110 protein-coding genes (1 of these 110 running past the window's edge) are annotated in these 111,455 nt (G+C 58.2%); 58 read left to right on the top strand and 52 right to left on the bottom strand.

The genetic code is table 11. From position 1 onward, the window contains the following. Positions 1-1,157: the 5' portion of a 2-succinyl-5-enolpyruvyl-6-hydroxy-3-cyclohexene-1-carboxylic-acid synthase gene (gene menD, locus ACE1BR_RS16590; RefSeq protein ID WP_374872182.1), read on the bottom strand. The gene continues 604 nt to the left of window position 1, outside the view; only the first 1,157 of its 1,761 coding nucleotides appear in the window; it begins with the start codon at positions 1,155-1,157; the stop codon falls past the left edge of the window. Positions 1,158-1,189: 32 nt separating this feature from the next. After that, positions 1,190-2,509 carry an isochorismate synthase MenF gene (locus tag ACE1BR_RS16585; protein ID WP_374872180.1) on the bottom strand — a complete coding sequence of 440 codons (1,320 nt, stop codon included), beginning with the start codon at positions 2,507-2,509 and terminating at the stop codon, positions 1,190-1,192. A gap of 208 nt (positions 2,510-2,717) precedes the next feature. On the opposite strand from ACE1BR_RS16585, the gene ACE1BR_RS16580 reads away from it, so the two are divergent. Beyond that, the gene (locus ACE1BR_RS16580) at positions 2,718-3,623 is read left to right on the top strand and encodes a 1,4-dihydroxy-2-naphthoate polyprenyltransferase (RefSeq protein ID WP_374872178.1); all 906 of its coding nucleotides are present in this window, start codon (positions 2,718-2,720) and stop codon (positions 3,621-3,623) included. 106 nt (positions 3,624-3,729) lie between these two features. Next, a complete protein-coding gene (locus ACE1BR_RS16575; protein WP_374872176.1) occupies positions 3,730-3,945 on the top strand; it encodes a DUF6500 family protein in 216 nt (71 codons plus the stop codon). Between the two features lie 70 nt (positions 3,946-4,015). Here ACE1BR_RS16575 and ACE1BR_RS16570 read toward each other — a convergent pair whose 3' ends face one another. Next, positions 4,016-5,410 (bottom strand): PepSY-associated TM helix domain-containing protein, encoded by a 1,395-nt coding sequence (locus ACE1BR_RS16570; RefSeq protein ID WP_374872174.1) that lies wholly within the window; start codon positions 5,408-5,410, stop codon positions 4,016-4,018. A 273-nt stretch (positions 5,411-5,683) separates the two neighbouring features. Here ACE1BR_RS16570 and ACE1BR_RS16565 point away from each other — a divergent pair, with 273 nt between their 5' ends. Then, the gene (locus ACE1BR_RS16565; protein WP_374872172.1) at positions 5,684-6,091 is read left to right on the top strand and encodes a hypothetical protein; all 408 of its coding nucleotides are present in this window, start codon (positions 5,684-5,686) and stop codon (positions 6,089-6,091) included. Positions 6,092-6,118: 27 nt separating this feature from the next. On the opposite strand, the gene ACE1BR_RS16560 is transcribed toward ACE1BR_RS16565, so the two are convergent. Both ACE1BR_RS16560 and dbpA read right to left on the bottom strand, forming a co-directional pair. Continuing rightward, complete coding sequence (locus ACE1BR_RS16560; RefSeq protein WP_374872170.1) at positions 6,119-6,409, bottom strand: YkgJ family cysteine cluster protein; 291 nt, start codon at positions 6,407-6,409, stop codon at positions 6,119-6,121. Positions 6,410-6,523: 114 nt separating this feature from the next. After that, positions 6,524-7,903: an ATP-dependent RNA helicase DbpA gene (gene dbpA / locus ACE1BR_RS16555; RefSeq protein WP_374872168.1), complete on the bottom strand. Its 1,380-nt coding sequence runs from the start codon at positions 7,901-7,903 to the stop codon at positions 6,524-6,526. Between the two features lie 547 nt (positions 7,904-8,450). Here dbpA and ACE1BR_RS16550 point away from each other — a divergent pair. Then, positions 8,451-9,656 carry a NupC/NupG family nucleoside CNT transporter gene (locus tag ACE1BR_RS16550; RefSeq protein WP_374872166.1) on the top strand — a complete coding sequence of 402 codons (1,206 nt, stop codon included), beginning with the start codon at positions 8,451-8,453 and terminating at the stop codon, positions 9,654-9,656. A gap of 64 nt (positions 9,657-9,720) precedes the next feature. On the opposite strand, the gene ACE1BR_RS16545 is transcribed toward ACE1BR_RS16550, so the two are convergent. Both ACE1BR_RS16545 and ACE1BR_RS16540 read right to left on the bottom strand, forming a co-directional pair. After that, positions 9,721-10,221, bottom strand: a complete 501-nt coding sequence (locus tag ACE1BR_RS16545; protein ID WP_374872242.1) for a metal-dependent hydrolase — start codon at positions 10,219-10,221, stop codon at positions 9,721-9,723. Positions 10,222-10,347: 126 nt separating this feature from the next. Next, positions 10,348-10,797, bottom strand: coding sequence for a YaiI/YqxD family protein (locus ACE1BR_RS16540; RefSeq protein WP_005335916.1), 450 nt, complete (start codon positions 10,795-10,797; stop codon positions 10,348-10,350). A 141-nt stretch (positions 10,798-10,938) separates the two neighbouring features. On the opposite strand from ACE1BR_RS16540, the gene zntB reads away from it, so the two are divergent. Together zntB and ACE1BR_RS16530 are read left to right on the top strand one after the other, a co-directional pair. Continuing rightward, positions 10,939-11,904: a zinc transporter ZntB gene (gene zntB, locus ACE1BR_RS16535; RefSeq protein ID WP_374872164.1), complete on the top strand. Its 966-nt coding sequence runs from the start codon at positions 10,939-10,941 to the stop codon at positions 11,902-11,904. Between the two features lie 9 nt (positions 11,905-11,913). Then, positions 11,914-12,432, top strand: a complete 519-nt coding sequence (locus ACE1BR_RS16530; protein WP_374872162.1) for a mechanosensitive ion channel domain-containing protein — start codon at positions 11,914-11,916, stop codon at positions 12,430-12,432. Positions 12,433-12,473: 41 nt separating this feature from the next. Here ACE1BR_RS16530 and ACE1BR_RS16525 read toward each other — a convergent pair whose 3' ends face one another. From ACE1BR_RS16525 to lpxL, 6 genes are all read right to left on the bottom strand, one after another. Beyond that, a complete protein-coding gene (locus ACE1BR_RS16525; protein ID WP_374872160.1) occupies positions 12,474-12,722 on the bottom strand; it encodes a hypothetical protein in 249 nt (82 codons plus the stop codon). Between the two features lie 64 nt (positions 12,723-12,786). Continuing rightward, positions 12,787-13,359, bottom strand: a complete 573-nt coding sequence (locus tag ACE1BR_RS16520) for a DNA-J related domain-containing protein (protein ID WP_374872158.1) — start codon at positions 13,357-13,359, stop codon at positions 12,787-12,789. 163 nt (positions 13,360-13,522) lie between these two features. Then, positions 13,523-14,044, bottom strand: a complete 522-nt coding sequence (locus ACE1BR_RS16515; protein ID WP_374872156.1) for an MltR family transcriptional regulator — start codon at positions 14,042-14,044, stop codon at positions 13,523-13,525. Positions 14,045-14,166: 122 nt separating this feature from the next. Continuing rightward, positions 14,167-15,312 carry a mannitol-1-phosphate 5-dehydrogenase gene (locus ACE1BR_RS16510; protein ID WP_374872154.1) on the bottom strand — a complete coding sequence of 382 codons (1,146 nt, stop codon included), beginning with the start codon at positions 15,310-15,312 and terminating at the stop codon, positions 14,167-14,169. 37 nt (positions 15,313-15,349) lie between these two features. Continuing rightward, entirely contained in the window at positions 15,350-17,272 is a 1,923-nt protein-coding gene (locus ACE1BR_RS16505; protein ID WP_374872152.1) for a PTS mannitol transporter subunit IICBA, read from the bottom strand. Between the two features lie 629 nt (positions 17,273-17,901). Next, positions 17,902-18,825: an LpxL/LpxP family Kdo(2)-lipid IV(A) lauroyl/palmitoleoyl acyltransferase gene (gene lpxL / locus ACE1BR_RS16500; protein ID WP_374872150.1), complete on the bottom strand. Its 924-nt coding sequence runs from the start codon at positions 18,823-18,825 to the stop codon at positions 17,902-17,904. 239 nt (positions 18,826-19,064) lie between these two features. Here lpxL and hldE point away from each other — a divergent pair, with 239 nt between their 5' ends. Further along, positions 19,065-20,492, top strand: a complete 1,428-nt coding sequence (gene hldE, locus ACE1BR_RS16495; RefSeq protein ID WP_374872148.1) for a bifunctional D-glycero-beta-D-manno-heptose-7-phosphate kinase/D-glycero-beta-D-manno-heptose 1-phosphate adenylyltransferase HldE — start codon at positions 19,065-19,067, stop codon at positions 20,490-20,492. A 130-nt stretch (positions 20,493-20,622) separates the two neighbouring features. Here hldE and tolC read toward each other — a convergent pair whose 3' ends face one another. Further along, positions 20,623-21,948, bottom strand: coding sequence for an outer membrane channel protein TolC (gene tolC / locus ACE1BR_RS16490; protein ID WP_374872146.1), 1,326 nt, complete (start codon positions 21,946-21,948; stop codon positions 20,623-20,625). A gap of 305 nt (positions 21,949-22,253) precedes the next feature. Between tolC and nudF the strand changes: the two genes are divergently transcribed. The 11 genes from nudF (at position 22,254) to parC (ending at position 33,465) form a co-directional block, all read left to right on the top strand. Then, positions 22,254-22,895 carry an ADP-ribose diphosphatase gene (gene nudF / locus ACE1BR_RS16485; protein ID WP_374872144.1) on the top strand — a complete coding sequence of 214 codons (642 nt, stop codon included), beginning with the start codon at positions 22,254-22,256 and terminating at the stop codon, positions 22,893-22,895. Continuing rightward, positions 22,858-23,346 (top strand): DUF1249 domain-containing protein, encoded by a 489-nt coding sequence (locus ACE1BR_RS16480; RefSeq protein ID WP_374872142.1) that lies wholly within the window; start codon positions 22,858-22,860, stop codon positions 23,344-23,346. The genes nudF and ACE1BR_RS16480 overlap by 38 nt, the downstream gene beginning before the upstream one ends. A 22-nt stretch (positions 23,347-23,368) precedes the next feature. Continuing rightward, complete coding sequence (gene cpdA / locus ACE1BR_RS16475; protein ID WP_124241589.1) at positions 23,369-24,187, top strand: 3',5'-cyclic-AMP phosphodiesterase; 819 nt, start codon at positions 23,369-23,371, stop codon at positions 24,185-24,187. 10 nt (positions 24,188-24,197) lie between these two features. Beyond that, positions 24,198-24,785, top strand: a complete 588-nt coding sequence (locus tag ACE1BR_RS16470; RefSeq protein WP_374872139.1) for a YqiA/YcfP family alpha/beta fold hydrolase — start codon at positions 24,198-24,200, stop codon at positions 24,783-24,785. A 2-nt stretch (positions 24,786-24,787) separates the two neighbouring features. Then, on the top strand, positions 24,788-25,411 hold the full coding sequence (locus ACE1BR_RS16465; protein ID WP_374872137.1) for an NUDIX hydrolase: 624 nt from the start codon (positions 24,788-24,790) through the stop codon (positions 25,409-25,411). 37 nt (positions 25,412-25,448) lie between these two features. Continuing rightward, complete coding sequence (locus tag ACE1BR_RS16460; RefSeq protein WP_374872135.1) at positions 25,449-25,850, top strand: GFA family protein; 402 nt, start codon at positions 25,449-25,451, stop codon at positions 25,848-25,850. Between the two features lie 88 nt (positions 25,851-25,938). Continuing rightward, positions 25,939-26,205 (top strand): DUF1656 domain-containing protein, encoded by a 267-nt coding sequence (locus ACE1BR_RS16455; RefSeq protein ID WP_374872133.1) that lies wholly within the window; start codon positions 25,939-25,941, stop codon positions 26,203-26,205. Then, entirely contained in the window at positions 26,198-27,064 is an 867-nt protein-coding gene (locus ACE1BR_RS16450; protein WP_374872131.1) for an efflux RND transporter periplasmic adaptor subunit, read from the top strand. Before ACE1BR_RS16455 ends, ACE1BR_RS16450 begins: the two co-directional genes overlap by 8 nt. A 1-nt stretch (position 27,065) precedes the next feature. Beyond that, positions 27,066-29,075: an FUSC family protein gene (locus ACE1BR_RS16445; RefSeq protein ID WP_374872129.1), complete on the top strand. Its 2,010-nt coding sequence runs from the start codon at positions 27,066-27,068 to the stop codon at positions 29,073-29,075. Between the two features lie 116 nt (positions 29,076-29,191). Beyond that, positions 29,192-31,087, top strand: a complete 1,896-nt coding sequence (parE, locus tag ACE1BR_RS16440) for a DNA topoisomerase IV subunit B (RefSeq protein WP_374872127.1) — start codon at positions 29,192-29,194, stop codon at positions 31,085-31,087. A gap of 83 nt (positions 31,088-31,170) precedes the next feature. Continuing rightward, positions 31,171-33,465, top strand: coding sequence for a DNA topoisomerase IV subunit A (gene parC, locus ACE1BR_RS16435; RefSeq protein ID WP_374872125.1), 2,295 nt, complete (start codon positions 31,171-31,173; stop codon positions 33,463-33,465). Positions 33,466-33,546: 81 nt separating this feature from the next. Here parC and ACE1BR_RS16430 read toward each other — a convergent pair whose 3' ends face one another. Together ACE1BR_RS16430 and ACE1BR_RS16425 are read right to left on the bottom strand one after the other, a co-directional pair. Further along, a complete protein-coding gene (locus ACE1BR_RS16430; RefSeq protein WP_374872123.1) occupies positions 33,547-34,707 on the bottom strand; it encodes a DUF6035 family protein in 1,161 nt (386 codons plus the stop codon). 926 nt (positions 34,708-35,633) lie between these two features. After that, a complete protein-coding gene (locus ACE1BR_RS16425) occupies positions 35,634-36,011 on the bottom strand; it encodes a hypothetical protein (RefSeq protein ID WP_374872121.1) in 378 nt (125 codons plus the stop codon). Between the two features lie 854 nt (positions 36,012-36,865). Between ACE1BR_RS16425 and dtpA the strand changes: the two genes are divergently transcribed. Both dtpA and ACE1BR_RS16415 read left to right on the top strand, forming a co-directional pair. Beyond that, a complete protein-coding gene (gene dtpA, locus ACE1BR_RS16420) occupies positions 36,866-38,368 on the top strand; it encodes a dipeptide/tripeptide permease DtpA (RefSeq protein ID WP_374872119.1) in 1,503 nt (500 codons plus the stop codon). Between the two features lie 277 nt (positions 38,369-38,645). Further along, positions 38,646-38,804 (top strand): hypothetical protein, encoded by a 159-nt coding sequence (locus ACE1BR_RS16415; RefSeq protein WP_374872117.1) that lies wholly within the window; start codon positions 38,646-38,648, stop codon positions 38,802-38,804. A 238-nt stretch (positions 38,805-39,042) separates the two neighbouring features. On the opposite strand, the gene ACE1BR_RS16410 is transcribed toward ACE1BR_RS16415, so the two are convergent. From ACE1BR_RS16410 to ACE1BR_RS16385, 6 genes are all read right to left on the bottom strand, one after another. Next, positions 39,043-40,539 carry a peptide MFS transporter gene (locus tag ACE1BR_RS16410; protein ID WP_374872115.1) on the bottom strand — a complete coding sequence of 499 codons (1,497 nt, stop codon included), beginning with the start codon at positions 40,537-40,539 and terminating at the stop codon, positions 39,043-39,045. A gap of 501 nt (positions 40,540-41,040) precedes the next feature. Beyond that, positions 41,041-41,481, bottom strand: coding sequence for a hypothetical protein (locus tag ACE1BR_RS16405; protein ID WP_156152864.1), 441 nt, complete (start codon positions 41,479-41,481; stop codon positions 41,041-41,043). Between the two features lie 299 nt (positions 41,482-41,780). Next, positions 41,781-42,686: a hypothetical protein gene (locus ACE1BR_RS16400; RefSeq protein WP_374872113.1), complete on the bottom strand. Its 906-nt coding sequence runs from the start codon at positions 42,684-42,686 to the stop codon at positions 41,781-41,783. Between the two features lie 11 nt (positions 42,687-42,697). After that, a complete protein-coding gene (locus ACE1BR_RS16395) occupies positions 42,698-43,462 on the bottom strand; it encodes a hypothetical protein (RefSeq protein WP_374872111.1) in 765 nt (254 codons plus the stop codon). A 12-nt stretch (positions 43,463-43,474) separates the two neighbouring features. Beyond that, the gene (locus tag ACE1BR_RS16390; RefSeq protein WP_374872109.1) at positions 43,475-44,005 is read right to left on the bottom strand and encodes a hypothetical protein; all 531 of its coding nucleotides are present in this window, start codon (positions 44,003-44,005) and stop codon (positions 43,475-43,477) included. A 28-nt stretch (positions 44,006-44,033) separates the two neighbouring features. After that, on the bottom strand, positions 44,034-44,318 hold the full coding sequence (locus tag ACE1BR_RS16385; protein WP_374872107.1) for a J domain-containing protein: 285 nt from the start codon (positions 44,316-44,318) through the stop codon (positions 44,034-44,036). 244 nt (positions 44,319-44,562) lie between these two features. On the opposite strand from ACE1BR_RS16385, the gene ACE1BR_RS16380 reads away from it, so the two are divergent. The 3 genes from ACE1BR_RS16380 to ACE1BR_RS16370 all read left to right on the top strand — a co-directional run bounded on the left by ACE1BR_RS16380 (position 44,563) and on the right by ACE1BR_RS16370 (position 46,926). Beyond that, on the top strand, positions 44,563-45,234 hold the full coding sequence (locus tag ACE1BR_RS16380) for a histidine phosphatase family protein (protein WP_374872105.1): 672 nt from the start codon (positions 44,563-44,565) through the stop codon (positions 45,232-45,234). A gap of 77 nt (positions 45,235-45,311) precedes the next feature. Then, positions 45,312-46,385, top strand: coding sequence for a nicotinate-nucleotide--dimethylbenzimidazole phosphoribosyltransferase (gene cobT, locus ACE1BR_RS16375; protein ID WP_374872103.1), 1,074 nt, complete (start codon positions 45,312-45,314; stop codon positions 46,383-46,385). Beyond that, the gene (locus tag ACE1BR_RS16370) at positions 46,360-46,926 is read left to right on the top strand and encodes an AAA family ATPase (protein WP_374872101.1); all 567 of its coding nucleotides are present in this window, start codon (positions 46,360-46,362) and stop codon (positions 46,924-46,926) included. The genes cobT and ACE1BR_RS16370 overlap by 26 nt, the downstream gene beginning before the upstream one ends. 91 nt (positions 46,927-47,017) lie before the next feature. Here the strand turns inward: ACE1BR_RS16370 and ACE1BR_RS16365 are convergent, their stop codons facing one another. The 4 genes from ACE1BR_RS16365 to ACE1BR_RS16350 are packed head-to-tail and all read right to left on the bottom strand — an operon-like array spanning position 47,018 to position 50,774. Continuing rightward, complete coding sequence (locus ACE1BR_RS16365) at positions 47,018-47,533, bottom strand: protein disulfide oxidoreductase (RefSeq protein ID WP_374872099.1); 516 nt, start codon at positions 47,531-47,533, stop codon at positions 47,018-47,020. A 3-nt stretch (positions 47,534-47,536) separates the two neighbouring features. Further along, positions 47,537-48,280 (bottom strand): DsbA family protein, encoded by a 744-nt coding sequence (locus ACE1BR_RS16360; protein WP_374872097.1) that lies wholly within the window; start codon positions 48,278-48,280, stop codon positions 47,537-47,539. Between the two features lie 9 nt (positions 48,281-48,289). Next, positions 48,290-50,344, bottom strand: coding sequence for a protein-disulfide reductase DsbD family protein (locus ACE1BR_RS16355; RefSeq protein WP_374872095.1), 2,055 nt, complete (start codon positions 50,342-50,344; stop codon positions 48,290-48,292). 52 nt (positions 50,345-50,396) lie between these two features. Beyond that, positions 50,397-50,774, bottom strand: a complete 378-nt coding sequence (locus tag ACE1BR_RS16350) for a hypothetical protein (protein ID WP_374872093.1) — start codon at positions 50,772-50,774, stop codon at positions 50,397-50,399. Between the two features lie 185 nt (positions 50,775-50,959). On the opposite strand from ACE1BR_RS16350, the gene ACE1BR_RS16345 reads away from it, so the two are divergent. From ACE1BR_RS16345 to pspG, 4 genes are all read left to right on the top strand, one after another. Next, the gene (locus ACE1BR_RS16345; protein WP_005335875.1) at positions 50,960-51,688 is read left to right on the top strand and encodes a 1-acylglycerol-3-phosphate O-acyltransferase; all 729 of its coding nucleotides are present in this window, start codon (positions 50,960-50,962) and stop codon (positions 51,686-51,688) included. Between the two features lie 209 nt (positions 51,689-51,897). After that, entirely contained in the window at positions 51,898-52,560 is a 663-nt protein-coding gene (gene pspA / locus ACE1BR_RS16340) for a phage shock protein PspA (RefSeq protein WP_374872091.1), read from the top strand. Between the two features lie 2 nt (positions 52,561-52,562). Then, entirely contained in the window at positions 52,563-52,769 is a 207-nt protein-coding gene (locus ACE1BR_RS16335) for a PspC domain-containing protein (protein ID WP_005335873.1), read from the top strand. Positions 52,770-52,817: 48 nt separating this feature from the next. After that, positions 52,818-53,036 (top strand): envelope stress response protein PspG, encoded by a 219-nt coding sequence (gene pspG / locus ACE1BR_RS16330; RefSeq protein ID WP_236350113.1) that lies wholly within the window; start codon positions 52,818-52,820, stop codon positions 53,034-53,036. 90 nt (positions 53,037-53,126) lie between these two features. Here the strand turns inward: pspG and ACE1BR_RS16325 are convergent, their stop codons facing one another. Next, the gene (locus tag ACE1BR_RS16325; protein ID WP_374872088.1) at positions 53,127-53,468 is read right to left on the bottom strand and encodes a GIY-YIG nuclease family protein; all 342 of its coding nucleotides are present in this window, start codon (positions 53,466-53,468) and stop codon (positions 53,127-53,129) included. 44 nt (positions 53,469-53,512) lie between these two features. On the opposite strand from ACE1BR_RS16325, the gene ACE1BR_RS16320 reads away from it, so the two are divergent. Then, complete coding sequence (locus ACE1BR_RS16320; protein ID WP_374872086.1) at positions 53,513-54,247, top strand: substrate-binding periplasmic protein; 735 nt, start codon at positions 53,513-53,515, stop codon at positions 54,245-54,247. Here ACE1BR_RS16320 and rarD read toward each other — a convergent pair. Continuing rightward, on the bottom strand, positions 54,229-55,119 hold the full coding sequence (rarD, locus tag ACE1BR_RS16315; protein WP_374872084.1) for an EamA family transporter RarD: 891 nt from the start codon (positions 55,117-55,119) through the stop codon (positions 54,229-54,231). The two genes, ACE1BR_RS16320 and rarD, sit on opposite strands and share 19 nt — an antisense overlap. Before the next feature lie 99 nt (positions 55,120-55,218). Here rarD and ACE1BR_RS16310 point away from each other — a divergent pair, with 99 nt between their 5' ends. Then, positions 55,219-55,806 (top strand): uracil-DNA glycosylase family protein, encoded by a 588-nt coding sequence (locus tag ACE1BR_RS16310; RefSeq protein WP_374872082.1) that lies wholly within the window; start codon positions 55,219-55,221, stop codon positions 55,804-55,806. A gap of 4 nt (positions 55,807-55,810) precedes the next feature. On the opposite strand, the gene ACE1BR_RS16305 is transcribed toward ACE1BR_RS16310, so the two are convergent. Continuing rightward, positions 55,811-56,668, bottom strand: a complete 858-nt coding sequence (locus ACE1BR_RS16305; RefSeq protein ID WP_374872080.1) for a DMT family transporter — start codon at positions 56,666-56,668, stop codon at positions 55,811-55,813. A 91-nt stretch (positions 56,669-56,759) separates the two neighbouring features. Here ACE1BR_RS16305 and ACE1BR_RS16300 point away from each other — a divergent pair, with 91 nt between their 5' ends. Then, positions 56,760-57,650 (top strand): LysR substrate-binding domain-containing protein, encoded by an 891-nt coding sequence (locus ACE1BR_RS16300; RefSeq protein ID WP_374872078.1) that lies wholly within the window; start codon positions 56,760-56,762, stop codon positions 57,648-57,650. 9 nt (positions 57,651-57,659) lie between these two features. Here the strand turns inward: ACE1BR_RS16300 and znuB are convergent, their stop codons facing one another. Both znuB and znuC read right to left on the bottom strand, forming a co-directional pair. Then, positions 57,660-58,439, bottom strand: a complete 780-nt coding sequence (gene znuB / locus ACE1BR_RS16295) for a zinc ABC transporter permease subunit ZnuB (RefSeq protein WP_374872076.1) — start codon at positions 58,437-58,439, stop codon at positions 57,660-57,662. 21 nt (positions 58,440-58,460) lie between these two features. After that, positions 58,461-59,237, bottom strand: a complete 777-nt coding sequence (gene znuC / locus ACE1BR_RS16290; protein ID WP_374872074.1) for a zinc ABC transporter ATP-binding protein ZnuC — start codon at positions 59,235-59,237, stop codon at positions 58,461-58,463. Positions 59,238-59,330: 93 nt separating this feature from the next. Between znuC and znuA the strand changes: the two genes are divergently transcribed. Together znuA and ACE1BR_RS16280 are read left to right on the top strand one after the other, a co-directional pair. Then, on the top strand, positions 59,331-60,275 hold the full coding sequence (gene znuA / locus ACE1BR_RS16285) for a zinc ABC transporter substrate-binding protein ZnuA (RefSeq protein WP_374872072.1): 945 nt from the start codon (positions 59,331-59,333) through the stop codon (positions 60,273-60,275). A 65-nt stretch (positions 60,276-60,340) separates the two neighbouring features. Further along, positions 60,341-61,015, top strand: coding sequence for a transglutaminase-like cysteine peptidase (locus ACE1BR_RS16280; RefSeq protein ID WP_374872070.1), 675 nt, complete (start codon positions 60,341-60,343; stop codon positions 61,013-61,015). Here ACE1BR_RS16280 and ACE1BR_RS16275 read toward each other — a convergent pair. Further along, positions 61,010-61,951 carry a TAXI family TRAP transporter solute-binding subunit gene (locus ACE1BR_RS16275; protein WP_374872068.1) on the bottom strand — a complete coding sequence of 314 codons (942 nt, stop codon included), beginning with the start codon at positions 61,949-61,951 and terminating at the stop codon, positions 61,010-61,012. The two genes, ACE1BR_RS16280 and ACE1BR_RS16275, sit on opposite strands and share 6 nt — an antisense overlap. Beyond that, positions 61,948-63,246 (bottom strand): LapD/MoxY N-terminal periplasmic domain-containing protein, encoded by a 1,299-nt coding sequence (locus tag ACE1BR_RS16270; RefSeq protein WP_374872066.1) that lies wholly within the window; start codon positions 63,244-63,246, stop codon positions 61,948-61,950. The genes ACE1BR_RS16275 and ACE1BR_RS16270 overlap by 4 nt, the downstream gene beginning before the upstream one ends. 260 nt (positions 63,247-63,506) lie before the next feature. Here ACE1BR_RS16270 and mepM point away from each other — a divergent pair, with 260 nt between their 5' ends. Next, positions 63,507-64,844, top strand: a complete 1,338-nt coding sequence (mepM, locus tag ACE1BR_RS16265; RefSeq protein WP_374872064.1) for a murein DD-endopeptidase MepM — start codon at positions 63,507-63,509, stop codon at positions 64,842-64,844. A gap of 76 nt (positions 64,845-64,920) precedes the next feature. On the opposite strand, the gene ACE1BR_RS16260 is transcribed toward mepM, so the two are convergent. Next, complete coding sequence (locus tag ACE1BR_RS16260) at positions 64,921-65,865, bottom strand: D-2-hydroxyacid dehydrogenase (protein ID WP_374872062.1); 945 nt, start codon at positions 65,863-65,865, stop codon at positions 64,921-64,923. Positions 65,866-66,027: 162 nt separating this feature from the next. Between ACE1BR_RS16260 and ACE1BR_RS16255 the strand changes: the two genes are divergently transcribed. Next, positions 66,028-66,609 carry a YjaG family protein gene (locus tag ACE1BR_RS16255; protein WP_374872060.1) on the top strand — a complete coding sequence of 194 codons (582 nt, stop codon included), beginning with the start codon at positions 66,028-66,030 and terminating at the stop codon, positions 66,607-66,609. Between the two features lie 71 nt (positions 66,610-66,680). Here the strand turns inward: ACE1BR_RS16255 and ACE1BR_RS16250 are convergent, their stop codons facing one another. Continuing rightward, positions 66,681-67,160 (bottom strand): MarR family winged helix-turn-helix transcriptional regulator, encoded by a 480-nt coding sequence (locus ACE1BR_RS16250; RefSeq protein WP_374872058.1) that lies wholly within the window; start codon positions 67,158-67,160, stop codon positions 66,681-66,683. Between the two features lie 160 nt (positions 67,161-67,320). Here ACE1BR_RS16250 and ACE1BR_RS16245 point away from each other — a divergent pair, with 160 nt between their 5' ends. Continuing rightward, the gene (locus tag ACE1BR_RS16245; protein WP_374872056.1) at positions 67,321-67,848 is read left to right on the top strand and encodes a hypothetical protein; all 528 of its coding nucleotides are present in this window, start codon (positions 67,321-67,323) and stop codon (positions 67,846-67,848) included. Positions 67,849-67,857: 9 nt separating this feature from the next. Then, positions 67,858-69,456: a BCCT family transporter gene (locus ACE1BR_RS16240; RefSeq protein WP_374872054.1), complete on the top strand. Its 1,599-nt coding sequence runs from the start codon at positions 67,858-67,860 to the stop codon at positions 69,454-69,456. 118 nt (positions 69,457-69,574) lie between these two features. Here ACE1BR_RS16240 and ACE1BR_RS16235 read toward each other — a convergent pair whose 3' ends face one another. Then, entirely contained in the window at positions 69,575-70,813 is a 1,239-nt protein-coding gene (locus ACE1BR_RS16235; RefSeq protein WP_374872052.1) for a multifunctional CCA addition/repair protein, read from the bottom strand. A 225-nt stretch (positions 70,814-71,038) separates the two neighbouring features. Between ACE1BR_RS16235 and mutY the strand changes: the two genes are divergently transcribed. The 3 genes from mutY (at position 71,039) to mltC (ending at position 73,591) form a co-directional block, all read left to right on the top strand. After that, positions 71,039-72,091, top strand: a complete 1,053-nt coding sequence (gene mutY, locus ACE1BR_RS16230; RefSeq protein ID WP_374872050.1) for an A/G-specific adenine glycosylase — start codon at positions 71,039-71,041, stop codon at positions 72,089-72,091. Between the two features lie 8 nt (positions 72,092-72,099). Next, positions 72,100-72,372: an oxidative damage protection protein gene (locus tag ACE1BR_RS16225; protein ID WP_374872048.1), complete on the top strand. Its 273-nt coding sequence runs from the start codon at positions 72,100-72,102 to the stop codon at positions 72,370-72,372. A 115-nt stretch (positions 72,373-72,487) separates the two neighbouring features. Beyond that, the gene (mltC, locus tag ACE1BR_RS16220) at positions 72,488-73,591 is read left to right on the top strand and encodes a membrane-bound lytic murein transglycosylase MltC (protein WP_374872046.1); all 1,104 of its coding nucleotides are present in this window, start codon (positions 72,488-72,490) and stop codon (positions 73,589-73,591) included. A gap of 82 nt (positions 73,592-73,673) precedes the next feature. Here the strand turns inward: mltC and ACE1BR_RS16215 are convergent, their stop codons facing one another. Then, positions 73,674-74,060 carry a YgiW/YdeI family stress tolerance OB fold protein gene (locus ACE1BR_RS16215; RefSeq protein WP_374872044.1) on the bottom strand — a complete coding sequence of 129 codons (387 nt, stop codon included), beginning with the start codon at positions 74,058-74,060 and terminating at the stop codon, positions 73,674-73,676. Between the two features lie 337 nt (positions 74,061-74,397). On the opposite strand from ACE1BR_RS16215, the gene ACE1BR_RS16210 reads away from it, so the two are divergent. Both ACE1BR_RS16210 and ompA read left to right on the top strand, forming a co-directional pair. Then, the gene (locus ACE1BR_RS16210) at positions 74,398-75,429 is read left to right on the top strand and encodes an SGNH/GDSL hydrolase family protein (RefSeq protein WP_374872042.1); all 1,032 of its coding nucleotides are present in this window, start codon (positions 74,398-74,400) and stop codon (positions 75,427-75,429) included. 266 nt (positions 75,430-75,695) lie between these two features. Then, positions 75,696-76,736: a porin OmpA gene (ompA, locus tag ACE1BR_RS16205; RefSeq protein ID WP_374872040.1), complete on the top strand. Its 1,041-nt coding sequence runs from the start codon at positions 75,696-75,698 to the stop codon at positions 76,734-76,736. 135 nt (positions 76,737-76,871) lie between these two features. Here the strand turns inward: ompA and ACE1BR_RS16200 are convergent, their stop codons facing one another. Beyond that, the gene (locus tag ACE1BR_RS16200; RefSeq protein ID WP_374872038.1) at positions 76,872-77,894 is read right to left on the bottom strand and encodes a GGDEF domain-containing protein; all 1,023 of its coding nucleotides are present in this window, start codon (positions 77,892-77,894) and stop codon (positions 76,872-76,874) included. Positions 77,895-78,028: 134 nt separating this feature from the next. Here ACE1BR_RS16200 and rnr point away from each other — a divergent pair, with 134 nt between their 5' ends. The 4 genes from rnr (at position 78,029) to ACE1BR_RS16180 (ending at position 82,387) form a co-directional block, all read left to right on the top strand. Then, entirely contained in the window at positions 78,029-80,422 is a 2,394-nt protein-coding gene (rnr, locus tag ACE1BR_RS16195) for a ribonuclease R (protein ID WP_374872036.1), read from the top strand. Then, positions 80,419-81,168 carry a 23S rRNA (guanosine(2251)-2'-O)-methyltransferase RlmB gene (gene rlmB / locus ACE1BR_RS16190; RefSeq protein WP_374872034.1) on the top strand — a complete coding sequence of 250 codons (750 nt, stop codon included), beginning with the start codon at positions 80,419-80,421 and terminating at the stop codon, positions 81,166-81,168. The genes rnr and rlmB overlap by 4 nt, the downstream gene beginning before the upstream one ends. 2 nt (positions 81,169-81,170) lie before the next feature. Beyond that, a complete protein-coding gene (locus ACE1BR_RS16185; RefSeq protein ID WP_374872032.1) occupies positions 81,171-81,743 on the top strand; it encodes a Crp/Fnr family transcriptional regulator in 573 nt (190 codons plus the stop codon). Positions 81,744-81,931: 188 nt separating this feature from the next. Then, the gene (locus tag ACE1BR_RS16180; protein WP_374872030.1) at positions 81,932-82,387 is read left to right on the top strand and encodes a GNAT family N-acetyltransferase; all 456 of its coding nucleotides are present in this window, start codon (positions 81,932-81,934) and stop codon (positions 82,385-82,387) included. 274 nt (positions 82,388-82,661) lie between these two features. Here ACE1BR_RS16180 and srmB read toward each other — a convergent pair whose 3' ends face one another. Next, positions 82,662-83,888 carry an ATP-dependent RNA helicase SrmB gene (gene srmB / locus ACE1BR_RS16175; protein WP_374872028.1) on the bottom strand — a complete coding sequence of 409 codons (1,227 nt, stop codon included), beginning with the start codon at positions 83,886-83,888 and terminating at the stop codon, positions 82,662-82,664. 118 nt (positions 83,889-84,006) lie between these two features. Here srmB and ACE1BR_RS16170 point away from each other — a divergent pair, with 118 nt between their 5' ends. The 3 genes from ACE1BR_RS16170 (at position 84,007) to brnQ (ACE1BR_RS16160) (ending at position 87,898) form a co-directional block, all read left to right on the top strand. Continuing rightward, complete coding sequence (locus tag ACE1BR_RS16170) at positions 84,007-84,717, top strand: tRNA1(Val) (adenine(37)-N6)-methyltransferase (protein WP_374872026.1); 711 nt, start codon at positions 84,007-84,009, stop codon at positions 84,715-84,717. Positions 84,718-84,907: 190 nt separating this feature from the next. Beyond that, positions 84,908-86,215, top strand: coding sequence for a branched-chain amino acid transport system II carrier protein (brnQ, locus tag ACE1BR_RS16165; RefSeq protein ID WP_374872024.1), 1,308 nt, complete (start codon positions 84,908-84,910; stop codon positions 86,213-86,215). 405 nt (positions 86,216-86,620) lie between these two features. Further along, complete coding sequence (gene brnQ, locus ACE1BR_RS16160) at positions 86,621-87,898, top strand: branched-chain amino acid transport system II carrier protein (RefSeq protein WP_374872240.1); 1,278 nt, start codon at positions 86,621-86,623, stop codon at positions 87,896-87,898. Positions 87,899-87,984: 86 nt separating this feature from the next. Here brnQ (ACE1BR_RS16160) and ACE1BR_RS16155 read toward each other — a convergent pair whose 3' ends face one another. Genes ACE1BR_RS16155 through zur form a run of 3 tightly spaced genes read right to left on the bottom strand, consistent with a single transcriptional unit; the run spans position 87,985 to position 89,129 of the window. Then, a complete protein-coding gene (locus tag ACE1BR_RS16155) occupies positions 87,985-88,215 on the bottom strand; it encodes a hypothetical protein (protein WP_374872022.1) in 231 nt (76 codons plus the stop codon). 4 nt (positions 88,216-88,219) lie between these two features. Then, the gene (locus ACE1BR_RS16150; RefSeq protein WP_374872020.1) at positions 88,220-88,681 is read right to left on the bottom strand and encodes a chemotaxis protein CheX; all 462 of its coding nucleotides are present in this window, start codon (positions 88,679-88,681) and stop codon (positions 88,220-88,222) included. After that, positions 88,671-89,129, bottom strand: a complete 459-nt coding sequence (gene zur, locus ACE1BR_RS16145; protein WP_374872018.1) for a zinc uptake transcriptional repressor Zur — start codon at positions 89,127-89,129, stop codon at positions 88,671-88,673. Before zur ends, ACE1BR_RS16150 begins: the two co-directional genes overlap by 11 nt. A 137-nt stretch (positions 89,130-89,266) precedes the next feature. Between zur and dusA the strand changes: the two genes are divergently transcribed. After that, positions 89,267-90,253, top strand: a complete 987-nt coding sequence (dusA, locus tag ACE1BR_RS16140) for a tRNA dihydrouridine(20/20a) synthase DusA (RefSeq protein ID WP_374872016.1) — start codon at positions 89,267-89,269, stop codon at positions 90,251-90,253. Positions 90,254-90,329: 76 nt separating this feature from the next. Here dusA and ACE1BR_RS16135 read toward each other — a convergent pair whose 3' ends face one another. Beyond that, complete coding sequence (locus tag ACE1BR_RS16135) at positions 90,330-90,629, bottom strand: hypothetical protein (RefSeq protein WP_374872014.1); 300 nt, start codon at positions 90,627-90,629, stop codon at positions 90,330-90,332. A gap of 125 nt (positions 90,630-90,754) precedes the next feature. Continuing rightward, a complete protein-coding gene (locus ACE1BR_RS16130; protein ID WP_374872012.1) occupies positions 90,755-92,359 on the bottom strand; it encodes an ABC transporter substrate-binding protein in 1,605 nt (534 codons plus the stop codon). Between the two features lie 183 nt (positions 92,360-92,542). Between ACE1BR_RS16130 and ACE1BR_RS16125 the strand changes: the two genes are divergently transcribed. Beyond that, positions 92,543-93,250, top strand: coding sequence for a ParB-like protein (locus ACE1BR_RS16125; protein ID WP_374872010.1), 708 nt, complete (start codon positions 92,543-92,545; stop codon positions 93,248-93,250). Between the two features lie 60 nt (positions 93,251-93,310). Here the strand turns inward: ACE1BR_RS16125 and ACE1BR_RS16120 are convergent, their stop codons facing one another. After that, the gene (locus tag ACE1BR_RS16120) at positions 93,311-93,988 is read right to left on the bottom strand and encodes a CatB-related O-acetyltransferase (protein ID WP_374872008.1); all 678 of its coding nucleotides are present in this window, start codon (positions 93,986-93,988) and stop codon (positions 93,311-93,313) included. A 286-nt stretch (positions 93,989-94,274) separates the two neighbouring features. On the opposite strand from ACE1BR_RS16120, the gene ACE1BR_RS16115 reads away from it, so the two are divergent. Further along, entirely contained in the window at positions 94,275-94,703 is a 429-nt protein-coding gene (locus ACE1BR_RS16115) for a DUF2753 family protein (protein WP_374872006.1), read from the top strand. A gap of 12 nt (positions 94,704-94,715) precedes the next feature. Here the strand turns inward: ACE1BR_RS16115 and ACE1BR_RS16110 are convergent, their stop codons facing one another. Next, positions 94,716-95,465 carry an enoyl-CoA hydratase-related protein gene (locus ACE1BR_RS16110; RefSeq protein ID WP_374872004.1) on the bottom strand — a complete coding sequence of 250 codons (750 nt, stop codon included), beginning with the start codon at positions 95,463-95,465 and terminating at the stop codon, positions 94,716-94,718. Positions 95,466-95,555: 90 nt separating this feature from the next. Here ACE1BR_RS16110 and ACE1BR_RS16105 point away from each other — a divergent pair, with 90 nt between their 5' ends. From ACE1BR_RS16105 to ACE1BR_RS16095, 3 genes are all read left to right on the top strand, one after another. Beyond that, entirely contained in the window at positions 95,556-96,005 is a 450-nt protein-coding gene (locus tag ACE1BR_RS16105) for a copper chaperone PCu(A)C (RefSeq protein WP_374872002.1), read from the top strand. 95 nt (positions 96,006-96,100) lie between these two features. After that, entirely contained in the window at positions 96,101-96,733 is a 633-nt protein-coding gene (locus tag ACE1BR_RS16100; RefSeq protein WP_374872000.1) for a TIGR04219 family outer membrane beta-barrel protein, read from the top strand. Positions 96,734-97,057: 324 nt separating this feature from the next. Beyond that, positions 97,058-97,738: an SDR family oxidoreductase gene (locus ACE1BR_RS16095; RefSeq protein WP_374871998.1), complete on the top strand. Its 681-nt coding sequence runs from the start codon at positions 97,058-97,060 to the stop codon at positions 97,736-97,738. Positions 97,739-97,833: 95 nt separating this feature from the next. Here ACE1BR_RS16095 and ACE1BR_RS16090 read toward each other — a convergent pair whose 3' ends face one another. Next, complete coding sequence (locus ACE1BR_RS16090; RefSeq protein WP_374871996.1) at positions 97,834-99,558, bottom strand: proline--tRNA ligase; 1,725 nt, start codon at positions 99,556-99,558, stop codon at positions 97,834-97,836. Positions 99,559-100,108: 550 nt separating this feature from the next. Here ACE1BR_RS16090 and rlmD point away from each other — a divergent pair. Beyond that, the gene (gene rlmD, locus ACE1BR_RS16085; protein WP_374871994.1) at positions 100,109-101,461 is read left to right on the top strand and encodes a 23S rRNA (uracil(1939)-C(5))-methyltransferase RlmD; all 1,353 of its coding nucleotides are present in this window, start codon (positions 100,109-100,111) and stop codon (positions 101,459-101,461) included. Between the two features lie 100 nt (positions 101,462-101,561). Here rlmD and araA read toward each other — a convergent pair whose 3' ends face one another. The 3 genes from araA to ACE1BR_RS16070 are packed head-to-tail and all read right to left on the bottom strand — an operon-like array spanning position 101,562 to position 105,463. Then, positions 101,562-103,061, bottom strand: coding sequence for an L-arabinose isomerase (araA, locus tag ACE1BR_RS16080; protein WP_374871993.1), 1,500 nt, complete (start codon positions 103,059-103,061; stop codon positions 101,562-101,564). 15 nt (positions 103,062-103,076) lie between these two features. Beyond that, entirely contained in the window at positions 103,077-103,775 is a 699-nt protein-coding gene (locus ACE1BR_RS16075; protein ID WP_374871991.1) for an L-ribulose-5-phosphate 4-epimerase, read from the bottom strand. Further along, positions 103,772-105,463 (bottom strand): ribulokinase, encoded by a 1,692-nt coding sequence (locus tag ACE1BR_RS16070; RefSeq protein ID WP_374871989.1) that lies wholly within the window; start codon positions 105,461-105,463, stop codon positions 103,772-103,774. Before ACE1BR_RS16070 ends, ACE1BR_RS16075 begins: the two co-directional genes overlap by 4 nt. A 602-nt stretch (positions 105,464-106,065) precedes the next feature. Here ACE1BR_RS16070 and ACE1BR_RS16065 point away from each other — a divergent pair. The 3 genes from ACE1BR_RS16065 to ACE1BR_RS16055 all read left to right on the top strand — a co-directional run bounded on the left by ACE1BR_RS16065 (position 106,066) and on the right by ACE1BR_RS16055 (position 108,875). Further along, positions 106,066-106,239, top strand: a complete 174-nt coding sequence (locus ACE1BR_RS16065; protein ID WP_374871987.1) for a hypothetical protein — start codon at positions 106,066-106,068, stop codon at positions 106,237-106,239. Between the two features lie 407 nt (positions 106,240-106,646). Next, positions 106,647-107,558: an arabinose operon transcriptional regulator AraC gene (gene araC, locus ACE1BR_RS16060; protein WP_374871985.1), complete on the top strand. Its 912-nt coding sequence runs from the start codon at positions 106,647-106,649 to the stop codon at positions 107,556-107,558. A 105-nt stretch (positions 107,559-107,663) separates the two neighbouring features. Then, on the top strand, positions 107,664-108,875 hold the full coding sequence (locus ACE1BR_RS16055) for a XylR family transcriptional regulator (protein ID WP_374871983.1): 1,212 nt from the start codon (positions 107,664-107,666) through the stop codon (positions 108,873-108,875). Between the two features lie 51 nt (positions 108,876-108,926). On the opposite strand, the gene xylB is transcribed toward ACE1BR_RS16055, so the two are convergent. Further along, positions 108,927-110,387 carry a xylulokinase gene (xylB, locus tag ACE1BR_RS16050; RefSeq protein ID WP_374871981.1) on the bottom strand — a complete coding sequence of 487 codons (1,461 nt, stop codon included), beginning with the start codon at positions 110,385-110,387 and terminating at the stop codon, positions 108,927-108,929. 55 nt (positions 110,388-110,442) lie between these two features. After that, a partial coding sequence (locus ACE1BR_RS16045; protein ID WP_374871979.1) for a xylose isomerase occupies positions 110,443-111,455 on the bottom strand: 1,013 nt, incomplete at its 5' end.

The following is a 111,455-nucleotide window of genomic DNA, read 5'->3' as shown; positions in this document are numbered from 1 at the left end:
ATCTGCTGGCTGGCATTGTGTTGCAGCTCGGCCAGCCGGTGCCAGGTGACCTGAGCGGTGGTGACCGGATGGGCTGCAGCAAAGGCGCTGGCACTGCAGAGTAGCCGGTTGCGCAGCCGATAGTCGGGGTCGAGCCGCGCTGGTTGCGGGTCCACCAGCCAGTAATCCAGCCATGAATGGTGTTTGATGAACTGGCCGAGCCGCTTGGAGATAAGCCGTGCGCCAAATTGCAGCAGCACCTCGGCGCGGCCCAGCTCGGCGACGAATTCAGGGTCGTTGAGCGCCAGATCCATGTGGATGAGATTGCGGTTATCGCAGCGGATCTGGCTCTGCAAGTCTGCCAGCAGCGGCCAGCCGAGTTGTTCCGCCAGTGTGGCGACCGCCTGAGCCTGTGCGGGATCCGTGATCCGTCCGGCCACAATCACTCCGCGCTTGTGCTGCCACTCGCTCCACTCGGGCTGTGGTGGGCAGGCCGGTACGCTCTGTTGCCACGGACTCCATGGCTTGTGCGAGCCGAGCCAGTCACCGAGGGGGGCCAGATAGTCGCCAAAATCCTGATAGTGTTCGCCGGGGTAGAGCGGCTCGGGGTACATGCAGTTGAAGTGCACCACCCCGGGGGTGAGCGCCTGTTTGGCCAAGGCTTGATCCACCGAGCTCAGCACGAAGGCGGCCGGAATGGTCGGGGTGGGGCTCGGCAGGTTCTGCTGATAGACGGGGTAGCGGCCGAAGATCCCCTGCTGGTCGATCGCCTGATTGGCACCGTTGTCGATAAGCTCGTGAGGGCGATCGGCGGAGAGAATAATCAGCGGCACGCCGGTGAGCTGTGCCTCTGCCACCGCGGGCCAGAGGTTGGCCACCGCGGTGCCCGAGGTCATGATCACCGCCACCGGCCGGTTGCTCCCCTTGGCCAGCCCTAGCGCCATAAATCCGAGACCACGCTCGTCAAAGTGCAGATGACGGCGAAAACCCTGATGGGCCGCAGCCGCCATGGTGAGCGGTGCGGAGCGGGAGCCAGGGGCCAGCGCGATATCGCGTACCCCGAGGCGAAAGAGCTCCTCCAGCAAGAGGGAGGACCAGACGTGATTGAAGGTGGCGTGCTGGCTCGAAAACGGGGAACAGGCAAACTCTTCGCTGGCAGGCTCTTTACTGATCGGCATAGGGGCTCTCGCGGGTTGAAAAGGGGTCATGGCTATCCCAGCAGGGAGAGCACATTGGCGATCTTGTTGTCGAGTTCGGCCCACTCGGCGGCAGGCTCGGAACCGGCGACAATGCCAGCACCGGCAAACAGGGTGACACTGCCCGGTTGAATGCGGGCACTGCGAATGGCGACCGAGAACTCCGAGGTTTCCCGGCTCAGCATGCCGCAGGCGCCAGCGTACCAGCCCCGATCGTAGGGCTCGAACTGGCGGATGAAGGCCAGCGCCGCCTCGCGCGGAGCACCTCCCACCGCAGGAGTCGGGTGGAGGGCGTCGAGCAGTTGCCAGTCGCAGACACCGGGTTTGAGTTCGGCCTCGATATCGCACTTGAGATGTTGCAGCAGCCGCAGTTTGAGAATGCGCGGCTCGGTCAGGGTGGCATCATGGGCCAGCGGCGCCAGTCGGCTGAGGATGTCGGCGTGTACCAGCCGGTTCTCCAGCCGGTTTTTGCTGTCTGCCAGCAGTTCGGCGGCCAGCTGGGCATCGATACCCTCATCACCGGAGCGGCGGATGGTACCCGCCAGCGCCTCGGTAAAGAGGTGGCTCCCTTCCCGGCGGTAGAGCCGTTCGGGGGAGCAGGCGATAAAGGCCTGCTCGGGGGAGAATTGAAAACCGAAGTGGAAGCAGTCCTGGGCGTGGCGGGCCCACTGGTCGAGCATGGCCCAGGGGCAAATATCGCCATCGCTGTGTTGGCTGGTCAGGACGCTCTCTCGCGACAGCACTACCTTGGGGGTGTTGGCCTGAAAATCGGGGGCGGTGACACGCTCTACCAGCGTCTGCCACTGGGCCGGGCCGGGGCAATCCTGTCGCTGCCAGGGCTGTTTCTGCAGCGCGGGCAACGGCGCTTCCGGGCGCAGGGCATCGAGGGCTGCTTCGGCAGCTTGCAGTTCGGCCTCGAGATTGTTGTCATCCAGCCACAGGTTTAGGCAGAGACTGACGCATTCGCCACGGCGTACCAGCTCAATGCGGGGCAGCACGAAACGGCAGGGGCCAAAGCCCTGCCAGCCGGATTGAGCCGGATCAAACGCCAATCCGCCGTAGTAGCGGGGGCTGTCATCGTGATGCTGGCTGGCGTTGGCGCACACCTGCTTGATGGCGTGTGGCTCGGTCAGTTCATGGATGGCGCCCAGCGCGACATATTCAGGGCGATCCTCTCCACGGGCCTGCCAGTAGATGCGGGGATAGAGGGTTTGCGCCGCGAGCCAGCCCAGAAAAGAGCGGATCTCGATCGCCACTCGCAACCGCACGAAACCGCTGACGTTGCTGTGACGCAGGGCGTCCAGTTGTTGCTTGATATGGGTCTGAGCCAACATGGATTCTTGTCTGAGCCGGGTAGTAACGACCGATCCCGTAGCAGGATGGCGTAGGTTTATGCCAAAGGGCGATGATTTCCTATATATTATCTGCCCATTCGTCCATGTAAATCGCCCGTGAGAGCTTAACTCTCCGGGGGCAAGTATACCCAAATCCGGTTCGATAACCCTTAACACGATCAATATCCGATTGTTTGGCCATCACAATATGACAAATACCTTCTCTGTTTGGCTGCTGGCGGCGCGTTTGCGAACACTGCCGCTCGCCTGCTCTTCCATCCTGCTGGGCTCGGGGCTGGCTGCCAGTCGTGGTGCTTTCGATGGCACCATCATGGCGCTCTCGCTGCTGACCGCCATTCTGCTGCAGATCCTCTCCAATCTGGCCAACGATTATGGCGATGCGGTCTCCGGCGCCGACAATGGCGAGCGGATCGGCCCGCAGCGGGCGGTGGTCTCCGGCCTCATCACCAAAAAGCAGATGTGCGTGGCGATGGCGCTGACTGCGTTGGCTGCAGTGGCCAGCGGCCTGCTGTTGCTGGGCTGCGCCTTCGGTGGCCAGTGGCTGCAGATCCTGGCATTTGTGGTGTTGGGCGGTGCGGCCATCGTGGCTGCGGTGACTTATACCGTGGGCAAGACCCCTTACGGCTATCGCGGGTTTGGCGATATCTCGGTGTTTCTGTTCTTCGGTCTGCTCGGGGTGCTCGGCTCCTACTACCTCTTTACCAAGACCCTGCAGTGGGATCTGCTGTTGCCCGCCACCGCCTGTGGTTTGCTGGCTACTGCCGTGCTCAATATCAACAATGTGCGCGACATCGAGACCGATGCAGCCAGCGGCAAGATCACTCTGGCAGTGCGCTTGGGCCGTAACCGTGCGATTGCCTATCACTGGGTGCTGTTGGGGGCGGCGTTGCTGACGACCATCGCCTTTATCCTGACCCAGCCTGCCAGCTTCTGGCCGTGGATCTTCCTGCCTGCCATGAAGCCCCTCAGCGATGCGGCGCGTACCCTGCGCGAGAGCTTCGATGGTGAGGTACTGACCGGTGCCCTCAAGAAGACCGCCATCAGCGCGTTTCTGTTCAGCCTGCTGCTCTCCATCGGGTTGGCGCTCTCATGATATGTTGCCTGCTTGTCGGTAGGTGAAACGGGCTCCCGAGACGGGAGCCCTTTTTATGTGCTGACGCGATGTGTTGGCACTGAATAAGTCAGACAGGAAGACAGCCATGCGAGCATCACTCAAACAGAAAATCATTCAGGTTTGCCAGCAGAAAATCGCCCAGAAGGGGGAGATGGTCGGCCTCTCCTTTTATGCCTTCTTTGCCAACCGTAATGACGACCCCGATTTGCTGATGGAGGCGGCGACTTGGTGGATCCAGACCCACCAGCTCGATCACTTCGAGAAGGCCAAGAAAATACTCTTGCTGATCGAGCTGGAGTGACAGCCGCTTGCCATGAAACAGAGAGGGCTCCCACGCGGGAGCCCTCTCTGTTGGTGAATGATATTATCGACTAGCTGGCGCGCGCCACCCTGAAGGGGCGGCGGGAGAAGATCAGCGTATCCAGCAGCCAGATGGCGACCAGCGAGGCGCCGACCAGCGGGAAGCCGATGCCGAGCAGGATCAGCAGGGCGATGGCACCGCGCATCGGCGGGAGTTTGGCGGGCAGCGGCGGCGCGGCGAGACGGCCCTGCGGGCGGCGGCACCACCAGATCCACAGACCGCTCACGGCGCTGGCCAGTACCATCAGACAGATGAGCAGCATGGCGAGCTGATGGGGCCAGCCGTAGAGCTTGCCCATGTGCAGCATGACGCCGCTCTCCACTGTCTTGGCGACCGGGCCGTAATCTTGCCAGCGCACATCGGCCAGCACTTTGCCGCTGTATTGATCGATATGCAGGGTGGCGTCGTTGCGCGGATCATCGGCAAAAATCGCGATGGTATAGACGCCGGTGGCGCCGCCAGGTGGCGTAATGCTGTAACCCGGGCTGACTTGCCGCGCACTGGCGATATCCACTACCTGTTGCAGCGCAATGCGGTGTTCGGCCATCACCACGCCCTCATGCTCGCCGTGGTTCATGGCGCCGTGATCGTGTTCTTTACTTGCGGGCTGTGAGCTGGGCATGGGGGTGTTCTCTACCGCCCAGGGAACGGTCTGCGCGTGCGCCTGATTCAGTGAACGGGCCAGCGGCGCCGATTTGGGCACCTCGTTCCACATGGCGGCGGGGAAGCGGTTCCAGACTGCGGCAAACTGATCGCCCCAGAATCCGGTCCAGGTCATGCCGCTCAGTAGCAACAGCAGCAGGAAACCGGCTCCCCAGAAGCCGACCACTGCGTGCAGATCGCGCCACCAGAGGCGTCCGCGCGAGCCCATTCTGGGCCAGAGGATGCCGCCCACGCCGGGCCCCTTGCGTGGCCACCAGAGGTAGAGCCCGCTCAGCAGCAACACTATGCCCCAGCCGGCAGCCAGCTCGATCAGCCGATCTCCTGTTTTGCCGAGCAGCAGCTCGGCGTGCAGAGCGCGGGCCACCGCTTGCAAATTCCACTTGTTATCCATGGTGCCGAGCAGAGCGCCGTTGGCGGGATCCATAAACAGGGTCAGCTCCTGTTCGCCCCGATTGACGATGAACTGGGCGCTCTGATCGGGAGCCGCAGGCGGCAGGTATTTACGCAGGCTGGCATCGGGCATGGCGATCATCGCCTTGGCCAGCAACTGATCGGCACTCAGGGTCTGGCTGGCGGGGGCGACCTTCATCAGCTCGGGATACATCAGGTTATCGAGCTGGGGTTTGAACAGATAGACGATCCCGGTCAGCGATAGCAGGATCAGAAAAGGGGCGACAAAGAGACCTGCGTAGAAGTGCCAGCGCCAGATCCGTTGGTAATGACTCGAGTCCCTGTTTTTCATTGCACATCCTTGTTGGAGCACCAACGTTTCTGCTGGTGGAATGTTTTGCTGCGGCGCGGATGATAGCAGTAACGTTTCGTTAACTGCAATCACACATATCAAGGCGAGATTTGATTGGAACGGTAGTCTAATGAGCTGCTGCAATGGTGTTTTAGGTTGGCCAGATGAAGTGAGCTGCCTGTAGAGAGAATGCGTTTTTCTCTAGACTTTTCTTTATAAATTATTACCTTATGGTAACAATCTGCTGGCGGTGGTAATGGAATGGGAACAGTCATGCAGCCACATGGGCAATTCGACATGGAGCGCAGGGGCCAGATGCTGATCTGTCGGCCGAGTGGCCCTTTCAATCTGGCGGGGGCCATGGCCTATGAAGCGGGCTTTCGTCGCGAGCTGGCTGGACTGATGGATCGCCCCTGGGGGATTGTCGAGGTCGCGACCGAGTTCGAAGCAGCCGGGCCCGAGGTACTGGTTCGTTTTCGTCGCCAGTTTGGCTGGTGTGCCGAGAGTGGCTGTCAGTTTCTGGCGGTGGTCCTGGCAGGAGGTTTTAAACGCTATCTGGCGGATAACATCTTCAAGGATCTGCCCTTTCGGGCGGTGCGTTACTTCGAGCAGGAGGCGGGCGCCATCCAGTGGCTAGGGGAGCAGCTCACAGCCACTCCCTGCGAACACGCGAGCGCTTGACCACCCCGCATCCTGCCTGGCCCGGGTTCACTCCAGCTTGATAAACCACTTGTCCCGCTCATCAACGCAGTCGGGCTCACCCATTTCGAATTCACGGCAGATCAGCGGCCGCACCTCGTAGATACGGCACATCATGGTGTTGCGGTCGAGGGCGGCGCACCAGCCATCGTCCAGTCGGCGCATTACCGGTATCTCGCCATCCCGTTCAAATACATAACGGTCCGGCACGCCGGTATCGGTAAAGAGCATCACTTCGAGGCGGCAGCAGCAGGCTTCGCAATTCTGGCAGCTGACGTCGGCTTGGGGTTCTCTGTTCATCTGTGTTGTCCATGCCATCGGGATGGCACATGTTCGATAAAAAACAGGCGCCTGTGAAGGCGCCCGTGCTGCGGTTCGTGACCAGTCGGGCCGATGTACAGCCCGCCATTGTCCTTAACCCAGTTTGCGGGCGCGGTAGCTGCGCCCCTTGATCTTGCCTTCCTGCAACCGCTTGAGGGCGGCGCTCGCCACGCTGCGCTTCACCGCGACGTAGGAGTATTGCTCGGAGATCTGGATCTTGCCCACATCGGCGCCGGCAATGCCGCCTTCACCGGTCAGGGCGCCCAGAATGTCACCGGCCCGCACCTTGGTCTTGCGACCCGCGTCGATGGAGAGGGTCACCATCTGCGGGGCGATGGGCTTGATGTCGCGACCGATGCTGTCGAGCTCACCGAGCGGCATCGGAGCCTGCTGGTACTCTTCAATGAAGTTGACGCGCTGGGCTTCGTTGGGCTGATAGAGGCTCAGTGCCAGACCCTGCTGGCCAGCACGACCGGTACGACCGATGCGGTGCACGTGCACTTCCGGATCATAGGTCAGCTCGTAGTTGATGACGGCGCCCAGCTCCTTGATGTCGAGGCCGCGGGCCGCTACATCGGTGGCCACCAGAATGGTGGCGCTGCCGTTGGCAAAACGCACCAACACCTGATCCCGCTCGCGCTGCTCCAGATCGCCGTTCAGCGCCAGCGCCGAGAATCCCTTGGCGGCAAGGTGATCTGCCACATCGTTACAGGCGCGCTTGGTGTTGCAGAACACCACGCAGGAGCTCGGCTGGTAGTGGCTGAGCAGCCAGGTGAGGGCATCGAGGCGCTGACCGGCAGGTACTTCGTAGAGCTTCTGTTCGATGGCGCTCCCCTCGTGCAGGGACTCCACACTCACCTCGACCGGATTGCGCTGCACACCGCGGCTCATCTGGGCGATCCCCTCCGGATAGGTAGCGGAGAAGAGCAGGGTCTGGCGCTGCTGTGGGGCATAGCTGATGACCCGGTTGATATCTTCGCCAAAGCCCATGTCCAGCATGCGATCCGCTTCATCCAGCACCAGCGTCTTGAGGCCGGAAAGTTCCAGCGTGCCCTGCTCCAGATGCTTGAGAATACGCCCCGGGGTACCGACGGCGATGTGGGCGCCAAAGCCCAAAGTGGCGGACTGCGGTGCGGTCGGAGTGCCGCCGCACAGGGTCACCAGCTTGACGTTGGGCAGGGCGCGCGCCAGACGGCGGATCTCCTGAGCCACCTGATCCGCCAGTTCGCGAGTCGGGCAGAGTACCAGCGCCTGCACTTCGAGGCGGTTGACATTGAGCTTGGCCAGCAAGCCAAGGCCGAAAGCCGCAGTCTTGCCGCTGCCGGTTTTTGCCTTGGCAATCAGGTCTTTGCCATCGAGCACCAGGGGCAGGCTCTGAGCCTGGATCGGGGTCATCTGCAGGTAACCCAGGCTGGTGAGGTTCTCTTGCAGGGCAGGGGAGAGGTTGAGGCTGCTAAATTCGCTGTTGTTCACAAAAGGACTCTATTTCGGAGAAACGGGGATGCGCTAACGCTAAGGGCGCGCATCATACCAGAATGTGGCGCCAGATGTGGCGGAAATTTGAACTATTGACTCTGTGGTGTCACCAATAAGGTTCATTTGTTGCCAAAAAAGGCGCTTAAAAATAAGCAATAATAGAGCGCGATTAATTTTTTAAACGTCAGTGTAATTATTTATTGTAGATAAACGTTTTTCAGTCAAATATTCCAAATATAATGGTCAAAAAACGTTTTGCATTCGTCAGATTCAATTAACAGGGTGTTGCGTAAATGATGTGAACTCATCGCACGGAGTTGGTTAAATAGCTGATTGCTGTTCTATCACAATGTTTTATATGGATTTTATTGCCATCAATGTTGCATGATTAATATCATTCCATTGCGTAATTAATTTAAAAACGTTTGTATTATCCTGGGTGCATATTATTGCGCGGGATTGTGATGGTTATCTGATTTTTAAATATGCAAATGTCTATGATGGCGCCGTTCAAAAATTACAAATTTACTCAGGTGCTACAGGTATGGAATACGTTCACTTTGTGCTCGGGCTTGTACTGGTCCTTGTTCTCGCGTTGTTGGCTAACCGCCGTAACTGGAAAAAAATCAAGCTGCGTTATATCGGTCAGTTGCTGGTGGTCGAAGTGGCGCTGGCCTGGTTCATGCTGAACTCCGAAGTGGGTCTGGCCGTGGTGGGTGGCTTTGCTGCTGGCTTCGGTAAATTGCTGGAATTTGCCAAGCAGGGGACCGACTTTGTGTTTGGTGGTCTGGTCAACGAAGGGAGCTTCTCCTTCTTCCTGGGAGTGTTGATGCCCATCGTCTTCATCTCCGTGTTGATCGGTATCCTGCAGTACATCCGTCTGTTGCCGCTGGTGATCCGTGCCATTGGTACCATACTGTCCAAGATCAACGGTATGGGTAAGCTGGAGTCTTTCAACGCCATCAGCTCCATGCTCGTCGGCCAGTCAGAGAACTTCATTGCTTACAAGAAAATCCTGCCGCACCTGAACGAGAAGCAGATGTACACCCTGGCGGCGACTGCCATGTCTACCGTCTCCATGTCCATCGTTGGCGCTTACATGCAGCTGATCGAGCCGCGTTACGTGGTGGCTGCGCTGGTGCTCAACATGTTCAGTACCTTCGTCGTGCTGTCGCTGATCAACCCCTACGAGCCGGATAACAGCGTGGCCGATGCCAAAGAGCTGGCCGAAGGTGACGAGCACCATACCCCGAAGAAAGAGAGTTTCTTCGAGATGCTGGGTGAGTACATCATGGCCGGTTTTACCGTTGCGGTCATCGTGGGTGCCATGCTGATTGGTTTTATCGCCCTGATCGCGATGGTTAACTACCTGTTCGAAGCTGCGTTTGGTGTGAACTTCCAGTTTGTTCTGGGTTACCTCTTCTACCCGATTGCCTGGATCCTGGGCATCCCGGGTGGTGAAGCGCTGCAAGCTGGTTCCATCATGGCAACCAAGCTGGTGACCAACGAGTTTGTTGCGATGATGGACCTGAACAAGATTGCGGCCGAGCTCTCGCCACGTACCGTCGGCATCCTCTCCATCTTTATGGTTTCTTTCGCCAACTTCAGCTCCATCGGTATCATCGCCGGTGCGGTGAGGGCGCTGAACGAAGAGAAGGGCAACATGGTTTCCCGCTTCGGCCTGAAGCTGGTCTACGGTTCAACTCTGGTTAGCCTGCTCTCTGCGGTTATCGCGGGCATCATGATCTGATCCTCTAGTGGCACTGCCACTGTTAGGCCCCGAACTCTGGTTCGGGGCCTTTTTTGTATCGGTTTTACAGGTGCCAGCCGCACCACCAGCCCGTCAGCAGCAGGGTGAAGGTGCAAAAGCTGGTCTCGATGGCACCGCCACTGCGCAGCGGCCATCCCGGCAGCCGGAAGCGACGCTTGATGGGCCACAGCAGCGGAATGCCCGCCGGGGTGAGCCAGTCTCCCAACAGGTGGCTGAGGTAGCCGACGATCAGGGCATCCTTGACTCCAATCGGCAGGGTAGCGGGGGGAAGAGTCTGATTCAGCCCCCAAATGGCGGCGGCTACTGCCAGCAGACTGTGGGTGAAGCCACGATGGCCGAACAGTCGCGACAGCGGTTTAGAGAGCCACGGGAGTTGCTGTCCCAGTGTGGATTTGGGGTGGTCGAGATCCGGCAGCAGGGCGCTGGCCAGCGCGGCAGGAACTGTCTGCCACAGGCTGGCGTCTGCCAGTGCAGGGGTGAGTTGCAGTTTGTGGGCGAGCAGGGTGCAGGTGATGGAGAAGAGCAGGTGCCCTTGGGCGGTCATGATGATTACGGCGTGGAAGAGATGGCGGCGCATCTTACCAGCCTGCTGGCCATGATCAGCTGTTATTTTTAAAAATCAGGATGTTACGGCTAAAAATTGCCCAAGGTACGGGTATTCAGACGCTTGCTACAGCTTGCCCTTGACCAGCCACTTGTCGAGGGCATTGGCGAAACGCTGTTTATCGGCGGCATTGAAGGGGGCAGGGCCACCGGTCTGCACGCCAGCCGAGCGCAGCTCCTCCATGAAATTGCGCATGCCGAGCCGTGCCTTGATGGTCTCGCGGGTGTAGATCTCGCCACGGGGATTGAGCGCTTCGCCACCGGCATCAATGACCCAGGAGGCGAGGGGGATATCGCCGGTGATCACCAGATCACCCGGTTGAACCTGCTGGGCGATGACATGATCTGCCACATCAAATCCTTTCTCGACCTGTTGCGTCTTGATAAACGGCGAGGGGGGGACTCGCAGTCCCTGATTGGCCACCAGGGTGGTGACGACTTGGGCGCGATGAGCGGCACGGTAGAGGATCTCTTTGACCGGAATGGGGCAGGCATCGGCATCAACCCAGATAGGCATGGCATGGTTTCCTGTAGTGAAAGCGGATGGAAAACGGGCGCGGGCATGTTAACACAGGCGCAGCCTTCCCCGCGCGGGGCTGAGTCGGCCTGGTCTTTCGTGTAAGCTGGGGGCTGTTGGTGAGGATCAGAAGGAGACGACATGGATCGGGTGCCTGGTGAAGTGATTTATGCCCTGACCCTGGATGGCAAGGGGGGCATGGCGCCGCTGACGGCGGGAAGTGAAATTCCGGGGGAGCGCCCCGGCTGGCTGCATCTGGATTACGGTCATCCCGATTCGGCGCGCTGGCTGCTGCAGACGCCGCTCCTTAACGAGGCGGCCAAAGAGTCGCTGCTGGGCCAGAGCAATCGGCCCAAGCTGGTTCGGATGGGGGAAACCGTATTGCTGATCCTGCGTGGCATCAACCATAACAAGGATCATCGGCCCGAAGAGATGGTGGCGCTGCGCATCTTCATTACCCCGGATCTCATCATCAGCAGCCGCCGTCGTCCGCTGCTCTCTGAACTGGATGTTTTCACCCAGCTCAAGCTGGGTGGTGGTGCCGATACTCCCGCCGACTGGCTGGTGGAGATCTGCGATGCCCTGACCGACCGGGCGGGGGAGTTTGTCGAGGAGCTGCACGACAAGATCCTCGATCTGGAAGAGATGGTGTTGATGCGTGACCTGCCCGCCAATGGCCGGCTGGCGCTGATCCGCAAGCAGCTCATCATGATCCGCCGTTACCTCTCCCCCCAGCGGGATCTGGTGGCTCGTCTCGCCAACGAGAAGATCAGCTGGCTGGACGAGGATGACCGTCGCCGTCTGCTCGATATTGCCGACCGGCTGCGGCGCTGGCTTGATGATCTCGATGCCGGGGTGGCGCGCACTGCCGTGCTGGCGGACGAGATCAACAATCTGATGGCGGAGGCGACCAACCGCCGCGCCTACCAGATGTCGGTGATGGCGCTGTTGTTTCTGCCCGCCAGCTTCCTGACCGGCCTGTTTGGCATCAACCTGGGGGGGATTCCGGGGGCCGAGAGTCCGACCGCCTTCTGGATTTTTTGCGGCTCGCTGGTCGCGCTGGCGACCGGGCTGGCTGTCTGGCTCAAACACCGACGCTGGTGGTAAGGAGCAGACATGACTACATGGGAATCTTTTGGCGTAACCCTCCTGCTGTTGCTGGGCCACACCCTCATTCGCGGCCTTATCCACAAAAGTCTGCTGGCTCTTGCTCAGACCCGGCAGGTGAGCGAGAACCGGGTTCTGTATGTGGAGCATGTGTTCCACTTCCTGCTTGGCTGCGCCACCCTGCTGATCCTGGCCGGGGTGTGGGGGCTCGACTTTTCTCGGCTGGTGGTGCTGGCCTCCTCATTCTTCGCCGTGCTCGGCGTTGCCATGGTGGCACAGTGGTCGATCCTCTCCAACATCACTGCCAGTATTACCATCTTCTTCGCCTTTCCCTACAAGATTGGCGACCGGATCCGCATCCTCGACAAGGATGATTCGGTCACCGGGGTCATCACCGAGATTGGCCTCTTCTACGTGCGGGTGCGCGATGATAACGGCGATCTGGTCACCTACCCGGCCAACCTGATCCTGCAAAAGCCGGTCAGACGGCTGGAGAGCAAAGCGCCAGAACCACTGCAACCGGAATAGAAGAAGGCTCCCAAGGGAGCCTTCTTGAACGATGGCGTGTTTTAGCGTTCGAAGAAGCGGTAGAGGTGTTCAACCTGCACCGGGCAGTCGGCCACCAGATGCACATGTTCGCGGGCCTGATCGACCGTACCGAAGCTGATGGGGCAACCGAGGGTATCGGTCATTTCATACAGGGTGCCATCCTGGCCTCTGAATTCGATGAGCCAGCCGGGAATGGCCACGTCGTGGAGTATTTCGGCTTCGTGCAGGATCTGTTTCTGATAGAGCTTACGAAGTTCACTGACTGTCATGATGCTCTCCTGTGGGGTATATCCATTTCCAGTCTATGCCTGCTATAGAAGGGCAGCAACGGGATCATTCACGCAGATATTCCCAGGCCCAGCGGATGCGGATAAAGGCCTCGGCATCGCCGCCACGATCGGGATGATGGCGCAGAGCCAGCTCGCGCCAACGGCGACGGATCGCCTCTTGGCTCGCCCCCTCGTCCAGCCCGAACAGTGCCAGAGCGTCCCCTTTGTGTTCCTCCCCCTCATAGCTGCGCCAGAAGCTTGCGAGCAGCTCTTCCACCTCTGCCCGGTCTGTCTGCCAGAACACCTGCCAGTCGAGGTAGTAACTGCGCAGCGCCTCGCCACGGGCGAGTGTGCTGCCAGTATCAGCAGCGGCACCAAGCGGTTCGAGGCGGATATCCAACGTGCTTATCACCAGCCACCAACCCTCTTCATAAAGCTCGGCTTGCAGTTGGTAGAGGGCGTTCATGATCAGAAAGTTGAGCCGAAACAGCTGCAACTGCTCGTCGTCGGCCAGCTGGGGAATCGCCCCCTGCTGGCGCAGGGCGCCCATCAGTTCATGCACTTTATAGCTGCCCGTTGCCTGTTGCAGCAGGGCCAGCAGGGGGGCGATCAGCGGGTTGGCGCTCTGGTCGCTCATGGGGTGCGATTCCTCCAAATGAGAGCTGTGGTGACAGCTGGGCCACCGTACGGGCGAGGGGGCGATGAGCCAGAGTGACATCAGCCAGAGGGCGGGGCAAGGCACAGTGGCAAGGGAGGTGCAGAAAAAGACCGCCAGCAGGCGGTCATGTCATGGGGCCGGATTAGATGGGACTCTCCTTATGGATCTCGCCGACACAGTCGGCCAGCGCCAGTACCAGTGCGGAGCGCACCATCTGATCGAGCCGGTTGAGCTGCATCTGGTAGAAGGCCCAATCCTCTTCGCTGGCGGGGGGCTCCAGCTTCATCATGCCGCCCTGATTGACCCCGTGCAGGCGGTCGAGCAGATCGCGGATCGGCTTGTCGCTGAAGCGGTAATCCTTGGGGTCGCGTACCAGAAAGTCGCGGATCTTCAGATAGGCTTCCAGATCCTGATAGCGCTCAAGGGAGATGAGGCCAAGGGCGAAAATGAGCTTGAGGCGTACCTCCAGCTGGCCGAGGGGGCCGCTCTGGTTGAGCAGGGGTTCGATGGCGTATTTGACGGCATACTCTTCCTGACGGAACGCGCGTCGCATCAGGGAGTCGACCGCTTCTTCCAGGATGGTCACAGCTTCGAGAAAGAAGCCGCGGGGGCCATCCTGCTCGTTCAGTCGTTCCAGTACTTCATCTTCCTGGTGTGTGGTCATAGGTGTATAGGGTCCAGCTGACAGGGAGAGAGTCAGCCTCTCTCCCGGTTTTTATCATATGGGGCGCATTTCCTTGCGATTCAATCAATTGGAGCATCCGGTCATACGCCGCCAGCAGGGTATTACAAGGTCTCGTAACGAGCCACTATGGTGCGGACGATTTCGCTATCTTCATCCAGTCCGGTGACGCTGGCCAGCGCTTTGGCCGGGCCCAGCTCCGCCAGCAGGGCTTGCAGCTCCACCGCCTGCGGGTCATCGCTGTTGCGATAGTGCAGCGCCGCGGCGATCCCCTCCTGCAACTGCTCGTTGGGCAGGCCGTATTCCAGGGTGCCGAGTAGCGGCTTCACCAGTCGATCCCCCGCCGCCAGTTTGCGCAGCGGCTGACGACCGACCCGGTCAATCTCGTCCACCAGATAGGGGTTGGCGAAGCGGGAGAGGATCTTCTCGATGTAGGCGGCGTGCAGACGCGGGTCGAAGCCGTAGCGTTTCACCAGCACGGCACCGCTCTCCTCCATGGCGCGGCGCACCTTGCTGCGGATCACCGGATCCTCGATTGCCTCGCGCACGGTGCTGTAGCCCCGCAGTTTGCCGAGATAGGCGGTGACGATGTGACCGGTGTTGAGGGTGAACAGCTTGCGCTCGACGAAGGCCATCAGGTTGTCGGTGGGCTCCATGCCCGCTACCTGTGGCAGCTCCCCCTTGAACTGGGTCTGGTCGACGATCCACTCGCTGAAGCTCTCTACCGTCACTTCCAGCGGGTCATCGTTGGCAGCCGCGGCGGGCGGCACGATGCGATCCACCGCCGAGTCGACGAAGCCGATGCAGGATTCGAGCGTGGCATGATACGCGACCGGCAGGTACTTGAGTACCTCCTGCTTGAGGTGGCTGGTGCCGCGCACCATGTTTTCGCAGGCGATGACATTGAGCGGGGTCAGGTTGCCGGCATCGAAGCGGGCCTGCAGACCCTTGGCCAGGGTGCTGGCAATCTTGTCCAGAATGTTGGGGCCGACTGCGGTGGTGACCAGATCGGCGGTGATGATGCGGGCGATCACCTCGTGACCGGCGGAGCTCACCGCCGCCACGTTGCGCACCACGTCCAGCTTCTGATCCGCCCCCACCACATGGACCTTGTACTCCTGACGGTGGTTGAGCTGATCGATAAGAGAGTCGTTGACGTCGGCGAAGGTGACCTGATGGCTGGCATCTGCCAGCAGTTTGCCGATAAAGCCGCGACCGATATTACCAGCACCAAAATGCAATGTTTTCATGATATTAACCTCTTGAACCAAAGACGATGAAAGATGATTACGCAGCCTGTTCGGCACCCAGCAGATCCAGGAAAGCCTGGGGATCCGTGGTGCTGGCCAGCCGGTCGATGAGACCGGGTTCATCCAGTGCATTGGTCAGGCGGGTTATCACCTGCATGTGTTCGTCGTTGCGGGCGGCGATACCGATCACCAGCCGCGCCACCTCATCGGCGGCTTCGCCAAAGGCGACCCCGGCCGGGTACTGGCAGATGACGATGCCGGTACGCTTCACAAACTCCTTGGCGGCGATGGTGCCGTGGGGCACGGCAATGGATTCGCCGAGGTAGGTGGAGACCAGCTGTTCACGCTCCAGCATGGCATTGACGTAGTCGGGCGCCACGTAGCCGCGCTCTGCCAACAGTCGGCCTGCGGTCAGGATGGCGGCCTCCTTGCTGTCCGCTTTCAGTCCCAGATGCACGTCATGACGGCTCAGGGTAAAGACCTCGGCCGCTTGCGGCTCGTAGTTGTCATCGTTGGCCGCCACCAGCAGTTGCGGGTTGGCGACATCATCGTTGGCGGCCTGAGTCAGACTCTGTACCAGCTCCTGATAGAGACCGTTGTCGAGGAAGTTGGTCAGTGAAATATGGTGGGCATGCGGCGCATGGCGACGGGCCCGCTCGGTCAGATCCTTGTGGGTGATGACCCAGTCCACCTGATCGTCGAGTTGATCGATGGCGCGGTTGGTGACGCTGATATCGAGCCCGGCGGCCTGTACCCGCTTGCGCAGCATACCGGCACCCATGGCGCTGGAACCCATCCCCGCATCACAGGCCACCACGATATTGCGCACCGCCATCAGTTCGCCGCCCGGCTTCTTGGCCGCTGCGGTTTCAGGCTTGGCACCCTTCATGGCTTTCATCTTGCGGGTGGCTTCACCGAGGGCATCGGCCTCATCGGCTTCCGGCTGCTGGGCACGCACGAATACGGCGGCAACCAGGAAGGAGACCAGAGTGGCGCTGATGATGGAGAGGGCTACCCCGATCAGGGAGGCTTTCGGCGTCATCAACAGCACGGCGAAGATGGAGCCCGGCGAGGCAGGGGAGACCAGACCGGCATTGAACAGGGTCAGGGTAAAGACCCCGGTCATGCCGCCAGCGATCACCGCCAGAATGAGGCGCGGGTTCATCAGCACGTACGGGAAATAGATCTCGTGGATGCCGCCGAAGAAGTGAATGATGGAGGCGCCGGCAGCGGACTGCTTGGCCGCACCGCGACCGAACACCATGTAGGCCAGCAGCACGCCCATGCCCGGGCCCGGGTTCGCTTCAATCAGGAAGAAGATGGAGCTGCCGTGTTCGGTCGCCTGCTGGATCCCCAGCGGCGAGAAGATGCCGTGGTTGATGGCGTTGTTGAGGAACAGGATCTTGGCCGGTTCGACAAAGATGGAGGTGAGCGGCAGCATGTGGTTATCCACCAAGAAGCCGACGCCACCGGCCAGTACGCCGGAGAGCACCTTGACGAAGGGGCCGATCACGAAGAAGGCGAGGATCGCCAGCAGCATGCCGATAAGACCGGCAGAGAAGTTGTTGACCAGCATCTCGAAGCCGCTCTTGACGCGACCGTCCATCGCCTTGTCGAAGCGCTTGATGGCCCAGCCACCGAGCGGGCCGACCATCATGGCACCCATAAACATCGGGATGTCGGTGCCCACGATGACGCCCATGGTGGTGATGGCACCGACCACGCCGCCACGCTCACCGCCCATCAGTTTGCCGCCGGTGTAGCCAATCAGCAGCGGCAGCAGGTAGGTGATCATGGGGCCGACCAGCTTGGCCAAGGTTTCATTGGGTAGCCAGCCGGTGGGGATAAAGAGGGCAGTAATAAAGCCCCAGGCGATAAAGGCGCCTATGTTGGGCATGACCATATTGGACAGGAAGCGTCCAAAATTCTGTATCTTGACTTTGGTATCCGGTGATAACATGTCGGGACCCCGTTTTAAGCCTGTTTGATTAAAAGTGGTAGTTCGGGATGGCCGGTTTTGCCGAACCTCCATCCCGGTCGTCTAAGCAACTTCAATCTACCAGCTTGCGATCAAATTAGGCTGAAAACGGGGTGTCTTGTGATCCACCTCTCAGATACCCCGTCATACCCCCTTCCCAACTAGTGATGAAGATCACATTCTCTTGCTGTAATTCGGTTACATTTCGATCTTTTCTGTTTTTAATGACCATTTTTTGTGATCTATCTCACCAAATCAGCTTTGCTGCGCCTTTGTTCAAAGGTGATTCACATCACAAATTCAGTTTTTGTATTCGAATGGGGCAAATCACTCAATAACTCATCAGCGGGTATTGACGATGAATCTCTCGTAATCACCTTCTAGTTACCAATGAATCAATAGGTTTGTAACCCGCTTTCAGTTTTTGCAGGCAGTGATGAGGGCTCTTTTGCGGCCGGTTGATGGGAATGGGCGCCAACATGCAGGATGTCATTGCGCGGCTGATGTTTGGGGCGCTTGCTTGCCGCAGCAGGGCTGATAGCAGATAAAAACAAACCGCCAGCAGGCGGTTTGTCGGTTTTGGCGATGTGATCCCTGTCGGGGACTGCCGCTTAGTAGAAGCTGGCATCCTCGGGGGAGGGGCGGGTCTTGAAGCGGCGATGGAGCCACATGTACTGCTCCGGCGCCTTGCGCACGGCGGCTTCAATCTCGCGGTTGGCGCGGGCGGCATCAACCATGTCATCCCCGCTGGGGTAGTCGGCGAGCGGCGCCCCGATATGCAGGGTGTAACCCTCGTTGGTGCGGATGTTGTAGCAGGGCAGGGTGACGGTGTTTTTCACCCGTGCCAGAGTGGCGGTGCCGGTGATGGTGGCCGCCTGCTCCACCGCGAAGTAGGGCACGAACACGCTGGCGTGGCTGCCGTAGTCGTGATCCGGCGCGTACCAGAGGGCGTCGCCGTTGCGCAGTGCCTTGATCATCCCCTTCACATCCATCCGGTCCACCAGATATTTGTTGGAGGCACAGCGACCGTGGTATTGGGCATACTCCAGCACCGGATTAGTGTTGGGGCGATAGACCCCCACCCCGGGGCGAACCAGTCCGAAACAGCGGGCGTTGAGCTCCAGCGTCAGGAAATGGCAGGAGAGCAGCAGCATGCCCTGACCTTTTTCCATCGCGGCGATGACATGCTCTTCCCCTTCCACCTTCATCAGGTTGCGCATCCGCCAGTCCGGCCAGAACCAGGCGATCCCCACCTCGAACACGGCGCAGCCCACGCTCTCGAAGTTCTGCTTGAGCAATGTTTCCCGCTCATCCCGGGTCAGCTCCGGCAGCGCCAGTTCCAGATTGCGACGGGCAATTTTTACCCGTGATTTCAGTATCTTGGCGGCGAGGTGACCGAGTTGGCGACCCAGCCACATCTGGCTGCGCCACGGCAGCAGAGTCAGCAGCCAGAGCAGGCCAAGGCCAAACCAGCTGGCCCAGTAACGGGGATGAAACAGGCGGGGCTCGAGGCGGGGAGCGTTGTCGTGGGCCATGGCTAATCTCTTGTTCGCAAACACAATCGGGGGATTCTAGCTGAAAAGGGGGGGCGGGAGCGAATGGCGGTTTGCTGGTCAGAGGGGCAAGCTGCGTCAGATCCGCGTGGCACGAACTGTAACTATTGGTTTCCTTTATGCTTCTTTAAATGGAAACCACAGGTTTGCTTTTTCTCCACCGCATAAAAGAGTGTGATAAAATCGGCGGCTGATTTTTCAGGTTTTGAGAGTCGATACAGATGAAAATCACCCTGCCCGAGTTTGAAAAAGCCCGTGTTCTGGTCGTAGGCGATGTCATGTTGGACCGTTACTGGCATGGCCCCACCGGCCGGATCTCCCCCGAGGCGCCGGTGCCCGTGGTCAAGGTTGAGCACATAGAGGAGCGTCCGGGTGGCGCCGCCAACGTGGCCCTCAACTCCGCCGCTCTTGGCGCCCACGCCGTGCTGCTTGGCCTGACCGGTCAGGATGAAGCGGCCGATGCGCTGGCTGGTCAGATGGCCGGGGTCAAGGTGGCCTGTGATTTCGTTCGTCTGGCCGACTACCCGACCATCACCAAGCTGCGCGTCCTGTCGCGCAACCAGCAGTTGCTGCGTCTCGATTTCGAGGAAGCGTTCCACGATGTCGACTCCACCCTGCTGATGGGCAAAGTGGAACAGGCGCTGCCGAGCAGCGACGTGATGATCCTCTCCGACTACGGCAAGGGTGCCCTTAATGACGTGCCTGGCATGATCCAGCGTGCCCGCGCTGCCGGTATCCCAGTGCTGGTCGATCCCAAGGGAACCGATTTCGAGAAGTACCGCGGTGCCACTTTGCTGACCCCCAACATGTCCGAGTTCGAGGCGGTGGTGGGCAAGGTGAAGAGCGAAGAGGAGCTGGTCACCAAGGGGCTGGGTCTGGTCAAGCGCTTCGAGCTGGAGGCTCTGCTGGTCACCCGCTCCGAAAACGGCATGACCCTGATCCGCGAAGGTCAGCCCGAGCTGCACCTGCCGGCTCAGGCCCACGAGGTTTACGATGTGACCGGTGCCGGTGATACCGTGATCTCCACCCTGGCCACCTCGCTGGCGGCAGGCAAGAGCCTGGATGAAGCCTGTGCCTTGGCCAATACCGCAGCCGGTATCGTGGTCGGCAAACTGGGTACCTCTACCGTCAGTCCGGTCGAGCTGGCCAACGCCCTCTACACCGAGCAGGAGACCGGTTTCGGTGTCATGTCCGAAGCCCAGCTGAAAGTAGCTGTTCAGGCCGCTCGTCTGCGTGGTGAGAAGGTGGTGATGACCAACGGTTGCTTCGACATCCTGCATGCCGGTCACGTCTCCTATCTGGCCAACGCGGGCAAGCTGGGGGATCGCCTGATCGTGGCGGTCAACACCGACGAGTCGGTTCGCCGTCTGAAAGGGCCGGGTCGTCCGGTCAACCCGACCGAGCGCCGCATGGCGGTGCTGGCTGCGCTGGGCGCGGTGGATTGGGTGGTGCCGTTTGGTGAAGATACCCCACAGCGTCTGATCGCCGAGATCCTGCCGGATCTGCTGGTCAAGGGCGGTGACTACAAGCCGGAAGATATCGCCGGTTACACCGAGGTGACCGCTAACGGCGGTGAGGTGCGCGTGCTCAACTTCGAGGATGGCTGCTCCACCACCGATATCATCAAGACTATCCGCGAACGCGGCTAACGGCAGGGTTTGCCCCGCTAGATGGCGGGGCCGACATGACGGCGCGATCAACTAAAGAGAGCTGCCGACAAGAATCCGGATAACAAAAAGGCGACCCAGCGGTCGCCTTTTGCATGGCTGATGTTGGCGATCAGACCTTGGTTTTGCTCTTTGCCGTGACCGGCATCAGGCCCTGGTTCACTTCCACCAGATCCTGCGCTTCCAGGACGCCAGCGGCCTGTTTCAAACTCAGGATGTTGATGATGTAGTTGTAACGGGCGGCAGAGAGTTTCTGCTTGGCATCGTACAGCTTGCGAGTGGAGTCCAGCACGTCGACGATGGTACGGGTACCGACTTCGTAACCGGCTTCGGTCGCTTTCAGGGCGCTGTCGGCAGAGATGACGGACTGGCTATAGGCACGTACCGAGCCGATGCTGGCATTCACGTTGTTGTAGGAGGAGCGCACCGTGCTCTGCACCGAGCGGAAGTTCTTCTCCAGCAGCTCGCTGGCGGCAACGTAGTTGAACTGGGCCTGCTTCACCTGGGAAGTGGTGGCGCCACCGCTGTAGATAGGCAGCTTGAAGGTCAGACCGATATTGGCCTGATTGTCATTGCCCCCCTGAATGCTATCCAGCTTGTAATCGGTATTGCTGGTTTGCAGGCCGGCACCCAGATCCAGGGTCGGTTCATGGCCGGTTTTGGCCAGATCGATTTTCTCTTTGGCGATGTCTTTGGCGATGCGGGCACTGTGCAGTTGCAGGTTCTTGTCCAGCGCCAGCTCCAGCCACTTGTCAGAACCGAATGCGGTCTTTTGCGGGCTGAAACGATCGGTGTTGAGCACATCCAGAGTGCGGTGATCGATACCGGTCAGCTCGCGCAGGGCCTCATAGCTGTTGGCCAGATCGTTCTCGGCGTTGATCTCGTCCGCCAGTGCCTGGTCGCGGGAGGCTTCGGCTTCATGGACATCGGTGATGGCGGTCAGGCCCACTTCGAAACGCTGCTGGGTTTGCTCCAGTTGACGCTCAACTGCCACCTTGTTGGCACGGACGAACTCCAGGGTATCCATCGCCTTGAGCACGTTGAAATAGGCGGTGGCGCTACGCAGCATCAGGTTCTGGATTTCGAGGTTGTAGGCCACGTCGGACTGGGTGGCACCTTTCTCGGTCAAATCCAGATTGACCCAGTTGCTGCGACGGTAGATGGATTGATCCAGCGAAAGAGAGCCAGAGGCTTTGCTGTTGCTCTGGGTATCATTCTTGTTTTGCAGGTAGTTCAGCCCGGCACCCAGGTTGATCTGTGGCAAGAGTGAGGCGCGAGATTCGTTGATCTTCTCGAAGGCTTGGTCGCGAACGGCTTTGGACTGCAGCAACTGTGGGTCTTTGAGTTGGGCTTGTTGATAGATATCGAGCAGGTTTTCGGCATGGGCACCGGCACTGACGCCCAGCAACACCATGACGGACAAGAGTGTTCTTTTCATAGATCGTTTTAACCTTATGTAGTAACCCAAAACGGTTGCTGGAGAGGGCAAATATTGTCACCGACCAAGCTTGATTGCAGCTTAATCACTCTACTATAAGCAAAAATTAATGCTAAGAGTCTCAGGTCCGGTGACTGGAACGTCAAGAACCGGAAGCAGTTTTCTCCCCGCGCGCCTAGCCAAATGGTCTGTGGCTGCTAAAATCCACCCCTCATTGCCATGGTGCGCCGAGTGAATGAACGTTCATTCATGTTCCTCGGATTTTATGGCCAAACTGGTACAAGTCAAGCTGAGGGGAGTCCAGTATGTCGCAGCAACCCTTGCCGCAAGATCGGCATTACGCCGCAGATGATGTAAAAATAATCGAAAAATCAGGTGGATATGACGGTTTCTTTAAGGTGAACGTTTATCGCCTGCAGCATCGGTTATTTGCGGGAGGCTGGAATCAGCCCATCGTGCGCGAGTTGTTCGAGCGGGGTCATGCTGCCGCACTGCTGCCCTACGATCCGGTACGTGATGAGATCGTGCTGGTTGAGCAGTTCCGTATCGGCGCCATGGAGACCTGCCCGACCCCCTGGCTGCTGGAGCTGGTGGCCGGCATCATCGACGAAGGGGAAACCGCCGAGGCGGTGGTTCGCCGCGAAGCGGTGGAAGAGGCGGGTATCGAAGTCGCCCGCTGCGAGCACGCCATCAGCTATCTGGTGAGCCCGGGTGGCAGCACCGAGCGGATCGAGGTCTATGTGGGCGAGGTGGATGCCAGCACGGCAAGCGGTCTGCACGGTCTGGCGGAAGAGGGTGAAGACATCCGGGTCCACGTGGTGAGCCGCGAGCAGGCTTATGCCTGGCTCAAAGAGGGACGCATCGACAATGCGGCTTCCGTCATCGCCCTGCAGTGGCTGGCTCTTAACCATGGCGAGCTGCGTGCCCGCTGGCTGGCGGATCGCTGAGGTGGCGCTGACCCTGCAACAGAGCAGGCGCTATGTGCCTGATCTGATGTCCTTGCAGCGTACCTGCGAGGTCAATTACATGGCATTGATGAAACTGCTGCCTCCGGAAGGGGAGGTCGGGGCCGAGCGTCGCTATCGGGTTGGCAATGATCTGCAGTTTCAGCTCACCATCAGCGGCGAAAGCCGCTTCACAACGCAGGTTCTTTTGAGTCAGCACAACCCCGAATTGCCCGAGTATCTGCAGGCTCAAATTGAGATTCGTTTGTACCATGATGTACGGATGGCGGAAGTGTGTGCAGCGCAACAGATTTCCCGTTTGCAACCACGTTATGATTATCCCAATAAAAAGATGCACCAGCGGGACGAAAAGGAGCAGGTAAATCTGTTTCTGGCCGAATGGCTAAAATTTTGTCTCAGACATGGTACCAGTCCGATCAATATCTCCAGTTGAACAAATAAAAAGAAGCGTGATTTTGGAAACAGAGCTCCCCCAGGCGCAGGATGGCAGTGTGCGCCTGTTGCAAATTACCGACACCCATCTTTTCGCGAGTGCCGAAGGGCGGTTGTTGGCTGTGCGCACCGCAGAGAGTCTGGCCGCCGTGCTGGAACAGGTGCAAGCGAACGAACACCCCTATGAGGTGATTCTGGCGACCGGCGATCTGTCGCAGGATCACAGCCCGGAATCCTATCAGCGTTTCGCCTCCATGATGGCGCCTCTTGGCCGTCCCATCTACTGGTTACCCGGCAACCATGATGACAGTCCCCTGATGACCGAGCACCTTCATGCTGCCGGGATCAGCGAGTCCAAACAGCTGGTAGGTGACCACTGGCAGGTGATCTTGCTCGACACTCAGGTGCGCGGCAAACCGCACGGCATGATCGGCGATCACCAGCTGGCGGCGCTCGACAGCGCACTGCGCCAGTATCCGGATCGCCATGCGCTTATCACCCTGCACCATCAGGCGGTGCCGGTGGGCTGTGCCTGGCTGGATCAGCACAATCTCAAGAATGCCGACGACCTGTTTGCCGTGCTGGCTCGCCATCCGCAACAGAAGACCATTCTGTTTGGTCACGTCCATCAGGAGTTTGACGAGGTGCACCGCGGGGTTCGGTTGATCGCCAGCCCCTCTACCTGTATCCAGTTCAAACCGCTTTGTGATGACTTCGCGCTGGATGAATCGGGCCCGGGTTGGCGTTACCTCACCCTCTATCCGGATGGTCGGGTTGCCAGCCAGGTGTGGCGCTTGCCGGTGGGGCAGTTTGTGCCCGACCCCAATGCCACCGGTTATTGAGGAAGATTGCATGAAGCCCGTTCTTCTCTATCTGCACGGTTTCAACTCCTCACCGGGCTCTGCCAAGGCGCAGCAGATGGCTGCCTGGGTGGCCGCACACAGACCCGATATCGAAGTGGTGATCCCTGCTCAGCCCAATACGCCTGCGGCGGCCTGGGCGGCCATCGAGCAGACCATCGCCGATCTTGCGGCCCGCCATGGCAGCGCATTCAAGCTCGGTGCCGTGGGCAGCTCCCTCGGCGGCTTTATGGCAACCCGGGTGAGCGAACGGTACGGCTGCCGCGCGGCGCTGATCAATCCGGCGGTGCGCCCGCACGAGCTGCTCTGCGACTACCTCGGCCCCCAGACCAATCCCTATACCGGGGAGCAGTACGAGCTGCTGCCTGAACATATGGACGAGCTGCGGGCACTGGCGGTGCCGGTGACTGCCCCCGAGCGGCTCTGGGTACTGCAACAGCAGGAGGATGAAGTGCTCGACTACCGCAAGGCGCTGGACGAATACCGCTTTGCCCGTCTCTCGCTGGAGTGCGGCGGCGACCACGCCTTTGTGGCGTTCGAACGCTACCCCGCCCAGATTATCCGTTTCCTCGGGCTCTAACCATGCAGCCGCCGTTGGCCGCCTTTCTGGAACAGGTGCTGGCCACGGCGCAAGCGGGCCTCACCTACTCCAAAGATCCCTTCGATATCGGTCGCTTCGAGGCACTCAGAGCGGCCACGGTAGCTCTGATGGCCAGTCAGAGCGATCTGCAACCGCAAGCCATCGCCGAGTGGATCGCCCTCGATAGCGGTTATCCCACCCCCAAGCTGGATGTGCGGGCGTTTATTCAAAACGATGACGGTCATATTCTGCTAGTACAGGAGCGCAGCGACGGTTGCTGGACTCTGCCCGGTGGCTGGTGCGATATCGGCGACTCGCCAGCGGATGCCGTGGTGCGCGAAGTGGTGGAAGAGACCGGCCTTGAGTGTCGGGCGGTGCAGCTGCTGGCGCTGTTCGACAAGCTCAAGCACCCCCATCCGCCGCAACTGCCTCACGCCCACAAGGCTTTCTTTCTGTGCGAGGTGACCGGCGGTCAGCTGCAGAGCGAAACCGACGAGACCCAAGGGGCGGCCTATTTCCCCATCGACGGTTTGCCCCTGCTCTCCCGCCATCGGGTGGTGGAATCCCAACTGCGCACCCTCCATGCCCATCTGCAGCAAGGGCGGTGTGATGCCCTGTTTGACTGACCCGCTCAGAGCGTGAACCCGTCTGCAAGGAGGCAGCATGATCAAGCGTATAGGTAATACCCTCATTCAAGAGCGGCACAAGGCCAGTTGTCACTGCGGCGCCGTGGTATTGGAGCTGACCCTGCCGGATGGCGTGGTGGCCCCGCGCCGTTGCGACTGCTCGCTCTGTCGGCGCCGGGGCGCCATCGTTGCTTCCGTCCCCTTGTCTGGCATCCGCATCCTGCAGGGTGAGGAGGTGCTGCGCTGCTACCAGTTCAATACCCGCACCGCCAAGCACTACTTCTGTGGCATCTGCGGCATCTACACCCACCATCAACGTCGCTCCAATCCGGCCGAGTATGGTTACAACCTCGCCTGTCTCGAGGGGGTCAATCCGTTTGAGCTGGGCGAGGTACCGCTGCTCGATGGCATCAACCATCCCGCAGATCGTCAACGCTGAACGAAACGGATTCATCTGCTCCTGTAGCACGCTAAATGGCTGTGTTAACCTTGATCTGCCTGCTCTGCGCAGCTCATTGAGCGCACTCATGGCCAAACTCTTCTGCTCTTCTCTGCCAACAGGGAGCCCGCTTGTGACAACCCCTTCAGCGCTGCCGGATCTGGTATTGGGCGCTTCTCTCTACTTTCCGCCGCTGTTCAAGGCGGTGCTGCTCGGCCTGCTCTGCTGGTTACCGGTGCATCATCTGCTGCGCGACTGGCTCTATGGCGGGGATGTCTGGCACCCCATGCTGATGGATCTCTCCCTCTTTATCCTCGCCGTCAGCGGCGCTCTATGGATGCTGTTACATGGCTAAATCTCCTCTCGCCACCCTCAAATATTTCTCCACCCTGCTGGTCTGTGCGCTGGCGCTGGCGGCGGGCTGGTGGTTGTGGAACTACTACATGCAGGGGCCCTGGACCCGAGATGGTAAGGTGCGGGCCGAGCTGGTCAGCATCACCCCCGAGGTGTCAGGCAAGATCATCAAGATAGCGGTGAAGGACAACCAGCTGGTGAAAGCGGGGGAGGAGATCTTTACGCTTGACCCCGAGCCCTACCGGATTGCGCTGGATAACGCCCGGGCGGCGCTGGCCAAAGCCAAATCGGATCTCGACAAGGCGGAGCACGAGGCGAACCGCCGCCGTGGCCTGTCGCGCAATGTCATCTCCGCCGAGGCGGGGGATGAGGCGCAGCTCAACGCTCAGGCGATGCGGGCAGCCTATCAGGTGGCGCAGGCCAATTTGCAGCAGGCGGAGTGGTCGCTGGCCAAGACGCAAATACATGCCGCCAGCGATGGCTACATCACCAACCTGCAGACCCGGGTTGGCAACTACGCCAGCGCTGGCGTGCCGTTGGTGGCGCTGGTGGATATCCACTCCTTCTATGTACAGGGCTATTTCGAAGAGACCAAGCTCAGACATATTGCGCCGGGCAAACCGGCCGAGGTGGTGCTCTACAGCGGGGATCAGACCCTGCGCGGCGAGGTAGAAAGTATCGGGCGCGCCATCCACGATCAGAGTGTCGATGGTGGCAACGGCCTGCTGCTCGACGTCAAACCGAATGTCCCCTGGGTGCGGCTGGCCCAGCGGGTGCCGGTGCGGATCAAGCTGCTGGAGGTGCCGCCCACGCTGGCGCTGATCGCGGGCACCACCTGCACCATCACCATAGGGGAGTAGGGTGAGCGACTCGCTCTGGCGCCAGACCCCGTGGGGCAAGGCCAACGGCGGTCAGTGGCGCTATGCCCTGCGCAACAGTCTGGCCATGTGTCTGTCGCTCTGGCTGGCGTTCGTGTTGCAGCTCGACTCCCCCTACTGGGCCATGACCTCGGCGGCGGTGGTGAGTTTTCCCACCGTGGGCGGGGTTATCAGCAAGAGTCTGGGGCGGGTGGTTGGCAGCCTGATTGGCGCCATGGCAGCGGTGGTGATCACCGGCTTTGGCATCAGTGACCCCTGGTTGTTCAGCTTCCTCATCGCCCTCTGGCTGGGCTTGTGCACCTACATATCCAACCACTACCAGAACAACGTCTCCTACGCCTTTGCGCTGGCGGGCTACACCGCCGCCATCGTGGCCTTCTCCTGCGTCAATGTGACCGATCCGCACCATATCTTCGACATCGCCCAGGCCCGGGTGAGCGAGGTGATCATCGGCATCCTCTGTGGCGGCCTGATGATGATGATCCTGCCCAGCACCTCCGACAGCGAGACCCTGCTGCAGTCGCTGCACAAGACCCAGACCCGCCTGCTGGAGCATGCCCAGCTGCTCTGGCTGGGGGAGGCCAATCCCGATGTGCGCAGCGCCCACGAGGGGCTGATCGGCCAGATCCTCACCATGAACGTATTGCGGATTCAGGCGGTCTGGAGCCACCACCGCCTGCGTCGCCACAACAAGCTGCTCAACTTCCTGCTGCATCGCCAGCTGCGCCTCATCAGCCTTATCTCCAGCCAGCGCCGCATGCTGCACAACTGGCCGGAGCAACCGGAGGGCATTCAGACGCTGCTCGCCACCCTGCTGGCCGAGCTGGGCAAGCCGGAGTGCGATCGCTACCGCATTGCCCGGCTGCTGGTGCCGTTTGTGCCGACGGCGGGCTGTGATTACCGCCTGCGCACTTTCTGGTTGCGGCTGCGCCACTTCTGCTGGAGTTATCTGGAGTGCCAGCGCTGGTTGCATCGGCTGGAGCGGTACGATGATCATGAGTGGCCAGCGCCACCGCGCCACAGCTCCCTGACCAGTCACATCGACAGTTACGAGGCGGCCTACAACGGTGGGCGCACTTTCCTCTGCGTGCTGCTCGGCTGCGCCTTCTGGATCAACAGCCAGTGGGATGCGGGTGGCTCGGCGCTGACCCTGCTCGCCATCTGCTGCGTGCTCTACTCGGCGACCCCGGCTCCGGCCAAAGGGGTCAACACCATGCTCAAGGCGATCCTGCTGCTCAGCCTGATCTGTTTTGCGGTCAAATTTGGCCTGATGATCCGTATCGACGACTTCTGGCTCTTCTGTGCCCTGCTGTTTCCGGCGTTGGTCACCATGCAGCTTTGCAAGTTGCAGCAGACCCGGCAGGCAGTGTTGTGGGGCCAGCTTATCGTGCTGCTCGGCTCCTTTCTCGCCATCACCAATCCGCCGAGCTATGACTATCAGCAGTTTATTAACGGCAGCATCAGTCAGATGCTGGGGGTGATGGTGGCCGGATTGGCGTTCCAGTTGCTGCGACCAAGCTCTGATCGGCGCAAGAGCCGCCGCATTATTCGCTCCCTGCGCCGCCACTTTATCGATCAGCTGGAGCCCAGACCGCAGCAGAGCGAGAGCCAGTTCGAGTCGCTGATTTATCACTGCATCAGCCAGCTCAGCCAGAGTCAGGATCAGACCGCAAGGCTCTGGGTGTTGCGCTGGGGTGTGGTGCTGCTCAACTGCAGCCATATCGTCTGGCAGCTGCGCCAGTGGCGCGATGACGATCAGCCCCTCTATCTGGTGCGGGACAACTGCCTGCGCAGTCTGAAGGGGATCCTCACCGAGGGCGGCGTGCAGCATGACTCCCTCGATCAGACGCTGGCGGAGTTGCAGCGCATCAGCCATGGGCTGGCTCGCCATCAGGAGATCGCCGCGCGGGATTTGGCGGGCATGGTGTGGCGGCTGCACAGCTCTCTCTCCCAGCTGCAGCAGGCGCTACCGGTGGAGCCAGGCGTGGCCTGATTGGCCACTCGGGGGCCGTCAGTCCCCATCCGGATCAAGCTTTGCCGCCGTCGGGTTTGTCCAAGACCCTCCCAACGAGTAAGATTCTCCCCAAACGTCAATTCGCAAGGCCCTCCATGTCTACTCAATACAATGCGGATGCCATTGAGGTCCTCAATGGCCTTGAACCGGTGCGTCGCCGCCCCGGCATGTATACCGACACCACCCGGCCCAATCACCTCGGCCAGGAGGTCATCGACAACAGCGTCGACGAAGCGCTGGCGGGTCACGCCCGTACTCTGGAGGTGACCCTGTATGAAGACCAGTCCCTCGAGGTGATCGATGACGGCCGCGGTATGCCGGTCGATATCCACCCGGAGGAAGGGGTGTGCGGTGTGGAGCTGATCCTCTGCAAGCTGCACGCGGGCGGCAAATTCTCCAACAAGAACTACCAGTTCTCCGGCGGTCTGCACGGGGTGGGCATCTCGGTGGTAAATGCCCTTTCCGATCGGGTCGAGGTGACGGTACGTCGCGACGGCCAGGTCTATGACATCGCCTTCGAGCGTGGCGAGAAGGTGCAGGAGCTGACCATCACCGGCACCTGCGGGCGCCGCAACACCGGCACCCGGGTGCGCTTCTGGCCGCAGGCGAGCTACTTCGACTCGCCCCGCTTCTCGGTCACTAAGCTCGAGCACCTGCTGAAAGCGAAAGCGGTACTCTGCCCCGGTCTCACCATCAAGTTCCTCGACAAGAACACCGGTATCAAGCTGGAGTGGTGCTACGAAGATGGCCTCAAGGATTATCTGGTCGACGCGGTCAAGCAGTTCACCTGCCTGCCGGAACAGCCCTTTATCGGCTCATTCAGCACCGAACAGTCTGCGGTGGATTGGGCACTCTGCTGGCTGCCGGAAGGGGGCGAATGCCTCGCCGAATCCTATGTGAACCTGATCCCCACCGCCCAGGGCGGTACCCACGTCAACGGTCTGCGTCAGGGGCTGCTCGACGCCATGCGCGAGTTCTGCGAGTTCCGCAACCTGTTGCCGCGCGGGGTCAAGCTGACCCCGGAAGATATCTGGGATCGCTGCGCCTACATCCTCTCGGTCAAGATGCAGGATCCGCAGTTCGCCGGTCAGACCAAGGAGCGGCTCTCCTCGCGCCAGAGCTCGGCGTTCGTCTCCGGCGTGGTGAAGGATGCCTTCAGTCTGTATCTGAACAGCAACACCGAGCTGGCGGAGCAGCTGGCCGAACTCTGTATCAGCAGCGCCCAGCGCCGGATGCGCGCCGCCAAGACGGTGGTGCGCAAGAAGATCACTCAGGGCCCGGCGCTGCCCGGCAAGCTGACCGACTGCAACTGCGCCGACCCCATGCAGGGCGAACTGTTTCTGGTGGAGGGTGACTCCGCGGGCGGCAGTGCCAAGCAGGCGCGGGATCGGGAGTTTCAGGCCATCATGCCGCTGCGCGGCAAGATCCTGAACACCTGGGAGGTAGAGGCCGGTCAGGTGCTCGCCTCGCAAGAAGTGCACGATATCTCGGTGGCCATCGGGCTCGATCCCGACTCCGAGGATCTCAGCGGCCTGCGCTACGGCAAGGTGTGCATCCTCGCGGATGCGGACTCGGACGGTCTGCACATCGCCACCCTGCTCTGCGCCCTGTTCGTGAAGCACTTCCGCGCGCTGGTCAATCAGGGCCACGTCTATGTCGCCATGCCGCCCCTCTACCGGATCGACATCGGCAAAGAGGTGTTCTACGCCCTCGACGAGGACGAGAAGAACGGCGTGCTGCAGCGGGTCGAGGCCGAGAAGAAGAAGGGCAAAGTGATGGTGACCCGATTCAAGGGTCTGGGTGAGATGAACCCGAAACAGCTGCGGGAAACCACCATGGATCCCAACACTCGCCGTCTGGTGCAGCTCACCATGGGGCCAGAGGCTGAAGGGGATGAGACCCTGCAACTGATGGACATGCTGCTGGCCAAGAAGCGGGCGGGCGATCGCCGCGAGTGGCTCGAAGAGAAGGGCAACCTCGCCATCATCTAAGCCGTCGGCTGGCCCTGTGCGGGCCAGCAAGCATTTAGCCGGAGTCGCCCTGTGGCGGCTCCCGAACCGAAAGAGAAAATCACATGAGTGATGCTATCGAGCTCAGTCTGGACGGGGTAGAGCGCCAGCCAATGCGCACCTTTACCGAACAGGCTTACTTGAACTACTCCATGTACGTCATCATGGATCGGGCCTTGCCGCATATCGGCGACGGCCTCAAACCGGTGCAGCGGCGCATCATCTACGCCATGAGCGAGCTGGGTCTGTCGGCCCTCTCCAAGCACAAGAAGTCCGCCCGTACCGTGGGTGATGTGCTGGGTAAGTACCACCCCCACGGCGACAGCGCCTGTTATGAAGCCATGGTGCTGATGGCTCAGCCCTTCTCCTACCGCTACCCGCTGGTGGATGGTCAGGGCAACTGGGGGGCGCCGGATGATCCCAAATCCTTTGCCGCCATGCGTTATACCGAAGCTCGCTTGTCGCGCTTCTCCGAGCTGCTGCTCTCCGAGCTGGGCCAAGGCACGGTGGAGTGGACGCCGAACTTCGACGGCACCATGAAAGAACCGGTGGTGCTGCCGGCCCGCCTGCCGCACATCCTGCTCAACGGGGTGACCGGTATCGCGGTGGGCATGGCGACCGACATCCCGCCCCACAACGCGCGGGAAGTGGCCTACGCCTGTGCCGAACTGCTCGACAACCCCAATGCGGGGCTCGATGTGTTGATGCAGCACATTCAGGGGCCGGACTACCCGACCAACGCCGAGATCATCACCCCGCGCGACGATATCCGCAAAATCTACGAGACCGGCAAGGGCTCCATCAAGCAGCGGGCGGTCTGGAGCGAGGAGGATGGCGACATCGTCATCACTGCGCTGCCCCATCAGGCCTCCGGCGCCAAGATCATGGAGCAGATCGCCGCCCAGATGGTGGCCAAAAAGCTGCCGATGGTGACCGACCTGCGCGATGAATCTGACCACGAGAACCCGACCCGTCTGGTGATCGTGCCGCGCTCCAACCGGGTGGATGTAGAGGGGCTGATGGCCCACCTGTTCGCCACCACGGATCTGGAGAAGAACTACCGGGTCAACCTCAACATCCTCGGTCTCGACAACCGGCCGCAGGTCAAGTGCCTCAAGACCATCCTCAGCGAGTGGATCATCTTCCGCCGCGAGACCGTGCGTCGCCGTCTGCAGTTCCGCCTCGACAAGGTGCTGGCTCGCCTGCATATCCTCGAAGGCTTGCTGATTGCCTATCTCAACATCGATGAGGTGATCGAGATCATCCGTACCGAGGATGAGCCGGGCAAGGTGATGGTGGAGCGCTTCAACATCAGCGAAACCCAGGCCGAAGCGATCCTCGAGCTGAAACTGCGCCATCTGGCCAAGCTCGAAGAGTTCAAGCTGCGTGCCGAACAGAACGAACTGGCCGAAGAGCGCGACAAGCTGGAGCTGATCCTGGGCTCCGAGCGTCGCCTCAATACACTGCTCAAGAAAGAGCTGCTGGCCGATGCCGAGAAGTACGGCGACGATCGCCGCACCCCGCTGGTGGAACGTGCTACCGCTGTGGCGCTGACCGAGAAAGAGCTTATTCCCAGCGAACCGGTCACCGTCATCCTCTCCGACAAGGGGTGGGTGCGCGCCGCCAAGGGCCACGACGTCGATGTGGCGGGGCTCTCCTACAAGGCGGGAGACAGCTATCTGGCCCACGCCTGTGGCCGCAGCAACCAGCAGGCGGTGTTTCTCTCCACGCTGGGCCGCACCTACGCCCTCGAATCCCACACCTTGCCATCCGCCCGCAGTCAGGGCGAACCGCTCACCGGCCGCTTTGCGCTGGGGGCCGGGGAAGAGGTGCGCCATCTGGTAATGGGCAACGAGGGTGAGCCCTACCTTATCTGTTCCGATGCTGGTTACGGCTTTGTCTGCACCTATGACGACCTCATCGGCAAGAACAAGAACGGCAAGGCGTTGCTCACCGTGCCGGAAGGTGGCTTGGTGATGGCACCCCAGAAGATTGGCTCGCCAGAGACCGATCTCTGCATGGCCATCTCCAACGAGGGGCGCATGCTGCTGTTCCCGCTCAACACCCTGCCGGTACTCGGCAAGGGCAAGGGCAACAAGCTGATCAGCATTCCGTCGGCACGGGTCAAGGCGCGGGAAGAGTTTATGGTGATGGCCGCCATTATCCCGCAGGGGCAATATGTGACCCTGTTTGCCGGCAAGCGCAAGCTGACCCTCAAACCCTCTGATCTCGACTACTACCGCGGCGAGCGCGGCCGCCGTGGCGCCAAGCTGCCCCGCGGTTTGCAGCGGGTCGATCGCATCGAGATTGAGCCCGCCGCCGGTGCTGAACCGGTCGCGGAGGAAAATCAGGAAGGGTAATTAATATAGAAAGGGCGCGAAAGCGCCCTTTAATCTAATTGATGACTAATGATTTTCATCAAGTTCATGATGTTTTTCATTTTAGTATTTAACTTCTTTCTTACAGAGATCGCAATATATAAAACAGGCTATGTCATGGAAGCTATGCGTATTTCCACAATGTTCACAACATAGGTTTTCAAAACTCTTCGTTTTTGAAATTTTACTGTAAATTCTTTCTGATAAACCTTTTTTTGGTTTAATTTGGTGGTTTTTTATGGAGTTCGAGTTTGAGCTATAAATGCTATAAAAATCATTTTTATTCACTTCTGCCATAGATGCTTCACGTCTTTTGTTTTCAAGAAGTAATTTCTCTTTGGCTTTCTCTTTTTTTATTATCTCGGCCTGGTTTTGTGCATTTTTTTCTGATAAGTCAGAATCGAAAAAATAGAGTTTTCCAGTGTCATTGTTATATGTTAAGTCATCCAGAGATACTAGCCTATCCACAGCTCGCACGGAAACTGTTGCAGAGTCTTGTAACTCTACTGCATAATATTCATGGTAATAGCATTTTAATAAGAGTTTCTCTGCAACTAAACTGGCAGTTTTGGCTTCGTTATCGAATATAAAAGCATTCGATTTGTTTGCATAAAAAATATCTAGCTCGGTGAATTTCTTTTCCTCAAAGCTCAAGAAGATCCATAAAATAAAGGCTGCGCTGTTTTTATAAAAATCTTCGCGAGCAATTATGATATCGATAAATGTTGTGGAAACTTGCAGTTCAAAAGCAACTCTTACGCCAAGCTTGGTGTTTTTTGCAGAAACATCAGGTCTACGCCATTTTTTTGCAATTCCAGTGATATTTTCCTCTCGAAAGGTTTTCTCTACTTCTACGCTGCTAAACGTGGGGTCACTCTCTAGTAATTTGGCAATTAACAGCTTGTTGACTCTATGCAATGGGCCTTCTTTTTGCCCATTGTATTTCATTGCATTTATTTCGTCGAAACTAAGGTGGGACGTTGTTTTGATTGGGCAATCATCAGAATCCTTAATATGTCTAAAGTAGAAGCTTTGATCTAAACGGCCTGCCAATATCACAGGTTGGTAGCATGTTGAGCATAACATGGTGAGTGCACCAACACTCGGCCTCAGTTTTCGCCTCATCTCAAAGAGTTCTTTCTGGGAACGCTCTAAAATGTCTCTGACGAAATAAATTTTTCCATCTGAAGGAGAAAAGACTTCTTTAATAGTGCCCTGTTTCATCAGTGTTCCTCCATAAACTGCTGAAAAATATTCGAAATAGTCAATGTTAAATTTTGAACAGTGTACCTCGTAAAGGGCGTTGTATGAAGCTCTACGCTTTTTGTGTAGGGTTGTAGATTAACGAATCGTAATCAGACGATTGTGAAAACCTATTGTCTCAATGTGGTCGGTAATTCTATTTTGCGATCCCCTCATCCCCAGCTCGTAGGGCCGTAGGTTTGATTAGCGAAGCGTAATCAGACGATCGCGAAAACCGGTTGCCGCAATTCTGCCGGTGTTCCAGCTGATCTCTTCTCTATGTCCATAGCCACCGAGCTTGCGGTGCGGACGATTACGCTTCGCTAATCGACCCTACGCGCTCCTGCTTGATTTAACGTTCTGCGGCTTGTCGGTGGCTTCTGTTGTGATGGTTTGCTCCCCCTCATCCCCGACCCTTCTCCCCTTGTTTATGGCAAAGAGTGGGAGAAGGGAGCCCGGCTCGCAGCAATTTTGGAATGGCGTGACAGCTACGGCTACAGGTTGGCAGGCACTTGTTCCCTCTCCCCTTGGGAGAGGGTCAGGGTGAGGGGAGGTCACCGTAGGGTGCAATGAAATTACACCGCTATTGAATCCGTGAGGTGGCCGGTGCTATGAGCTGCCCGGCAGGGTCTGTTGCATCACTGCTTCGGCTTTGGGTTAACCGGCCCGCTGAGAGGAAAACCGGGGCTCAATATCACGGAGGCAGGCTGTGGTGATGAGCTGGGCAGCGGGTTGCTGAGGGTTAGATTGTTTCACTGGTAAGACAGAAAAATTTTTATTGTTGCCTGGGTGCAAAAATATGCCCTGGTTATTGGGTTCTTGCAGGAGAGAGGGCTTATCGGCGCGGGGAGAGGGTGAGCCCCGATCTGGTTGACGACGAGGCTTCTCTTGGTGTTTGCAGGGCTGGTTTAAAACAGCCCGAGCAGGAGAAACGGCAGATAGAGCAGGTTGGCTAGCATCAGCAGGCGACCCCAATAGCGCAGATGGGCAAGCTGGGAGGTGGCGATGACCAACCCGACATTGTCTGGCTCGCCACCTCGTTTCTTGACCGGGCGCAGCCGCAGCCAAAGCATGATGGCCCGCATCACGGGCAGCGCCATTATGCTGGGATAGAGCAGCAGCAGGGTCCATATCAAGTAGACCAGATCGGGCCTGCGCAGATAGCTGATCTCGTCCAGCCCCCAGAGCAGGGAGAGGGGGATCAGGGTAAGCAAACTGGCATTGATGGCAAATAACAGGGCTGCGCCGCTCAGTGCATTGGTGATTGGGAATGGGTTGGCCTGCATAGATTGTCCGAAAGGGTCAAATTCGAGCGCTGTTATAGGCGTGGTCGTCCCGGCGAACAAGGGCAAAGGTGTAAATCTTTGTATCGGTTGGCGGAGCGTGGATCGGGTTGTCTTTCCAAATGGTTGAATTCCATCGTGACTGGCTTGACCCTGGCGGCCTTGTCCGGGATTCGCAATCAGGGGGGAGCTAAGCGGTTGGGCGGGTTCTGCTATCGACATGGCCAGCAAGCAGCCTGATTGCTGCCAACAGAGCGAGGGCTACTCACCTGCCCGGATCGGTGGTTTGGCCATCTTTCTCCCTCTGCCAGCAGCTGCCAGATAATTAATCAAAAGATGGAGTCAGGGATGAGCGCGAGCGCGTTGAGGTGGTGGCCATGCGGCAAGATTGCCAAATTTGCAGCCCTGTTTGGCGAGATTAGCGTCAGCCAATCACCCCGTTATTTGGCTAATTATCCCTCCTGCACAGTGGCTACCATAGTGGATCAGGTGTCGTTTGTTGCTTGCTTGTGATAACAGATTTGACAGTATCGCTGGGTATGCGGGTAATAACACGGCATGTGTATGGCTTTGTTAAAATATATCGAAAATATATGGCGCAAATAACAATTATGGCCCGCTTGATTCAAGTCTGCCGCGCCAGACAATTAAGTTTATTCACAATAAATGGCGGGCGGAAATATCGTATGCATTAATAAATTAAACAAAGAAAAGATCCGTTTAACCTTGGTCTGGCAACCCCGCTAATTTGGTTGTTTTAGTGCCGGAATTGGTAGTATAACAATGCATAAGGATGCACTCCTGGCATCACTCTTGGCTTTCCTGTCCCAGATTGGGAGTATAAATATGGAGGTTTTGTGTCAACAGTTAATAATGGTAATAAAGAGAGCGCAGACGTCAGTCTAAATGCTTTCAGACAACCCAAATCGTTCTATCTGATTTTCTCCATCGAATTGTGGGAGCGTTTTGGTTATTACGGCCTGCAGGGCATTATGGCCGTTTATCTGGTCAAAATGCTTGGCATGAGCGAGGCCGACTCGATCACGCTGTTCTCCTCTTTCAGTGCGCTGGTTTACGGTTTTATCTCTGTCGGTGGCTGGTTGGGAGACAAGGTCCTCGGAACCAAGCGCGTGATTATGCTGGGGGCAATGGTATTGGCGGTTGGCTATGCCCTGGTTGCCTATTCTGGCCATAATGTCACGTTGGTTTATGTCGGTATGGCGGCTATCGCGGTCGGTAACGGTCTGTTCAAAGCGAACCCGGCCTCCTTGCTGTCTACCTGTTACGATAAAAACGATCCGCGTTTGGACGGTGCATTCACCATGTACTACATGTCCATCAACATTGGCTCCTTCTTCTCCATGCTGGCTACCCCTTGGCTCGCGGCCAAATATGGCTGGAGCATTGCGTTCTCACTGAGCGTGGTGGGGATGCTGATTACCCTGGTCAATTTCATGGTGTGCCGCCGTTGGGTTAAAGATCACGGCTCCAAGCCTGATTTTGCTCCCATCAGATACGATCACCTGATGATGGTGCTGGTTGGGGTTGTTGCGCTGATCGGTGTCTCTTACTGGCTGCTGCACAATCAGACCGTTGCCCGTGCCGCACTGGCTGTTATCTCTCTGGGTATCGTGCTGATTTTTGCCAAAGAGACCTTCGCCCTGCATGGCGCCGCGCGTCGCAAAATGATCGTGGCATTTCTGCTGATGCTGGAAGCGGTGATTTTCTTTGTGCTCTATAACCAGATGCCGACTTCGCTGAACTTCTTCGCGATTCACAACGTTGAGCACTCCATTCTGGGCATCGCCTTTGAACCGGAACAGTATCAGGCTCTGAACCCGTTCTGGATCATGTTGGCAAGCCCGCTGCTGGCTGCGCTCTATAACAAGATGGGTGACCGTCTGCCCATGCCGCACAAGTTTGCCATCGGCATGGTGCTCTGCTCCGGCGCATTCCTGGTGCTGCCATGGGGCGCATCGTTCGCCAACGAACAGGGTATTGTCTCGGTGAACTGGCTGATCCTGAGTTATGCGCTGCAGAGTATCGGTGAACTGATGATCTCCGGTTTGGGCCTGGCCATGGTCGCCCAGCTGGTGCCACAGCGCCTGATGGGTTTCATCATGGGGGCCTGGTTCCTGACTACCGCGGCCGCTGCGCTGATCGCAGGTAAAGTGGCTGCGTTGACCGCAGTACCTTCAGATGTACCGGATGCTCATGCTTCACTGGCCATTTATAGCCATGTGTTTATGCAAATCGGTATCGCCACTGCGGTGATTGCTGTAGTCATGATCCTGACAGCACCCAAGCTGAATGCCATGACTCAGAGCAGTGATGAAGAAAATGCACGTGAAGCGGCTTGATAAGCCGGTTTGGTAACATAAAAAAACGCCCTTCTGGGCGTTTTTTTATCTCTGCCATTTATATCAGTCGAGCAAATGGCGGTGGATGGCAATCGGATCATTAGGGTGACAATGGCATATTGTTATTTATGAAAAACACCATCCCTCGCGAACAAGCAAAGGGCGATGGCCAATATTGGGATGCATGTTGAGATTCCGGTGACGGATATGCAGTGAGCCTTCTATATATACCGTTTTTGATATCGAATTCGAACGTGTGGAGATCGCTGGCAATGACATGGCATTATTCCCATTTATTGACGGCGTCAAAGGTTGTGCCAGTGCGTTGGCCGGAAGCGAGAGTTATATCCCGAGTCAGGATGGCGCGCCTCTTTATCTGACGGTGAACGATATTGCGCGGGTGATGCTGGATGCGCTATCGGTGGGTGCTGGGTGACTGAATTTCAGGACATGGAAGGTAACCGGATGGCCTTGCTGGACAGAATGTTTTGCGCTTTTTAGCGCAGCCTAAACAGGGGCTATCTATTGCATATACCGTCAACTTCTACCGTCAACTTCGCCAAAAGAGAGGGCCCCGCTATCGAAGATGGCGGGGCCCTTTGCATGACGGCCTGAGCGATTGATTAAACCGTCGGTTGATCAAGGGGCCACGTGGAATGGCCGCCTCGATTCTGTCAGACGGGGATGGCGGCGGCAGCCGGTTGCGGTGCCAGCTTGGCGGCAATCAGCAGGCGCAGGCGAGGCACCAGGAGCAGCAATACCACGCCACCGGCCATCGAGCCCCAGCCCAGCATATTGAACACCGAGCTGTAACCCGGGTTGGTAGCCACCGGAGAGCTGCCGATATTCTGCGGCATGGCGCTGGAGACATAGCCCGCCAGCACGGAGGCGACGCCGGTCACCATCATCCAGCAGCCCATCAGCAGACCCTGCAGGCTGGCGGGGGCCAGCTTGCCGATCATGGCGTAGCCGATGGGGGAGATCAGCAGCTCGCCAATACTTTGCAGCACATAGCTGATGGCGATCCACTTGAAGGCGACCATCCCGTCGGCCCCTGCCAAATGAATGCCGAGCGGCAGCACCAGCATGCCGAGCCCCATGCAGAACAGGGAGGCGGCAAACTGGGAGGGGATATCGATATTCCAGCCATGGTCCCGCAGTCGATTGAACAGCAGCGCCATTAGGGGGCCACCGATAACGATGACGATGGTGTTGATGTTCTGGATCCACTGGGGAGCGACCTGCAGCCCGAACACGTTGAGGTTGATGTTGTGTTCGGAGAAGAGCATCAGCCCCATGGGCGCCAGCTGGTAGAGCGACCAGAAGATGAGGGAGCCGAGGGCGAGGATCAGGTAGGCAACCATGCGGCTGCGCTCGGCGGTGTCCGGGTGGCGGGCGGTCATCACGCAGAGCAACACCAGTACCACGGCGCCCAGCAGCAGCACGAAGTTGCTGCTAAAGCTGGCGTGGGTCAGCAGCAGGCGCAGCGCGGGCACCAGCAGGGCCAGAATGGCGACGCCAAGCAACATGCGGCGGTAGAAGCGACCTCCTTTGACATGGCGCAGCGGGGTGCTGATATCCGCCAGAATCGGCCAGCAGGCGAAGGTGGCAATGATGGCGATGATGTTGCCCAGGGTGGCGAACAGGAACAGGGTGCGGTAATCCTCGGTGAGCTGGAAATACCCCGCTACCGTGAAGCCCATAAAGAAGCCCAGATTCATCCCGGCGTAGTTCCACAGGAAGGCGCTCTCGCGGCGGTGATCATCGGGGGCGAAGCGCTGGGTCAGCATCATGTTGAGGCAGGTGACGTTGAGGCCGCTGCCGGTCAGGAACATGGCGAGCCCCCAGTAGAGGCCGGAGATCCCCATCTCGGCGATGAAGTAGCAGCCGATCACCTGCAGCACCATCCCCATCACGAACAGATTGCGGTTGCTGAGGTAGCGCCCGCCAAGGTAACCGCCAAACAGGTGCAGGCCATAGTTGAAGGCACCGAAGACCCCCATCATGGCGTTGGCCTGGGATTCACTGAAGCCGAGACGCTTGGTGGCATAGAGCACCAGGGTCGAGTAGAGCACGGCAAACCCCAGGGTCGAGAAGGTCTGGATAAAGAACAGGGCGCCTGAACCGGGTGGGACGGCTGCGTGCTGGGAGTGTGGTGTCGAAGCGCTCACGGTTGGTCTCCTGTGAGAAGGAAAATCACAACTCATCCTGAGAATGTACCGGTCTGCTGCCGGCTAGCCTTGTGCGCTTCCATGCTGGTCTGAAGGCCGGTCTGTCATTTAGCGGCCAGCTCGATCAAATTGCCATACCTTAAATTTAATCCGAGGTGATTAATTGCTTTTTATTGATCTATTCCGCCTTTTTATGCGTATTTTGGGCGTCATTAGCACCCGGGTGTCCACGTCGTTCTCATAGGGGAGATGTGATCTGGTCGATCATTTGGTGTCTGTTTCGGCTTTTTAATGCGATTCGCGTCCCGTTTTTAACCCCGTTACGCAGCTGAACCCCGGCTGTTGCGTCGTTGGTTGTTTATTCACCCATAAGCATTGAGTGAATAAATATCGGGAGAGAGGGAGTGAAATGAGGAGCGGTGAAAGGCATGGTGGATTGGTATCCCGACTCCACAGCGTTAAGGCAATGGAGTCGGAGCATTGTATAGATTATTGATTGCTTTATTGTGGTGCTAATTTTGAAAGCGCTGATTTATCAAGACCCTTCTCGAGGCCAGACATTGCTTTCTGTACTTCGGGGCTTGAGAATAGCTCGGTTGCGGCAACCTGTCCCAGTAATTGGAAACTGGTAGTAATTGTTGCGGTTCCTTCATAAGCGAGAGCTTTTGATGCCTGTTCTCGGCATGTCTTTGTTAATATTTTTGTAAATAGTTTGCCCGTTGTTTCGTTTGCATTATCCAGCTCTTTTTGTGACACGTTTGCGATAGATTTCACTGCAGGGTGTGCCGCTGCGGAGGCAAACATCCATCGAACAAGGGATGTGCGATCATTTTTTGTGGTTGATTCTATGAGGCATTTTGCCAAATCATCGCCATAGGGACCTGCGTTTACACCGTGTGATAAGAAGAGGCTAATTGCTATAACAACATATTTTATTTTCATAATAACCCTCATATAAACGTTAGTTGAAAATAGATGTGTAAATTAACTTTGATTCAGCATTGGTAGACAATGCCACCTATGTTATAGAAATGAGAAAAGGAATTAAATAACTCCTCATCTTGTTTTTTAAATATTTATAGATGTTATGTTTAGATTAGAAAAATAGAGGCTATTAAATTTTTACATGACCAGCCGTTATGATTCGCCCTGTATTTTGGTATCACACTGAGCAGCAGATATAACAACGCCCGGCGGGCCGGGCGTTGTGGTGCGACTGGATGGACGACGACAATGCGCCGTTAGAAGTCGTGGTAGAGCGGCCAGCCGAGCAGCGGGTGCTTGAGACCGGCGCGCATCTCGAAGTTGTCGAGTTTTTCCGGTGAGGCGTTCTCTTTTTGCAGCAGCTGGTACTGGCGCACAAAGCCCAGCGTGTGCAACAGGTTGGGGACAAACCCCTTGCTGAGATCCTGACGCAGACCGGCGATCAGTTCGCCCGGCAGCTCTGCCAGCAGCAACTCCAGCTGGGCGGCCAGATAGTCGGTGTCGTACCACTCCTCGTTGAGCTCAATCTCCCGCGCCAGCTTGCGTTTGAGATCCTGCTTCACCTTGAGCTTGGCGGCGCCGCTGCCATTGCCGCAGAGAATGCGGTAGAGCAGCGCTTCGGCCAGCTTGTCTTCCATGGTCGGGTGGTCGTTTTCGCAGGCGAAGCAGTGCTGATCCAGCAGGGTCATCAGGCGGGTCTTGTTGTGTTCGGCCAGCGCCTTCTCGTACTCCTGCCAACCTTGCCACTCTTCCACGTCAGGCGGGCTGGAGATCTTGTCCAGCAGGCGGGCATCCACATCCCCGTAGAGGTTGTTGCCGCCGGGCTGCTTGCTGCTGACCGAGATCAGCATCGACCACCCTTTCTGGAACGGCTTGATGGGCCCTTCCGGTGCTTGCAGCAGGGCGAGTGCCTTGGCCGTGTCGCGCTGGGAGAGCTCCTGCAGGCCGAGGCTCACCACGCCGATCACGTCGTGGGCTGCCTGCTCCAGCAGGTGCATCTTGTACTTGTTGTAGTACTTGTCGGCGAACTTCAGGCTCATCAACACCGCCTTGCCCTTGATGGCGGCAAGTTGCTGCTCGGTCAGCCGTTCGTTGTCGCGGCCAAAGCGCAGCACCTGAGTGAGGAAGGGGCCCTGATTGACGTCGCGTATTACTAGTTGCATTGCGGGGTTCCTCAATCCAGAAAGCTGAACATGTCGTCGACTTCGGCGTACTCGTCCTCGACCTTGTTCTTCTCTTTGGCCTGCATCACCAGCTCGCTGGCGAACTTGTTGATGATCCCTTCCCAGCTGGAGTGCTCGTTGCGCAGCAGCGCCTTGATGGATTTCTCCACCTCGGGAGTCAGCTCGCGGATCAGCATCAACAGGCTGCGCGGATCATCCAGCGCATAGTCGTGGGCATCTTCGCTCTGCTGGCGGTTGCTGTAGGAGAGTGCCTCTTCCAGATCTTCCTCTTCGGCATGCAGGGTGTCGTGGAAGCCTTCGTCATCATCAAAGCGATCGCCGCGATAGAACTCGATAAAGGGGATGGCGAGGTAGAAAAGACCGGCCGGATCGTCGGCGATACACTCGAGGATCTCGGTCTGTTTGGCTTCGCTATCCTGGGTGCGGATCAGGTAGTTGAGGAAGTCAAAGGTGTGCTGTTGCAGCTCTTCGGCGTTGTTCTTGATCGCCTCTTCCCAGTAGAGGGGCTGCTGGCAGACGATGTCGCGGATCCGCTCCGGGGTCATCAGCTCGGAGATGATGGAGGGGAATGACATGTCATGCTGGCCGTTGATCTGGGTCAGGGTGACGATATCGATCTGTTCAATGACTTCGACCAGCTGCTCATCAGACATGGTTTTGGCGATCAGCTCGAACTTTTCGCTGGCCTGCTTCGGCTCGATAACGGCCAGCTCTTTGATCTCGATGGCAGTAATTTCTATCAGACTGTTGTTCATGCGTTGCCCCAATTAGAAACGTACTTCGTCGTACATATCCTGATCGCCGTCGTCGTCACCATCACCGTTGTAGTCGGCGTCGGCATCTTCCCCGTCTTCATCTTCGTCGTCACGCAGCTCGTAGTCGTCATCGGCACGGCGGCCACCGCGCGGTAGCGGGTTGTCGAGCTGGAACAGCACGGCGCAGGCTTCGATCAGCTGATCTTCGCTCTGGGCTCGCACCGCCTTGACCAGTGGCAGATCGGCATTGTTAAACGCCACCGACACCTTGAATTCGTCCCATGAGGGTTGTACGCCGCTGCCGAGCCACTTGTTCCACTCAAGCTTGGCCTTGGCCGGAAACTGCACCCGGCCATAGAGAGCCAGCGGCAGGTATTCCGGCATGAACTCCAGCATGCTCATATCGGCCAGCAGCAGGGTCTTCATCTTGCCGGTGAACTGTTCCAGCGCCTTGGGGTCATCCTGATCCCGATAGGATTCGATGTTCTCGCTCGCGTCACTTATCAGCGCTTTGATGCGCGCCTGATCCCATTTTTTCTGCATAGTGGCTCTTCTTTATTCGCTTCGCGCATCAGGGGTAGAACTGATCCCACATCTCCTGCATGGCAGAGGCGGGGTCGGTCACGATGACATTGTTGAAATCCTTGATAAAGGCGGCGCGCTGTTTTGGATCGGACAGCACTTCATAGGCCTGCTTTACCTGGTGCAGCTTGATGGCTGCCAGCTCTCGCTCTTCTTCGCTTGCCCCTAACAGCTTATCGGGGTGGTACTGATTCGACAGCCTGCGATAGGCTTTTTTGATGTCGTTTTCGTTGGCATTGGGCTTGACGCCCAGCACCCGAAAGTAGTTATTCATGGCAGATCCTGCATCACTGGCATCATCGGATTCACACTGCGGGTGCCTGATGGTGGGGATTGCTAAACCAGGCACAGCAAAAACCCGTCATTTTAACGGAAACAGACCCGTACCGCTATGAATAGGAGGCGAGCTCGCCCGATCGCGCCATCTCGTCCCCGCGTTGTTGTGATGGATATGTGGCGGGCAAGTGGGATCGGGTTGCGGTAGTATGGCCTGAAACTTTCCTTTTGGAGCCCATCCGATGAGCGATTATCGCAAATTGTCCCTCTTTTTACTGCGTCATGGTGAGTGTGAAGGGGGGGAGATGGTGCGGGGCCGAACGGATGTGGCGCTCAGCGAGCGCGGATTGTGCCAGATGCGGCAGGGGTGGCAGCACTTGTCGGCACCTGTCTCTGCATTTGTGCCGGGCAGACTCTGGCTGGCCAGCTCGCCAGCCCGCCGTTGTACGGCGTTTGCCAATGAACTGGTGGGTCAGGGGCCTTTCGTGGGTGAGCTGCAACTCTGCCATTGGGCTCGCGAGATGGATTTCGGGTTGTGGGATGGTTTGCCCCAGCGCGAGGTCTATCAGCGCTGGCCCGAGCTGGCCAGCGCCTTTTGGCGCGATCCCTTGCATCACTCTCCACCGCAGGGGGAGCCGTTGCCGGACTTTTGCCAGCGGGTTCGCCAGGGTTGGCAGGAGTGGGTCATGGCACTGTCGAACAGCAAGGCCGATGGCGGCTTGCTGGTGTGTCACGGTGGCGTGATCCGGGCCTTGCTCAGCCATATTCTGCAGCCGGATCAGTTGCCCGGCGCCCCCTGGTTCACCTCGTTTGATCTGCCTTATGGCGCTGGTGTGGCCATCACTGTCTATCTGGCGGATGAGTGCCCACCTTTTTACCAGTTGCACTGGCCCGGGTCGTTGATGGCCCAATAACCTGCTCTAACCAATTGATTAACTTGCATATACCAAGTTGGCGATAGCACAATCATGGATTCATCCAAGGAGTGAAAATGTACCCAGTTGCCCCGCTTAATCGCGCGCTCTCTTCCGCTATTCAGGCTCGTATCGACAACAAGACCAAGCCCCTGGGGGCGCTTGGTGATCTTGAGACGCTGGCGCTGCGTCTGGGCCAGATCCAGTTGCAGCAGGTTTCCGATCCGCTGGCCATTTGCCATCCCACCATGCTGGTGTTTGCCGGGGATCATGGCATTGCCAATGCCGGGGTTTCGATAGCACCGAGTGAGGTCACCACCCAGATGGTGCTGAATTTTGTCGCCGGTGGCGCGGCGATCAATGTGTTTTGCCGTCAGCTGGGCTGGCAGTTGAAGGTTGTCGATTGCGGCATTCTGGCGCCGTTGGACCATCCTCAGGTGATTTCGCAGCGCTTGGGTGCCGGCACTCGCCCCTTCCATCAGGTTCCGGCCATGGGGCGAGCACAGGTGGAGCAGGGTTTTGCGCTGGCGCGCGAGCTGGTGCGGGCTCAACTGGCGGATGGCTGTAACCTGCTGGCATTTGGTGAAATGGGGATCGGCAATACCTCGGCGGCGGCAGCCATCATGGCGGCGCTGACGGGCTTGCCGGTGGCCGAGTGTGTCGGCCGTGGTACCGGCGTTGATGATGCCATCTTTGCCCGTAAAGTGGCGCTGATCAGTGAGGCGCTGGCACTGCATCAACCCGATCGCCATGACCCGGTCGGGGTGCTGGCCGCAGTCGGCGGATTCGAGATTGTGCAGCTGACCGGCGCCATACTGGCGGCGGCTGAAGCCGGGGTTCCTGTGCTGGTTGATGGATTTATCGTGACCGTGGCAGCCTTGTGCGCGGTTCGTCTTGCCCCCGGAGTGCGTGACTACCTGATTTTTGCCCACCAGTCCCAGGAACAGGGGCATCGCCTGTTGCTTGAGGCACTCGACGCTCGCCCGCTCTTGCAGCTTGGCATGCGGCTGGGTGAGGGCTCCGGCGCGGCATTGGCGCTGCCCCTGCTGGAGGCTGCCGTCAATTTTTACAACCAGATGGCCAGCTTTGCAGAGGCGGGTGTGGACAATGTGGTGGAGACTCCTCGTGACGCGGCCAGAGTGGATGGATAACGGCTTGCCTGCCTGCAGCAATGGTATGGTGATCGTCACCGGTGGTCCGGGGGGCGGCAAAAGCACCCTGTTGGCGGCACTGGCCGAGTTGGGGTATGCCACTTTTGTCGAGGTGCCGCGGCAATTGATTGAGGCCCAGAGCCAGATCGAGGGGGGCACGCTGCCCTGGCAGGATCTGGCCGGGTTCGCGGCATTGTGCCTGGCTGACATGCAACAGCAAAAGGCGCAGGCGAGTGCGATGGCGGGGCCGGTATTTCTCGATCGGGCGATCGGGGATATCTGTGCCTATCTGGGCTGGGGTGGCTTGCCGGTGCCAGAGCACTATCAGGCTGCAAGTCAGGGATATCACGGGCGGGTTTTCTTTTGTGTATTGGACCCTGACAGCTATGTGCAGGATGATGTGCGGCCCTACCCGTTCAGCGAGGCGTTGGCGCTGCATCAGCAGTTACTGGGGGTCTATCGTCAGCTCGGTTATGAGTGTATCGAGGTGCCGTGGGGCAGTGTGGCTGAGCGCTGTCGCTTTGTGCTGAGCCATCTGTAACGGGGTCTGAGCAGTTCTTCCCAACCAGGCATAGGTACAAAAAAGAGGGCCATCTATGGGATGGCCCTTGTTTTATGGCGGGGCGGCGTGGCTAGAGGGCAGCCCACCAGAGCCGCAGCTGCAAGCCCCACTTCGAGCTCCATCCGGTGGTGCTGCTCACCAGTTTGCCATCCTTGATAACGAGGAAAGTCGGGGTCACTCCCACCTGCCACTGGGCGGCCAGCGCTCCCGACTCGTCATTGTGGGTCGGGAAGGTGAGCCCCTTCTTGCTCATCCCCTTGCCTAACTGCTCCAAATTGCCGGAGCGCAGTGCCACCGTCAGCACGTTTTCACCCTCTTGCCAGAGCTGCTGCACGGTCGGGGTGGTGAAACGGCAGACGCCGCACCAGTTGGCCCAGTAGTAGACCAGCAGCGGCTTGCCCTGACTAAGGGTGGCGAGATCCGTGTTGCTGCCATCCTGCAGGGTGACGGGGGCGCTCATCGCCCCTTCAGGCAGGGTCGGGCTGCGCCACAGGTCCAGCAGGGTCGAGATGACCAGCGCCATCAGCAGCAGCCAGAGCACCTCCTTGCCCCAGCGTCGCCAGCGGGGTTGAGGATTGGTGGTCATTCCTTATCCCTGCTTGGCCAGTTCGGCCTGTACCAGTTGCTCCAGCTCCTCATAGGGGATGGCGCCCGGTACCAGCTGGTTGCCGATCAGGGTCGCCGGTGTGCCCTGTACCCCCAGAAGGGTGCCGATGCGCAGGCTATTGCGCAGCTCTTCGGTCGCTTTGCCCTCCGGTTTGAGCGCCACATTGCCGGTGGCCGCCAGCGCCTTGTTGATATCCGCCTCGGTCAACATCCCCTGCTTGCTCATCAGCTTATCGTGCAGGTCGAGGAAGCGGGCGGGATCCTGCTGCCACAGGGTCAGGCTATACTGGGCCGCTTTGGCGGAGGTTTGCCCCTTGAACGGCAGCAGCTTGATCACCAGCCCCAGATCGTCCGGATAGGCCTTGAGCAGCTTGGTCAGTTGGGGATCGAACTGCTTGCAGTAAGGGCAGTTGTAGTCGGTGAACAGCACCAGCGTCAGCTTGGGATTCTTGGCGCCCAGGCGCGGGCTGGTGGCGCTGTTGAACAGCACATCCTTGTTGCCCTTGATGAAGTTGCCAAGTCGCGCCTCCTGGGCTGCCGCGTTCTGCTTCTCCCAGGATTCGGCCGCCTCGTCGAGGATCTTGGGGTTGGCGATCAGGGTCTCGCGGATCAGCTCCTTGATGCGGGCCTCTTGCTCCGGGGTGAAGGGGGCGGCGTGCAGGGCCGGAGCCAGCAACGCTGCGGAAAGGGAGGCCAGCAGGGTCAGGGCGCTCAGAGTCGGTTTCATGGGTACTCCTTAAAATCGGGTGGTGCCAGCCTGAAGCAGGCCAGCCTTGTGCAAGGTGGTCAGCAGAGCGTCCTTGTCGAGCAGGGGCGACAGCGTGACCCCTTGCGGCAAGTCCGGGCCATAAATCTGGTTGAAGGGGACGGCTGCCGCCCCGCGTTGGCGCAGGAAGGCGGCGATGGCTTCGTCCGGTTTGCTCCAGTCACCGCGCAGGGCCACCACATCGGGGGCCGAGAGGGCCTGTTGCACCTCATCGCGCAGCAACACGTTGTATTTGTTGGCCTTGCAGGTCACGCACCAGTCGGCGGTGACATCGATAAAGACCCGCTTGTTGTGGGCCAGCGCATCGGTGATGGCGCGTTCAGATAGCGGTTGCCAGACCACCTTGTCGGTGCTGCCCGACCCCTGCGCTGTGAAGGCGCCCCCCAGTAGCAGGGCCCCACCGACAAGCGCCGAGAGGGAGAGGGCCAGCGTGAAGCCGCGTATGCCGTAACGCCAGATGATGCCAATCAGCAGTACCAGCAGCATGGCGGCCATCAGCCCGCCGGTGGCATAGCTGCCGAGATGGTTGTTGAGCAAGCTGCTCAGCCAGAGGCTGGAGCCCAGCATCATCAGACCGAGCAGGATGCGCAGATGGTTCATCCAGCGCCCGGGTTTCGGCAACCAGAGGGCGAGCCGTGGCAGAGCTGCTACCAGCAGCCAGGGCATGCTCATGCCAATTCCGAGCGCGGTGAAGATAAGCCAAAGCTGGCCAAGGGGCGCGGCCAGCGCAAAGGCCACCGCGGTGCCGAGGAAGGGCGCGGAGCAGGGGGTGGCGAGCAGGGTGGCGAAGCTCCCCTGCAGGAAGTGACCACCGAGGCCATTGCCACCGCTGGTGGCGAGGCGAGTGCTGAGAGCGCTGGGCAGGCGGATCTCGAACAGCCCCAGCAGGTTGGCGCAAAACAGCAGGGTCACCAGCACCATCAAGCCGATAAAACCGGCGCTTTGGAACTGGATGCCCCAGCCGACGGCCCCACTCATTCCGAAGCCGGGGGCGCGCAGCAGGCTGCTCATGGCGGCCAGCACCCAGAAGGAGGCGATGATCCCGGCGCTGGCGGCGAGGAACTGTTTGCGTACCGTTCCCTGTTCACGCGCCTGATGTTGCAGCACAGACCCCAACTTGAGCGCCAGTACCGGCAGCACGCAGGGCATCAGGTTGAGGATGAGGCCGCCGAGCAGCGCCGCCCCCAGCAACCAGAGCAGGGGCTGGCTCGGCGTTGGCAATACGAGCGCTTCGCCAATCGAGCCTTTGCCCTGCCACGCCTGTTCGCCACTGGTAAGCAGCAAGCCGAGGGATTGGCCGCGCAGATCCGGTGCATCCCCCTGCCAGCCATCGCTCACCGGCACCCGGGCGATCAGGGTGTTACCCTCGACCTCAAGCGCAGGTTTGCCAAATTCGGCTCCTTCCAGAGCGTCGATAAAGAGGGCAGGCGATTGCCAGCCCTCTGCCCGCTCGGCGCGCAGTTGCAGCTGGTTTTGCTGATAACCGAGCTCCACCCGGGTGGCGGCGGGCAGCGGTTGGGGCAGGTTGCTGATGGCCTTGGCCCAGACAAAGTCGAAACCGGCCGGGGCCTGCCCATCCACCGTGAGGGTGAAGGGGTAGTCGGTCAGAATGCAGACGTTGCTGCAGGTGGAGAGGCGCAAGGTGCCCTTGAGCGCCTTTTCTGCCGGATAGCTGAGGCTGAGGGGGAAGGTCACATTGCCCTGATAACCCTGGGTGCTAAGCCCGGCTACCTCGAAGTGGCGCGGCACTGGCCAGTGCCACTGCAGCGCAGCGATCGGCTCATCCCACAGGATCTGGGGGGCAATGCCCCCTTCGCCCGGGCTGTGCCAGTAGGTCTTCCAGCCGGACTCGAGTGCTACGTCGAGCAGGATGCGGGTGTGGTCAGGGGCGCTGTGGTCAGCCTGCAGTCGCACCTTGGCGTGATCATTCTGTGGGCTGGTGAGCCAGCCCGTATCGCTGGCCAATCCCATGGATTGCCATAGCAGACCGCCCAGTAGTAGGGCCGCCTTGAAGAGATTCGACATTTTTTTGGTCTCGCAAAAATGAGTGACAGCTAACGAAAGAACGCAGCCAAACTCATTCCCGCCAGACGCAGAGAGTGAGGTGCAGACGCCGTTCGGGCGGCGAGATGACTCTGGGAGGGGGAAGTGGCGGTGTGTAGCGCCAAAGAGGGGTCAGCAGGGCGATCAGCACGGCCACGGCAAAGAAGAGCTGTTCGACGCAGAGCAGGGTGGCGGCGCTCAGCCACTTGCCGTTGAGCTGGCAACTGGTGGGCTGCGGGCTGGTCGGTTTGGCATCCTCTTGATCCGTTGCCGAGCCTGGAACGGGCAGCGCCTGACAGCTGAGGGCGTGATCGAGCAGGGCCAGCCTGGCCAGCGGCTGGGCCGCACAATTGAGCACCAGCAGGCAGACCAGCAGCAGGAGATGTTTCGCCACGCGTTGTTGGTGAATCATGTTCGCCCCGTCCATCAAGATGGCGCCATCCTAACGACCAATGGCGGGAGGGGCAAGTCGGCGGCGTATTTATGAGCAGTGTCATGGGGGGCGCGACGGGGAGGGTGGTCGGTTCTGTTTGGCGAACGCTTGTTCGCTAAAAGGGGGATCAGTATACTGCGCCGAGTTAAAACTCGAGGTGTTCGATGCTCAAAATTGCCCGTGTGCTGCTGCTTGGTCTGCTGCTCATTTTCTGGTTCCTGTTCGGCCTGCTGCTCTGTCTGGTTCGTCCGCGCCATCCCAACAACGTTTATGTCTTCGCCCGCATGTATCACGCGGTCTGCCCGCTGATCGGGCTGCGAGTCAAGGTGACGGTGGCCGACGAGGTCAAATCGGTTGGCCCGGCGGTTTACGTCTGCAACCACCAGAGCAACTTTGACATCTTCACCGTGACCGGTGCGGTGCAGCCCGGCGTGGTGGCGGTGGGCAAGAAGAGCCTGCTCTGGCTGCCGCTGTTCGGCCTTATCTTCTGGCTCTCCGGCAACGTGCTGATCGATCGTTCCAACCGCTCCCGTGCCATCGGCACCATCGGTCAGGTAGTTGATCGCATCAAGAATCGCGGCACCTCCATCTGGATGTTCCCAGAAGGGACTCGCTCCCAGGGGCGTGGCCTGCTGCCGTTCAAGGCGGGCGCTTTCCACACTGCGGTACAGGCTGAAGTGCCGGTGGTGCCCATTGTCTGCTCCAGCTACTTCGGTCAGGTCGACCTCAATCGCTGGGACAACGGCGAAGTGCTGGTGGAAGTGATGGCGCCGGTCTGCAGCAAGGAGCACGGTGCCAGCGGCATTCGCGATCTCTCTGATACCTGCCGCGCCCGGATGGAGGCCAAGCTGACCGAACTGGACAGCAAGCTGGGCCACAGCCACGCCGCCTGATAGATATCGCAGATGAATCGACAAGGGAGCCACCGGCTCCCTTTTTTGTTGGTAAAAATCACCACTTGATTGGCTATTTTCACCAATTACCCCTTCTTGAGTTTTCTCAAAAAATCCCATCTATATGTAAAACAACAATAATTTTTCTTGGCACGGCTCTTGTAATGCAATGGGAAGAGATAGCCATCCCATCAACAAGGAGCCAGACCATGAGCGTATTCAGCCGCCTGACCGACGTGATTAATGCCAACCTGCACAGCCTGCTCGACAAGAGTGAAGAGCCGGAAAAGATGCTGCGCCTGATGATCGAAGAGATGGAGCAGGTGCAGGTCGAGATGCGTACCCAGGCCGCCCGCGTGATTGCCGAACAGAAACAGCTGGAACGCCATCAGCAGGCGTTGCAGGCGCAGATCCTGGAGTGGTCGGCCAAGGCCGAGCTCGCCATCCAGAAAGGGCGTGAGGATCTGGCCCGTGCCGCCCTCACCGAGAAGCTGGCGGAGGCCAGGAAATGTGAGCAACTGGAGCAGGACAAGGCCCGGGTGGACGAGGTGCTGGCTCAGCTAACCGCCGACAGCGAGCGACTGGCGGCCAAGCTGACCGAGGCGCGCGAGAAGCAGAAGCTGCTGACCCTGCGCGAGCAGACAGCCCACAGCCGCATTCGTGCTCGCGCCCAGGTGGACAACCAGCGCATGCATGAGCTGATGGCCCGCTTTGAGGGTTTTCAGGGCCGGGTCGATCAGCTGGAAGCCCAGCTGGAGGCGGCCACACTGGGGCAGAATCCCTCGCTGGAGGCCCAGTTCCGCGAGCTGGAGCTCAATGACGAGATCGAGCGTGAGCTGGCCCGCCTCAAAGGCCAGAAGGCGGAGGTGTAATCATGAGCCCCTGGCCCAAGGATCTGGTGCATCGCAAGCTGACCGGGGTCTGTGCCGGTATTGCCAGGCGGTTGGGGGTCTCCAGAGTCACGGTGCGGGTGGTGGCACTGCTCGCCCTGATCCTGATGCCGCCACTGGCACTGGCCGCCTATCTGCTGGCGGTGCTGGTGATGCCGCCTCGTTATGAATTGAAGCGCTGGCTGGATTGACCGAAAGGTTGATCAGCTGGCAGACAAGGTACTGATAAGGAGCAAGATATGCTGGAATTTTTCATATTGCTGGTGGTGCTGCTGGTCATGGCGCTGACCGGTTTTACCCTGGTGGCCATGTTGCTGGTGAGCGGCGTGTTTGTGCTGCTGGGGGCACTGGGCGGCATGCTTGCTCTGATCATCAAGCTGGCCCCCTGGTTGCTGCTGGTGCTGGCGGTTTGCTGGCTGATCAGTAATCGCAGCAAGCGTTCCAATACCTACCTGTAACCTACCTGAAGTTGTGCAAGACGTTGTGTGATGCTCCCTGATTTCCCCTTTCCGGCCACTCATTGAGTGGTCTTTTTTTATCTGCAACCTTCAGGGCAGGGTTGCTTCGGGTAACCACTGCGGGCTCCAGCTTTGCCAGAGTTCCGGGCTTTGGATCAACTGCTCCTTGAAGGATTTTGGCTGCTGCTTGAGGCGGTATTCGATACGCAGGGCCGCTCCCTTATTGCCGATTGCTTGCTGCCACTCCAGTGTCAGCGGCCCCTTGCCGCGCAGGGCGCGGGAGCCATTGCCACTCTGGTGCTGGCGCAGGCGGCGTGCCGGATCCGTGCTGATCCCGGTATAGAGCAAACCGGTAGCGGTACGCACCATATAGACAGACCAATGAGGCTGCTGCGGGGGCTGATCTGCAGTGGGGGTCGCGGGTTTTCTCATTCTCACTCTCTGTGCCAAACTCAAAGGCAGCTCAAGGAGGTGCGATGAGAGTTTGGTTCTGGTTGTGGTTACTGTTGTCGGTGCCGGCTCCGGGAGAGACGATGCGTCTCTATGATTACCATCAGTATCCCCCTTTCAATACCGGAGTGGATGCGGGGTTGAGCCGAGAGCTGGTCCAGTATCTCAATGAAAAGCTGGGGGGTGAACCCAGGATCGAACTCTGGCTAGTCAATCGTGCCCGACTGGCGCTGGAAATGTCCGACCCCAAATTCGATGGTCTGGTTGCCTGGGTCAATCCGGAGTGGGTGGGAGACCCCCAGCGAGAGCACTACCTCTGGACCTTTCCCATCATGCGCGATACCAATGAACTTATCTCCAGCCTTGCCCATCCCGTTACCTATCGCGGGCCAGACTCCCTCAGGGGGCTCGTGTTTGGCGGGGTGGAGGGTTATCGCTATCAGGGGATCGATGATGCGGTAGCACGGGGTGAGCTTGAGCGTCACGATGCCAAGAAGGTGAAGACCAATCTCGATCTACTGCTGCGGGGACGCATCGATGTGACTCTGGTGAGTGGCTCAGCGCTGCGTTTCTTCATCGGCTCATCCGATTATCAGGACAAGCTGTTTATTTCCCCATTTCCCCAGTCCAGCTATACCCGCCATATTTTGGTCCCCACATCCCGTGCGGATCTCCATGTCCGTCTCAACGACATTGCCGAGCAGATGGACAGGGATCCCCGCTGGCACAAGGTACTGGAGCGCTATCGTGCCACGCCATGAGGGCGACGTTTTATCCGGTGCAGTGGCAGCAGACTTACCAGCAAACCGGCCCAGACAAAGGCAAAACCGACGGTTTTGATGGGATCTGGTGCTTCATGAAACCAGTAGATGGCGAGCAGGAAGGCGAGGCTGGGTTCGATATACTGCAACAGCCCGACTGTACTCATGCGCGTGTTGCTGACGCCATAGCTGAACAGCCCCACTGGCAACAGGGTCGCCACGGCGCTCCCAATCAGCAATAACTTGTTGCTCACGTCGCCAGTCACGAATTGCCCCTCGCCGTGCCATGTATACCAGCCGATGAGCAAGAGTGCGACGGGCAGTTGCACCATGGCTTCCAGATAGAGACTGGTACCAGTGTCATAGTGGATCATCTTCTTGAGCAGGCCGTAACAGGCAAAGACGCCCCCCATGATGAGGGAGTACCAGGGGAGTTGGCCGTAGCAAAAGAGCATGTAGGCCAGTCCCGCCAGTGCCAGCGCGACAGCCAGATGCTTTTGTGGGGTAAGGCGCTCTTTCAGGAAGATGACGGCGAATACGATATTGAACAGCGGTGTCATGAAGTAGGCCAGGCTGGTTGTCAGCACCTGCCCGGTGGTCAGGCACCAGGTAAACATGCTCCAGCTGATGGTCATGACAGGACCAGCCAGCAGAATGAGACCGAGCTGGCGTGGCTCGCTGCGCAGTTTTGCCCAAGGGATCTTGTGACCCAGCAGCAGAAACAGTCCACCAAGTAGTACGACAGACCAGAGGATCCGGTGCGAGATCAGCTCCCACATCTGGACTCCCGGCATGAATTGAAAATAGAGCGGCAATAGACCCCAGACAGTGAATGCCAATGCGGTCGTGCCAGTACCTAGCCAGTTTTTCATTTTTATCCGTTTATTAAATTAAACACCCATTGCGATAGTAGGGGGCGCGCCTTTTTTCCACAAGAGGGAAAACAGGGAAATGCTGGTACTATCAACATCATGGAACGAATCGATAAGTTGTTTGAGCAAATCAGGGCTTGCCGTCTGTGCGAGACGCATCTGCCGCTGGGGCCTCGTCCGGTGATCCGCGGGGCCGAAAGCGCCCGCTTGCTGATCATCGGTCAGGCGCCTGGCTCCCGGGTCCATGCCAGCGGTATCCCGTGGGATGATCCCTCAGGCGATCGCTTGCGCCACTGGCTCGGGGTAGACAAGGCCACTTTTTACGACGAATCGCGCATCGCCATTATGCCGATGGGGCTCTGCTATCCCGGCAAGGGTAAATCGGGTGATTTGCCGCCACGGCCCGAGTGTGCGCCGACTTGGCACGACAAGGTGCTGATGTCGCTGCCCAATATCGAGTTGACCCTGCTGATAGGCCAGTATGCGCAAGCCTACTATCTGCGCGATGCGGCTAGGGGATCTCTGACCGAAACAGTAAAATGTTGGGACGGTTATGGTCCCGGCTGGTTACCGTTACCACACCCGTCCCCACGCAATACCCTCTGGCTCAAAAAGAACCCCTGGTTCGAGCAGGAGGTTATCCCCCACCTGCGGCAAAGGGTCGCCCCTTTATTGGTGCGACCCTGAGCGATCAAATAGCCGGCTCTGCCAGAGGTTTGGGTTTGCTGCGCGCCATGGCGAGAAGCGGCAACACAATGCAAAGGCATCCGAGCAGCAGCGGCAGACCCGGTTGTTCATCAAAGAACCACACGCCGATAGCGACCGCCATCAACAGGCCCGTATATTCCGCCGAGGCAATTTTGCTCGCCTCTGCCTTGCGATAGGCCATTACGCACAGCCCCGCATAGACCATGATCAGTGCCGAGGAGCCGCATGCAGGCCACCACATCTGCCATTGCCACTCCCCACCTTCCCACAACGCCAGTGCCAGTATGAAGGGCATGCTCAACACATTGGTGAAGAAGAGTGTTTGGGCGACAGGCTGTTGCAGCGGGATCCGCTTGATTAGCAGATTATTGAGCGCCATCGACAGCGCCACCCCGAGTGCCGCCAGCGCGGCCCAGTTCACCTCGGTCGGGCGCAGTACGATCAGCACCCCGATAAAGCCTATCAGAGCAGTCAGCACCTTTTGGCGCGAGATGGCTTCCCCCGCCATCCACACCGCCAGCGGCACCATCATCAAGGGGGCGGCATAAAAGATCGCGCTGGCGGTGGCGAGCGGCAGGCGGGTGAGCGCGAGCACCATCAGGCAAATTCCGACTGCCCAGATATGGGCTCGCAGCAGATGCCATTTGATGGCGACCGGCGGGTTGCTTCGCCATGACCAGAGTAGCCAGGGGAGTAACAACAGGGAGGCAGAAACCTGGCGAAAAAAGACAAACTGGAAAATGGGCTGATCCGGCTCCAGCACCTTGACCAGTGCGTCGGAAAAGACCGCCACCATATTGCCAAGCACCAGATAAAGAATGCCGATCCCGACTGCGTTCATACCACCTCCTACTTCAGATGAGGGAAGGGTAGCGTGCCGGTTGGTATTCAGTAAAATGATAAAAAATGACCATTCATGAGATTTTTAGATAATGAAGCTTCCTCCCCTGCGTGCGGTGCAATATTTCGAGGTGGTGGCCAGGTTGCTCAGCTTCTCCCGCGCCGCTCTTGAGCTGAACGTCAGTCAGAGCGCTGTGAGCCACCAGATCCGTCTGCTGGAGGATTTTCTGGGAGAGCGGCTTTTGCTGCGCCAGGGACGCTTGCTCTCACTGACTGCGCAGGGGGAGAGCTATTTTGAAGGGATCTCTGCCGGGCTAGGCCAGATAGCACAGAGTAGCGAGCAGCTGCGCGGTGGTGGCGAGATGCGGCTGCGCCTCGCGGTCTACAGCTCGTTCGCGGTGAAGTGGCTGATCCCGCGGTTGGCCGGATTGCGTCAGCTCTATCCCGAGCTCGATTTGAGCCTCGAGATGGTGGCGGAAGATCCCGTACTCTCTGATCGGGTCGCAGACTGTTTTATAACCGTTTCACCTCACGGGCGCGGCTACTGCCACGATCTCATCTATCAGGAGCGACTCTTTCCGGTCTGTAGTCGCCGTTTGTTGCAGCAGGTTGAGGGAGCGTGGCCAGAGGTCATCTGGCAACTGCCGCTGCTCTCGGTGCAGTCCATCTACAAGGCGCGGGGGGAGGATTGGCAGCGCTGGGCCAAGGCGGGCGGGCTGGTGATCCCTGACGAGGCGCGGATGCACCACTTCAGCCATGTGTTGCTGGCGATGGAGGCTGCAGCCTGGGATCAGGGGGTGGCGTTCGTGAACGACTATATGCTGCGGCCCGATGATCCCCAGCTGGTGGCCTTGCCGGTTCACCAGCTGGAGACGGGGGATGCCTTCTATTTTACCTGCAAGCGATCCCGGGCCCATGAGCCCGCCATCAGCCGGTTGCGCCAGTGGCTGATGATGGAGACACGCCAGAGCATGCCGCTCTAGCCTGCGCCGTTACGCTCTCTTGAACTGACTCAGCACAAACAGAGTGGTGGCGCAGACCACCACCGAAGGGCCTGCCGGAGTGTCCTGATACCAGGAGAGCGTCAGCCCGCCGAGCACGGCGAGGCAGCCGATCAGCGCGGCAAAGCCAGCCATCTGCTCAGGTGTCTGGCTGAAGCGGCGGGCAGTGGCGGCAGGGATGATCAGCAGGGAGGTGATGATCAGTGCCCCGACAAACTTCATCGCTACGGCGATCACCAACCCGATCAGCAGCATCAGCACGCAGCGCAGTACATCGACCCGAACCCCTTCTACCCGCGCCAGCTCTTCCGAGATGGTCATAGAGAGCAGGGGATCCCACAGTCGCCACAGGGTGAGCAGCACCAGCGCGCCGCCACCGTAGATCCAGAGCAGATCCATCGGTTGCACCGAGAGCAGGTCGCCAAACAGGTAGGCCATCAGATCTACCCGCACATTATCCATAAAACTCAAGGTAACCAGACCGAGCGACAGGGCGCTGTGGGCCAGAATGCCGAGCAGGGTATCGGTGGCCACCTGCTGGTTGCGGCTCATGATCACCAGCAACATCGCCATGGCAAGGCAGCAGACCACCACCGCCAGCGTGAGATCGACCTGCAGCAGGATGCCCAGCGCGATGCCGAACAGGCAGGCATGGGAGAGGGTATCGCCAAAATAGGCCATCTTGCGCCATACCACGAAGCTGCCGAGGGGGCCAGCCAGCAGGGCGATGCCGAGACCGGCCGCGAGGGCGTATAACAGAAAGCTATCCACTTGAATGTCCTGTTGTTTTCGCTATTTGCTCTGAGCGTTGTTGCGAGAAGGCAGGCGGATGACGGGGGCCTGCGGTTCATGATGATGGTGTTCGCCATCGCAGTGGTGATGGTGGGTATAGACCGCCAGCACCTCCTGTTCCGGGCGCCCGAACAGGCGGGCAAATTCGGGGTGGCGGGCTACGCTCTCCGGTTCGCCGTGACAGCAGACATGGCGATTGAGGCAGATCACCTCATGGGTGCTGGCCATCACCAGATGCAGGTCATGGGAGACCATCAGTACGGCGCAGTTGAACTCGGCGGCCAGTTTGCCGATGAGTGCGTAGAGCTCGATCTGGCCGTTGATATCCACCCCCTGCACCGGCTCGTCCAGCACCAGCAGTTCGGGTTTAACCAGCAGGGCGCGAGCCAGCAGCACCCGTTGCATCTCGCCACCGGAGAGCTTCTGCATCCGGTTGTCCAGCAGTCCTTCGGCACCGACTCTGGTCAGCGCTTCCTCGATGGAGATCCTCCCCTTTTTGCCCAACTGCAGAAAGCGGCGCACCGTCAGCGGCAGGGTGGGATCCAGATAGAGTCGCTGCGGAACATAACCGACCCGCAAGTCGCCGCTGCGGGTGATCTGGCCGGAATCCGGGGTGAGCAGACCCAATACCAGTTTGCTCAGGGTGCTCTTGCCCGCTCCGTTGGGGCCGACCAAGGTGGTGATTTTGCCTTTATTGAGGGTAAAGGAGACCTTGTCGAGCACTGAGCGTCCATCGAACGAAAGACAGACCTCTTTCAGCTCTACCAGTTGGGTCATGACAGCTCCGGGGTTTACAGCCAGTGAGAGTTATAATATAACAAAAAGGAGCTGTTATATTATCACATACTCACCCCCTGACGAGATTCATCAATGAGAATTATTGCGCTTTTCACTGCCTTGCTGGCGGTGAGTTTGCCTGTCCGTGCCCTTGAGGTGCTGACGACTATCAAGCCGCTCGGTTTTATCGCGGCAGCGATCACCGATGGGGTGAGTGAACCCAAGGTATTGCTGCCTGCTGGCGCCTCTCCCCACGATTTTTCCCTGCGTCCCTCCGATGTTCGCAAGATCGGGGAGGCTGATTTGGTGGTGTGGGTTGGCCCCGAGCTGGAGGGCTTTATGGCCAAGCCGTTGGCCAATCATCCCCATGTGTTGACCCTGACCCGGGTGCCGGGCATGCCGCTGTTCAACTACGCGACCAAGGAGAGTCATGACTCCCATGATCATGATGCACCCGATCATGACCATGCCGCTCACGAGCACGGTGACCATGATCATGATGAAGGGCATGAAGGTCATCATCATGAAGGGATCGATCCCCATATCTGGCTTGGCCCGAAACAGGCCAAGGTGATTGCTGGTGCTATCGCCAGCGAACTTGGCGAACAAGACTCGGCCAACAAGGCGCGTTACGAAGCCAATCTGTCTGCGTTTACCGCCAAGGTCGATGCGAAGGACAAAGTGATTGCTGCGCAGATGCAGGCGGTGAATCAGAAGGGCTATTTTGTGTTCCATGAGGCGTATGGCTACTGGGAGCGCCACTACGGCATGAGCTCCAAAGGCCACTTTACCGTCAGCCCGGAGCGTCGTCCCGGCGCCAAGACGCTGGTGGAGATCAGCAAAGCGCTGGAGGAGAAACAGGCGAGCTGCATCTACGCCGAGCCGCAGTTTTCTCCAGCGGTGATCGAGTCGGTTGCCCGCAATACCGGAGCCAAGGTGCTACTGCTGGATGAGGTGGGTGAGCAAGTGCCGCTTGGCCCGGATGGTTATCCCCAATTCATGGAGCAGCTGGCCAATGCTTTCGCTCAGTGCCGTTGAAGAGGTGTAGTGCTATATCTGTGGAGACTATACTGACCTCCAGCATCTGACATGGAGTGTCTGGTATGAAATGGTTGTTGATCCCAGCCTGCACGCTGGCGCTATGTTGCGCCAGCGTGCAGGCATCGCGTCTCTCCGAGTACATTGTCAGTCCGGATCTGCGGGCTAAGCTGCAGGATGTGTATGGTGGCCGAGCCATTCAGCGGGCCGAGGCATTTTCTCGTCTGCTCACCCCCAGAGCGGGCACAACCGACCAGCAGAAGGTTGAGCTGGTGAACAATTACTTCAACAATCTGACCTACAGCGAGGATCCCAAGTTGTGGGGGGATGAGGATTACTGGGCCAATCCGCTGGAGTTCATCGGTGCCCGGGGTGGGGATTGCGAGGATTACAGCATCGCCAAGTACTACACCCTGATGGAGCTGGGGGTGGATGAGAAGAAGCTGCGCCTGGCCTACGTCAAGGCTGTGCGTTACAACCAGTTCCACATGGTGACGCTCTACTTCCCAACCCCAAAGGCTGATCCACTGGTGCTCGACAACATCAACAGCCGGATCCTACCGGGTAGCAAGCGTACCGATCTCATCCCTGTTTACAGCTTCGATGCCAAAAGCATCTGGATCATGAAGTCACGCCGGGAAGGGACGCTGGCAGGGAGTGCCGATAGGCTAGCGCAGTGGACATCGATGAAGACCCGTTTCTCCAGCGAGCAGTTGCGCTCTCCCCGTCGTCAGCTATAGCTTGCCCGCCGCTTTCAACTCCTCGAAATATTTCGCTGCGCCCGGATGCTGTTCAATGCTCAGCACCGGGCCGGTTTTATTACGTGCCCGGTGAAACATATTGGCGTAGCCATAAGTCTGCTCATTGAACTTGGTTTGCTGGGTCAGCATGGCCTTGGTCAGGCGATAGACAGACTCTTCCGGCATGGTGGCATTGGTGACTAGGGTGGCGGCAATGGCAAAGGTGGGAGTCGCCTTTAGATTGCCGGGGTAGATGCGGGCGGGTACCTGACTGCGCTGGTAATATTTGACTCCCTTTAGCAACTGATCCCGGGTGGCCCCTTCGATGGGGAGGAAGCTGACGGCGCAGCGCTTGGCTGTGTCGAGCACGATCCGGTTCGGATGCCCCATCACCAGAGCAAATGCGTCGATCTGCTTGCTGCAGAGCGCATCTGGCAGGTTGGCCATGCTCTTCAGATCGAGGTCCTGCTCTTTGGCCCCCAGTATACTGAAGAGCGTCAGCGCGGTCTGGCGGGTTCCAGAGCCCTTCAATCCCATATCGATGGGGGCGAGTTTGAGCTGCTCCAGCGAGGTGATGCCGCCGTCGGCCCGGATCACTATGGTAAAGGGTTCGGCATGGGTGGCAAATAGTGCGCGCAGCTCAGGTTGTGGCTGCGTGGCAAAAGGGCCTAAGCCCTTGCTTGCCTGATACAGCCAGTCCGACTGCACCATGGCGTAGGAAGTCTCGCCGCTCTTCAGCTTCTGCAGGTTTTCTATTGAACCCGATGTGGCTTGTAGCTTGCACTCAAGTTGCTCATCGACCTCATGGGCCAGCCGGCAAAACTCTTTGGTTATCTGGTGGTAAATTCCCTGCTCACCACCGGTAGCGAGAGTCACGGTTTCAGCCATCAGACCGGGTTGCCACAGCAGGGGCAACAGTATGGCGAGCTTTTTCATGATTGCGCCTCCCTGGCATAACCATCGATACCCCAGGTCCGCAGTTTGTCGATGTCGCGGCACTCTCCCGATTCTGCCAGCAGGGTATAGCCAGCAGCATGCATGGTCTGGGAGAGCAGATTCCAGTAGAGCGGCGCATCGGTCAGCTGACAGCTGATAAAAATGGGATTTAGTGGGTCGAGTTGATTGAAGGTGTCTGCATTGAGGGGAATGGCGCTGAAGGCGAGCTCACACCCCTGTTCCTGCAACGCTGCCAATGTGGACTGGCCATGGGCGGGGAACCTGGCCACATCCCAGCGCCAATCCAGTGTCTTGCCGCGTCCCTGGCTCAGCAGGGGAGCGATTTCTGACCATTGCGGATGATTGAGCAGGGAGAGGGGCAGCAAGATCCCCTCTATATGGGAGTGCTGCCACTGTTGCAGAGCGGTCTGGATGGTTGCGAGATCGCTGTCTGCACCAAGGGGCTGGTTGGGCAAGAAGCGCTGATAGAGCGCGATATCCCCTTGTGTTGAGACAAATTTTTGCAGTTGGCCACCTTCCGGCAACGGGCTTAGCCCTTGCAGCGGCTGTGGGTGGGTCAGTGGCAGTTGTTTGCCCAACTGGGTGATCTTGAGCCGTTGCTGCAACAAATCCCTTTTTCGTTCGGAGACAAGTTGGTTGATGGAGATCGCCACCTCTTTGAGATCCTGCAACCAGGGGGTGGGCAGGGTGCTGTGGAACTGGTGTTTGCGGACCCGGATCAGCTGCAGGTTGATCTGCTCCAGGGGTTGTAGCAGGCGCTTGCAGACCAGAGAGATGACCAGGGTAAATACGATGAGTCCTGCCAGCAGGGCCATGCCGGTGCGACTAATGGCATTCCACAGGTGTTGATATGCGTAGCCGCTGTGTCCCTCCAGCGTCAGAGTGCCCAGCATGCGCCAGCCATCGGTCAATTCCTGCTCAATTTTGACGGGAGGCATGCCGATAACAGAGGGAAGCCAGCTTGGGATATTTTGCTGGGTAGAATGGAAAACCTTCTGAAACAGCAACTGGCCATCGGGATCGATCAGGGTGACCGAGCTGACGAAGCCGCCATCGAACATGGCATTGACTATGGTCTCAGCCAGCACATTGTCGTCATTGAGCAGGGTACCTTGCAGCACCAGCCCGAGAGCGGTGATGGCGGTTTCCAGGTTGGCTGACATCTGGTCGAGGATGGATTGGCGGACTGTCGTGACTTCCAGTGAGAACAGCAGTGCTGCACCGATCAGGAACAGGACGACAATTATTCTGATTAACAGTTTTGCTAACGACATATCTACCTCATGGAAAATTTATCGCAACATTTTGGGTTTCTATTCAGAATCGAGTCCGGCCCGGTTCTTAAAAATAGGAAAAAATGGTTAAAAAAGACGATCATTTCTGCCCATCCGGGCAGGTTATGCATAAAATGTGAAGTTCATGCAGATTGCGATGAACTATTTGCTTCTTTGTTTGTCCAACAAACAGTTTTATGCGGTTTTGTCACAACTGACATCGCGACTCACACCCTTTTGATCTAGATACAGGATAGCGGATGAAACGTCTCCGTCCCTTGGTAGTACAGGCTACCAATTGGGAACCACCGGTTCCCCGCAAACACTTTTATGCGATGCTGATGCTGACGGCGATGACCCTGTCAGCAGTGGCATTATTGCCAGCTCCGGGTGACATTCTGGAGCGGCCTCTACGGCTTGAGTTGCCAATTGATACCGCCGGTAACGCAACCAACGAAAACAATACCGATTTTAACGAAATCCCCGATCATGAACTGGTTGATCAAAGTGCCGCAGAGGATGACATTCCGGTTGATAGCACACCCCAGTGGCAGGATTACCGGGTGCGCAATGGCGAAAACCTGACCGCCATCTTCAACAATCTGGGGCTTTCGACCACCACCCTTTACAAGGTGCTGGATGCGGACACCAAGAACGAATTGGCCCGTTTAAAACCGGGACAAAACATCGAGTTGCTGATCGATCAGGACAACATCCTGCAACAGCTCAAAATTCGTCTGAACATCAAGCAGACGCTGGTGATGGCGCGCAGTGATGACGCCTATACCGCCTCCATGATCAACGAGAAGGTCGAGTGGCAGCCGCAGCGTTACAACGGCGCTATCAACGGCAGTTTCTATGTCAGTGCCCGCAATGCAGGCATTCCGGCCAACCATATCCAGAAGATTGCCAACCTGTTCCAGTGGCGGATGAATTTCGCCCAGGATCTGCAGAAGGGTGACAAGTTCAAGGTGCTGGTGCGTCAGGAGACGGTTGAAGGCAAGAGCACCGGCAATAGCCAACTGCTCGGGGTTGAGGTGACCAGCCAAGGTAAAACTGTCTCTGCCTGGCTCTCCGATGACGGCAACTATTATGACGGCCAGGGTAACAGCCTGGAGCGCGGTTTCCGTCGTTATCCTACTCATAGTCGTTACCGGATCAGCTCCAGTTTCAACCCAGCACGCAAACATCCGGTGACCGGCGCGATTCGCCCCCATGAAGGGACTGACTTTGCGGTGCCGGTGGGTACGCCAGTACTGGCGACTGGCGATGGTGTCGTTCAGAAGGCAACCAGCCACCCATTGGCCGGGACCTATGTGGTGATCAAGCATGGCCGCACCTTGGCGACCCGTTATCTGCACCTGAGCAAGCTGCTGGTCAAGCCGGGACAGCGAGTGAAGATGGGCGACAAGATCGGCCTTTCCGGCAATACCGGTCGCTCTACCGGTGCTCACCTGCACTACGAGTTGCGGATCAACAACCGCCCGGTCAATGCCATGACCGCCAAGCTGCCGATGGCTGAACCACTCAGTGGCAAGGAGCGTCGTCAGTTCCTGGCCAAGGTGAAGAGCTACCGCAAGGAGCTGGAGGCGAGTTAATACCGCCTTCCGGACGCGAAACAAAGAGGCCCCGCCAATTGGCGGGGCCTCTCTTTTTTGTGGCAAGGCCTTGGGATCAGTAGCCCTTATCGAAGTCGATCTTGCCATCGAGCGGCTGGCCGTCGATAAAGCGGATGTAGTTGCGGACAAAGATCTGGGCCACATCCTCGGGGAAGCTGTAGGCACTGTTATGGGGCGTGACGATGAGATTGGGTTGGCCCCACAACGGGCTGTCGGCAGGCAGCGGTTCCTGCTCGAACACATCCAGCACCGCCATTGCCAGCTTGCCGGTACGCAGGGCGGTGAGCAGATCACCGGAGTGGACAGCGCTGCCGCGGCCGACGTTGAACAGAATGGCGCCCGGCTTGCAGTGTTCGAAGCGCGCGGCATTGAACAGATGGCGGGTATCGCGGGTCGCTGGCAACACGCTGACGATGACATCGGCCTGTGTCAGGATCTTGTTGAGCGCTGGCAGTTGGTAGACCTGGTCAAATCCGGCACGCTCCCGACCGCTGCGACTGATGCCGAGCACCTTCATGCCAAAGTGTTTACCGGTATGAGCGATATGCTGACCAATGCTGCCGGTTCCCAGGATCAGCATGGTCCGTCCCTTGAGCCCCTGATAGGGGTGGCTTTGCCACAGTCGCTGCCTCTGCTGCTCCCGATAAAGGGGAATTTGGCGCATCAAACTGAGCAGATGACCAAAGACATACTCGCTCATCAGTGGACCGAAGATGCCGCGCACATTGGTGAGCTGATAGTCGCGGCGACTGTCGGGGTCGAGCAGTACGTCAACTCCCGCATAGGTGGATTGGAACCAGCTCAGCTTGTTGGCTTTGGGCAGCAGCGGTTTGGCGCGTGCCGGTTCGGCCATCAGAATATGGGCCTCGCCAATCATTTTTTCGGCATCGCTCTGATTGTCGGCCCGCAGAATGCGCAGATGGGGGAGGTTGGCGGCCTTGAGCAGCCGTTCGTAGTGAGCATTATCCTGGCTGAGCAAAAGAAGGGTACGTTGGCTCATACTCTTGTTCCTTATCAGAATTTGCGGCGCAACAAGATGCCGCTCTCGTCCCATCTTACCTGACTTCATATCGCAACATAGCCGACCAGGGCGCTTTTTCGTTTTCGCCGCGCCCCTCGTGGGCTACAATCTGCCCCACATTTTGCAAAGGATCCGACTCCAGTGTTTGGTGACAAGTTTTATAAGCGACTGGCCGAGCTACAGCCTTGGCAACAGACCGTCTACACCCTGGCGCTGGCAGAGCGCATGTACCCCAACTATGCCCTGTTCTGTCAGGCCTCCGGCTTTGGCAATGCAGACGCTTTCCGGCATGCGCTGGATCAGTTGTGGACCTACCTCACCGTCAAGGGATCCCGGGTCAATCTGGGAGCCATTCTCGAAGAGTTCGAGCCTCATATTCCGGATCCCCGCAAGTTTGAATCCTACGGCGCCTATCCCGCGCTGGATGCCTGCGTAGCACTGGGTTGTGCCTACAACTCGGTGATTTGCCGGGTCGGCGAAGAAGCCAATGATGCCAGCCATGCCTCCGTCGGTACCGTTGCCGGTTTTATCGAGATGCTGGAAGAGCGGGATCTGACCGAAGAGGAGCTCTACGAGCACGAGTACATGGAAGCCGAGCTGGAGTTTCAGGTCGAGCTGCTCAAGCGGGTTGCCCATGAGCGCGACAGCGACCGGATTCTGGCCATCAAAGCCTTTGCCGCTCAGGATGGCGTATCCAATATCGGGATCAGCTTGGAAGAGTAATCCTCTCCCGTTCCTGATAGACAAAAGCTCCCGACCGGGAGCTTTTTTTATGCCTGAAATTTTTCAGCAGCCTATGCCTGCTCAGCCGTCAGGGGGCGCACGCTCAACACGGGGGCTGCATCGATCTCGGTCGCATTCATCATGGCCGAGATACGCTGCAGGGAGGAGAGCAGCAGACTCTGCTCCCAGGTTTCAAGAGATTGAAAGCGCTGGATAAAGCTCTCTTGCAGTGGGGTGGGAGCCTCGGCCAGCAGGGCACGACCGGCGTCGGTGAGCGTCGCATGTACCTTGCGTTTGTCGCTATCGCTGCGAATACGCTGCACTAACTGACGACTTTCGAGGCGATCCATGATGGTGGTGGCGGTGGCCTGGCTCATGTTGGTGTGGTCGGCCAGTTGGCGCATGGAGATCTGGCCCAGCTCATCAATCCCTTTGAGCAGCAAGAGTTGTGGCGAGGTTAAGCCCGCCTCCTTGATCAAGCGCTTGGAGTGCATGTCGATGGCTCGGATGATCTGGCGCAGCGCGACCAGCACTTCATCATGTTTTTCCATGGTGTTGGCATCGGGAGTCGGGTTGAAAGGGGCGAGGAATTCTGCTCTCGGCAGGTAGAAAGATCAATATGGTTATGACTCTAATGGTTTATGTTCAAATTAATTTTGTGTTAGTTTAGCCCCTCTTTGCGCTGTTTAACCTGACATGAGAGGAGTAAACATGACCAATGAACTGGATATAAAGACTCTGGCCAGCGGCCTGAAAGTTGTGCGAGTTCGTTATGAACTACCTGATACTTCTGCCTTTGTGCGCTACCAGCCCGCCTATGATGAAGACCCCAACAACCTCAAGGTTCACCACTATGATGGCGAACTGCCGCTCTCCTGTAGCGAGACAGGTACTTTCAACCTAAAGGAGTTGGTGAATGAATTGCGCTACGCCTATGTGCTGGTGCACCTCTTTCCTGACGAAAGCGCCATGAACTTCTATCTGACCGGCCTCGATACCGGTCTGGCTCAGCTGGAGTTCATCGGTGGCTCCTACGATTTCAACCGGCTCTGGATCACCAGCGGTGTCTCCAATCTGGGCGTCCCCATGGCCATCTTCCTTGGCAAGCGTCACGCCGTGAACGGCCAACCCTCGGTTTCGCTGGTGGATCACCGCGAGCAGGCGGCCGGCAAACTGGTTTATCGCGCCATCGGTGGTGCCGGTGAGCATGTGGGCGAAGACTTTTTCAACAACGACTAAGGAGGCTGGATGCGAGCAAGCAAAGGGCTATTGAAAGGCCTCAATCCCACCATGGCCATGACGGCCCTCACCGTGATCACCCTGTTTTTGCTGTTTGGCGTATTTGTTCCCGATACTGCGGCCGCCTGGTTTGTCGGTGCCAAGGATCAGATTATTGCTGGATTCAAGTGGTACTATATTCTGGTAGTCGCCCTGTTCCTGTTCTTCGCTGTCTACCTGATGTTCAGCCGTTTTGGCAGCATCCGACTGGGTGACGACGACCAGGTACCGGAGTTCGGCTACTTCGCCTGGTTCGCCATGCTCTTTAGCGCGGGCATGGGGATCGGGCTGGTGTTCTGGAGCATCGCCGAGCCGATGAACCATCTGCAGGGCAATCCGTTTATTACCGAAGGGATGACCCCGGAAGCGGCTCAGGTCGCCATGCGCCTCACCTTGTTCCACTGGGGTCTGCACCCCTGGGCCATCTATGTGATCGTCGGCCTGTCGCTGGCCTTTTTCAGTTATCGCCGCAAGTTGCCGCTGGCTATTCGCTCTGTGCTTTATCCCATTCTTGGCGAGCGGATTTACGGCTTCTGGGGTCACGCCGCTGATGTGCTGGCGGTGTTCGGCACTGTGTTCGGGGTGGCAACCTCCCTCGGTCTGGGGGTCTCCCAGATGAATACCGGCCTCAACCAGATGTTTGGCATGGCTGTGTCGCAGTCCAACCAGCTCTGGCTGATTGGCGGCATCAGCCTGATCGCTACCCTCTCGGCGGTCTCCGGGGTCGGGCGCGGGGTGAAGATCCTCTCCGAGCTCAATATCTGGCTGAGCGTATTCGTGCTGGGGCTCTTTCTGGTGCTGGGGCCGACCACCTACATCCTCAACGCCTACGTGCAGAACATCGGCGATTACCTGCAGAACATCGTCAAACTGAGCTTCTGGACCAACACCGAGGCCAACGGCACCTCGGCCTGGCAGTCGAGCTGGACGGCGTTTTACTGGGGCTGGTGGATTGCCTGGGCGCCGTTTGTCGGCATGTTCATTGCCCGCATCTCCAAGGGGCGTACCATCCGCGAGTTCGTGCTCGGCGTCTTGTTGGTTCCCTCGCTGCTTGGCATGTTCTGGCTCACCGTGTTTGGCGGTACGGCGATGAATCTGGAGCTGTTTGGTGGTGGTGGCGTGGTGGCTGCGGTCAATCAGGATGTGACGCTGGCGCTCTACCAGACGGTCGAGTTGCTGCACTGGGATACCTTCGGCTGGATCGCCAAGGCCGTGCTGACCCTGCTCATCTGCACCTACTTCATCACCTCCAGTGACTCGGGCACGCTGGTCATCACGACCCTGCTCTCTATCGGGGATCAGGAGCCGCCGGTGCTGCACCGCGCCATCTGGGGTCTGGGACAGGGGTTGGTTGCCGCCATCCTGCTGGTTTCCGGCGGCCTGGCAGCCTTGCAGGCAGCCAGCATCATAGCGGCGCTACCGTTTTCGGTGATCATGCTGGCGATGTGCTATTCGCTGATGTTGGGGCTCAAGCAGGAGAGCCAGCGCCAGTTCGAGTATCGCCAGAACCTCAAGCGCCACGATGGCTCATCCCATATGAGCCTGATGGAGCGAATTGGTCCCGCATAACGCCATCAGCAGGGGTTAGCGCCCCTTTACATATAAACTTGGATGCAAAACGGCCGCCCTGGCGATGCTCTCCTTGCGGAGTTCATCATCAGGGCGGCCGTCTGTTATGGGGCCGAGGTTACTCTTCGATAAAGGTCCACTCATCCTTGATGCGGCTGATGGCATCAGTCCGCTTTTTGGCGAGCTGCTCCTTGATCTCTTCTCCCTTGTAACCGGCCGCCACTATCTCTTTCACCGGCACCGCCTGGGCGGCAGCCAGCGCTTCGGCCACGTAGTCAGGCTCGGCGTAGACCCGCTCCTCGAAACCGGTACGGCCGTGGAAGTCGGCGCGGCAGGCATCCAGCAGCTGGGCAAATCGCTCGGGGCGGCGCCAGGCATCGGCCTTGTCGAACACCTTGAGCAGGGTGGCGGGCTTGAGCTCAAAGGCGATGTGGATGTGGGTGTGCAGATCGCTCACCAGCAGCGCCAGGTCCCGGCACTCGTTGGGTACCCTGAATCGCTCGCACAGGGCGCGAATAAGCGGTAGCCCCTTCTGACCGTGGCCGTGATGGCTGGGCCAGAACTCTTTGGGAGTGATCCCCTTGCCAAGGTCGTGGCAGAGGGCGGCAAAGCGGACGGTCAATTCCGGGGAGATCCGGCACGCCTGCTCCAGCACCATCAGGGTGTGGATGCCGGTGTCGATCTCCGGGTGCCACTTGGCCGGGGCGGGCACACCAAACAGGGCATCGATTTCGGGGAACAACGCCTTGAGGGCTCCGCACTGGCGCAGTACTTCGAAGAAGATCTGCGGGGTCGGTCCCAGTAGTACCTTCTCCAGCTCTTTCCAGACCCGCTCAGGGGTGAGGTGAGCCAGTTCGCCAGCGGCGGTCATCTCGCTCATCAGAGTGAGGGTCTCTGGCGCAATGGCAAAACCCTGGGCATGGAAGCGGGCGGCGAAGCGAGCGACCCGCAGGATGCGCAGCGGGTCTTCGGCAAAGGCGGGGGAGACGTGGCGCAGCAGCCGTTTTTGCAAATCATCGATGCCACCGTAGGGATCATGGAGCTGGCCCTGATCATCCTCGGCGATGGCGTTGATGGTGAGGTCCCGGCGCAGCAGATCCTGTTCCAGGGTCACATCGGGGTCGGCGTGGCAGACAAAGCCGGTGTAGCCCTGACCCTGTTTGCGCTCGGTACGGGCGAGGGCATACTCCTGCTGGGTTTTGGGATGGAGAAACACCGGGAAGTCGCGACCGACCTGGGTAAAACCCAGCGCCAGCATCTGTTCTACGGTGGCGCCGACTACCAGATGATCCCTGTCCCCTTGCGGCAATCCCAGCAGGCGATCCCGCACTGCGCCCCCAACCAGATAAGTCTGCAAACCGTCTCTCCCGTCATCAATCATGGTGCCGAGTATACCGTCTTTGCTGCCTGACCACGACCGGCTCACGGCATCAGCAATCGCGCCTTTGACTTGGTCGTGGCGAGGCCTTACGCTGCCGCACCAAACCGCTGGCACTCTCTTCGGGATGGCGTTATGCCCGAACTGGCCAGATGAGCCGAAGGAACCGCAGAGTCCCCTACATATCAACGACATGAGAGCAACGTGAATCAATCAACCTTCGCAAGCCGGGTTCTGGAGTGGTACGAGCTGCATGGCCGCAAGAGCCTGCCCTGGCAGCAGGAGAAGACTCCGTATCGGGTCTGGGTCTCGGAGATCATGCTGCAGCAGACCCAGGTCGCCACCGTGATCCCCTATTACCAGCGTTTTATGGCGCGTTTCCCCGATGTGGTGGCGCTGGCCGATGCCCCTGTCGACGAGGTGCTGCACCACTGGACCGGGCTGGGCTACTACGCTCGGGCCCGCAACCTGCACAAGGCGGCGCAGCAGATCCGCGATCATCACCACGGCCTCTTTCCCGAGCGCTTTGACGAGGTGATGGCGCTGCCGGGTATTGGTCGCTCTACCGCTGGCGCAGTGCTGTCGCTCTCCCTCGGTCAACCCCACGCCATTCTTGATGGTAACGTGAAGCGGGTACTTACCCGCTGGCTGGCACTGCCGGGCTGGCCCGGTCAGAAGCCGGTGGAGAACGAGCTGTGGGAGATCGCCATCCGGCTCACTCCCAAGCTGGGGGTGGCGCAATACAATCAGGCGATGATGGATATCGGGGCGACAATCTGTACCCGCAGCAAGCCAGCCTGTGATCGCTGTCCGGTGCGGGCTGATTGCCAGGGGCTGTCGCAAGGCAACCCGACTGCCTACCCCAACAGCAAGCCGAAAAAGAGTATTCCGGCCCGCGATGGCATCATGCTGCTGATCCGCCATGGCGACGAGTTGTTGCTGGAGAAGCGGCCGCCGCAGGGGATTTGGGGTGGGCTCTACTGCTTCCCGCAGGTCGCCTCGCTGGCGGAGGTGGATGGTCTGCTGGCTTCCCTTGGCCTGAGTCATCACGGTTATCGGGAACTGGCTGGTTTTCGCCATACATTCAGCCACTTCCATCTCGATATCCAGCCCCTGCTGATCGAGATTGACGCAGCCCCTGCGCTGCGTCTCATGGAAGCAGATAACCGACTCTGGTATAACTTACGCCATCCTGCCGAGGTAGGGCTGGCGGCCGCCACGGCCCGCCTGCTCGCCTATCCAGAGTTACAACCATAGAGGTCAACATGAGCCGTACTGTATTTTGCCAACGCATGAAAAAAGAGGGCCCGGGTCTGGATTTTCAACTCTATCCCGGTGAGCTCGGCAAGCGGATTTTTGACAACATCAGCAAGGAAGCCTGGGCCGAGTGGCAGAAAAAACAGGTGATGCTGATCAACGAAAAAAAGCTCAATATGATGAATCTTGAGCATCGCCAGTTGCTGGAAAAAGAGATGGTCAGCTACCTGTTTGAAGCGGGTGAAGTGCAGATCGAGGGTTACACCCCTCCCAGCCAGTAAGCCGTAGACCTGGGGTAACTGCGGGCGGGCATGGTGGTTGGTTATCGATAGCCATCTTCTGTTGGCTCGCAGCATATGAATGATGGGCAGCCCGGCTGCCCGGTTTGAGGATCTTATGGGCCGAATTTTTTGGCTGCTGTGCACCCTGCTGTTTCTCTCTGCCTGCTCCTCCTCTCCCAAGCCCAGCGGGAACGAGGATGATGATCTGGTCAACGGCAAGGACATCCGCGGTTTTGAACACATGATCAGCGCGCTCTCCCATAACGTGAACGAAATATGGGGGCGGGAGGCGCTGTTTGCGGGCAAGTTTGACTACGTCAAATACACGGATCAGTACAAGAGCCGTGCGCATATCGACTTCTCTAATGGCCATATCATGGTGGAGACGGTCTCTGGCGTTGATCCGCGTGCGCATTTGCGTCGTGCCATCATCGAAACCCTGCTGACCCCGGATGATCCGGCCGAAGTGGATCTTTACTCCGACCGGGAAATTTTGACCGGTGGCGAACCCTTCCTCTACGGTCAGGTGCTCGACAATCAGCGCCAGCCTATCCGCGCCTCCTGGCGCGCCGAGCGCTACGCCGATTACCTGCTCAGCACGGCGATGAAGAAGCGCACCCTCGGTATTCGCACCATCTTCTTCGTCGATATTCCCATGGTGGCCAACCATGAAGACCGCCGTGGTTACAAGTATGCCGGGATTATTCGGGAAGCTTCGCGCAAGTACGGCGTATCAGAGAGTCTGATCTACGCGGTGATCAAGACCGAGAGCAGCTTCAACCCCTATGCGGTGAGCCATGCCAACGCTTATGGCCTGATGCAGGTCATTCCGGCGACGGCTGGGCGTGATGTCTATGTGCGGGTCAAGGGCAAGAGCGGTCAGCCGACCCGGGAAGATCTGTTCAATCCGGCCTACAACATCGATGTTGGTACCGCCTATCTGCATCTGCTGCAGACCGTCTATCTGGCTGATATCGAGGATCCCCGCTCTCGCCGTTATGCGGTGATCTCCGCCTATAACGGTGGTGCCGGTGGCGTGCTCAATACCTTCTCCAGTGATCGCAAGGCGGCGCCCGGTATGATCAACCAGCTCTCACCCGAGGCGGTCTATCAGGTGCTGACCGAGCAGCATCCCAAGGCGGAGGCTCGTCGCTATCTCTACAAGGTCAATCAGGCCGAAAAGGGGTTTAAACGAACCTTTGCCAGCCGGGCTGGTTAAGCGGTGATACGTTAGTCATGCAAAAGGGCGCTTGATATCAAGCGCCCTTTTAACGTCTGGCCAGTTCGTCGTTGAAGTGGCCTTATTTGGCGATAAAGCCGCCCTTGGTCTGCGGGGCTGCGCCCACTTTTTCCAGGGTTTTCACTTCCACTTCGGTCTTGTTCCAGCTGTGGTCCACTTCACCACGGATGCGGATCTGATCGTCCGGGCCCACTTCGGTGCCACGCCATACATCCTGATCCACTTCAACCTCCACTTCACCGCTGGCGTCGCGGAACAGATAGTTCTCGCCGCCCAGGTGCTTGACCAGTTTCCCTTCCAGGGTTGCCCAGCTGTCATCAGCCAAATCTTTCAATTGTGCGACCGAGACTTTGTTCTGCTCTTGCGGGCCGGTGTAGGCCGCCATGGCGAAAGAGGAGACTGACATCAGGGTCAGCAGTCCGATGATGGTTGCGCTTGCTTTGTTCATTTCATGCTCCTGTCGTTGGGATGGAGGCATTGTGCAGAGAGCGGTGTGAAACAAGCGTGAAAGTACCGTCTTTATGTGCAAAGAGGGGATAAATTACAAAAACACCTGTTTTCTCGACAGGGATCACTTCGGTAGCGGGCTATGAGTGGAAGAGGTAATCGCGTCTGTTTTGTGAGCGCAAACGATTCCATTGTGCGAAATGGTAGGTGAAGGTTTAGTCAACTAGGTAAGCTGTCGTCTTGATCTGGTGTAAGTGGAGTGCACCATCTTCCCATGGAAGCCTCCGCTCGAGGAAAGCGAGCAGGAATGAATCCTGCCGAACGATGAGAATAACAATATGAAAAAGTGGCTTGTTTGTTTATTGGGGCTGTTGGCCTTGACCGCTCAGGCGGTGGAGCGCCCCGCCTTTTCCCGTATCGTGATGTTTGGTGACAGCCTCTCCGATACCGGCAAGATGTACAAAAAGATGAAAGGGTATCTGCCATCCAGCCCTCCCTATTTCGAGGGGCGTTTCAGCAATGGCCCAGTTTGGCTGGAAATTTTGCAGCAAGAGCATTTTCCCGGACTGCAGTTGGTCAACGAGGCTGAAGGCGGCGCGACTGCCGTGGCCTATAACCACCTTGGTCGCTGGAATGGCTGGCTTGGAACCTATTCCTGGAATCCCAAGTATCAGGTGATCAACAACCTTGAGTATGAGGTCACCCAGTTCCTTAAAAAAGACCAGTTCCGCCCCGATGATCTGGTGGTGATTTGGGTGGGGGCCAACGACTACCTGGCCTATGGCTGGAACAAGGAGGAGGATGCGGATCGGGTGGTGACAACCATTCACACGGTAGCAAACGACCTGGTTTCAAAAGGTGTTAAACAGATATTGTTGTTCAACATTCCTGATTTGGGGCAAACCCCGTCGGCACATAGCATGCAGGTGGTCGACAAGGTACGCCATGTGGCTAAGTATCATAACCAGCGTCTGCAAGCACTGACCAACGAACTGGCTCCTGTTGGCATCGTTAAGCTGTTCGAGGTCGACAAGCAGTTTGACGAGATGATGCGTGAGCCGCAAATGTTTGGGCTGAGCGATACCGTGCATGCCTGTTTTGATGGCGGCTATGTGTGGAAGCCCTCTAACGACAAGCCTTCAGCCGTTGCCGAGGGACTCGCTTTGAGTTTGCCTGCGCAGTTGGCGATCGCCGGTAACCCGATACTGGAACAGGCTGTGGTGGGCTCACAGGTAAACCTCAGATCTTCCCTCAACTGTGATGAGCATATGTTCTGGGATCAGGTGCATCCGACCAAGACAGTGCATCGGGCACTGAGTCAGCGTGTTGCTGATTTTATCGAGCAGAACTACGAGTTTATCCGTCAATGATGCTTCCCGGGCCAGCGTTCTGCTGGCCCTTGTTTTCCCTGCATTCTTATTAATGCGTCTTTTTACGTCACAATCAGTTCAAATAACAAACGCTTGTTGCTGTTTTTGTAACGCAGTTGCGTTAGAGTGTTTTTTGTTAATTGATATCAGTGACTTGAAAATAGGCTAACGTTGATATGCTGCGATCGCTTTTTGGGTGGTTGCGCCTATAAGACGAGGTGATATCAATCAACCTCCTCCTACATAAAAGTTGCAGAGGCTCAGACATGAAAAAATCATTGATTACCTTACTGGTTACCGGTTTGTTGGCGGCCAATGCCCAGGCTGCCGGTCAGGACAACACTTGGTATGGCGGTGCCAAACTGGGTTGGTCCAATTTCTATGGCATTGATGAAAGCAACGCCCTGACGCTTGGCAATGAGACTAATGATGCTCTGGGTGCCGGTGTGTTTGGCGGTTATCAGATCAACAAAAATCTGGGGCTGGAGCTGGGTTACGACTACCTGGGCAATTACAAATACGATGCCACTACGACGGCTGGCGCTTTCAGTGATGAAGTAAAAGCACAGCTGGCTCAGCTGACCCTCAAACTGGGCTTCCCGGTGACTGATAGCCTGGATCTCTATGGCCGCGTTGGTGGTGGTTATGGCTGGGCGGATGCCAAGAGCGATGTCTTCAAGGATGACAGCCGCTTTGTTGTCGTAGGTGCTCTGGGGGCTGAATACGCCTTCAACCGCGACTGGGCTGCTCGCCTCGAGTATCAATACTCCACTCCGTATGGCAGCCATGACAACACTGGCCTGCGTATGGACAACGGCCTGCTCTCGCTGGGCGCCGTCTATCGCTTCGGTCAGGTTGCACCAGTTGTTGCGCCAGCCCCTGCTCCGGCACCTGCTCCCGAGCCGGTCATGGTCGAGAAGCAGTTCACCCTGAGCTCCGACGTGCTGTTTGACTTCAACAAGGCAACTCTGAAGCCGCAAGCCAGTCAGGCGCTGGACAGCCTCTACAGCCAGATTGAGTCTGCTCGTCCGAAAGATGGCGTTGCCACCGTGATTGGTTACACCGACCGTATTGGTTCTGACTCCTACAACCAGAAGCTCTCCGAGCAGCGTGCCCAGACCGTTGCCAACTATCTGGTTGGCAAGGGGATCCCGGCCAGCAAGGTCAATGTAGAAGGGCGTGGCAAGGTTTCCCCGGTGACCGGTGACAGCTGCGTCAGCAAGTCCAAGCGCGAGTTGATCGTCTGCCTGGCTCCGGATCGCCGTGTAGAAGTGAAGGTAGAAGGCGTTGCCGAGGCTCAGCAATAAGCCTCTGGCTCAGCCACTTGTGGATGGCGTAAGGGTCTAGCCCTGTAACCAGTGAAAAGCATCTAAAAAGGCCAGTCAGATTATCTGACTGGCCTTTTCATTTTCCTGGGCAAAGCATTCAGGGGGACGGTTAGATCAGGACGGTAGGGGCATTACCCGATTACGGCCAAGCTCCTTGGCCTTGTAGAGCAATTTGTCGGTCCGTTCTACCAGGCTGTCAGCACTCTCCTGGCCGTTAAATTCACCCACCCCGAACGAAGCTGTGATGTGATCAATGCGGCGACCCGACTTGCGATCGAGGATCGACATTCGCTCAATAGAGCGACGCAAACTTTCTGCCATTTGCCTGGTCAGCGCCAGAGAGCGGTGTGGGACGATCAGCGCAAACTCTTCTCCTCCCAAACGGTAGGCAGTGACACCCTCTTTGCAGGCCTCCCGCAGACGCTTGCTGAAGGCGCGTAGCACCTGATCGCCGAGCAGGTGGCCATATTCATCATTGAAGTTCTTGAAACGGTCGATATCGGCGAGGATCAGTGAAAAGGGGTGATGACAGCGGAGTAGCCCCTCCAGCTCCAGATCGAAGGCGCGCCGGTTGAGCAGGCTGGTGAGGGCATCCTCGTTGGCCAGTTTGCGGGTCTCGTTGAGTGCGGCCCGCAAATCCTTGATCTCTTTCTCTGCGTTGCTGAGCTGGTTGCGAAAATGCATGGTCGACATCCGCACATCCCGTGATTCGCGCACCAGATCCCGCAGGATCCCCATGGTGTCTTCCAGGCTGAATCCTTCGTCATCAATGCGGCTGAGCTTGTCAAAACTCTTGTCGAGCATCTCCTGAAACATGCCGGTATCGGAGATGGCATCCTGCATGGAGTGGCCCAGTTCGTTGGCCATGGCTGCGAGGTTGAGTTTCATCGCCTCCATCTGCTGCTCGTCCTGAGCGGCCAGATATTGGTGATAGAGTCGCTCGCAGGTAGTCAGCGAGCAGGTTCCCTGCAGCTTGACCGCCTGATCGATAGCCTGATTGAGCTCGGGCATGCTGGCCGAGACATAGTTGTACCAGAGGTGATAATTATCCGGCGTCGTGGGGATCTGGTACTTGATCATCAAGGGCACCGCCTGTTTGAGATAGGCAGCTGATTGGGCAAAAGTATCCTTACTCATGAGTTCTATGTCTCATCATGCCTGCGAACTAACGATAGTATGACAGAGAGATTGGCCAAAAGGCAGCCGATGGATGCCATTCGCCCCCCCCTCCGATATAATGGCACCGTTACCACCTACCCTAAGGCCTGCTTATGTCTCAAAAAGATCCTTTCCTCGAACGCGAGGCCGAAAAATACGATAACCCCATCGCCAGTCGCGAGTTGATTCTGGAGCTCATCAAGGGTCATGAAAAGCCCATGTCCCGTGAAGAGCTGGCCAAGGTCCTCAAATTGACCGATGAAGAGCCACTGGAAGCCTTGCGTCGTCGTCTGCGTGCCATGGAGCGCGATGGACAACTGGTCTTCACGCGCAACCAGTGTTATGCCCTGCCGGATCGTCTGAATCTGGTCAAAGGTTATGTACTTGGCCACAAGGATGGCTTCGGTTTTCTGCGTCCGGAAGGTGGTGGTCCGGATTTGTATCTGAACAACCGAGAGATGCAACGCCTGATGCATGGCGATTACGTGTTGGTGCAGCCGACCGAGATCGACCGCAAGGGCCGCCAGGAGGCGCGTCTGGTGCGTCTGCTCAAATCCCGTGAGGCAGACATTGTCGGCCGTTACTTCGTCGAGAATGGCGTTGGTTTCGTGGTGCCGGATGACAGCCGCATCGGCCAGGACATCATCATCCCGGAAGGGGAAAACAAAGGGGCTCGCCAGAGCCAGGTCGTGGTCGTGCGCATCAATCAGCGCGCCACAGCCCGCTTCAACGCGGTCGGTACCGTGCTGGAGGTGCTGGGTGAGAACATGGCGCCCGGCATGGAGATCGAAATTGCCCTGCGTACCCACGGTATTCCGCACACCTGGCCGGAAGAGGTGACCAAAGAGGTCGCCGGTCTGGGCGAACAGGTGCCGGAAAAAGCCAAAGAGGGCCGCATCGACCTGCGCGCCCTGCCGCTGGTCACTATCGATGGGGAAGATGCCCGCGACTTCGATGACGCCGTCTTCTGTGAAGCCAAGCGTGGTGGCGGCTGGCGCCTGTGGGTTGCCATTGCCGACGTCTCCGCCTACGTGAAGCCGGGCACAGCGCTCGACACCGAAGCCTATCAGCGTGGCAACTCCGTCTACTTCCCCGAGTTCGTGGTGCCCATGCTGCCGGAGGTGCTCTCCAACGGCCTCTGCTCGCTCAACCCGCAGGTTGACCGACTCTGCATGGTGTGCGAGATGACCATCTCCGCCGCTGGCCGGATGTCCGGCTACAAGTTCTACGAAGCGGTGATGAACTCCCACGCCCGTCTGACCTACACCAAGGTGGCGGCGATCCTCGAAGGGGATCCCAAGCTGCGCCAGCAGTATGACCCGCTGGTGGGCCATATTGAAGAGCTCAACAACCTCTACAAGGCGCTCAAGCATGCCCGTCATCAGCGCGGCGCGGTGGAGTTCGAGAGCGAAGAGACCCGCTTTATCTTCAACGCCCAGCGCAAGATCGACCGTATCGTGCCGCTGGTGCGCAACGATGCTCACAAGATCATCGAAGAGTGCATGATCCAGGCGAACGTAGCTGCTGCCCGTTACATCGAGAAGAACGAAGCCTCAGCCCTGTTCCGGGTGCACGACCGTCCGGGTGAAGAGCGTCTGACTGGTTTCCGTGACTTCCTGGCCGAACTGGGTCTGGAGCTCAAAGGCGGTCTCGAACCCGAGCCGAAAGACTTTGCCGAGCTGGCTGCCAAGTTTGAAGGGCGTCCGGATGCGGAGCTGCTCTCCACCATGCTGCTGCGCTCCATGCGTCAGGCCATCTATCAGGCCGACAACATCGGTCACTTCGGTCTGGCCCTGAAGTCCTACGCTCACTTCACCTCGCCGATCCGTCGCTACCCCGACCTCATTCTGCACCGCGCGATCAAGTATCAGACCGCCAAGGAGCAGCAGGCCAACCTCCGCCACAAGTGGACCCCGAGTGGTGGTTATCACTACCAGATGGAAGAAGTGGACCCGATGGGTGAGCACTGCTCGATGACCGAGCGCCGTGCCGACGATGCGACCCGCGATGTCGCCGACTGGCTCAAGTGCGAGTACATGCTGGATCACGTGGGTGACGAGTTCGACGGCGTGATCGCCAGCGTCACCGGCTTTGGTTTCTTCGTCCGTCTGGCCGAGATCCATATCGACGGTCTGGTCCACGTCAGCACCCTCACCAACGACTACTACCAGTTCGACCCGCTGCACATGCAGCTGATCGGCGAGAACTTCCGCCGCCGCTACCGTCTGGGCGACAAGGTCCGGGTCAAGGTGATGGGCGTGAATCTGGACGATCGCAAGATCGACTTCGTGATGGTGGAAGAGCCGCTCAAGGCCACCGGCAAGAATGCCAAAGAGATGGCGCGCAAGCAGGCCGAGATCAAGAAAGAGAAGGCCAAGAGCGCTCAACGCCACGAAAAACGCAAAGAGGGCAAGGATACCGGCAAACCCGCCAAGGGTGGCCGCGCCAAACCCAGTAACAGACGACCGAGCAAAAAGGCTCGCGATAAGGCCAAGAGCACTAAATGAGTACTGAACTGATCTACGGCATTCACGCTGTATCCGCGCTGCTTGAGCGCACCCCGGAGCGTTTCATCGAAGTGTGGGCCCTCAAGGGGCGGGATGACGACCGGCTGCAACCCCTGCTGGCCGAGCTGGAATCCCTCGGCCTCAAGGTGCAGAGCGTGAACCGCAAGACCCTTGATGACAAGGCGGAAGGCAATAATCACCAGGGCATCATGGCCAAGGTGATCGAAGCGCCCAAGCTGGCCGAGCACGATCTGGCCAGCCTGCTGGACGAGTTGGCTGCACAAGAGAGCCAGCCCTTCCTGTTGGTACTGGATGGCGTGACCGACCCGCACAACCTCGGTGCCTGCCTGCGCAGCGCCGATGCCGCCGGGGTTCATGCGGTGATCGTACCGCGCGACAAGGCCACCGGCCTGACTTCGGTGGTACGCAAAGTCGCCTGTGGTGCCGCCGAAGTGGTGCCGCTCATTCAGGTCACCAACCTGGCCCGCACCATGCGCGAGTTGCAGGAGCGTGGCGTCTGGATCGTCGGCACCGCCGGTGAGGCCGATCACGACCTCTATCAGGCCAAGCTGACTGGCCCGATGGCGCTGGTGATGGGTGCTGAAGGTAAAGGTATGCGTCGCCTGACCCGCGAGCACTGCGACGAGCTGGTAAGCATCCCGATGGCGGGGGCGGTATCCAGCCTCAACGTCTCGGTGGCGACCGGCGTCTGCCTGTTTGAAGCCGTGCGTCAGCGTCGCGGTTAACCATGCTGACCGACAGACCTCCCTTCGATTGGGCGCAGGTCGCAGATAAAGAGGAGGCCGCGCGCCTCCTCTCTTTTGCCCGTCCGCTGACCCTCAGCCCGAAAACCTGCCTTTGGCACGCTGGCGACAGCCCGGATCTGCTGGTCAGGGTGGAGCAGGGGCTGCTGCGAGCCAAGCTGGTGCTGGAGGATGGCCGCGAGTACATCAAGGAGTTCTACTGGGAGGGGGATGATTTTCTCGACTTCCACCATCTGCTCAGTGGCGAGCCGGCCCGTTACAGCGTGGAGGCGCTGGAGCACTGCCGCCTGCAGCTGTTCAGTCTGGCCGACTTGCGCCAGCTGCCCGGCTGGCCGCGCTGGTACCAGCACCTGCTGGAGGTGCAGCTGCGCATCAAGGAGGAGAAGGAGCAGTTGCTGCTGACTGGCAGCCCGCAGGCGCGCTATCAGCACTTTCTCGACAGCTTTCCCGCACTCGATGCCAGAGTGCCCGACCACCAGATCGCCGCCTATCTCGGCATTACTCCCATCAGTCTTAGTCGCATTCGCAAGCGGTTGAAAGCGCTGAACAAGGAGTAGTGTCGCCGATGCGCCATGAGGGCTGTGTTGCCACCAGATTTCAGACCTTTCATACAGTGCGCCTTGGCATCAAGCCCGCCAGTCGGCCTGAGCCGCATTTGCAAACGGCTGAAAGAACTTAACAAAGGTTAATGCAGGGCGCGGGCGCCACGATTATGCTGGCAGGCCGAACTGATAAGGAGTTGCCGATGAACTGGATCCTGAAACCCTGGTCTGAACTGACCACTGACGAGTTGTATGAGTTGCTGGCGCTGCGGGCCGAGGTGTTCGTGGTGGAGCAGACCTGCCACTTTCAGGATCTGGATGGGCTCGATCGCCGCGAAGGGGTTTGGCACCTGCTCGGCTATCAGGGCGATCTGCTGGCCGCCTATGCGCGGATCATGGCGCCCGGTATTAGTGATGAGAGTGGCGCTGCCATCGGCCGGGTGGTGACCTCACCCAAGGCGCGTGGCGGCGGTCTCGGTCATAAGCTGATCGGCGAGGCGGTGCAGGCGTGCGAGGCGCGCTGGCCTTCGGATAGCATCTGGTTGGGGGCGCAGGCCCATCTGCAAGGCTTCTACGGCCAGCATGGCTTTGTGGCCGAGGGAGAGGGATATGTCGAGGACGATATCCCCCATATCGGCATGCGCAAGACGGTGGCCTGACAGGCTGGCAGATTCGTTGCCCGGATCGGGCGATGGCTCCGCAGGGCGCCTGACGGGCAAATTCATGCTCAGATGACCGGATGAGGGTCACTATAAGTTTCGGTTAGGGCATTCAGCTAAAACCCATAAATTAAATTTATAGTGAGCCGTTCTGGCTGCAAATAGCCCAGCAACGGCGGTGACGAGCCCGGAGCGACACTGCTCCGATTTGCCAGATGCACAGAATGCAGAAGGGCCATCCCGCGGGATGGCCCTTCTTGTTAGCGTCTAGCTATCACTTCTTCTTTTTCTTCTTGGCTGCTTTCTTCTTGCCATCGACCGGCTTTTTCTTCTTCACTGGCACCCGCGCCTCTTTATGTTTGGGGCGCAGCTCGTCGATCACCCGGCGCTTGAGGCGCTCTTCGGTGTAGCGTTCGATCTTGGCGACCATCGCCATGTCGTGAGCTTCCACCAGACTGATGGCACAGCCACGGTTGCCAGCGCGGCCGGTACGGCCGATCCGGTGGACGTAAACATCGGCGCCGTAGGGCATGTCGTAGTTGATGACATGGCTGACGTTCGGCAGGTCGATGCCGCGGGCGGCGACGTCGGTGGCGATCAGGAAGGGCACTTCCCCGGCGTGGAACTTGCGGATCGACTCGACACGCTTGCTCTGCTCCATCTCACCGCGGATCCAGGCACAGGGTACGCCTGCGGCTTGCAGCTGACCGGAGAGTTCCGCCAGGCGCTCGCGGGTTTTGACGAAGACGATGGCTTTCTGGGTTTCCGGATCTTTCAGGATATGGATCAGCAGGGCCAGCTTGTGGGCTGCGTCATCGGCCAGATGTACCCACTGGGTAATGGGGCGACGTTCGCTGCGCGGCGGTTCGGCGTGCAGCTCAACCGGATCTTTGAGGATCTCGTTGGCGAACTTCTCCAGGCCAGCTCCTTCCAGAGTGGCGGAGAAGAGCATGGTGTGTTTGCGGTAGCGCGCCTCGGCCACGATGCGGTTCACATCCTTGATGAAGCCCATGTCCAGCATGCGGTCGGCTTCATCGAGAACCAGTACTTCGATGTCGTGGCTCTCGAACTCCTCTTTCTCGATGTATTCGAGCAGGCGGCCCGGGGTGGCGACCACGATGTCGGTGGTCTTGGTCAGGGCGGGCAACTGCTCATCGTGGCTGACGCCGCCGATGATGGTTTCGATGCTGAGGTTGGTGTGGGCCGCCAGCGCCTTGGCGTGGGCAGTGACCTGCAGCGCCAGCTCGCGGGTCGGGGTCAGGATCAGCATGCGGCAGGGGCCGGGCTTGCGGCGTGGGAAGTCCAGCAGGTGCTGGAGCGCAGGCAGCAGGAAAGAGGCGGTCTTGCCGGTACCGGTCGGAGCGGATGCCAGAATATCGCGACCGTCCAGGGCTGGCTCCAGCACCATCTGCTGGATGGTAGTGGGGCGGGTGAATCCCATCTCGGCCAAGGCCCGGTTGAGGGCTGGGTGCAGGTCGAAATCATCAAAGGACTGGCTCATGGCAATACTCGGTCATTAAGGAAACGGCAGATTATAGGCGATTATCTCGTCGGCTCCTATGGTGAGAGTGGCTTAGTCGCTATAATCGCCAACCATTTTTGCAGATGACGGGGGCCAGATGGGACGTAGTCGCGGATTTACCTTCAAACAGTTCCATATCAATCATGATCGTTGTGCCATGAAAGTAGGTACCGATGGCATCCTGCTCGGAGCCTGGGCCCCGCTCGAACAGGCGCGGCGGGTCCTCGATATTGGCACTGGCAGCGGCCTCATTGCGCTGATGCTGGCCCAGCGCAGCAGATCTGACTGCCGCCTCGATGCGGTCGAGCTGGATATTAATGCGGCGAGTCAGGCCCGGGAAAATGTCGCCGCTTCTCCCTGGGCCGATCGGGTGACCATCATAGAGAGTGCCATTCAGGATTATCAGGCCGCCCCCTACGATCTCATCGTCTCCAACCCCCCCTATTTCGTGGCAGGCCAGTCATTTCGCGATCCGGCGCGGGCGTTGGCCCGTCATACCGGCGCCCTCGACAGTCACGGATTACTGGCGGCTTGCAATCGTTTGCTGGCTCCGGCGGGGCAGGTGGCGCTGGTGCTTCCTGTGGCCATGGCTGATGAAATTTTATGCATCTCGGCAGATTATGATCTGTATGGCGTTTGTTATACAGCTGTTATCACCAGAGAGGGTAAAGAGGCAAATCGTGTTTTATTGCTACTTGGTAGAGGATTAAACAGGTGTGAGAGGGGGGAGATTGTGATCCATTCTGCTGAAGGAGGCTATTCCAACAGATATATCCATCTGACCAACCCCTTCTATTTGAAGATGTAAATTTCGTCTTGAACTATTTTTTCACGCCATTATGCTGGTTCCAGATCGAGCACCCGCTTCAGACCAGCTAAAACCACTGGTTAAGATGAAAAATCAAGCGGGGCTCTTTTTTTTACTCCCCTGAACACACTGGTCGATGACCGATAAAAACTATAACAAGCAATAATTTACAAGACAGACGAGGTTGAACTTGAAGAAATCACTCACATTGTCCGATGTCCTCGGATTAGGGTTTATGACCTTCGCCTTCTATTTGGGCGCCGGTAATATCATTTTCCCGCCGTTGGCCGGTTACCTGGCCGGTGAGCACCTCTCCCTGGCGATGCTGGGTTTTCTGGTCACTGCAGTAGGTCTGCCCCTGGTTACTATTCTGGCTGTGGCGAAAGCCGGTAACGGCTGGGCGGGGATGACCAAGCTGCTGCCTGCCGGCGTGGCTACTGTACTGGCGGTTGCCATCTACATCATCATCGGCCCGGCCTTTGCTGCACCCCGTACCGGCCTGGTGGCCTACGAGATGGGTCTCAAGCCTTTTATCGGTGATATGGGGCAAATGGGTTTGGCTATCTATACCGTGATCTTTTTTGGTGTCGCCATACTGGTCTCCATGAACCAGGGCAAGCTGATGGATGCCATCGGCAAATATCTGACCCCGGTGTTGATGTTGCTGTTGCTGGCTCTGGCTGTCGGGGTATTCGTGGCGCCGCAGGGCACCATGCCTGATGCGTCCGGTGACTATCAGAACAGCCCCTTGGTGAAAGGGATCCTGGAAGGCTACAACACCATGGATACCCTGGCGTCCCTGATGTTCGGTGCACTGATTGTCGACCTGCTGCGCCAGAAAGGGATCAATGACTACGAGAGTCAGTTCAAGTATCTGGCCATCGCCGGTCTTATCTCCGCCACCGGTCTGTGTGTGGTCTACGTTTCCCTGTTCCGTCTGGGGAACACGGCTGCTGGTGTGGCGACCGATATCAGCAATGGTGGTGCCATTGTCAACGCCTATGTGCTGAGTCTGTTTGGTCAGCCTGGTCAATTCATTCTGGCCGCCATCATTACCCTGGCCTGCTTCACCACCGCCGTGGGGTTGATCTCCGCCTGCTCTGACTTCTTCCATAACCTGACCGGTATGGCTTACAAGAAGCTGGTGGTGTTGCTGGGCGTCATCTGCGCCGTGGTTGCCAACGTAGGTCTGAGCCAGCTCATCAGCCTCTCCATCCCGGTGCTGGTTGCCATCTATCCGGTTGCTGTTGCGCTGGTGCTGGTCACCTTCCTGAAGGGTTACTTTGGTCGCCCCCGTCTGGTATTCCGTGCCGTGCTGGTGGTTGCCTTCCTGTTTGGTTGCCTGGATGGTCTGGGTGCAGCTGGCATGAAGATGGATGCGTTTGCCTTCCTGCCGCTGTTTGACAAGGGTCTTGCCTGGTTGATGCCGACCTTGCTGGCCTGTGTCGTGGGGATGGTAGTTCGTCCAGCCGACAAGCTGGCTGTCGAAGCAGCCTGATCACTCTGACTATTGCTGTAACAAGAGCCTGCCTTGCGCAGGCTCTTCTGTTTTCTGGGTGGCCATCTTCGGCAGCATGATGTTCGGGCATCCTGTGCCATCAGGTTACCCAAGGTGATGAAGCTGCCATCTTCCCCTGCTTTGTTGCATCCCATCTGCTTGGGGATTAATTCTGGTCAAGCATGGCATTTCAAGATATTAATGTGTGATTGAGTTCAAATATCTCTTATTTATGCTCAAGTGACGCTCTCGTCCGGTTATCCGGACCATGGATGAAATGAAAGGTATTGTTGTCAGGTTATCTGCCAGGCAGTGGGTGTAATCAACAAGAACAAGCTGATAAGGCAGATGAGGTTGGGTTTGACGAAATCATTGAAATTGTCCGACGTATTCGGATTGGGGTTTATGACGTTTGCCTTCTATTTGGGGGCTGGCAATATTATTTTTCCACCGCTGGCAGGTTTTATGGCCGGTGAACATTTGTTAGCTGCTATGGTCGGCTTTCTACTGACCGCAGTCGGACTTCCTCTGCTCACTCTGGTCGCGGTTGCCCGAGGTAGTGCCGGGCAGGGCTGCAGTGGTTTGACAGCGATGACTCGCTACCTGCCACCCAGTGTGGCCACTGCACTGGCCATTGCCATCTACATCATTATGGGACCCGCCTTTGCAACGCCTCGCACCGGTCTGGTGGCTTATGAAATGGGGCTAAAACCCTGGCTGGGCGAGGCCGGCCAGAACGGATTACTGTTCTACAGCCTGATCTTTTTTGCGCTGGTCATGCTGATGTCGTTGAATCGTGGCCGGTTGCTGGATGCGGTGGGCAAGTACCTGACGCCAGCCTTGATGGTAATGCTGTTGATCCTGGCGATCGGTGTGTTTATGACTCCGCAGGGTGGTATGCCAGAGGCCAGCGGTGAATATGTCGAGGCCCCGCTCATCAAGGGGATGCTTGAGGGGTATAACACCATGGATACCCTGGCCTCCCTGATGTTTGGCTCGCTCATTATCGGCTTGCTGCGCCGCAAGGGCATCGAAGATTACCCCAGTCAGTTCAAGTATTTGACTATGGCGGGTCTGATTTCGGCGACAGGTCTTTCGGCTGTCTATATTTCCCTGTTCTATCTGGGCAACAGTGCAGAGGGTGTGGCGACCGACATCAGCAATGGTGGTGCCATTGTCAACGCCTACGTGTCGAGTCTGTTTGGTCAGCCAGGACAGCTCATACTGGCTGCCATCATTACCCTGGCCTGTTTTACCAGCGCCGTCGGCTTGCTCAGTGCCTGTGCTGACTACTTCCATGGTCTGGCTGGTTGGACATATCGCAAGTGGGTCCTGCTGATGGGCTGCGTATGCGTGCTGGTGGCCAACGTAGGCTTGAGTCAGCTGATCACCCTCTCCATTCCGGTGTTGGTGGCCATCTATCCGGTGGCTATCGCGCTGGTGCTGGTCACCTTCCTGAAGGGGTTCTTTAGTCGCCCCCGCATGGTGTTTCGTGCCGTGTTGGCGGTTGCCTTCCTGTTCGGGTGTCTGGATGGTCTGGGTGCTGCGGGCATGAAGATGGATGCATTCGCTTTTCTGCCGCTGTTTGACAAGGGACTGGCCTGGCTGATACCAACCCTGTTGGCTTGTGGTCTCGGCATGCTGGTGAGAGCCCGTGCAGAGCTGGCCGCAGAAGCTGCCTGACGCAGAATCTGTTGAATAGCAAAGAGGCCAGCATATGCTGGCCTCTTTTGTGAGTGGTGCACCGAGTTTTCTCACGCTCTGACGGATCAGATTTGCGGCTCTTCCGGCTTGGGCTTTCCTGCCAGACCATACCAGTGGGTTTGTACCCGCCCGGCATGCCACTCGACGGTGCCCCAGGGCTGTTTGGCTTGCCAGCGCGGGAAGTTGATGAGTACCCGGTTATCCTCGTATTTGTAGAGGGAGGTGCTGATCTGGATATCCGACAGGATCAGCAACAGGGCCCAGCAGATGAAAATCCATTTCAACGCTTTCCACATAGAGTTACTCGAAACAGATTTCGATGGTGGCGCGACCGTAATCTGATTCGAACGGCATCATGATCTTGGTGCCATCAGCCCGGTGGGTGATGGTGTGGTTGGGGCCGGAGACGATGACCGGAGTGGCCATGTCAAATTCGTAACCTTTCTCGCCAAGCATCCGTTTGGCGCCACCGGTAACCATATTGGTGATCTCGCCAACCATGTCGGTCACCTCTTCGTTGATAGTGGCAGGGGCCTCCCCCAGCATGCGGCGCATGATCTCCAGCGCCAGTCCCTTCTCGAAGCTGATGGAAAGCGAGCCACGGGTTTGCGGCCCGACCATGCCGATCAGGCCGGATACATCACCGCGAGCCAGTTCGTCCATCTTGCGCTTGGGTTTGCCCGGTTTGAGTTCCAATTGTGCCATGGTGGAGAGCACATTGAGCAGGGATAGCAGGAACGGGTTTACAAAATCAGCCTTCATGATGACTTCCTACAGTGGGCGTACAGCGAGCACATTGACCATGTGCCTCTATCGTCTTATTGGTAATAGTAAAACCATGGAGATGGGCTTGCTCGGAAAACGCGCTATCGATCGCCGGGTCATGCAGCTCGACCACCTCGCCACACTGGTCGCAGATAAGCAGCTGCATCGGGTGGGCATGGTCGAAGTGACAGCAAAATATGAAGGCGTTGAGCGATTCCACCTTGTGGGCAAAACCCTGTTCGAGCAGGAAATCGAGTGCCCGATAAACGGTTGGCGGCTTGGCATTGGCTTCAGTTTGCTGCAACTGGGCTAACAAATCATAGGCGCTGATGGCGTTGCCGTGTGCCGCAAGCAGGCGAAATACCTGACGTCGGGTCGGGGTGAAGCGGATCCCTCGCTGTACACAGAGTCGCTCGGCTCGTTGTAAAAGTTGGTCTTGATTCATGATCGCGCAGATACCCTTTCTATTAGCCGGATACTATCACAGGGCCTCGCATGGCGCGGCGACAAAATTCATTTTCTGGGGCTGCTTCACGTTGTGATAAAATCCGCCCCTTTCTTTAGCCAACCCGGATGATTTTTATGCAGGCGCAGCGTTTTTCCATCGCCCCCATGCTGGACTGGACCGATCGGCATTGCCGTTATTTTCACCGTCTGATGAGCCGCCAGACCTTGCTCTATACCGAAATGGTGACCACTGGTGCCATCATCCACGGCAAGGGGGATTATCTGGGTTACAGCGAGCAGGAGCATCCCATCTCCCTGCAGCTGGGCGGCAGCAATCCCGCCGATCTGGCGCGCTGTGCCAAGCTGGCCGAAGAGCGCGGCTATGACGAAGTGAACATCAACGTCGGTTGCCCCTCCGATCGGGTGCAGAATGGCCGCTTTGGAGCTTGCCTGATGGGCGAACCGGCGCTGGTGGCGGACTGCGTCAAGGCGATGCGCGATGTGGTCGATATTCCGGTGACGGTGAAGACCCGTATCGGTATCGACGATCAGGACTCCTACGAATTTCTGCAGGCCTTTATCGAGCAGGTGCGCGACGCCGGTTGCGATACCTTCATCGTCCATGCCCGCAAGGCGTGGCTGAGCGGCCTGAGTCCCAAGGAGAACCGCGAGATCCCGCCGCTCGATTACCCTCGCGTCTATCGGGTCAAGCAGGATTACCCGGATCTCACCATCGCCCTCAACGGCGGTGTCACTTCCATGGAGCAGACCCTCGAGCATCTGCAGCATGTTGATGGTGTCATGATGGGGCGTGAAGCCTATCAGAACCCCTATATTCTGGCGCAGGTAGACAATCTGGTGTTTGGTCAGAACAACGCCGTGCCGAGCCGTCACGAGGTGGTGCGGATGATGCTGCCCTATATCGAGCAGGAGCTGGCCAAGGGCAACTACCTCTCCCACATGACCCGCCATATTCTGGGGTTGTTCCAGAACATGCAGGGTGCTCGCGCCTGGCGCCGTCATCTGAGCGAGAACGCCTGCAAACCGGGCGCCGGTATTCAGGTGGTGCTGGATGCCATGGCCAAGGTGCCGGAGTTTGCCGCCAGCGAGCAGGGCGCATAACGGCGCGGTTTGGCAAAGCGAAAAAAGCGCGTCTTGTGACGCGCTTTTTTTATCTCAATCGGCCGTGAGCAGAGGCTCAGCTGGCGGGCTGGAAGTTGTGGATCTCCCCCTCTCTCGGGGCGAGGCGGGGATCTCTGTCGCGAGCCTCCTCGATTTGCTGCAGGGCCTGGCAGAAGCTGCCCGCCTTTTCGTACTCCTGGCGGGCGAGGTCGATAGCTCGCTCGGCCTGCCGCCGTGACATCTTGTCCGCCTTGCGATCGCTGAACTGCTGTTGGTGGTGCAGCATCCAGTCGACAAAGGCTTGCTGGCAGTGAGATTCACTCTCTGCCCGGGCTGGCAGCGTCCAGAGCAGGGGGAGCAGTAACAGGTAACGCATGATGAATGGTGAGCGAGTGATGATGCGGGAAAGCGGGCATTCTATGTTTGAATCCGGGATATGAATAGCATCAATAACAGGGCCGCCAATCGGCGGCCCTCGTTGTTTCAGCGCTGGATGCCAGCTCAGTGTTTGACGATATAGAGCTGGCGGCTATAGGCCACATCTTCCGGGTTGTTGATAGGGTAGCCCTTGAGCCAGGGCTTGATGAGCCGGGCGTTGGTGTACTGATAGATGGGGGCGATGGGCGCCTGTTGCTCAAGGATGCTCTCCGCTTCATCAAACAGCCGGCTGCGGGCACCGCTGTCGCGGGTGGTGGCCGCCTTGCTCAGCAACTGGTCATAGGTCGCATTGGCAAAGCCGGTCATGTTGCCACTGTGGTGAGATCCCCACAGACCGAGGAAAGCTGACGGATCGTTGTAGTCGGCCACCCAGGAGGATCGGATCACTTCGAACTGGCCGCTCTGGCGGCTGTCGAGATAGGTTTTCCACTCCTGATTGGTCAGCTCCACCTGGGCGCCCAGCTTCTGCTTCCACATATTGGCAATGGCGAGCGCCATCTTCTTGTGCACTTCCGCGGTGTTGTAGAGCAGGGAGAGCTTGAGCGGTTTGTCCGGGCCGTAACCTGCTTCCTTGAGCAACGCCTGTGCCTTGTTGTCCAGCTCCTGCTGGCTGCTGCTTGAGAGCAGATTGGCCTTGGGCTCGAAGCCCGCAGTCACATCCGGGGTGAAGTGGTAGGCCGGCTTCTCACCGGTACCGAGCACCTTGTCGGCAATCAGGGCACGGTCGATGGCGTAGGAGAGCGCTTTGCGCACCCGCACATCGCTCAGCGGTGGCTGGCGGGTATTGAAGGCGTAGTAGTAAGTGCCAAGCTGCATCGGGGTGTAGACCTGCCCCGGGATCTCTTTCATCAGCTTGTCGTACTGCTCTTTGGGGAAGGACTCGGTGATATGGAGATCGCCAGCCAAGTAGCGTTTGGTGGCGGCGGTCTCTTGATTGATCGGCATGAAGATGACCCGCGTTAGCACAGTGTGTGCCTTGTCCCAATAGTGGGGATTGGGGATCAGATCCAGCTTTTCGTTGACCACCCGGCTGCTCAACACAAACGCACCGTTACCGACGAGCTTGCCGGGCTGGGTCCACTGGTTGCCAAATTTCTCGATGCTGGCCTGATGCAACGGGGAGAGGCTGGGGTGGGTCAGCAGGCTCAGGAAGTAGGGCACTGGCTGAGAGAGGGTCACCTGCAGGGTATGGTCGTCGAGTGCCTTGACTCCCAGCTCGCTGGCGGGCAGTTTGCCTGCCATGATCTCGTCCACCTTGTCGAAGCGGGCCAGTTGGGCAAACCAGGCAAAGGTGGCCGCCTCCTTCGGATCGACCAGTTTGCGCCAGCCATAGACGAAGTCGCCCGCCTTGACCGGATCGCCATTGGACCAGCGCGCATCCGGGCGCAGATGGAAGGTGAAGAGCTGGTTGTCCTTGTTCTCCCAGCGCACGGCAACGGCGGGGACGGGTTTGCCATCCGGCCCCTGGGTCAGCAGCCCTTCGAACAGATCCCGCAACACCTGCAACTCGGGCAAGCCGACCAGCTTGAGCGGGCTGAGGCTGGCCGGTTCATCTTTCAGGTGGCGAACCACCACCTGTTCGGTGGCGAGTTGTGTTCCGGCAGGAATATCGGCAGCATGGACTGCGCTGCAGCCCAGCAGGGCCAGCAAGGGGCTCCATCCTTTCATGGGTCGGATCCTTCAAATAGTGTGAAGCGGGGAGAAAACTCGGCGAGAAAATGTCGCCGACAGACGGGAAATCATGATATCCCGTTTGCTGGTCAGACCGCCAGCATTCGGCTCTCATCCTCAAGTGAGGGGAAGGGGGTCGTTGGCGACCCTGCAGTTCAATGTGGCGAGGAGTGTCAAACGATGAAAGCATGGTTATTGCTGGCCTGTGTTTTGAGCCAGGGGGCCTGGGCGCTGGCCCCGTGCCAGCGCGACACTGGGGTGGGCAACTGGTGCGAGATCGGCATCGAGGCCCTGCATCCGACTCAGGGGGGGGTTGGTCAGATCCAGGTGGATGAAACGCAGGCCGCTTTGGTTGGCATGAGCGCAAAACAGCTCGACAAGTTGATGAAAAAGAAAGAGATCCCTGTGGTGATTGCGCCGGATGGCGGTTACTGGCTGGTCGATAGACACCACCTGACTAAAGCGCTGTGGCAACAGGGGCTCAAGCAGGTGCGGGTCAAGGTGATCGGTCGGGTGCAGGATAAAGACAATTTCTGGAGCCAGATGCAGAACAACAACTGGGCCTGGCTCAAGGATGAGAAGGGGCAACCGTTGACCCCTGAGCAATTGCCGAGCAGTGTCGACAAGCTGCCAGATTACCCCTATCGCACTCTGGCCGGGTTGCTGCAGAATGCGGGCTATTTCAGCAAGAGTAATCAGGTCTATTTCGTCGAGTTTGCCTGGGCCAGCTGGCTCGGCAAGCAGATGCAGTGGATGCCGGTGGATAGGGCCAATCTGGCGGCCCGCCTGCAGCAGGCCAAACGACTCGCCTGTGGCAGCGATGCCAAGGATCTGCCCGGTTATCCCGGCAGACAGTGCAGCCTCAATCAGTCGAAAGCGGCAGGTTGACGGTCAAACCATGAGAGAGGGCGACCCGCGGGTCGCCCTCTTTTTATGTCGGTCTGCGCGTTATTGCGTCGCGTCTGGCACAGAAGCCTGACTCTGCCAGGTGGCGGCAGCTTGTTCGAGCAGCGCCACATCACCTTGCTGGATCAGCGGCAACAGGGCATTGACCTGTTCGTCCGGCCAATCCCACCAGGCGAGGGCCTGCAGCCGGGCTATCTCGCTCTCGGTAAAGCGCATCCGGACTATGGCCGCTGGCGTGCCCGCCACCATGGCATAGGGCGGCACATCTTTGGTGACCAGCGCCCGGGCGGCGATGATGGCGCCATCGCCGATGGTGACGCCGGGCATGATCATCGCCTCCATACCGATCCAGACATCGTTGCCGATGCGGGTATCGCCGGCAGGGCGGTAACTGCGCTTGAGCGCTTCCAGATCAGCAAACGGATAGGTGCTGATGAAGGCGGTGTTGTGGGTGTGGTTGCCGCCCATGATGATCTTCACCCCGGCGGCAATTTGCACGTAGTCGCCGATATGGAGCTGGTCGATATGCCACAGCGGCTCCCAGCCGGTATCGGGATGGCGGCTGAAGCTGTCGCCATAGAGGTAGCGCACCACCTCCTGTTCGAAGGGACCATCCCAGGCGCCCGAGTAGTAGCTGTGTTGCCCCTTGAGGCGGATGTTGGGGTTGCTGACCGTCAGATGCAGGTATTCGACCTGTGACCAGTGCTGGCAGGTTTTCATCTTGGTACTCCTTTGTTGGATGGATTTAATTGGTTGCGTTCGATGGCGCGCAGCTAATAGATCCAGACCAGCATGCGGGGCACGCAGAGCAGAGAGCAGCCCAGCATTTGGGGCAGACGGGGTCGCATTCGGGGTTGGCCCTGATATGGGAAATCGGCGCGATCATAAGGGGAACAATGGTGATTTGCCAAGCAGAATGGATAGATCCTGCACTAACCATCTGGTTGATATTTATTCTCAATTAGCCATCATGGATCACCCTGATGAATCGCGAGGGGAGAGCGAGATGACACCAGAAAGTTGGCAGCGTTACATGCTGGAGGCGGAGCGGTCGTGGCAGGCCGGTTCGCTGGGGGCCGCCGTCTGCTTCTATCAGCAGGCGCTGGGGGATGTTTACGAGATGAGCGAGGTTGAGCTTGCCGAACTGGCCACCATGCGGGTCGCCACCTGCCACCGGCTGGCCGACTTCTGGCGGTCGATGGATGAACCCGCTTACGAGCTGCGTTATCTCAAGCTTGCCGCCGAACTGGTGACAGCGCTGGTGCCGCAGTGCCCCAACCGGGAGTGCGAGGCGCTGATCAGCGAGCTGGGTTGCTGTCGCGGCGCCCTGCTCGCCTTCTTGAAGCGCCATCCCAACCCCGAAATAGCCAAACTGATCCAGTTGCAGGACAAGGTACAGGGCTGCGAACTGATCGGCCGCTTTCGCCTCAACTGACAGGCGTCGATCTCAGCTGCGGCGTTTGAGCCTGTGGGCAATGCGCTGCTGCGCCTCTTCTCCTTGCAGCGCTTGGGCGAAGGCGCGCGCCTCCAGATCGATGACGAAGTGGACCGCCTGTTTTAGCTCCTGTTTCATTAGCGCCTTGCTCTTTTGCACTGCTTTGGGCGCCTTGCTTGCCAGCTTGAGCCCCTGCTCGCGGGCAAAGGCGAGCAGGGTATCGGCCGCCACCACCTTGTTGGCGAGCCCGAGCCGCAGCGCCTCTTCTGCATCGATTGCCTCGGCCAGCAGCAACAGCTCCGCTGCCTTGAGATGACCCACCATGCGCGGCAGCAGCAGGCTGGAGGCGAACTCCGGCACCAGCCCCAGCTCGACAAAGGGGAGCTGCAGACGGGCGTTATCCGCCAGATAGACCAGATCGCAGTGGAGCAGGATGGTGGTGCCGATCCCCACCGCCGGGCCGCCGACTGCCGCGATCACCGGCTTGGGAAAATCGGCCAGGGTGTGGAGGAACTGCAGGATGGGATCGTCGGCCTCCAGCGAACTCTTGCCGACGAAATCGGCCAGATCATTGCCCGCAGTAAAACAGTCGCGCTGACCCTGCAGCAGCAGGGCGTGCACCTCCTCATCGCTTGCCGCCTGCTGCAGGGCACTCACCAGCTGCTGATAGAGGGCGGTGTTGAGGGCGTTGCGCTTGTCGGGGCGGTTGAGCGTCAGGGTGAGCAAGCCATCCTGCTGCTCGGCGACGAGAATGGGGGCCATGTCTAAATCCTTGTTATTGAAGGGTGCAAAAAAGATTACTGCTGGAGTAACCTTGGTGCCGTTTAACAACATCATAAAAGGATTTCAACCATGTTTAAACGTGCGCTTTATTCTCTGCTGGTGCTTGGCATGGCTGCTCCCGCGCTGGCCAAGGTGGATGCTGTGGATGGCTATGTGCGCTTGCTGCCGCCGGGTTCCCCCAACACGGCCGCCTTCATGGTGCTCAAGAATGACGCCGACCAGCCGGTCAAGCTGGTGGCGGCAGCCTCTTCGGCGGCGGGCCGCGCCGAGCTGCATACCCACCTATACAAGAATGGAGTGATGAATATGCGTCAGGTCGAGAGCATCGAGATCCCGGCCAAGGGCGAAGTGGCGCTTCAGCCCGGCAGCTTCCACATCATGTTGTTCGAGATTGGCGCGCTCTCCGAAAAGAGCCCGATGCCGCTGACCCTGACCATGGACGACGGTCAGAAGCTGGATTTGTCGCTGCCAGTGAAGCCGATTGAGCCAATGGCTGGCATGAAGCATATGAAGCACTGACATTTGTCGTCGCTGGTTTAGCATTCGCGCTGGGTATTTTGGCTGTGCCGAGTAAAATAGTGCTCTTTTCCATGTATGCAAGAGGAAGTGACGTGATGAAAAAGACGCTGATTGCCGGTGTTGTACTGGCTCTGTGCAGCCAGGGGGCCATGGCCGCTGATGACTGGCGTTTTGCTGCCGGTGCTGATGTATGGGCTGCTCAGGGTAGTGGTCAGGCTTACGGTGCAACTGCCGATGGCAGCTATGACGACAGCTATAACTGGAACGGCTATCTGCAGCTGGAACACGGCATCATCTTCCTGCCGAACGCCAAGTTTGAAATCTCCGATTTCAGCACCTCCGGCGGCAACTTCAAGAACGACCTGACCGCCTACGATCTGAGCCTTTACTACCGTCTGTTCAACAACGATCTGTTCAAGATCGATCTGGGCATGACCGGTCGTCACTACGATGGCGAACAGGTTTACATCGGTCGCAAGGGCTATGACGACAACACTCTGATGGCCTATGCCGGTAGTGAAGTGAAGGTCCCGGGTACCGGCATCTCCTTCTTCGGCGATCTGCGCACTCACGATGCGGACAACTATGACTACCGTCTGGGCGGTGCATACAAGTTCTCTTCCGTGCCGGTCAAGCTGCGTGCCGGCTGGCGTGAAGCCAAGGTCGACTTCGCCAACATCGACCAGTCTGTTGATGGCTGGTTCATGGGTGGTGAGTTCACTTTCTAATCTGACCGTCATGACAATGGGGAGTGATATTCTTCGCCAACATCTATCAGAGCATTCTGTTGATGGCTGGTTCATGGGTGGTGAATTCACTTTCTAATCTGACCGTCATGACAATGGGGGGTGATATTCTTCGCCAACATCTATCAGAGCATTCTGTTGATGGCTGGTTCATGGGTGGTGAGTTCACTTTCTAATCTGACCGTCATGACAATGGGGAGTGATATTCTTCGCCAACATCTATCAGAGCATTCTCTGTTGATGGCTGGTTTATGGGTGGTGAATTCACTTTCTAATCTGACCGTCAACTGACGACGAGGAGCGATAATGGGCCACATCATAGTGACAGGTGCCGGTTCCGGTCTGGGCCGGGCGCTGACCATTGGGTTGGTTGAGCGGGGCCATCAGGTCTCCATGATGGGGCGCCGTTATCAGCGACTGCAGGAGCAGGAACAACTGCTCGGCAACGCGGTGATCGGCATCGCCGCCGATCTGGCGCACCATGAAGAGGTCGACGTTGCCTTCGCCGCTGCGGTGGAGTGGGGCGGCCTGCCCGACATGGTGCTCCACTGCGCTGGCGCTGGCGAGTTTGGCCCGGTCAGTGTCTACACCGCCGAGCAGATCCGCCGGGTGGTGGAGAGCAATCTCATCTCCACCATTCTGGTGGCTCAGCAGACGGTGCGCCTTATCGGCGAGAAGGGCGGGGTACTGGCCAACGTGCTCTCCTCCGCCGCGCAGGTGGGCAAGGCCAACGAGAGCCTCTACTGCGCCTCCAAATGGGGGATGCGTGGCTTTCTGGAGTCGTTGCGCGCCGAGCTGAAAGGCTCGCCGCTGCGGCTGGTCAACCTCTATCCGGGCGGGATCCGCAGCGAATTCTGGGATAACTCGGATCACGTTGACTCGAGTGGTTTCATGACTCCGGAAGATGCGGCGGCCTATATGCTCGACGCACTGGAAGCTCGAAGCAGCTGCCACGTGACCGATCTCTTTATCGGTCGCAATCCCTGAGGCAGCTATCCGTCATCCGGTTGTGGTCGTCAGAGCACACAGAAACAAAAAGCGCGCCATTTGGCGCGCTTTTTTATTCAGGCAAGGGGGCGGAATTAACGGCCCAGCTTGGCCTTGAGCATGGCGATAATCTCGCTGATGGCCACTTCCTGCTTCTCGCCGGAGCGGCGGCACTTGTACTCCACCACGCCGTTGTCCAGACCGCGATCGCCGATGACGATGGCGTGCGGCACACCCAGCAGCTCCATGTCGGCGAACATCACGCCCGGACGCTCTTTACGGTCGTCGAACAGCACGTCCACACCGGCCGCTTTCAGCTCTGCGTAGAACTGCTGTGCCTGTTCGGCCACGCGCTCGGATTTGTGCATGTTCATCGGCACGATGGCCACTTCGAACGGAGCGATGGCATCCGGCCAGATGATGCCGTACTGGTCGTTGTTCTGCTCGATGGCGGCGGCCACCAGGCGGGAAACCCCGATACCGTAGCAACCCATCTCCATGGTGACGGACTTGCCGCCTTCGTTCAGCACGCTCGCCTTCATCGCTTCGGAGTACTTGGTACCCAGCTGGAAGATGTGGCCCACTTCGATACCGCGCTTGAGCAGCAGCTTGCCCTGGCCGCACGGGCTCGGGTCGCCTTCTACTACGTTGCGCAGGTCGGCAACTTCGTAAGCGGTGATGTCGCGATCCCAGTTGGCACCGGTCAGGTGGAAACCGGTCTCGTTGGCGCCGCAGACGAAGTCCGCCAGATGGGCGGCGCTGCGATCGACGATGATGCGACCGGCAAAGCCGACCGGGCCGATGGAGCCTGCGTCGCAACCGGCGGCCGCTTTGATCTGCTCGTCGTTGGCGAAGGTCAGCGGGTTGGCTACGCCAGCCAGTTTCTCGGCCTTGATTTCATTCAGTTCGTGGTCGCCACGCAGTACCAGCGCGATGACGGCCTGCTTGCCGTGCTCATCTTCCTCTGCCAGTACCAGCAGGGTTTTGGCGATGGCGGTCGGTGCCACGTTCAGGAAAGCGGCCACTTCGTCGATGGTGTGAACGTTCGGGGTAGCAACCTTGGTCAGGGCTTTGGTTGCGGCAGCGCGCTCGCCAGCTGGCGCCAGCGCTTCAGCCATCTCGATGTTGGCGGCGTAATCTGATGTATCGGAGAAGGCGATCAGGTCTTCACCGCTCTCGGCCAGCACCTGGAATTCGTGGGAACCGGTACCACCGATGGAGCCGGTATCGGCCTGCACCGGACGGAAGTTCAGACCCATGCGGGTGAACGCCTTGCAGTAGGCGGCGTGCATCTTCTCGTAGGTATCGACCAGAGACTCTTTGTCGATGTGGAAGGAGTAGGCATCCTTCATCAGGAATTCGCGGCCACGCATCACGCCGAAACGGGGGCGCACTTCGTCGCGGAACTTGGTCTGGATCTGGTAGAGGTTGAGCGGCAGCTGCTTGTAGCTGTTCACTTCGTAACGGATCAGCGAGGTGATCACCTCTTCGTGGGTCGGGCCCAGTACGAAGGGACGGTTGTGACGGTCGGTCAGACGGCACAGCTCGGGGCCGTAGTCATCCCAGCGGCCGGACTCCTGCCACAGCTCGGCGGGCTGAACCACCGGCATGGAGACTTCGATGGCACCAGCATTGTTCATCTCTTCGCGAACAATGTTCTCGATTTTCTTCAGTACCCGCAGACCGGTTGGCAACCAGGCATACATGCCGGAGGCCAGTTTACGGATCATCCCGGCGCGCAGCATCAGCTGGTGGCTGACAACTTCAGCGTCGGAGGGGGTTTCCTTGAGAGTGGAAAGCAGATATTGGCTGGTACGCATCGCGGTAGACCTTAGCTAGAACGGGCGCGGGGCCCAGGATAATTTCAAGGGCGGAATTTTAACAGGCTGGGCGTTGCGGCCCAAGGGCTAAATTTGCCGCAGCCGCGAAAGGGCGGCGCGGGCCGGCCATCTTGTCCGGATCGGAGGGGATGCCCGGCTGGCCATCATCGGCTGGCCGGAGGCGCATGTGACCGCAATTGGCTTGGTATAAGTAAAAGTTTGGCCATTTTAGGAAAACCCATAAATTTGATTTATACCGCGTGGTTTGTCCCTGTAACGGGCCGCAGCGTGCCACTGATGGCTCGATAGGGGGATTGGCCGATCCTGACGGGAGCTACCTTGCCGCAACCAGCGGTGAACGGGGGCTGGCGGGGCGTTGCTCACGGGCCATTTGGCCGGGATGCAAAAGCGGGGCGGGTAGTACCACAACCATTGGGCTTTTAATGCCTGCAATTTGGCCGGATCTCCGCTAAACTCTGCCACCTTTTCGTGACGGGTCGGCCAAACCGGCCCCGTCGCCCCCTCTTTATTTGTACTTTTGGAGCCGCTCATGCCGCTAGTGGGACATCAACACCAGATCGAGATCCTGGAACTGACCGACAAAGGAGATGGCAAAGGACGCCTGTTCGACCGCCCCCTGTTTGTCGAAGGTCTGCTGCCGGGTGAGCAGGCGTTGGTCGAGCTGACCGAGGTCAAGCCCAACTACCTGCACGGCAAGGTTGCCGAGCTGCTCCAGCCCTCCGCCGACCGGGTAGCCGACTTCTGCCCCAACACCGAGTGCGGTGGCTGTCAGGTGCGTCCGCTGGCCTATCCGGCCCAGCTCAAGCTCAAGCAGGCCCTGGTGCAGAGCGCCCTGGCGCAGGCCGGGCTGGGTGACACTCCGGTCAAGGATATCCTTGGCATGGAGAGCCCGTTCGCCTATCGCAACAAGGCGCAATATGCAGTGCGTGGCTGCGATGCCGGTGCCGAGATCGGTTTTTATCGCAAGCACTCCCACGACCTCATCACCGCCGATGACTGCGCGGTGCAGGACTCGCTGCATGTGGAACTGAACGCCCGGGTGCGCAACTGGATGCGCGAGCATGACATCGCCGCCTATGACGAAGTGAACCACACCGGCTGCGTGCGCAACCTGATGACCCGCAAGGGCTTCAAGAGCGGCGAGCTGATGGTGGTGCTGGTGACCCTGAGCGAAGAGCTGCCGTTCGAAGCCGAGCTGCTGGCTGCCCTGAGTGATCTGCCGGTCACCACTCTGGTGCAGAACATCAACGATGAGCGCACCAACCGCATTCTGGGCGCTACCAACCGGGTGCTGCTGGGCGAAGGGGTGATCCGCGACAAGATCCACGAGCTCGAGTTCGAGATCTCGCCGCTCTCCTTCTTCCAGAACAACCCGACCCAGACCGATGTGCTCTACTCCAGCGCGCTTGAGTATGCCGAGCTGACCGGTAACGAAACGGTGTTCGACATCTATTGCGGTATCGGCACCATCTCCCTGTTCCTGGCCGGCAAGGCCGCCAAGGTGGTGGGGATCGAGTCGGTCGAGAGCGCCATCAGCGATGCCCGTCGCAACGCGGCCCTCAACGGCATCGAGCACACCGAATTCCACGTGGGTAAAGCCGAACAGCTGATGCCCGAGCTGCACGCGCAGGGCGTGACCGCTGACGTGGTGGTGATGGATCCGCCCCGCAAAGGCTGTGACAAGGCGGTACTGCAGACCCTGGTCGCCATGGCGCCCCGTCGTCTGGTCTATGTCTCCTGCAACCCGCAGACTCTGGCCCGCGATCTCGCCTGGCTGGTCAAGCAGGGCTTCGTGCTGGATGAGGTGCAGCCGGTCGATATGTTCCCGCACTCCATGCATGTGGAAGCAGTTGCCCGCCTGAGCCTGCCCGCCAAGGCATAAGTCAGTCCCTGATTTCTGCCCATAAAAAACGACGCCAGCTGGCGTCGTTTTTTATGGGCAGAAATCCTCCGTGGCAAATCGTGAGTCATCCACTGGTTAATTAGTTGCACACTTTGTAGTACACCTCGTTCCACTGCAGGGTCTGCTTGAGCTCGGGGATGCGGGTGTGCTCGTCGATGACCACGCACTCGATGCCCATGAGGTCGGCGAAGGTGCGCAACTGCGCTATATCCACCGACTGGGTAAACACCGAGTGGTGGGCGGCCCCGGCCAGGATCCAGGCCTCTGCGCTGGTTTGCAGGTCCGGCATGGGTTGCCACAGGGCGCTGGCCACCGGCAGTTTCGGCATGGCCTCTGGCAGGTCCACCACTTCCAGCTGATTGACCACCAGCCGGAAGCGGTTGCCCAGATCGATGAGGCTGGCGTTGACCGCCTTCCCGGCGGGGGCCGCGAACAGCAGGCGGGCCGGGTCGGCCTTCTTGCCTATCCCTAAGTGCTGGGCATCCAGCACGGGTTTATCGGCGGCGATGGAGGGGCAGACCTCCAGCATATGGGCGCCCAGCACCAGGTTGTTGCCCGCCTCCAGATGGTAGGTGTAGTCCTCCATGAAAGAAGTGCCGCCCGCAAGACCTGCCCCCATCACCTTGAGGGTGCGCAGCAGGGCCGCGGTCTTCCAGTCCCCTTCCGCGCCGAAACCGAAGCCTTGCTGCATCAGGCGCTGACAGGCGAGCCCCGGCAGCTGGTGCAGGCCGTGAAGGTCTTCAAAGGTGGTAGTAAAGGCGCCAAAACCGCCGTCGGTGAGGAATTTCTTCATCCCCAGCTCCTGGCGCGCCGCCTCATAGAGGGAGGCGCGAAGCGGCCCGCCCGCCTGCACTGCCTCGGTCAGGGTGTAGCTCTCTTCGTATTCGGCCAGCAGCGCCTCGATGTCGCTTGCAGGCACGGCGTCGATCACCTTCACCAGATCGCCGACCGGGTGGTAGTTCACCTGATAACCGAACTGGATCTGAGCCTCAATCTTGTCGCCCTCGGTAACCGCCACGTTGCGCATGTTGTCGCCAAAGCGGGCGATCTTCAGGTGGCGGCTGTCGTGAATGGCAGCGGCGACTCGCATCCAGTTACCCAGCTTACGGTGGGCCTCTTCATCCTGCCAGTGACCGACCACCACGGTGCGCGGCAGGCGCAGGCGAGCCCCCATGAAACCAAACTCACGGCCGCCGTGGGCGGTCTGGTTCAGGTTCATGAAGTCCATGTCGATCTCGCTCCAGGGTAGCTCTCGGTTGAACTGGGTATGGAACTGCAGCAGGGGTTTTTGCAACTGGCTGAGGGCCGGGATCCACATCTTGGCGGGGGAGAAGGTGTGCATCCACACCATGAGCCCGATGCAGCGCTGGTCGTGGTTGGCATCGCGGGCTACCGCGCTTATCTCGTCGAGGGTGGTGCCGGTAGGCTTGAGCACGATCTTGACCGGCAGGCTGGCGTGCTCATTGAGCTGGCTGGTGATGGTGTGGGCGTGATCGGCCACCTGCTTCAGGGTGGCGGCGCCATACAGGTGCTGGCTGCCGACCAGGAACCACACTTCCAGCTGTTTCATCAATTCCATCTTGGTGTCCTCTGTTTATGCTTTTGTCTGGCCGTAATAGGCGTGTGAGCCATGCTTGCGCTGGTAGTGCTTCTCCAGCAGGTAATCAGGCAAGAGGCGGGCCGCGGGGTTGATCTGGCCGGTGAGCCAAGCCATGCGGGCCACTTCTTCCAGCACCACGGCGTTGTGTACCGCGTCCTCGGCACTCTTGCCCCAGCTGAAGGGACCGTGGTTGGCCACCAGCACCCCCGGCATGGTGAGAATGGGCGTCTGCTTGAGGGTCTCGACGATGAGGTGACCGGTCAGTCCCTCGTAATCCTCCTCCACTTCACCCGGGGTGAGCAGGCGCGAGCAGGGGATCTCGCCGTGAAAGTAGTCGGCCTGGGTAGTGCCGAAAATGGGGATGGCACGCCCCGCCTGGGCCCAGGCGGTGGCGTGGGTGGAGTGGGTGTGCACCACGCCGCCAAGCTCGGGATAGGCGCGATAGAGCACCAGATGGGTGGCGGTATCGGAGGAGGGGCGCAAGGTGCCTTCCACCTGCTTGCCCGCCAGATCCAGCACCACCATGTCCTCCAGCAGCATCCGCTCATAGCTGACGCCACTCGGCTTTATCACCACCAGATTGCGCTCTCGGTCGATGCCGCTGACGTTGCCCCAGGTGAAGGTCACCAGCTCGTGGCGCGGCAGATCCAGGTTGGCGACGAGCACCTGCTCCTTGAGCATCTTGAGGTTCATGCCGGTATCCCCCGGTTGTAGAGCGGCTCGGCGGCGGCGCCCCAGGCGAGGTAGCGCTGGTAGAGGCGCTCGTATTCGGTGACCCGCTCAGGGTCAGGCTGGTGGGTGCGCTCCACGGCGCTCGCCATGTGGCGCTGAGCCTTGGCCACATCGCCGTGGATCCCGGCCGCTACGGCGGCAAAGATGGCCGCTCCCAGGGCGCAGCACTGATCCGAGGCCACCACCTGGATGGGCCTGTTCATCACGTCAGCGCAGGTCTGCATCACGGTGGTCGACTTGCGGGCGATGCCGCCAAGGGCGATCACCTGTTCCACCGGCACCTGCTGGTGGGTCATGCACTCCATGATGCTGCGGGCCCCAAAGGCGGTGGAGGCCACCAGGGCACCGAACAGATCGGGCACATCGGTGCCGAGGTTGAGCCCGGTGACGGTGCCTTGCAGGCGCTGGTTGGCGTAAGGGGTGCGGCGACCGTTGAACCAGTCGAGCACCACCGGCAGGTGGGCCAGATCGCGCTTCTGCTCCCAGGCGGCGGCGAGGCTTGGCAGCAGCTCCCGCTTGTGGGCCTCGATGGCGGTGCGCAGCTCCGGATACTGGGCGGCGAGGCTCTCCAGCGGCCAGCCGAGCTGGCGCTGATACCAAGCATAGATGTCGCCGAACGCCGATTGCCCCGCTTCCAACCCCACCATGCCCGGCACCACGCTGCCGTCCACCTGGCCGCAGATCCCGGCAATGGCGCGGTCACCGATGGTGGCTTCGTCGGCGATCAGGATGTCGCAGGTGGAGGTGCCGATCACCTTGACCAGCGCATTGTTGCCGGCCCCTGCCCCCACCGCCCCCATGTGGCAGTCAAAGGCGCCGCCGGCGATCACCACCTCGCAGGAGAGATGCAGCCGCTCCGCCCACTCCGGGGTCAGGGTGCCGACCGGTAGATCGGCGGTCCAGCTGTCGGTAAAGAGCGGGTAGTCGAGATCCTCGGTCAACAGCGGATCCAGCGCGTTGAGAAACTCGGCGGGGGGCAGGCCACCCCAGCTCGGGTGCCAGAGGGATTTGTGGCCGGCGGAGCAGCGCCCGCGCCGGATGTCGGCCGGGGCCTGGGTACCGCTCAGGATGGCGGGGACCCAGTCGCACAGCTCGACCCAGTTGCAGGCGGCGGCGCGCACCGCCGCGTCACTGCGGGAGACGTGCAGGATCTTGGCCCAGAACCACTCGGAGGAGTAGACCCCGCCGATGTAGCGGCTGTAGTCGGGGAACTGGCCGCCGTGGCACAGCGCCGTGATGGCCTCCGCCTCCTCGATGGCGGTGTGATCCTTCCACAGCACGAACATGGCGTTGGGGTTGTCGGCAAACTCCGGACGCAGGGCCAGCACGCGCCCCTCTCTGTCGATGGGGGCAGGGGTGGAGCCGGTGCTGTCCACCCCGATGCCACGCACGGCGGTGCGCTGACTCGGCGTGAGTTGGCTCACCACCGCGACCACCGCCTGCTCCATGGACTCCAGATAGTCGAGGGGGTGGTGGCGGAACTGGTTGTTGACCGGTTGGCAGTAGTGGCCTGCCTGCCAGCGGGGGTAATAGACGACATGGGTCGCCAGCTCGGCGCCGTCCTGGCAGCGCACGGCGAGTGCCCTGACCGAGTCGCTGCCGAAATCGAGTCCGATAACGATGTGCTCGGACTTGGGGTGTTCAGACATACGTGTTCCTGACTATCAAGAAGGGGTGACTGGTGAGGAACCATATGAGATGGATTGGACGGACGGTTAGCCATTGGCTGCTGGAAATATGGATTTATACGCTGTCAGTGTAAGAGGGGGACGATCCGCCAGAGTTTGATATGTGACTATTTCGCTAAATATATAGATAAAATAGCTGCAATCTTATGGCGTGATCCTGCTCTCTATTTTTTATCGATAAAACGTTTATAACTTGGCTCTCTCATTTAAATTAAACAGTAACGTCATGTTTTAAAGTGTTTTTATACGGATGCTAAGTAAATAAACGGAACCACTGCACTGCTACATGGATTGATAGAGCAGTTGGAGACACTTGTATGAACAAAATAGTTAAAAGCATGATTGCAGTAGGTTTTTCAATTTGTATGGTAAATACTGCTTTTTCTGCATTGAAGCTGTGCTAACTGGTTAATCTGCCTGGTTCAACGAAGAGACAGATGTGGTGCTCATCATTCGCGACAACGTCAAGGCTGAGTAGCAAAAGAACAGTCAGTAATTGATGTTATCAACATCCTGATACCAATATGGCAGCTTGCACTATTCCTGTTGGTTGGAGTGATGGCATGAATCAATCTGTTTTTTATCTGGAATTTTTCGATATCAGCAAGGTGTTTCCCGGCGTCAAGGCGCCGAAAAACGCCTCCTTCTTATGCCAAGAGGGCACGATGCATGCGCTGATGAGGGAAACTGTGCCGGCAGGTCCATCCAGCTCGGGATCATCCCCTCGGACGGGTTGATAACCCTCTGATTCATGTTCTTCGACCTGCGGTTCAATAAGACCACCATAAGTTTCAAGCTGGTGGTGTCTTAGTCTGTGCGCTGGGGCGTGTCTCCATGATGGGGGCATCGATAAGATCGTCTAAATCATCGCTGAGGTTCCGCCCCCAAGGTTAATGGAGACTACGTAACATCTCCTCCTTTGCCAGTACTTGGTATGTACCTGATCTTGCTTGCCGTCATGTTGTGCGAGCACTACAAACAGGTTCGCAATGATCCACTCCAGCAGGCGCAAGCCGCAGAACCTGAGCTTGCACTGTTTATAGATGTTGCTGGTTGCACTAGAGCACACTCATTGTGAGCCAGTTCAACAATTTCACACAGTGCTGGCCCGTCAGATAGTGGGTTCCTAACATGAGTCTTTATAATGGTCTTTGTCGATTCTTTTACTCAAGCTCTGTTTTCCGCCATGTCCTCAATACAAAAAGAGAAGCCTAAACAACTTAATCCTCTGTTGCCCGGCTACGCCTTTGACGTGTTCCTAGTCTCTGACATGACACCTATCGAGCGAGGCAGTGCACTCGACTTCATCATTGATCGCCCCCAAGGGATGAAGGGTTTTATCGTCAATCTGACCATCAAGGGCAAGGGGCAGATCTTTCAGGGCGATCATGCGTTCACAGTGGAGCCTGGCGACTTGTTGTTGTTCCCGCCGACGGCTGTACATTACTACGGCCGGGCACCGGATGCGCAGGAGTGGTATCACCGTTGGGTCTATTTTCGGCCGAGGGCCTATTGGGCCGACTGGCTCAAGTGGCCACAGGTGACGAATGGTGTGGGGTGCTTGCAACTGGCGGATGCCGAGTTGCTGGACGAATTTGATGCCCTGTTTCTTGACATTGAAGAGACCCATAAGCAGCTGAGACCTATGTCGGAGCAGCTGGCGATGAATCTGTTGGAGCGCCTGCTCATTCGCTGCTATGAGGCCTCTTCCCTCAATGCCTATCCCACAATCGATCACCGGGTTCACCAGGCGTGCCAGATCCTGAGCGAGTCGCTCTGTGCAGAGATCTCGGTGGAGGCGTTGGCGGAGCAAGTCTTCTTGTCCCCCTCGCGGCTGGCCCACTTGTTTCGCGAGCAGGTGGGGGTGAGCATAGTGCGCTGGCGCGAGGATCAGCGGATCATGCGGGCCAAGTTGCTGCTGCAGACCACCCCCATGTCGGTGGCAACCATAGGCCAGCAAGTCGGTTATGATGATCAGCTCTATTTCTCAAGAGTGTTTAAAAAAAGAGTTGGTGTAAGTCCGACAGAATATCGTAGATGCGCCGCTCCACTTTGATATTTTAGCTCGCCGTCAATTAGAACATGCAAGAATTAGGTGCGGAATGACGGTTCAGTTTTTGTTATGTTAATTTGGTTGAGATTTGTCATTAATGATGATTTTATGCTAGAAAAACATCACAGGATTAGCCTCCTGTTTAATGCTAATAAAGCTTATGATCGGCAGGTGATCGAGGGAGTTGGTGAGTATCTACAGGCTTCTCAATGTGACTGGGATATCTTTATTGAAGAAGACTTTTTGGCCAAGCCGGAACGTATTCTTGATTATCTGGGGTGTGGTGTTGATGGTGTCATCGCCGATTTCGATGATCCACAAATTCGAGCATTGCTTTATGATATCAAGGTGCCGCTGGTTGCTGTAGGTGGATCCTACCATAATCACGGTGAATATCCCCATCATCACTATGTGGCAACAGATAATCAGGCATTGATTAGTAGCGCTCTAGAGCACCTAAAACAAAAGGGTCTAACGCATTTTGCTTTTTATGGTGTGCCGTCATCTCCACTGCGCCCTTGGGCACATGAGCGAGAGCAAGCGTTTGTTCGCCTTATGCAGCGAGAGATGCAACCACCCAACGTATATCTTGGTTTGGAAACCTCGCCAGAGAATTGGCAATATGCGCAAAATAGACTGGCGGATTGGTTGCAAAATCTACCCAGTCAAACGGGTATAATTTCTGTAACTGATGCGAGAGCTCGTCATTTATTACAAATATGTGAACATACTGGCATTGCCGTTCCAGAACACTTATGTGTGGTCGGTATAGATAATGAAGAGTTGACCCGATTTTTATCTCGTACGGCCCTGACATCCGTCTTGCAGGGCACTTGTCAGATGGGGTATCAAGCTGCCAAGTTATTACATCAACTGTTGTTAGGTCAGCCCCCCGCTAAGTTGATGCGAATTAAAATAAAACCAGTAGGTATTATTGCCCGTAGCTCGACAGATTTTCGTTCATTGAGCGACCCCTTAGTTGTACAGGCAATGCACTATATTCGACGTCATGCTACCAAGGGGATCAAGGTTGAGCAGGTGCTTGATGCCATTGGTGTGTCGAGGTCCAATTTGGAGAATAGATTCAAAATTGAAACAGGCCAGACATTGCATGGTGCAATTCATACTGAAAAGCTTGAACGAGCCCGTCAGTTGATAATCAATACCAGCCTGCCTATCGGTGATATCTCTATCACATGTGGTTATCCATCAGTGCAGTATTTTTACACTGTATTCAAAAAAGAAATGGGGCTTACGCCAGGTGAATATCGTGAGCGGCATTGTGGTTTGTTGAAAACAAGTAACATCGAGTGTAATTAAATCAGAAAATATATTTAACTTGATTATGTGGCGACCGAAGTCGCCATTTTATTATTCACCTTGCATCAATGGCAATAACTGTTGATACAGACGGCGGAAGGTACAATGTCTGGCTTGGTATTCTACATGTCGCTTCAGGTCTGGCACATGTATCTGGGATAACTCCAGTTTTGGTAACACATCCTCTACATGGCGTTCAGGTTGACAACTCATTTGAGCTAAACGAGCCGCACCGAGAGCTGGCCCGACGTCACCGCCGACTCGATACTCCATGGTCATTCCGCTGATGTCTGCCAACATTTGACGCCAATAGGGGCTGCGGGCACCACCACCGATCAGGGTTACTTGTGTCGGTTTGATGCCACAAGCATGGACGGCTGTCATGCCATCAGCTAGTGCAAAACTCACCCCTTCGAGTACGGCGCGACACAGGTCGGCTCGTTGATGCTCATGAGTTAGATTAAAGAAACTACCTTTGGCGTGAGGATTGTTATGCGGGGTGCGTTCACCACTGAGATAGGGCAAAAAATAAGGTGGTGTGCTGGCTGGCGGGCTGGTTTCGATCTCAGCAAATAGTGCTGCGACACTGGGTAGACCGGTAAGATTGGCGACCCAATCCAAGCATGATGCAGCGCTGAGCATCACTGACATCAGATGCCAGCGTTCGGGTAGGGCGTGGCAAAAGCTGTGTACCGCTTGCTCTGGAGCGGACAAGAAACCATCACTCACGATAAAATAAACACCCGAGGTGCCAAGTGAGAGCATGGCTTGGCCGGGTTCATATAGCCCCACACCAACGGCACCGGCGGCATTATCGCCACCACCACCGATGATTGGTACTGGGTTCATGCTCCAGTGGCGGGCTTGTTCCCGGTTCAGGTAGCCGCTGATCTGATTACCCTCCAGCAGAATTGGCATTTGGGCACGGCAAAGACCAGTAGTGGTCAGTAATTCATCGTTCCAGTCGCGTTTTTGCACATCCAGCCACAGAGTACCCGCAGCATCAGAGAGATCAGTGGCAAAGTCGCCACTCATACGCCAACGCAGATAATCTTTGGGCAGCAATACTTTGTCAATTTGTGCAAATAGCTCGGGCTCGTTCTTGGCCACCCACAGCAGTTTGGGAGCGGTAAAGCCCGGCATCATCAGGTTGCCGGTAATATGGCGTGAGTTGGGGACTCGTTGCTCTAGTTCAACGCATTCGGCAGCGCTGCGCCCATCATTCCACAAGATAGCCGGACGCAAGATGCGCTGTTTGGCATCGAGCAGAGTGGCCCCATGCATTTGGCCACTGAGCCCAATCGCCTTGACATGGTCGAGGGCAATTTTTTGTCCAAGTGCGTGTACCACATGATCGGTGGCTTGCCACCAGAGCTCGGGATTTTGTTCAGACCATAATGGGTTAGGACGGGACACTTCCAAAGACGCGGTTTCGCTGGCTATTACCTGCCCCTGGTCATTCATGACTATGGCTTTGACACCCGATGTGCCTAAATCAATGCCCAAATACATAACAGAACTCCTGTAAAGACAGCTGCCCCAGCCGGGGAGGGGGCAGCAGGTGACATCAGCCAAACAGGTGACGGTTAACTATGTTTTCCAGCATTTCTTGCCGACCTGAACGATGCTGCGGCGCCAGATTATTGAGCTCGACATGTTTTGATAGGGATTCTATTGAGAAATTTCCGGTCAGAATTTGGCGACCCAGATCACCGCTCCAACCGGCATAGCGTTTGGCTACATGGTCGGCCAGCTCGCCACCTTGCAGCATGGCTGCAGCTTTTTTCAGGGCCAGAGCCATGGTATCCATTGCACCAATGTGGCCATGGAACAGGTCATATTTGTCGGTGCTCTGACGACGCACTTTGGAATCAAAGTTGAAACCACCAGTGGTAAAGCCACCAGCCTTGAGAATTTCGTACATGATCAAAGCATTTTCTTCAACACTGTTGGGAAACTGGTCGGTATCCCAGCCTAGCTGTGCATCGCCACGGTTGGCATCGATTGAGCCGAAGATCCCCAAAGAGATAGCGGTCGTGATTTCGTGATGGAAGCTGTGGCCCGCCAGGGTTGCGTGGTTTGCTTCGATATTGACCTTGATCTCTTTTTCCAAACCAAACTGCCTGAGGAAACCATAAACAGTAGCGGTGTCGTAGTCGTACTGGTGTTTGGTCGGCTCTTGTGGTTTGGGTTCGATCAATAGAGCCCCACTGAAGCCTGACTTGTATTTGTGTTCAACCACCATCTGCATAAAGCGACCCAGTTGCTCACGTTCTTGACGCAGATCGGTATTAAGCAGGGTTTCGTAACCTTCGCGGCCACCCCACAACACATAGTTTTCACCACCCAAACGTTGTGTAGCCTGCATTGCATGGAGCACTTGGGTGGTTGCGTAGGCAAAAACTTCCGGATCTGGGTTGGTAGCAGCACCGGAAACGTAACGTGGATGGGAGAAGCAGTTAGCGGTCCCCCACAACAATTTCATGCCTGTATCTTGTTGCTTGGTGGCCAGAACATCGGTCATGGCTGCAACGTTGTAGATATACTCTTTGATTGAGTTGGGCGTTGTTAATGGGATGG

Origin of the sequence: Aeromonas sp. MdU4 (assembly GCF_041929505.1) — a bacterium.
Lineage (GTDB): Bacteria > Pseudomonadota > Gammaproteobacteria > Enterobacterales > Aeromonadaceae > Aeromonas.
The sequence above is the reverse complement of the archived record's forward strand: the minus strand, read 5'-3'. Positions and strand labels throughout refer to the sequence as shown.

Bases quoted from the DNA above. Each gene is read 5' to 3' on its own strand.
- ACE1BR_RS16585 (WP_374872180.1), bottom strand. From the start codon at position 2,509: ATGTTGGCTCAGACCCATATCAAGCAACAACTGGACGCCCTGCGTCAC.
- ACE1BR_RS16580 (WP_374872178.1), top strand. From the start codon at position 2,718: ATGACAAATACCTTCTCTGTTTGGCTGCTGGCGGCGCGTTTGCGAACA.
- ACE1BR_RS16575 (WP_374872176.1), top strand. From the start codon at position 3,730: ATGCGAGCATCACTCAAACAGAAAATCATTCAGGTTTGCCAGCAGAAA.
- ACE1BR_RS16570 (WP_374872174.1), bottom strand. From the start codon at position 5,410: ATGAAAAACAGGGACTCGAGTCATTACCAACGGATCTGGCGCTGGCAC.
- ACE1BR_RS16565 (WP_374872172.1), top strand. From the start codon at position 5,684: ATGCAGCCACATGGGCAATTCGACATGGAGCGCAGGGGCCAGATGCTG.
- ACE1BR_RS16560 (WP_374872170.1), bottom strand. From the start codon at position 6,409: ATGAACAGAGAACCCCAAGCCGACGTCAGCTGCCAGAATTGCGAAGCC.
- ACE1BR_RS16550 (WP_374872166.1), top strand. From the start codon at position 8,451: ATGGAATACGTTCACTTTGTGCTCGGGCTTGTACTGGTCCTTGTTCTC.
- ACE1BR_RS16545 (WP_374872242.1), bottom strand. From the start codon at position 10,221: ATGACCGCCCAAGGGCACCTGCTCTTCTCCATCACCTGCACCCTGCTC.
- ACE1BR_RS16540 (WP_005335916.1), bottom strand. From the start codon at position 10,797: ATGCCTATCTGGGTTGATGCCGATGCCTGCCCCATTCCGGTCAAAGAG.
- zntB (WP_374872164.1), top strand. From the start codon at position 10,939: ATGGATCGGGTGCCTGGTGAAGTGATTTATGCCCTGACCCTGGATGGC.
- ACE1BR_RS16530 (WP_374872162.1), top strand. From the start codon at position 11,914: ATGACTACATGGGAATCTTTTGGCGTAACCCTCCTGCTGTTGCTGGGC.
- ACE1BR_RS16525 (WP_374872160.1), bottom strand. From the start codon at position 12,722: ATGACAGTCAGTGAACTTCGTAAGCTCTATCAGAAACAGATCCTGCAC.
- ACE1BR_RS16520 (WP_374872158.1), bottom strand. From the start codon at position 13,359: ATGAGCGACCAGAGCGCCAACCCGCTGATCGCCCCCCTGCTGGCCCTG.
- ACE1BR_RS16515 (WP_374872156.1), bottom strand. From the start codon at position 14,044: ATGACCACACACCAGGAAGATGAAGTACTGGAACGACTGAACGAGCAG.
- ACE1BR_RS16510 (WP_374872154.1), bottom strand. From the start codon at position 15,312: ATGAAAACATTGCATTTTGGTGCTGGTAATATCGGTCGCGGCTTTATC.
- ACE1BR_RS16505 (WP_374872152.1), bottom strand. From the start codon at position 17,272: ATGTTATCACCGGATACCAAAGTCAAGATACAGAATTTTGGACGCTTC.
- lpxL (WP_374872150.1), bottom strand. From the start codon at position 18,825: ATGGCCCACGACAACGCTCCCCGCCTCGAGCCCCGCCTGTTTCATCCC.
- hldE (WP_374872148.1), top strand. From the start codon at position 19,065: ATGAAAATCACCCTGCCCGAGTTTGAAAAAGCCCGTGTTCTGGTCGTA.
- tolC (WP_374872146.1), bottom strand. From the start codon at position 21,948: ATGAAAAGAACACTCTTGTCCGTCATGGTGTTGCTGGGCGTCAGTGCC.
- nudF (WP_374872144.1), top strand. From the start codon at position 22,254: ATGTCGCAGCAACCCTTGCCGCAAGATCGGCATTACGCCGCAGATGAT.
- ACE1BR_RS16480 (WP_374872142.1), top strand. From the start codon at position 22,858: ATGGCGAGCTGCGTGCCCGCTGGCTGGCGGATCGCTGAGGTGGCGCTG.
- ACE1BR_RS16470 (WP_374872139.1), top strand. From the start codon at position 24,198: ATGAAGCCCGTTCTTCTCTATCTGCACGGTTTCAACTCCTCACCGGGC.
- ACE1BR_RS16465 (WP_374872137.1), top strand. From the start codon at position 24,788: ATGCAGCCGCCGTTGGCCGCCTTTCTGGAACAGGTGCTGGCCACGGCG.
- ACE1BR_RS16460 (WP_374872135.1), top strand. From the start codon at position 25,449: ATGATCAAGCGTATAGGTAATACCCTCATTCAAGAGCGGCACAAGGCC.
- ACE1BR_RS16455 (WP_374872133.1), top strand. From the start codon at position 25,939: ATGGCCAAACTCTTCTGCTCTTCTCTGCCAACAGGGAGCCCGCTTGTG.
- ACE1BR_RS16450 (WP_374872131.1), top strand. From the start codon at position 26,198: ATGGCTAAATCTCCTCTCGCCACCCTCAAATATTTCTCCACCCTGCTG.
- parE (WP_374872127.1), top strand. From the start codon at position 29,192: ATGTCTACTCAATACAATGCGGATGCCATTGAGGTCCTCAATGGCCTT.
- parC (WP_374872125.1), top strand. From the start codon at position 31,171: ATGAGTGATGCTATCGAGCTCAGTCTGGACGGGGTAGAGCGCCAGCCA.
- ACE1BR_RS16430 (WP_374872123.1), bottom strand. From the start codon at position 34,707: ATGAAACAGGGCACTATTAAAGAAGTCTTTTCTCCTTCAGATGGAAAA.
- ACE1BR_RS16425 (WP_374872121.1), bottom strand. From the start codon at position 36,011: ATGCAGGCCAACCCATTCCCAATCACCAATGCACTGAGCGGCGCAGCC.
- ACE1BR_RS16415 (WP_374872117.1), top strand. From the start codon at position 38,646: ATGGCATTATTCCCATTTATTGACGGCGTCAAAGGTTGTGCCAGTGCG.
- ACE1BR_RS16405 (WP_156152864.1), bottom strand. From the start codon at position 41,481: ATGAAAATAAAATATGTTGTTATAGCAATTAGCCTCTTCTTATCACAC.
- ACE1BR_RS16400 (WP_374872113.1), bottom strand. From the start codon at position 42,686: ATGCAACTAGTAATACGCGACGTCAATCAGGGCCCCTTCCTCACTCAG.
- ACE1BR_RS16395 (WP_374872111.1), bottom strand. From the start codon at position 43,462: ATGAACAACAGTCTGATAGAAATTACTGCCATCGAGATCAAAGAGCTG.
- ACE1BR_RS16390 (WP_374872109.1), bottom strand. From the start codon at position 44,005: ATGCAGAAAAAATGGGATCAGGCGCGCATCAAAGCGCTGATAAGTGAC.
- ACE1BR_RS16385 (WP_374872107.1), bottom strand. From the start codon at position 44,318: ATGAATAACTACTTTCGGGTGCTGGGCGTCAAGCCCAATGCCAACGAA.
- ACE1BR_RS16380 (WP_374872105.1), top strand. From the start codon at position 44,563: ATGAGCGATTATCGCAAATTGTCCCTCTTTTTACTGCGTCATGGTGAG.
- cobT (WP_374872103.1), top strand. From the start codon at position 45,312: ATGTACCCAGTTGCCCCGCTTAATCGCGCGCTCTCTTCCGCTATTCAG.
- ACE1BR_RS16365 (WP_374872099.1), bottom strand. From the start codon at position 47,533: ATGACCACCAATCCTCAACCCCGCTGGCGACGCTGGGGCAAGGAGGTG.
- ACE1BR_RS16360 (WP_374872097.1), bottom strand. From the start codon at position 48,280: ATGAAACCGACTCTGAGCGCCCTGACCCTGCTGGCCTCCCTTTCCGCA.
- ACE1BR_RS16355 (WP_374872095.1), bottom strand. From the start codon at position 50,344: ATGTCGAATCTCTTCAAGGCGGCCCTACTACTGGGCGGTCTGCTATGG.
- ACE1BR_RS16350 (WP_374872093.1), bottom strand. From the start codon at position 50,774: ATGATTCACCAACAACGCGTGGCGAAACATCTCCTGCTGCTGGTCTGC.
- ACE1BR_RS16345 (WP_005335875.1), top strand. From the start codon at position 50,960: ATGCTCAAAATTGCCCGTGTGCTGCTGCTTGGTCTGCTGCTCATTTTC.
- pspA (WP_374872091.1), top strand. From the start codon at position 51,898: ATGAGCGTATTCAGCCGCCTGACCGACGTGATTAATGCCAACCTGCAC.
- ACE1BR_RS16335 (WP_005335873.1), top strand. From the start codon at position 52,563: ATGAGCCCCTGGCCCAAGGATCTGGTGCATCGCAAGCTGACCGGGGTC.
- pspG (WP_236350113.1), top strand. From the start codon at position 52,818: ATGCTGGAATTTTTCATATTGCTGGTGGTGCTGCTGGTCATGGCGCTG.
- ACE1BR_RS16325 (WP_374872088.1), bottom strand. From the start codon at position 53,468: ATGAGAAAACCCGCGACCCCCACTGCAGATCAGCCCCCGCAGCAGCCT.
- ACE1BR_RS16320 (WP_374872086.1), top strand. From the start codon at position 53,513: ATGAGAGTTTGGTTCTGGTTGTGGTTACTGTTGTCGGTGCCGGCTCCG.
- rarD (WP_374872084.1), bottom strand. From the start codon at position 55,119: ATGAAAAACTGGCTAGGTACTGGCACGACCGCATTGGCATTCACTGTC.
- ACE1BR_RS16310 (WP_374872082.1), top strand. From the start codon at position 55,219: ATGGAACGAATCGATAAGTTGTTTGAGCAAATCAGGGCTTGCCGTCTG.
- ACE1BR_RS16305 (WP_374872080.1), bottom strand. From the start codon at position 56,668: ATGAACGCAGTCGGGATCGGCATTCTTTATCTGGTGCTTGGCAATATG.
- ACE1BR_RS16300 (WP_374872078.1), top strand. From the start codon at position 56,760: ATGAAGCTTCCTCCCCTGCGTGCGGTGCAATATTTCGAGGTGGTGGCC.
- znuC (WP_374872074.1), bottom strand. From the start codon at position 59,237: ATGACCCAACTGGTAGAGCTGAAAGAGGTCTGTCTTTCGTTCGATGGA.
- znuA (WP_374872072.1), top strand. From the start codon at position 59,331: ATGAGAATTATTGCGCTTTTCACTGCCTTGCTGGCGGTGAGTTTGCCT.
- ACE1BR_RS16280 (WP_374872070.1), top strand. From the start codon at position 60,341: ATGAAATGGTTGTTGATCCCAGCCTGCACGCTGGCGCTATGTTGCGCC.
- ACE1BR_RS16275 (WP_374872068.1), bottom strand. From the start codon at position 61,951: ATGAAAAAGCTCGCCATACTGTTGCCCCTGCTGTGGCAACCCGGTCTG.
- ACE1BR_RS16270 (WP_374872066.1), bottom strand. From the start codon at position 63,246: ATGTCGTTAGCAAAACTGTTAATCAGAATAATTGTCGTCCTGTTCCTG.
- mepM (WP_374872064.1), top strand. From the start codon at position 63,507: ATGAAACGTCTCCGTCCCTTGGTAGTACAGGCTACCAATTGGGAACCA.
- ACE1BR_RS16260 (WP_374872062.1), bottom strand. From the start codon at position 65,865: ATGAGCCAACGTACCCTTCTTTTGCTCAGCCAGGATAATGCTCACTAC.
- ACE1BR_RS16250 (WP_374872058.1), bottom strand. From the start codon at position 67,160: ATGGAAAAACATGATGAAGTGCTGGTCGCGCTGCGCCAGATCATCCGA.
- ACE1BR_RS16245 (WP_374872056.1), top strand. From the start codon at position 67,321: ATGACCAATGAACTGGATATAAAGACTCTGGCCAGCGGCCTGAAAGTT.
- ACE1BR_RS16240 (WP_374872054.1), top strand. From the start codon at position 67,858: ATGCGAGCAAGCAAAGGGCTATTGAAAGGCCTCAATCCCACCATGGCC.
- ACE1BR_RS16225 (WP_374872048.1), top strand. From the start codon at position 72,100: ATGAGCCGTACTGTATTTTGCCAACGCATGAAAAAAGAGGGCCCGGGT.
- mltC (WP_374872046.1), top strand. From the start codon at position 72,488: ATGGGCCGAATTTTTTGGCTGCTGTGCACCCTGCTGTTTCTCTCTGCC.
- ACE1BR_RS16215 (WP_374872044.1), bottom strand. From the start codon at position 74,060: ATGAACAAAGCAAGCGCAACCATCATCGGACTGCTGACCCTGATGTCA.
- ACE1BR_RS16210 (WP_374872042.1), top strand. From the start codon at position 74,398: ATGAAAAAGTGGCTTGTTTGTTTATTGGGGCTGTTGGCCTTGACCGCT.
- ompA (WP_374872040.1), top strand. From the start codon at position 75,696: ATGAAAAAATCATTGATTACCTTACTGGTTACCGGTTTGTTGGCGGCC.
- ACE1BR_RS16200 (WP_374872038.1), bottom strand. From the start codon at position 77,894: ATGAGTAAGGATACTTTTGCCCAATCAGCTGCCTATCTCAAACAGGCG.
- rnr (WP_374872036.1), top strand. From the start codon at position 78,029: ATGTCTCAAAAAGATCCTTTCCTCGAACGCGAGGCCGAAAAATACGAT.
- rlmB (WP_374872034.1), top strand. From the start codon at position 80,419: ATGAGTACTGAACTGATCTACGGCATTCACGCTGTATCCGCGCTGCTT.
- ACE1BR_RS16185 (WP_374872032.1), top strand. From the start codon at position 81,171: ATGCTGACCGACAGACCTCCCTTCGATTGGGCGCAGGTCGCAGATAAA.
- ACE1BR_RS16180 (WP_374872030.1), top strand. From the start codon at position 81,932: ATGAACTGGATCCTGAAACCCTGGTCTGAACTGACCACTGACGAGTTG.
- srmB (WP_374872028.1), bottom strand. From the start codon at position 83,888: ATGAGCCAGTCCTTTGATGATTTCGACCTGCACCCAGCCCTCAACCGG.
- ACE1BR_RS16170 (WP_374872026.1), top strand. From the start codon at position 84,007: ATGGGACGTAGTCGCGGATTTACCTTCAAACAGTTCCATATCAATCAT.
- brnQ (WP_374872240.1), top strand. From the start codon at position 86,621: ATGACGTTTGCCTTCTATTTGGGGGCTGGCAATATTATTTTTCCACCG.
- ACE1BR_RS16155 (WP_374872022.1), bottom strand. From the start codon at position 88,215: ATGTGGAAAGCGTTGAAATGGATTTTCATCTGCTGGGCCCTGTTGCTG.
- ACE1BR_RS16150 (WP_374872020.1), bottom strand. From the start codon at position 88,681: ATGAAGGCTGATTTTGTAAACCCGTTCCTGCTATCCCTGCTCAATGTG.
- zur (WP_374872018.1), bottom strand. From the start codon at position 89,129: ATGAATCAAGACCAACTTTTACAACGAGCCGAGCGACTCTGTGTACAG.
- dusA (WP_374872016.1), top strand. From the start codon at position 89,267: ATGCAGGCGCAGCGTTTTTCCATCGCCCCCATGCTGGACTGGACCGAT.
- ACE1BR_RS16135 (WP_374872014.1), bottom strand. From the start codon at position 90,629: ATGCGTTACCTGTTACTGCTCCCCCTGCTCTGGACGCTGCCAGCCCGG.
- ACE1BR_RS16130 (WP_374872012.1), bottom strand. From the start codon at position 92,359: ATGAAAGGATGGAGCCCCTTGCTGGCCCTGCTGGGCTGCAGCGCAGTC.
- ACE1BR_RS16125 (WP_374872010.1), top strand. From the start codon at position 92,543: ATGAAAGCATGGTTATTGCTGGCCTGTGTTTTGAGCCAGGGGGCCTGG.
- ACE1BR_RS16120 (WP_374872008.1), bottom strand. From the start codon at position 93,988: ATGAAAACCTGCCAGCACTGGTCACAGGTCGAATACCTGCATCTGACG.
- ACE1BR_RS16115 (WP_374872006.1), top strand. From the start codon at position 94,275: ATGACACCAGAAAGTTGGCAGCGTTACATGCTGGAGGCGGAGCGGTCG.
- ACE1BR_RS16110 (WP_374872004.1), bottom strand. From the start codon at position 95,465: ATGGCCCCCATTCTCGTCGCCGAGCAGCAGGATGGCTTGCTCACCCTG.
- ACE1BR_RS16105 (WP_374872002.1), top strand. From the start codon at position 95,556: ATGTTTAAACGTGCGCTTTATTCTCTGCTGGTGCTTGGCATGGCTGCT.
- ACE1BR_RS16100 (WP_374872000.1), top strand. From the start codon at position 96,101: ATGAAAAAGACGCTGATTGCCGGTGTTGTACTGGCTCTGTGCAGCCAG.
- ACE1BR_RS16095 (WP_374871998.1), top strand. From the start codon at position 97,058: ATGGGCCACATCATAGTGACAGGTGCCGGTTCCGGTCTGGGCCGGGCG.
- ACE1BR_RS16090 (WP_374871996.1), bottom strand. From the start codon at position 99,558: ATGCGTACCAGCCAATATCTGCTTTCCACTCTCAAGGAAACCCCCTCC.
- rlmD (WP_374871994.1), top strand. From the start codon at position 100,109: ATGCCGCTAGTGGGACATCAACACCAGATCGAGATCCTGGAACTGACC.
- araA (WP_374871993.1), bottom strand. From the start codon at position 103,061: ATGGAATTGATGAAACAGCTGGAAGTGTGGTTCCTGGTCGGCAGCCAG.
- ACE1BR_RS16075 (WP_374871991.1), bottom strand. From the start codon at position 103,775: ATGAACCTCAAGATGCTCAAGGAGCAGGTGCTCGTCGCCAACCTGGAT.
- ACE1BR_RS16070 (WP_374871989.1), bottom strand. From the start codon at position 105,463: ATGTCTGAACACCCCAAGTCCGAGCACATCGTTATCGGACTCGATTTC.
- ACE1BR_RS16065 (WP_374871987.1), top strand. From the start codon at position 106,066: ATGAATCAATCTGTTTTTTATCTGGAATTTTTCGATATCAGCAAGGTG.
- araC (WP_374871985.1), top strand. From the start codon at position 106,647: ATGGTCTTTGTCGATTCTTTTACTCAAGCTCTGTTTTCCGCCATGTCC.
- ACE1BR_RS16055 (WP_374871983.1), top strand. From the start codon at position 107,664: ATGCTAGAAAAACATCACAGGATTAGCCTCCTGTTTAATGCTAATAAA.
- xylB (WP_374871981.1), bottom strand. From the start codon at position 110,387: ATGTATTTGGGCATTGATTTAGGCACATCGGGTGTCAAAGCCATAGTC.